Here is a 113,804-nt window from a genome sequence, read left to right as displayed (position 1 = left end):
GGCTTCGTCCGCATCGCGGGCGGTGGCGGCCATGGCGATCGCCTCGTGTTCGGCCGTGACATCGCGCTCGGCGACATCAGGCGGTGGCAGCAGGCGGCGGTAGCGGTCGGTCATGTTGTTCAGCATGGTGCAGAAGGTAATGAGCAGCGGCATGCCGCAGCCGCCGACCAGCGCCGTGTGAAACGCCGTATGGGCCGCCTCCCACGCATCCACGCCGTCGGTGCCACGGCTGGTATGGGTCAGCCGATGCAGCGCGCGGATCACGTTGCTCTCCCATTCGAGATCGCCATGGGCGATGCTCTGCCGCAGCGCCATCACCTCCAGTTCCGACCGGAGCAGGATCACCTCCGCCAGGTTTTCCTGGGAGACCGGCACAACGCGATAGCCGCGCTGGTCTTCGAATTCCACCAGTCCATCCGCCACCAGCCGCGACACCGCTTCGCGCAGCGGGCTGATCGACACGTCGTGCTGCTCGCGCAACCGGTCGAGATTGACCTTTGATCCCGGCGCGAGTTCGCCCTTCAGGATCTGCTCGCGCAGCATGCCGGAGATGCGGCTCGATATGGTTTCCTTGCGCGGTGCGTCGACCATGGGTCCCTGCAAAAAACGATGATTTCGATTATACCGTATATTTCGACGATCATAGATGATGTATTGAGAAAAGGCGATCCGGCGACAAACAGCTGTGACAACACATGATCCGGGCGCCTGCGGAGGATGTCTTGACCACGTCCCTTTTCCAACAGACCTATCTCAGGCTGCGCGGCGATGTCATTTTCGGCAAGCTGCCCCCCGGCCAGCGGCTCAGGCTCGAAGACCTGAAGGAAACCTATGGCGCATCGGTTCCCACCCTGCGCGAAGTGCTCAACCGGCTGACCTCGGAAGGCCTTGTCGTCAGCGAGGACCAGCGCGGCTTTGCCGTGGCGCCGATCTCCGCAGAAAACCTCCAGGAGCTCGCCGCCCTGCGCAAGCTGATCGAACTCGACGCGCTGGCGAAGTCCCTGCGGTCAGGCGACGTCGCCTGGGAAAGCGACCTCGTGGCCGCCCATCACAAGCTCAGCCGCATCGAACAGCGCATGATAGCAGGCGAGGCCTGTGATCGCAGCGAATGGAAGCGCTACGATTTCGGCTTCCACCAGACCATGATCAAGGCCTGCCGTTCCGCCGAGGTCATGGCCGTGCATCAGGTGGTGTTCGACAAATACCTCCGCTACCAGATGGTCTATCTCACTTTTCGTGGCGCCGTCGCCGCCGCGGAACACAAGGCGCTTCTGGATGCCGCCCTTGCCCGCGATGTCGATCTCGCCCAGTCGCTGCTCGCCACCCATATCGACCACGGCGTCGCCCATGCGCTCGCCGCCCATGCCGCCGGCCACAAGGCGCCGGCTTGATCCCGTGCTAGCCCTTGTGGTTCAGCACCCGGCGCACCCAGGCCTGGTCCTCCACCTTGCGACCCGAGAAGATCTCGAAAGCGTGGATGCCCTGGTGGAAATAAAGCTCGTAGCCTGACAGGAAGTCGGCGCCGAGCGCTTCCACCTGGCCGCGAAACTCGGTGTGTTCCGGCGTATAGACGGCATCGAAGGCCCAGCGCGGGCGACCGCGAACACCGGCCGGCAACGGCGATCCCGCCCGGCCGATCATGCCGAGCGGGGTGCAGTTGATCACTCCATCGACACCGGCAAGATCGCGCAGCATGGTTTCGTCGATCTCTCGCACCGGCATGCCGTGATAGGCACTGACGGCGGTCCTCAGTGCTGCCGCCTTGGTCGCGTCGGTGTCGTACAGAAGCACCTCCGATGCGCCGAGCGTCGCAAGCCCGAACACCACGGCACGGCCCACGCCGCCGGTACCAATCACCAGCACCCGGCCGGGTGAGCTATCGCCCCAGCGCTCGCGGTAGGCGGCGACGAAGCCGCTATGGTCGGTGTTGAAGGCTTGCGGGGTGTCTGCCTGCAGGCGCAGCGTGTTGGACGAGCCCATGGCCGCGACGGCAGGGTCGCCGGGTTCAGCCGCCAGCACCGCCTCTTCCTTGTGCGGATAGGTGACGTTGACGCCGTCGAAGCCGGACTTGCGACAGTGGGCGACCATGTCGGCGAAGCCCAGCCCAAACTCCGCCGGCACCAGCAGGTCATAGGTCGTGTTGAGCCCGACCGACAGGCCGCAGACGATATGCAGGGATGGCGAGCGGGTCGCCAGGATATTGCCGCCGATCAAGCCGAGGCGCAGCGTCTTGCCATTGTTTGCCACGGTCAGCCCTCGTAACCCAGGAGACGGGGCAGGGCCAGCACCAGCTCCGGAAACGCAGTCAGCAGAGCAAGTGCGATCAGCAGGGCGATCAGGAACGGGAAGCCCTCCCGCACGATGTCCTTGATCGCAATCCCCGTGGTGCCGTTGATGACAAACAGCAGCATGCCATAGGGCGGCGTGATCAGGCCGATCATGCAGTTGACGACCGCGACGACGCCAAAATGGATGGGGTCAATGCCAAGCGCCTTCACCGTCGGCAGGAACAGCGGGATGATGACCAGGATGATCGTCGTGGCATCCAGCACGCAGCCCAGCAGCAGGAACAGCACGTTGACGAAGATCAGGAACTGCCAGCGGGAGAGTTCCAGGGTCGCCAGCAGGTTCGACAGCGCGGCCGGAATGTTTTCCGCGGCCACGATGTAGTTGAAGATCAGCGCCGAGCCGATGACCAGGCCCACCGAAGCAGATGACCTGGAGGAGTCGAGAAACACGTTGTAGAGCGAGCGAAGGCTCAGCGAACGGTAAAGCAGGCCGGAGACCAGCAGCGCATAGAAGGCAGCGACGGCCGCGGCTTCGGTCGGCGTGGTGGCACCACCATAGATGCCGGCGAGCAGGATGACGGGCATCATCAGCGCCGGCAGCGCCCGGAAGGTTATCCGCGGGAGTTCGCGCAGCGGCACCGCCTCTTCCGCTGGGATATGGCGGCGATTGGCGATCACCGAGTTCATGATCATCAGCACGGCCGTCATCAACAGGCCAGGGACGACGCCGCCGAGGAAGAGGTAGCCGATCGAGGCATCGGAGACGAGCGCATAGAGAACGAGCGGAATGGACGGCGGGATGATCGGCCCGATGGTGGCGGACGCGGCGACCACGGCGCCGGCAAATCCCGGCGTGTAGTGGCCGGTCTTCAGCATCATGCGGATGGTGATCTTGCCGACGCCGGCGGCATCGGCAACGGCCGAGCCGGACATGCCGGAAAAGATAAGGCTGACCAGGATATCGACCTGCGCCATGCCGCCCTTGAAGCGACCGACCAGCGCCTTGCAGAAGGCGAGAAGCCGGTCGCTGATCTCGCCGACATTCATGATGTTGGCCGCCACGATGAACAGCGGCACGGCGAGCAGCACGAAGCTGTCATAGACGCTCTGGATCAGTTGCTCGGCCGCAAGCGCCAGGTCCTGGCCGGAGGCGAACAGATAGACGATCGCCGAGACGATCATGGCAAAGGCGATGGGCATGCCGATGGCCGCCGCAACGAACAGCGTGACGAGGCACAGCGTGAATTCGAAGCTCATCGACCGGTCTCCGTATCGATCACATCATAGGAGGTGATCTGCCCTTCGATATCTTCCTTGCCCCTGACGAAATCGACCAGCATCCAGCCATAGCGCAGGATGATCATCACCATGAAAACCATATAGATGCTGAAGACATAGCTCAGCGGCATGCGCAGCGTCGCACTTTTCTTGATCTTGTAGAATTCGACATAGTCATAGGTCGGCAGGAAGGACACGACAAAGGCTATGACGATGGCGAGCGCCGCCACAGCGGAGAAAATCCGCTGCGTCGGCCGGTTGACCGAAAGATAGAGTATGTCGAACCGGATGTGGTCCGATGGCCGCAGGCAGAAGGCGCAGCCCCAGAAGACGATCCACAGCCACAGGGTCAGGCATGCCTCAATGGTCCAGCCGAGCGACAGGTTCAGGATATAGCGGCTGACGATCTGGACGAGGAACAGGATGAACATGGCGGCGAGCATCGCCGCCGCCACGCCATCAGCCCCTTGCCGCAGCCTTTCCAGGAGGCGCTGCATGGGATTTAAGCCTTACTTGCCGGCGGCGTTGATGGCATCGACGATGCCTTCGGGCCATGCCTTGGCATAGTCGGACTTCAGGTAGGCCGCCTGCACATGCGTGCGGAAGGCGTTGATGTCGGGTTCATAGACCTTCAGGCCCTTTTCCTTCATGAAGGCCACCAGTTCGTCCTCAAGCTTCAACTGCTTGGTGCGCGCAGCTTCTGCTGCGGCATCGGCGGCCTTCTGGGTGGCGGCCTGCTGCTCCGGCGTCATGGCGTCCCAGACCTTCTTGGACAGCGCCAGGTAATTCAGGTCGACGAGATGCGAGGTCAGCACGATCTGCTTGGTCACTTCGTAGAACTTGCTGTCGCGCACGGTCGGAAGCGGGTTGTCCTGGCCGTCGATCGCGCCACTCTGCAGGGCGGTATAGATTTCGCCGAAGGCCACCGGCACGGCGCTGGCGCCCAACGCATTGCCGAGGAACTGCCAGGCATCGGTGCCGGGCATGCGCAGCTTCACGCCGGCGAGATCGGCGGGCGTCTTCACTTCCTGCTCGGTGCGCAGGTTCACGTGGCGACGGCCGAGATACATGACCGTCAGCAGCTTGACGCCCATTTCGGACTCGATCTTGTCCTTGAAGGGCTGCATCAGCGGCGAATTGAACACGGCCACCTGATGGGCTGCGTCACGATGCAGGTAGCCGGCGGTGAAGACCGAGAATTCCGGGAAGAAGGTCGCGACTTCCTGGGCCGAGGTGATGGCCATTTCCAGGTTGCCGCGCGAAATGGCTTCCAGTTCCGTCGCCTGCTTGAACAGCGTGCCGTTGTAATGCGGCTCATACGAGGCAAAATCGGCAACGCCGGGGCCAAAGACTTCCTTCAGCGCCACGGTGCGCTGGTCCGTTTCGGTGGCGACGGTGGACATGCGCAGACGGATCTTGTCCTGCGCCTGGGCAAAGCCTGCGGTGAGCAGCGTGGCGGCGGCCGTTGCGGCCAGCAGCGTGCGGCGGGTAATGGTCGATGACATGGTTTCTCCTCCTGGTCCTTGGCAGACGTGCTCCCTCCCGGAGCCGTTGACGGACACTGGCAGGAAATACACCATGTGTCTACCGTCCACCTTATGGATCGCAAATAATCGACAGTTTTTGTCTATCTGCGGATGCGGTGGATAATCGATTTTTTCTTTGCATCGGCGCCGGCCTCGGCTATCTTCGCTCTGAAGGCCGTTCGGGAGGATGATGCGGTCGCCCATTCATCAACTGTCGTCCGCCGGTGCAAACCGGTGTTACAAGCCTATCTTGCCGCCGCTAAGGACCCGGTCGTCCCGGCGGCATCGCACACCTTCGACCGATAGAGGCATCATGAAAAAGATCCACATCCTGAACGGCCCGAACCTCAATCTGCTTGGCCAGCGCCAGCCGGAAATCTACGGCCGCGAGACGCTGGCCGATGTCGCCGCCGATTGCGCCAAGCTTGGCGAAACGCTGGGCCTGTCGGTCGAGCTGTTCCAGTCCAACCACGAGGGCGTGATTGTCGAGCAGATCCACACCGCCCGCACCGAGGCCGCCGGCATCATCATCAATCCCGGCGCCTATTCCCACACGTCAGTTGCCATCCTCGATGCGCTCAACGCCTTCGACGGACCCGTGATCGAGGTGCATATCTCCAACATCCACAAGCGCGAGGAATTCCGCCACCATTCCTTCGTCTCCGCCCGCGCGGAAGGCGTGATCGCCGGCCTCGGCACAGAGGGCTATCAGGCGGCCGTGCGGCGGCTTGCGACGCTCCTCAACAAGTAAGGCGATGCTGTGGAGGAGACGCGCATCGCGGTGGTCGGCGCGGGCCTGATCGGCCTGCGCCACATGGAGGCGCTGGGGCAGGCAAGGGGAGCAAGGCTTGCCGCCGTCATCGATCCGGCACCGGCAGCGAAGGACAGGGCACAGTCGCTCGGCCTGCCCTGGTTCGCCAGCGTGGCGGACATGCCGCCTGACACTGTCGATGGCGTGATCCTGGCGACGCCCAACCAGATCCATGTGGAAGGCGGGCTTGCCTGCGTGGCGCAGGGCCTGCCCGTCCTGGTGGAAAAGCCGTTTGCGACCAGCGTCGAGGAAGCGATGGTGCTGCTGCAGGCGGCGGAGGCGGCCGGCGTGCCGCTGCTGACCGGCCATCACCGCCGCTACAACCCGCTGATCGCGGCGGCGAAATCGCTTGTCACGGAGGGCCGGATCGGCCGGCCCGTCTCCGTCAACGGCATGTTCTGGCTGGCAAAGCCGGACGACTATTTCGACGTGGCCTGGCGCCGGCAGCCGGGCGCCGGCCCCGTCCTCGTCAACCTTATCCACGATATCGACCTCATGCGCCATCTGGTTGGCGAGGTCGCCGCGGTGCAGGCAGTGGAAAGCCGGGCCGTCCGCGGCAATGCGGTCGAGGATGCCTGTGTCATCATTCTCGAATTCGAAAACGGTGCGCTCGGAACGATGAATGTCGCCGATTGCATTCCCGCCCCCTGGAGCTGGGAGCTGACCTCGGGCGAAAACCCGGCCTATCCCCAGACGGACCAGGCCTGCTACGTGATCGGCGGCACGGAAGGCGCGTTGGAACTGCCGCGCGTGCGGCTCTGGCGGCATGAGGGCAAGCGCAGCTGGTGGGAGCCGCTATCGGCCACGACAGCGCCGCGCCCATCAGGCGATCCGCTGGTGCTGCAGGCAGAACATTTCGCCCGCGTCATCCAGGCGCAAGAGCCGCCGCTCGTATCAGGGCGCGAGGGAACGCGAACATTGCAGGTGATCGAGGCGGTGAAGGCCTCCGCTCGAGACCGCCAGCGCATCACCATCGAGACACTCTAGCAGGAGACGGCATGGACCTGATCAGGAACCCCTTCAAGGCGGCAATCGCTGCCGGACAGCAGCAGATTGGCATCTGGTGCACCATCCCCGGCTCCGGCCATGCCGAAGCACTCGCAGGCTGCGGCTTCGACTGGATGCTGATCGACACCGAGCACACCGCCGTGGAGATGACTACGGTGCAGGCCATGCTGCAGGCGGCAGCCCCCTATCTCACCCATGCGGCCGTGCGGCCCGGCTGGAACGATGCGGTCGAGATCAAACGCCTGCTCGACATCGGCGCCCAGACCCTGCTCATTCCCTACGTGCAAAATGCCGAGGAGGCGGCGCGCGCCGTCTCAGCCGTGCGCTACGCACCCCAGGGCATGCGCGGCCTGGCCGGCATTACCAGGGCGACGCGCTACGGCTTGATCGAGAACTATGCGACGCGGGCGAGCGAGGAAATCTGCCTGTTGCTGCAGGTCGAAACCGCCGAGGCGCTGGGCAATATCGAAGCGATTGCCGCCGTCGATGGCGTGGACGGCATCTTCATCGGCCCTGCCGACCTTGCCGCCATCATGGGTTTCCCCGGCAATCCCGGCCATCCCGAGGTCAAGGCCGCAATCCTCCAGGCCATCAGGCGCATTGTCGCGGCCGGCAAGCCAGCGGGCATCCTCTCGCTCGACCAGGAGTTCCTGAAGGAGGCCGTGGCAGCCGGCACCACCTTCACCGCTGTCGATGTCGATAGCGCCATCCTGCTGCGCGGCGCCCGCGCGCTGGCGAAATCATGGAAAGCATGACGAAAGAGCCTGCTCGGCCAGTCGCGGGACGGCGCCTCCAATGATCGAGGTGCTGTCCGTCACCCTGCCGATCTACCTGATCATCGCGACCGGGTTTCTGGCGACGCGGACCGGCTATGTCGAGGCCGGCGAGATAAGGTCGCTGGGACGCGTCGTCATGCGGGTCTGCATGCCCGCCACCATTTTCGTCAACATCGCGCGCAACCCGATCACCGAAATCCTGCGCTGGGATTTCGTGTTGGGCTATCTCGCCGGATCCCTCATCGTCTTTGCCATCGGCCTCGCCTTTTCGCTGAAGGTGCTGAAGCGGCCGCGCCAGACCGCCGTGCTGGAAGCGATGGGCATGTGCTGTTCCAACAGTGCCTTCATGGGCTTTCCGGTGGCGGCCCTCGTGGTCGGGGATGCCGCGCTGCAGGCCTTCACCATGGCGATGCTGGTCGAAAACATCGTGATGATGCCGCTTGCCGTCACCATTGCCGATAGTGCCGCCGGCAAGGGCTTGAGCCTGGCCGCCCTGCGCCAGACGCTGATGGGCATGGCGCGCAATCCGCTGCTGCTCTCGGTGCTGGCGGCCGTCGCCTTCTCGCTGTCGGGCCTTGCCTTGCCAACCGCGCTGGAGCGCACGCTGTCGATGCTGGCGCCGGTATCGGCACCCGTGGCGCTGCTTGCGGTGGGTGGGGCCGTCGCCGCGCTGACGATCTCGCCGCCGCGCGGGTCGATCGGCTGGATCGTCGGCGGCAAGCTCATCGCCCATCCGCTGAGCGTACTCGCATGCCTTGTATCGGTCGGCACGCTGCCTCAGGACCTGCTGATCAGCGGCGTGCTGATCGCATCGGTGCCGATGATGAGCATCTATGCCCTGTTTGGCCTGCGCTGGGGCGAGGAAAGCCTTGCAGCTTCCGCGCTTATTCTCACGACGGCACTCTCGTTCTTCACCGTTTCCGCTATCCTGTTCCTGATCGGCTTTTCCTGATTCGTCGGGAACAATCCGTGAGCGTTACAGTTGTGCGTCATAGCGACCAAAGGGCAAGGAGAGCGCCATGGACAGAGAACTGGATGAGCGAATTCGCGAACGGGCCTATGCGATCTGGGAACAGGAAGGCCGCCCCGAAGGAAACGATTTCCACCACTGGCTGAGAGCTGTGGAGGAAGTCCGCGCCGAGACCGGCGACATCATGGCTGCGGAGGCCGGCAATGTGAATGCCGGCCAGACGATGGCCGAGACCACACCGAAGCAGAGCGACCCCGCCGCACCCGTCGTGCCGGACAGCCTGCACGCCGCACCCCTGGCTGGGGCCTCGGCTGCTCCCGCCGCCCAGGGCAGCAGCGTCCGCGCCACGGACAAGCGGCGCAAGCTGGCTTAAACACACGAACGTTCGCCGAGAAAGACAGAAGGAGAGGCCCGGGCAGGCCTCTCCTTTTTTCATTGCCGATATCTGGACAGACGTCCTCAGGCGGCGCGGCGGTGGGTGGTCTCGTGGCGGCCGGCCAGCCGGAAGTTCTGCAGCAGTGCCTTCAACTGGTTGCTTTCCAGCGTCAGCGTCTGGCTGGCGGCGGAGGTCTCTTCCACCATGGCCGCGTTCTGCTGGGTCATCTGGTCCATGGTGTTGACGGCGGTGTTGACTTCGGCCAGGCCCACGGCCTGCTCCTTGGCAGCGGTCGCAATCGAGTTCACCTGATCGTTGACCTTGTTGACCAGGGCCTCGATTTCCGTCAGCGCATCACCCGTGGAGCGCACCAGCGCCACGCCGGTTTCCACCTCATGGGCAGAATTGCTGATCAGGCTCTTGATTTCCTTGGCCGCATTGGCAGAGCGCTGCGCCAGTTCACGGACTTCCTGCGCCACGACGGCAAAGCCGCGGCCTGCCTCGCCGGCACGGGCTGCCTCGACACCGGCATTGAGCGCAAGCAGGTTGGTCTGGAAGGCGATCTCGTCGATCACGCCGATGATCTGGCCGATGCGGTTGGACGCATCCTCGATCCGGCTCATCGCCGAGACGGCATCGCGAACGATGGAGCCAGACTTGCCGGTGCTCTGCTTGGTCTCGCTGACCATGCGGCTCGCTTCAGCCGCGCGCTCGGAAGAGGAGCGAACCGTTGCGGTGATCTCGTCGAGGGCGGCTGCGGTTTCCTCCAGCGAGGCCGCCTGCTGCTCCGTGCGATGGGACAGATTGTTGGCCGCTTCGGCAATGCCGCCAGCGCTGCCATGCACGATCTCTGTGGACTGCGCGATGGACGAGATGACGTCGTTCAAGGCCTCGACCGCGCGGTTGAAGTCGGTGCGCAGCTTGGCATATTCGGCAGGGATCTCGCCAATCGTTGCCGTCAGGTCGCCATTGGCGAGACGCTCCAGCGCCGAACCAACGGTATGCATGGCATCGGCCTGCACCTTGGCAATGGCCTGGGCCTGGCGTTCGTTCTGGTCGCGGGTCTCATTGATCCGCTGCTGCTGCTCCACGTCGCGGCCGCGCAACTCCATGCGCTCCCGAACGGAATCACGCAGCACCGCAACCACCTTGGCCATCTGGCCGATCTCGTCGCCGCGGCCGGTTTCCGGCACCTCCTGCGACACGTCTTCTTCCGAGATAGCCGTCATGACCACCTGCAGACGGCCGATCGGGCCGACAACGCTGCGCACGATGGCGAAGGCAACGAGCACGATGGCGAGACCGCCGACGCCGAGAATACCGGCCGTCTCGATCGCGTTGCGGCGGAACAGGGCTGCCAAGTCGTCAGCATAGACGCCCGTGCCGACGATCCAGCCCCAGGGCTCGAAACCGGCGACGTGGGAATATTTCAGCACCGGCTCTTCAAAGCCAGGCTTCGGCCAGAGATAATCGACATAGCCCTGGCGGGTCGGGCTGTTCTGGACAGCCTTGACGAATTCCTGGAAAATGAACTTGCCCGTGGGATCGGCCATCTTCGACTGATCCGTGCCATCAAGCGCCGGCTTGATCGGATGCATGACGATATTGGCCTTCATGTCATTGATCCAGAAGTAGCCGCTATCTTCATACCGCAGCGCCCGCACCGCATCCTTGGCGCGGGTCTGGGCCTCCTCCCGGGTGATGGCACCCGAGGTCTCCAGGCCATGATAGAACTTGAACAAGGTGATCATGCTCTCGTCCATGGCACTGAGCTTGGCCTTGCGCTCGGCAACCAGCGCATTTTGACCGTGATACAAGGCATAGACCAGCGCGGCGGAGAAAATCGCCAGCGACAAGGCCACCAGCATATACAGCCTGAAGGATATTTTCATCGTCTTCATACCGCCAGAACCCCCTAAAATTGACTGATATCAGGAAAGTCTGATTGAAATAGATTAAATTTAGCTAAATGCGTAGTAAGTCGCCTTTCTCGGCTCAAACGCAGAGTATACGACTGATTTTCGCGTGTATAAGCAATTGCGAATTCACGAGCTATTGACGCAAGACTTGGCAAAGGCCCGCGTTGCCGAACCGGCAACGAAAACACCGAAAATCGGCACTTCTGCGCAACGCATCGATCTGGGATAACGGATAAGCCCATCCTGCCGACCCGCGGAGATCGTCCCATGGCCTATGTGATTACCGATCCGTGCATCGACGTGAAGGATGGCGATTGCACCACGGCATGCCCGGTGGACTGCATCTACGAGGGCGGACGGTCCTTCTATATCCACCCCGACGAATGCATCAATTGCGGCCTGTGCCTCTCGGTCTGTCCTGTCGATGCAATCCTGTGGGACGAGGATGTGCCGCCGGAAAAGCAGGTCTATATCACCGCAAACCGCGATTTTTTCGGCGCCGAGGTCACCGGCTGGGGCGCACCCGGCGGCTGGGAAAAAGGCCGCGCCAGCCCGCTCGACCATCCCGTCATCGCAGCCTTTCCGCCCCGCGACAGGGTCGAACAGCGTTGTGACGCAGTCCGGTAGGCGCGAACGAGATCGCGCGCCCTGATTTTCTAGTATTTCCAAAATATAGATTCGGAAATATTGTTAGACGGGAATAATTTTTACATTCCGACGCTTTAATACGTTCCGGCCTTATTTACTGGTGTTTTCCACCCATCGGCCGTGTCTTTGCAAAGCCACGGCCCGTGGGCCGTTTCGCACCTCACCCTTTGCGCGGGATAAAACTTGTCTATATGAGGAAGGCATTGCCGCGACGAACCCGTCGCTGGCCGTCCCTGGACCAAGACCGATGCGCATCCTGCTCCTCCTCATTGCCTGGCTTGCCGTCGGGCTTGGCATCATCGGCATCTTCCTGCCGGTGCTGCCCACCACGCCCTTCATGATCCTGGCGGCGGCACTGTTTGCCCGCACATCGCCGCGCTTCGAACAATGGCTGATCGACCATCCCCGGTACGGAAAGCCGCTGACGGATTGGCGGCGGGAGGGGGCGATTGCGCGCAAGGCGAAGATCGCCTCGATTTCGTTGATGACGGCGAGCTATGGCATCGTCTGGTTCGCCGGTCCTCAAAGCCTGGCGCTCCGGATCGCCATCGGCATCATCCTGCTGTGCTGCGCCGTCTTCGTGCTGACGCGGTCGGAACCGGCGCCCGGCGGCACCCCGCCGACCGAAAAATAGATCAGATTTTACGGAACCATCCTCCCCGCGCCCCGTTATCTGCGGCCACAGGGAGATGATTATGTCGAGTAAAGAGCGCTTTTGGCACCAACCCGTCCATATCGTCATGCCGAGCGGCTTGAGCCGCAGCTTCAAGCATCCTTATGACGCACTGGATTTCCTGGAATATGAATGGCCCACACGCCGCTGCGAGGCGCGCCATCGCGCCATGATGTGGTGCGCACGGGCGCTGGAAGCCGGCCAGTTGACCGGCCTAGCGCGCCGCGCCTTCATGCGGGCGGCCCAGGCCGCCGGCATGTCCTTGCTGCCAGGCCCTGCCGAGGGCCGGGCCTAGCCTCTACTGACCAGCGTCAGGCGGCGCGTCGACCGTAGGCAGGACCTGCGGCCGCCGCCGCGGAACCCGGCTCGCGAATGGCCGAGCGCCGGTTGAGCTTGAACCGGTTGACGAGCGCCTCCAGCCGCGAGGCCCCCTCCGCCAATCCCTCGCTGATCTTCGTGGTGTTGTTGACCATCGCGGCATTCTGCTGGGTCATCTTGTCCAGTTCGCCGATCGATGCATTGATCTCTCCGAGATTGGTGGATTGCTCGTTGGCCGATGTCGCGATCGCCTCGATGTTCAGGTTGATGGAGTCCACGAACTCCTCGATCCGCCGCAGCGCTTCACCGGTGTCACTCACCAGCCGCACGCCTTCTTCCACCTCGCGGGTGGAATTGGCAATCAGGCCGGCGATTTCGCGCGCGGCCTGGGCGGAGCGTTGCGCCAGTTCCCGCACCTCCTGCGCCACCACGGCAAAGCCCTTGCCCGCCTCGCCGGCGCGCGCGGCCTCGACCCCGGCATTGAGGGCGAGAAGGTTGGTCTGGAACGCGATCTGGTCGATCACATCGATGATCTTGCCGATTTCAGCCGAGGCATTCTCGATCCGCCCGATCGCGGCGACCGTCTCGTCAACCACGCTCACCGACTGGGAGGCGGCCTTGCGCGCATCCTGCACCAAGGCACGGGTCTCCCGCGTGCGGAGGCTCGAATCCTTCACGGTCGCGGTGATCTGCGCCAGGGCTGCCGAGGTCTGCTCCAGCGCCGTGGCCTGCTGCTCGGTGCGCTGGGCTAGATTTCCGGCGGCGTCGCGGATCGATTGCCCCTCGCTGGAAAGCTCTGTCGTCTCCGTCAACACTTCCGCGAGCGTCTCCTGGAACCGGCCGATGGAGGTGTTGAAATTGTGCCGCAGATGCTCGAATTCCGGCGTGAACGGCTTGTCGAGCGTCATGCGGATATTGCAATCGGCAAGGCGCTCCAGGCCGGCCGCCAATTCCTCGACCGCGCGCACGCGGCCGGAAACGTCTATGGCAAACTTCACCACCTTCAGCACCTTGCCGTCGTCATCCAGGATCGGATTGTACGAGGCCTCGATGAACACCTTGCTGCCATCCTTGGCCAGGCGGGTGAACTGGCTGCTGGCCGGCTTGCCGGCAGCGAGACCTTCCCAGAACTGCCGATAGGCGGGAGAGCGCGCATAATCAGGCTCGCAGAACATCGAGTGGTGGCGCCCGGTGAGTTCGCCGAGGTCGTAGCCCATGACGGAGAGAAAATTCTTGTTGGCGGTCAGGATCTTGCCATCGGGGGTAAACTCGATGATGGCCTGCGCCCGCGACAGCGCTTCCAGCTTGCCCTTGCTGTCAAGGCTTTCCAACTTCGACGCAGTGATATCAGTCGCGAACTTGATGACCTTCACCGCCTTGCCGCCCTTCATGATCGGGTTGTAGGATGCCTGGATCCAGACCTCGCGACCGCCCTTGGCCACGCGCTTGTATTGCGCCTGCTCGAACTTGCCGCTGCCGAGCCGCGACCAGAAGTCGCGATAGGCGGATGAGGTCGCGTAATCCTTTTCCACGAACATGCTGTGGTGGCGGCCGACGATCTCTTCCGGCTTGTAGCCCATCGCATCGCAGAAGTTCTTATTGGCGGCGAGGATCTTGCCGGAGAGATCGAATTCGATCACCGCCTGAGAGCGGTGGATCGCCTCCAGAATGGCCGATGCGTTGGAGCTGAAGGGGGAAAGAAGGGACATGCGACTAGGCTCCGGAACCTTTATGTGAGTGTCAACTTATATACACACTATTATTAATAAACTTATTAACTTAGCGCCTTAACCACACACATTAGGAAGCATGCGGAGATCACCGCATGCCGGCTCGGTTCCGATAATCGGTGTCAGCCGAACACAACCCCTTGCCATATCCGTGAGCGTACCGCCGGGCCAAAATCCGCCATTGTGCCGCAGGCTCTGAGATGCCACTATTTCGCACCGCGACATCGGCCAAAGTGCCGCAACAAGCCTCCCGCAAAACAGGGGAAAGAAATGATCACCGACATGCCTGCGTCATTGCCCCGCGCGATCCGCCGCCTTGCCTTTGCCATGACTGCCACGGCCCTGGCTGGCCTGTCGCTTGGCGGCACCTCTCTTGCCGCGGACAAGGAATTGACGCTCGGCATGGGCATCGAGCCTGCCGGCCTTGACCCGACGGTGGCCGCTCCCGTCGCCATCGGCCAGGTCACCTGGCAGAACATTTTCGAGGGGCTGGTGACCGTGGACCGCGACGGCAAGATCCAGCCGCAGCTTGCCCGCAGCTGGCAGATTGCGCCTGATGGCCTGACCTATACCTTCAAGCTCGCCGAAGGAGTGAAATTCCACGATGGCGAGGTCTTCGATGCCTCGGTCGCCAAGGCCTCGCTGGAGCGCGCGCGCGGCGCAGACAGCGTCAATCCGCAAAAGCGCTTCTTCGCCGCCATCGATACGATCGAAACGCCTGATGCCACGACCCTGGTGCTGAAGCTGAAGGAGCCGGCTGGAAGCCTGCTCTACTGGCTCGCCTGGCCCTCTTCTTCCATTGTTGGTACGAAAAGTGCTGCAGACGCCAAGTCCAACCCCATCGGCACCGGCCCGTTCAAATTCGTCAGCTGGGCCAAGGGCGACAAGGTGGAACTAACAGCCAATCCCGACTACTGGAACGACCAGGTCGCGGTGAAGCTGGACAAGGTGACGTTCCGTTTCATATCCGATCCGCAGGCCCAGGCGGCGGCACTGAAATCGGGCGATGTCGATGCCTTCCCGGAATTCGGCGCGCCGGAGCTGATGGAAAGCTTCAAGGACGATCCGAAGCTCACCACCGTCATCGGCAATACCGAGCTGAAGGTCGTGGCCGGCATGAACAATGCCCGCAAGCCCTTCGACGACAAGCGCGTGCGCCAGGCGCTGATGATGGCAATCGACCGCCAGACGGTGGTGGACGGTGCCTGGTCTGGCCTCGGCACACCGATCGGCAGCCACTACACGCCCAACGACCGCGGCTATCTCGATCTGACGGGGGTCCATCCCTACGATCCGGAAAAGGCCAAGGCGTTGCTGGCCGAGGCCGGCTATCCCAACGGCTTTTCCTTCACCATCAAGACGCCGCAAATGGCCTATGCCCCGCGCTCGGCGGAGGTCATGCAGGCCATGTTCGCCGAGATCGGCGTCACCATGACCATCGAGCCGACGGAGTTTCCGGCGAAATGGGTGCAGGATGTGTTCAAGGGCCGAGATTACGACATGACCATCGTCGCTCATGCCGAGCCGATGGACATCGATATCTATGCCCGCGACCCCTATTACTTCAACTACACCAACCCGGCCTTCAACGAGATCCTCGACAAGGTCGAGGCCAGCACCGACCCGGCCGAACAGGACCGGCTCTATGGCGAAGCGCAGAAGATCCTGGCCGAAGACGTGCCGGCCCTCTATCTCTTCGTCATGCCCAAGCTCGGGGTTTGGAACAAGAAGCTCAAGGGGCTGTGGGAAAACGAACCGATCCCGTCGAATGTGCTGGCAGAGGTCTATTGGGAGGAGTGAGGCGGGACGTGGGGGCGTCAACAATCAAAAACCCTCTCTGCCCTGCCGGGCATCTCCCCCACAAGGGGGGAGAAGACTCGCGGACACCGCTCGGTTCAATCGCCAGACGATTACACCTTGGCCGCAAAGATGGTTTCTTCGATTTGAAGATAGAGCGGCGGATTCCGGCTTATCTCCCTGCACATGGCGGAGATGAACCGGCGGCACCGTCCGCTTCCGTTCGCATCAGCCGACCGTTTGGGTCTGCCTCCATGGCAACCGTCATGGAAGTCGAGCGATCGGCCCCAGGTCTTCTCCCCCCTTGTGGGGGAGATGCCCGGCAGGGCAGAGAGGGTCTTTCTTCATGTAAGCGCCTTTGGCCGCGTCGAATTGACACCATCCCATGCTGACCCTCGCCGCCCGCCGCATCGGCTCGCTCATCCTCACCCTGCTGCTCGTCTCGGCGCTGATCTTCCTTGTCATGGACGTGCTGCCCGGAGATCCCGCGGCGATCATGCTGGGCACCTCGGCCAGCGCCGATACGCTGGAGGCTCTGCGCCGCGAACTGGGGCTCGACCAGCCGCTGCCCGTCCGCTACCTGCAATGGCTGGGCGGCCTCCTGACCGGCGACCTCGGGCGGTCCTATACATATGACGTGCCCGTTGCCGGGCTGATCCTGGAGCGGCTGAAGGTGACGCTGCCGCTCGCCGTCATGGCCATTATCCTGTCCGTTGCCATCGCCATCCCGCTCGGGGTCACGTCGGCAGCGCGGCGTCATTCCGCCTTGGACTATCTGGGCGGCGTGGTCTCGCAACTGTTCATCGCCGTGCCCGGCTTCTGGGTCGGCTTGCTGCTGGTGCTGGTGTTTTCGGTCTCGCTGGGCTGGATGCCGTCAGGCGGTTTCCCCGGCTGGCAGCAGGGGGTGCTGCCAGCGCTGGAGGCGTTGTTCATGCCCGCCATCGCGCTCGCCCTGCCGCAGGCGGGTGTGCTGACCCGTGTCACCCGCTCCTCCGTGCTGGAGGTGCTGAACGACGATTTCGTGCGCACCGCCCGGGCCAAGGGGCTGACCCGGCGCGCCGCCCTGTGGCGCCATGCCGTGCCCAATGCGCTGGTCCCTGTCATCACCATCATCGGGTTGCAATTCACCTTCCTGATTGCCGGCGCGGTGCTGATCGAAAACGTCTTCAACCTGCCCGGCCTCGGGCGGCTGGCGCTGCAATCCCTGGCCCAGCGCGATGTCATCGTGCTGCAGGATGTCGTTCTCTTCTTCGCCGCGCTCGTCATCATCGTCAACTTCATCGTCGATCTCGCCTATCTCTGGCTCGATCCAAGACTGCGGGGAGGGGCGCAATGACCCGTCTCCCGCGGCTCCGGCACAATTTCCTGCTGGGCGCCGCCATCATCGCCGCGCTCGTGGCCGTCGCGCTTATCTCGCTTGTCTGGACGCCCTTGCCGCCGGCAAAGATGCAGATCATCCACAAGCTGAAAGCGCCGCTGACACAAGGGCTGCTCGGCACCGACCATTTCGGCCGCGACGTCGCCTCCATGCTGATGGTCGGCGCCTGGAACTCCCTATCAACAGCGCTCTCGGCGGTGGCGCTCGGCGGGGCGCTGGGCACGCTGCTCGGTGTCACGGTCGCCGCCCGTCGCGGGCTTCTGGAAGCCGTCGTCATGCGCGCCAATGACGTGATCTTTGCCGTACCGCCGATCCTCTCGGCCATGATGCTCGGCGCGCTGATGGGCACCGGCCGGCTGACGGCAATCATCGCGATTGCGGTCTTCATGGTGCCGGTTTTTGCCCGCGTCACGGCGGGCGCGGCGCTGCAGGTCTGGTCGCGCGATTTCGTCATGGCGGCCCGGGCAGCGGGCAAGGGGCCGATGCTGATCACCACGGAGCATGTGCTGCCCAACATCGCCAACCAGATCGTGGTGCAGGCAACGATCCAACTCGGGCTGGCGATGCTGACGGAAGCGGGCCTGAGCTTCCTCGGCCTCGGCCTCGCCCCGCCCGCGCCCACCTGGGGCCGCATGCTGGCGGAGGCCCAGACCTATCTCGGCCCGGCCCCCTGGCTCGCCATCCTGCCCGGCTCGGCCATCGCGCTTTCGGTTCTGGGTTTCAACATGCTGGGCGACGGCCTGCGCGACCTCCTGGACCCGCGCGACAGGGGGCAGGGATGATTGGCGGTTTTGAATCACGTTCGCCTGGGGTTGTGGCGAAGGGATGCGGAGGCGAGTCCATGTCCCATCTCCCTTCTCCCCGTTCACGGGGAAAAGTTTCCTATAGTCTAGTGCAACGTGTTGAACCTGGGATGAGGCGCGCATGGCAAGTGTCTCACGCGGATACCCCCCTCTGCCTTGCCAGGCATCTCCCCCTCAAGGGGGGAGATCGACCCGCGGCACTGCCGCACACCATCACTCGCGTTGCGGCGTTTGATCAAAGGGCGAGCGGGCGCAGCAATCCGATCTCCCCCCTTGAGGGGGAGATGCCTGGCAAGGCAGAGGGGGGTTCACCGCACTCCGCGCCAGGCACCAGACGGCCAACCGGCGGATATCGCATCAGCCCGCTGACCTGCGAAAAGATCGGGGTTATCAATGCCTAACCCCCCGCTGCTCTCTATCCGCGATCTCACCGTCTCCATCGCAAGCGCGGGCGCGCCGCCGCTGGCGATCCTGACCGATATCGCCCTCGACCTTCAGGCCGGCGAAACCCTTGGCGTCGTCGGCGAAAGCGGATCGGGCAAGACGCTGCTGGCGCTCGCGGTCATGGGCCTGCTGCCACCTGTGGCGCGTGCGACCGGCCGCATCCAGTTCGACGCCCAGGACCTGCTGGAAACCGGGGAGCCGGACCTGTGCGCGATCCGCGGCGCCAGGATCGGCATGATTTTCCAGGAACCCATGACCGCGCTCAACCCATCCATGACGGTTGGTGACCAGATTGCCGAAGGGCTGGTGCTGCATCGCGGCCTGTCCTGGGGCGCGGCACGGCGGGAGGCGGTCTCCCTCATGGACCAGGTGCGCATTCCCGACGCCGCCCGCCGGGCGACGAGCTATCCGCACGAGCTTTCCGGCGGCCAGCGCCAGCGCGTCGGCATCGCCATGGCGATCGCGCCGAAGCCGCAGCTTCTGATCGCCGACGAGCCGACCACGGCGCTCGACGTGACGGTGCAGGCGGAGGTGCTGGATATCCTTGACGATCTGACGCGCGAGCAGGGCATGGCGCTGTTGCTGGTCAGCCACGATCTCGGCATCATCGCCCGCATGTGTGACCGCATGATCGTGCTCTATGCCGGCCGGCGGATGGAGGAGGGACCAACCCGCGAGGTGCTGACCACACCCGCAAACCCCTATACCGCCGGGCTGCTCGCCGCTGTCCCCCGCCGCCGCCGGGATCGCCTCCCCCTGCCCACCATCCCCGGCACCGTGCCCGCCTTCACCGCCTTGCCGCCAGGCTGCGTGTTTTCCGACCGATGTCCTGACCGCGAACCCGCCTGCCACGCCGCCGAACCCGGCTGGACGATCACCACCTCCGGCCGCGGCGTCCGCTGCATCCATGCGGGGGAGGGGCGGTGATGGAGATGCTCCCTGTGGCGATCGTGCCGTCCTGGTGTTGCCAGCCAATGTGGGCTTTCAGCCCTACCCCCCTCTGGTCTGCCGACCATCTCCCCCTCAAGGGGGGAGATCGGATTGCCGCACCCGCTCGCCCTTTGATCAAACGCCGAAAGGCCCGTGATGGTGTGCGGCAGTGCCGCGAGTCGATCTCCCCCCTTGAGGGGGAGATGCCCGGCAGGGCAGAGGGGGGTACCCTGGACATTCGGCTCAAGAACAAGCAGCAGAGAACGCTGAACGGCCTTAGCCGGGAGGTTGCGAAGGCCGCAGGCCGAAATCTCCCCAATAGCCTCGCGGGCCGCCACCCATGACCCCGCTCCTCGACCTCCGCGACCTCTCCCGCGATTATCTCTCCCGGCGCCTCACAGGCCCCGTGCATCGCCTGCGGGCGCTGGACCGGGTGTCGCTGACCATCCAGCCCGGGGAAATCTTTGGCCTGGTCGGCGAAAGCGGCTGCGGCAAGTCCACGCTGGCGCGGCTCGTCATAGCGCTGGACCAGCCGACGGAGGGGCAGGTGCTGTTTGATGGCGAAGACCTCTTCGCGCTTTCGCCGCGGGAGCTTGCCCGCCGGCGCCGGCATTTCCAGATGGTGTTCCAGGATCCCTATGGCTCGCTTGATCCGCGCCATCGGGTGGAGCGCATCGTGGCCGAGCCGCTGCATGTCCTGCCCAGTCGCCCCGGCCGCGCCGAGACCCGCGAGTGCGTGGTCGAGATGCTGGAAAGCGTGGGCCTGAGCGCCGACCATGCCCACCGCTACCCGCACGAATTTTCCGGCGGCCAGCGCCAGCGCATCGCGATTGCCCGGGCGCTCATTACGGCGCCGAAGCTCGTAGTGGCGGATGAGGCGGTGTCAGCGCTTGATCTTTCCGTCCAGGCGCAGGTGCTGAACCTGCTGATGGAGCTGCGCGAAACGCGCGGCGTCACCTTCCTGTTCATCACCCACAATCTCGCCGCCGTCGATGCCATCGCCGATCGGGTGGGGGTCATGTATCGCGGCCGGATCGTCGAGACCGGCCCGGCGGCGGTGGTGTTCGACAGGCCGCTGCACCCCTATACGCGCATGCTGGCTGACGCCGAACCCTCCGTCACCCGCTTCGGCCGACCGGAGCCATCAACACGACCCGCGCTGCTCGCAAACACCCCATCATCCGGCTGCGCCTTTGCCCCGCGCTGTCCGCTGGCCGTGGCCCGCTGCCTGTCCGAGGCGCCGGAACTGCGCGAGATCGAGCCATTGCGCCAGGCGGCCTGCCACCGGGCGGAGGAGATGAAATGAAACCAAAAAGCTCTGCCCGCCACCAATACATCAGGGTTCAGCCTGTGCCTTTGTGAAGGTCACCGTCATCATGTCCCGCTCGGATGTGAACAAGAGTTTTGCTCGAAAATCGGCTCGACATCCATGTTCGGACAGTGAGCCATCGTGTTTTCTCAGAACATCAGGACCGAATTTTACATTGTATCGGTTCCAGTCCAGATTCCAGATAATCGCCTCACCCGATTGATTGACCCAATAAACGTGGAAAAGCGGCTCCAAATAGCCTTTGCTCTCTTCGCCCTTTACGATCGTCTTGATTGAGACATTTTCAAATTCTGCCGATCCCCGCGGTGTATTATCACTGTTTGGAAAAATGCACACGGACGTGAAGCCGTCACGGTAGTAGGCCTGCATCTCCAATGGGGGAACTAGAGAGAGATGACTATTTTCCCAGAGATGGGCCTCGACAGGATTAGCCTCCCGATAAGCAGGTTCCGAAGAGAGACCGGCCCAAAACCAAATTGCCCCACCTATGAGTATTAACAGCACAAACTGCATTGCCTGCCGACCAATCGCTGCAATCTTTGCCAAGATAGAAAACGGCATGCGGGAAGTCTATATAGCTTCTCAACCGAACGAAAACTCGTGTTGAGGCTCGGCCGTGGGATTGATCATCGCGTCCAAATCCTGCTCCATGCGCATGCAACGCCCTGGTCCCCTTAACCCCGATTTGCTGCTATGGAAACGGCTGGAGGCGGCACGTCCCTGGGGCAGACGGGCAGGAGATGGTCGAGACCGTCTGGGCATAGGGAAGCGAGCATCATGATCACCGAGATCGAAGACTTTTTCAGCCTGGGCTGCGGCCGCTGCGAGCGGCATGCGACGCCGGACTGTTCCACCCGCCAGTGGCACCAGGGTCTGGCCGATCTGCGCGAGATCTGTCGCGCGTCGGGCCTGGAGGAAGTGGTGAAATGGGGCCATCCCTGCTATATGCATGCCGGCCGCAACATCGCGATCTTTGGCGCCTTCCGCGGCGATTTCCGGCTGACCTTCTTCAATGCGGCGCTGATGAAGGACCCTGAAGGCGTGTTGCAGCGGCAGGGGCCGAACACGCGCCATCCGGACATGATCCGGTTTGACGACAACGCCCAGCCGCTGGCCATGCGGCCTATCATCCTGGCCTATCTCCAGGAAGCCATGGGCTATGCCGCGGCCGGCATCAAGCCGCCGAAGGAGACAAGCGAGATCGAGTTGCCGGAGGAACTGGTCGAGGCGCTGGATGCCGATCCCGAACTTGCGGAGGCCTTTCACGGGCTGACCCCCGGCCGGCAGAAAAGCTATGCGATCAACCTCTTGGGCGCCAAGACCGCGGCCACCCGCATCGGCCGCATCGCCAAGTTCCGCGGCCATATCCTGGCCGGCAAGGGCGCGACAGAACGGTAGGCGCGTCCTGACGCATCAGGGCACCAGCATAAGAGGAGGAGGAACACCATGACACCGAAAAACACCATCTGCCTGTGGTTCGAGCGCGATGCGGAGGAGGCCGCGCGCTTTTATGCCTCTGTTTTTCCCGATAGCGCCGTGCATGCCGTTCATCGCGCGCCGGGCGATTATCCCTCCGGCCAGGAAGGCGATGTGCTGACGGTCGATTTCACCGTTTGCGGCATTCCCTGCATGGGGCTGAACGGCGGCCCGGCCTTTCGCCAGACGGAAGCCTTTTCCTTCCAGATCGCCACCGACGACCAGGAAGAAACCGACCGCTACTGGAACGCCATCGTCGGCAATGGCGGGCAGGAAAGCGCCTGCGGCTGGTGCAAGGACAAATGGGGCCTCTCCTGGCAGATCACCCCGCGCACGCTGACGGAGGCCATGGCCGCCGGCGGCGAAGAAGCCAAGCGCGCCTTTGCGGCCATGATGCAGATGGGCAAGATCGACGTCGCCGCCATCAATGCCGCCCGTCGGGGATAGCGTCCCGCCATCCCGTCTTGACACCGGCGGCACCGCACGCGACACGCTGTCGGCAGGGATAGCAAATCGCAAGGAGCCTGCCATGCAACCGATCTGGGCCGTGGGTCTGATGACCGGCACCGTGCTGGACGGCAATATCGACGTGGCGCTGTTGAAGACCGATGGCGAGCGCATCGAGGCGGCCGGCGCCTATACGCTCGCCCCCTATCCACGCGAAACCCGCGACCTCCTAGAGGAAACCCTGCGCCAGGCCCGCGCCTGGAATTTCGAAGGCCCGGAGCCGGCGATTTTCGCCGAGGCGGAGGAGCGGCTGACCCGCGCCCAGTCCCAGGCCGTTCGCGATCTGGTGGAATCCAGCGGCCTTACCATGGCTGAGATCGGCGTCGTCGGCTTTCATGGCCAGACGGTGCTGCACCGGGCGCCGCAGCCCGGCCGCCTCGGCGCCACGCGGCAGCTCGGCGATGGCAAGCTCATGAGCGCGCTGCTCGGCACGAAAGTCGCCTGGGATTTCCGCTCCGCCGATGTCGCGGCCGGCGGGCAGGGTGCCCCGCTCGCCGCCGCCTATCATGCGGCGCTGCTGCGCGACGTGGCGAAGGATGGCGATACCGCCGTGCTGAACCTCGGCGGTGTCGGCAATATGACCTGGTTCGATGGATCCGACACCGTTGTCGCCTTCGATACCGGCCCAGCCAATGCCCCGCTCAATGACTGGATCAAGGCCCACGGATTGGGGGAGATGGACCGCGACGGCACGCTATCGGCCGCCGGCACTGTTGATGAGGAGCGCCTCGCCCGGCTGCTGACCCATCCCTGGCTCAGCAAACCCTATCCGAAATCGCTCGACCGGTTCGATTTCACCGCGACCATGGCCGAGGGCTTGTCGGTCGCCGATGGCGCCGCCACGCTCGCCGCCTTCACCGCGTCTGCTGTCGGCAAGGCGCTCGATCTCCTGCCGCGCCGGCCGACAAAGCTCGTCGTCAGCGGCGGCGGCCGCCACAACCCCACCATCATGGCCATGCTGAAGACCCGCGCCAAGGCCGAGCCGATCCCGGCCGAAACTCTTGGCTGGCGCGGCGACGCCGTGGAAGCCGAATGCTTCGCCTTCCTCGCCGTCCGCGTGCTCCGCGGACTGCCGATCAGCTTTCCCTCGACCACGGGCGCGCCGAAGCCGATGACGGGGGGGAGGTTGGCGGGGTAGGGGGTGGTGGCGGAGTGGTGGGGAGTGTCTGGTTTGAGCCGTCATCAAAGTCATTCGGCAACCTGATTGACGGGCCCGAATGCGGTCGCGGCTCCTGCTTCGATCCGGGATGGCTCCAACACGGCGAGTCGGACCGAGTTCGGGGCGAAGCGGGTCTTCAAGGCCTCAGTTGGAGATACATTGAAGCGGACAAATACCTGTCGTTGGGACAGTGAGCTAGATCCCGAGACGCTTGCCTATGGCCTTGTAGTAGCTGTCTTCGAAGGCTCGGGAATGATTGGTTCTCAGAGTCGCAATCTGAGCGGCCGGTGCGGCAGGGTTTCGCAATGCGGATATGAGACAAAGAAATTTTGCGTGCGTTATGCCGGTTCCGCGGGACGGATTAGGAGCCTTTAGGGCGTCGAACATTGCCTTGAAGGTAGGGAGGTCCCTAGCAAGATTCATATGGAACTTAAGAGTCTCGCGCACCCCGGCGTTTAGAGTGTCCGCAAGTAGGCTTTTTAGGGAGGCCTCTTCGGGAGTGCCGAGAAACAAAGGAAAGAACGATGCTGCCAGGCGTCCCAACCGGTCATGCGGGACCCAGAGTTTGCGGGCATCTTGAAGAGTTGCAAGAAGCTGGGCCGGCGTCCCATATTTCGACTGGAGCCAAAGCCTTGAATAGAGTCCAAAATAGTTCTGCGGATCGTTGCTTGCGATGATCGTTTCAATCATTGGGTGACAGCGCCTTGTTTGGACTAATGTCTCAACAAGATAGTTCGACATCTCGACCATTGCGGCGTCGTCTACAAGAAGACCTGACTGACCAGCCCTTGCTAAAACGCGTGCGACCGACGGAGCCAGGGGGCGGCCCCTAATTAATGCGTAAACATTTTCACGGACCGCCGGTCGCCGCTTAATTAGATCTTCTAGGACTTCCGGTTTGACCACAGCATCGGTTTTTGTCGCAAGACCCAGCCACCGTTTCAGGACCTTTTCGCCGTTTCCTGCGTCGAATAATTTTTTACGAATTCCTTGCCGTATTCTGGCTTCAACAAGCGCGCGCTGCCTGTCCAACGGAAGTCCGTGTTTTAGGCGATAGTCGACTCTAGCCTGGACTGTATCCAAGCGTGCGTTTTCAAAAATCCGGAAATGCCGAATAGCCTCGGACTGCGTGAGAATGACCGTCTTTCCGCTATTCAAACGAACCTGTTTCGTCTGGAGAACAAGATCAACTGTCTTCAACGCTCGCTTGGCATCGACGATCGTGTCAACGCCAATATCGATGTCATCCATGTAACGCACAAAGTCCCGTTCGGGGTCGCTGGCTAGGTAGGAATCCAGTTCGTAGAGGAAGCAATGCGCGAGCAAGCGGGGTGCATCAAGATTGATCTGCGGCAAACCGACCTCGATGCGAGGAGTGTAGTCAGGTTGCCAAAGCAGATCGCCGAGAACGTAGATCAGCATATCGATCACACATTCCTCGACGCCACTGATTGAAGCAATCGCATTGCGGAGATGGACGTAAGAAATGCTGTCGTAGTAGTTTGCGATGTCCGTGACGACGATAAATTTGCGCGTCTTTGAGAATTCGAAGAGCTCTTTCTGGAAATTCAGCCAAGCTGCGAACGTGCCATAACCACTCGGAGGCGAAGAGAACTTGTGATCCTTCGGCTCAAAGAACGCCTTGCTCGTAGGTGCCTTGCCTTTGATCTCAGAATAAAGGGCATCAGATAAGCACTGTAAAACGATAGCATCACGGACACTCGGAATGACGAGCTGCCGGCAAAGACCTTTGCTCTTTTCTACGAGTATTCGTTGTGCTTTCTGCGGAGCGTAATCGCCTGATAAGATCAAGTGCGAGAGTTTTTGGCTCTCTACCTTTCGCGATACGTGAAAATCGAAGTTCTCAATACCATCGCAAATGAATTGATCACGCATGGAGACTTTGACTTTCTCCTTCCAAATCCTTTCGATGTTCTGTGGCGAAAAGATCGTGCGCAGCTTCTTGGCACGTATATCAAAGCGGGGAGATCTCATGATGACCGTGTGATGATTGCTTCTGCAACATCTCAGATATCACTTGAGAAGTATATATGAGCGACGATAAGACGAACACTTGCTACCGAATTTGGAGGTGTGGCCGCCGACCAATATCCGTCTAGGTCGCTTTGTTGATGGCTTTGGAGGTTAATGCCACCGGAGGCTTTGGGGCGTTTTCTCCCAGCACAATAGATGATGACATGTCCGCTATCATCAGGTTCGATCTGACGGCAGACTGTCTGCTCGCGGCCCCAATCGGCCAGCCGATCGAGGGTTCGCCAAAAAGGTACCGTTGCCATCCTTGCCTTTGACTAAAATGCCTCCTATCACCGAAATGAGGCACGTACATCAAGCGTCACTGCTCGTCAGCCAAGGCATACGAAAAAACCGAGGGAACACATCATGACCACCTACACACCCGATCCGGCCCACACCATCACCAACGCTGCATCCCTGCGCGGCCTCTATGAGCCCACCCACACGCTTGCCATCCAGAAATGCCAGGATCGGCTCGGCCCCCATGCGCAGGATTTCATTCGCCGGTCGCCGTTCCTGTGTATCGGCACGCAAAGCGCTGATGGCCGGGCGGATGTCAGCCCGCGCGGCGATCCCTCAGGTTTCGTGCGCATCCTGGATGAGCAGACGCTTGCCATTCCCGACCGGCCGGGCAATAACCGGCTGGATACGCTCGCCAATATCATCGCCAATCCCAATGTCGGCCTGCTGTTCATCATCCCCGGCTTTGACGATACGCTCAGGGTCAATGGCGAGGCGCTGCTGGTCACCGATCCCGATCTGTTGGCCACCATGGAGGTCAGCGGCCGCGTGCCGAAACTCGCCATCGTGGTGAAGGTGCGCGAGGTCTTCATGCACTGCGCCAAGGCCTTCCGCCGCTCGCATCTGTGGGATCCCGCGCATTTCCAGGATCGCCGGGAGATGCCCTCGCTGGTGAAAATCATCCTGGACGAAACCTCGGGCGCGCCCGCCGACCAGGATGCCCAGCGCAAGCTGGATGACGATCTGGAGGAGGCCTATCGCAAGTCGATGTATTAGGCGGAGAGAGCACCCCGCCTCACCTTGCACCCCGCGGTAAAATCGCTACCCTTCCGTCCAAGACCCACCGCACGCAAAGGCCCGCCCGCATGGCAAGTCTTGATATCCTGCTGGCCTTCGTCGTCACGACCTCGGTCTTTGCCTTAATTCCAGGCCCGGCCATGCTTTATGCGGCGGCGCGGACCATGGCAGGCGGGCGGCTTGCGGGGGTGATGGCGGTGGCCGGCATCCATCTCGGCGCCTATGTGCATATCCTGGCCTCCGTGGCCGGGCTTTCGGTGCTGTTCCATGCGGTGCCGCTCGCCTATACCCTGGTGAAGCTGGTTGGCGCGCTCTATCTGGTCTGGCTCGGCATCTCCATGTGGCGCGCCAGGACCGGGGAGACTGGCCATGGCCACGAAGCGCCCGTCGCTTCGCCGCGACGCGCCTTTGCCCAGAGTGTCGCGGTGGAGGTGCTGAACCCCAAGACCGCGCTGTTTTTCCTGGCCTTCCTGCCGCAATTCGTCGATAGCGCCGCAAGCCTGCCGGTATGGCTGCAATTCCTGATCCTCGGCATCGCCGTGAATGCCATCTTCACGTTGGCCGATCTCGTCTGCGTCGCCCTGGCCGGGCTGATCGTCAGCCGCGTCAGGCAGTCCGGCCGGGCCCAGCGTCTCGCCCAGCGCCTGGGTGGCACCATCCTCATCGGTCTCGGCGGCCATCTGGCGCTGCAACGCAGCTGACCGGCCACGGCTCGGATAGCCCTCACATCATTCCGCTACTTTTTTCAGCAAATGCGCAAAATTTGGAAAATCGGCCCTGCCTGTTTTTGCAGCGATCTGATAGTCAGACTGGCAACAAGCTATGTCCCGCAAAATCGTGAATCGGTTTTGCGGGATCATGCTGAGAAAACAGGCGTCTAAAGCGTGGCAGCGGCTCTCACCGGTCGCGACACGTTTTTAACGCATCACCCGCCGGGTCTGCCGATGTCTTCCCTTCCACTGCGCCTGCTGCAGCGTTTCACGCCCTCCATTGCCCGCACCAGCCTGGCAGAGCGCGCCCGCGCCTCGCTGGGGGCCCTTGTCGGCATCCTGCTCACTGGCTTTGCGAGCAAGCTGGCGCTGGGGTCAGAGGTCAACCTGCCGCTGCTGATCGCGCCCATGGGTGCCTCCGCCGTGCTGCTGTTTGCCGCCCCGTCCAGCCCGCTGGCCCAGCCCTGGTCGATCCTCGGCGGCAATCTGGTCTCCGCCTTCATCGGCGTCACCGCGGCCCTCCTCATCAAGGATCCGCTGCTCGCGGCCAGCCTCGCCATTGCGCTGTCCATTGGCGCCATGCTGATGCTGAACTGCCTGCATCCGCCCTCGGGTGCGGTGGCGCTCACTGCCGTGCTGGGCGGTTCGGCAATCCATGATGCCGGCTACTGGTTCCTGCTCTCGCCTGTTGGCCTGAACAGCGCGCTGATCCTCGGCACGGCGCTGGCCTTCAACAATATCACCGGCCGCGCCTATCCCCATCTTCCACCCAAGCCGCAGGCCAACCCGCACCACACAGCCGATCCGCCGCCCAGCGCCCGTCTCGGCGCCGCACCTGACGATATCAGGGCGGTGCTGGAAGATTACGACGAGGTGGTCAATGTCAGCCCCGAGGACCTGGATGCCCTGCTGCACCAGGCGCAGATCCGCGCGTTTAACCGCCGCTCGGGCGAGATCACCTGCGGCGAGATCATGTCGCGGGATGTCCTGACCGTCACCGAGGCGACCGGGCTTCGCGCGGCCTGGCGACAATTGCTCACCCACCGCATCAAGGCGCTGCCGGTCGTTTCGAACAGGGGCGAACTGGTCGGCATCCTCACCCAGACGGATTTCCTGCGCCATGCCATCCTCTCGGAAGACGGCCGGCTGAAGCTCGGGCTCCGCCACCGGCTGGCGGCCTCCGTCCGGCGCCGCAAGAGCCCGCTGCATGTCGGCGATATCATGACCCGGCGCGTGCAATCCGCCCTGCCGGAAACCCTGATCGCCAAGCTGGTGCCGCCCATGGCCGATCAGGGCCTGCACCACATGCCGATCGTCGATCACGACAACCGCCTGGTCGGGCTGGTCACCCAGTCCGACCTCATCGCCGCCCTGTTTGAACGGCGCTCGTTACTGGCGCTGGAGGAGGGCAGGGCGTGATATGGCTCCAGCGCGGCGGTCGGTTTATCCGGGATGGGGCTTGGATGTCGGCAGGCGTGGAACTTACGTACCTCGTGCCCCCCTACAGGCGCGGTTCAGGCCTAGGGAGGCATGACGCGACAGGACGGCGTGATCACCACAATCGGCCTTTAGGGCTCTGTCGGGTGGCGTGCGCATGCATGGGAAAAGTAGGTCGTGGCTAGGGCAAGCTTGCCCCCCGTGCTGCTCAACTGCACCGCGACGCTCAGACCGTCCATCTCTGCGAAGCGTGCATCGATATTTGATACGGGCACAGATCCAGCCATGAACGTCACGACCTGAAGATTTGGCTCGCCTCGTTCCCTCCGGATGAGAGAGACAATCTGCGCAAATTCATCCAGATCACCTGGTGAACTCTGAGTTACCCTCGCCAAGGTATCATTGCACACATGAATGCTTATATTCTGGTCATCTACAAGCCATTGGCCTGGTAATTCCGGTGAAATAGCCAAGAGTTGCCAGCCACGGGAGGCCGCATGTCGCTTGGCGTCCTCAAGGGAACTGCCGAGCCGAAAGCCACCGGGGAAACTGCTCTGTTCTGCCGCTGCCGGACCTACGGCACACAGCAGCATCACCGATACGATGGTCTTAGCTACTATTGGTCGCAAACAAATGTAACGGTGCATCATGCCGCGACCATAATCACGTTAAACGTGCAATTCAATGACGGCGATCGGTGCATTGCGACCACGCCAAAGCCGGAACCGCCACTTTGCAAAACCTGACGAAAAAGGGGCACATGTGGGCTGGTCGGCCTGATCACCCAATCCGACCTCATCGCTGCCCTGTTTGAACGGCGCTCGTCACTGGCGCTGGAGGAGGGCAGGGCGTGATACGGCGCTGGCGCGCCGCTCGGTCTATCCGGGGCAAAACGGCAGTCAGTATGCTTGGTCGACTGCCGTTATCTCGATCACCTCAGCGGTTGTAGACCGCGACAATGCGGGCAGTCTGGATCGTATTCGCGCCGATCATGAACCCGGCCAGTGCATTGCTAGGATTCTTCGGCAGTTCCAGACGCTCGGTTGCCAGTGCGTGCACCGTGAACACATAGCGGTGAACTTCTCCTGGAGGCGGGCAAGCGCCCCCGAACCCGGTCACGCCGTAATCATTGGCAATTTCGACGGTGCCTGCCGGCATCTTGTTACTGCCGCTCGCACCGAGTTCAAGGGCGTTGACGGATGCCGGAATATTGACGGCGTTCCAGTGCCACCATCCCGAGCCGGTCGGGGCATCCGGATCATAGGCCGTGATGGCGAAGCTCTTCGTGCCTTCGGGCACGCCGGACCAGGACAGTTGCGGCGAGAGGTTGCCGCCGTCGCATCCAAAACCCTTAAATAGGAAGAGGGCGCCAAGTTGCACACCTTCGGCAATCGAGGTGCTGGACAGTTTGAAGTCCTGCGCGCTTGCTGCAGAGCCCACCAGAGCTGCCAGTACCGATACAATGAGAGAAGCCGTCTTTCGCATGATGGAGTGTCCTTTCCAGACGATTGATCATGCTGCATCTGATAGCGTGCGGGCCTCGGACATGCTTCCGGCGCGCGATCAGATACTATCGAAAAACGATCATTCCTCGGCCGTTCTGATCATTCTTGGCGTTATTCCGAACCTTTTTCGAAAGGAATCGGAAAAATGCGACGGCGTTCTAAAGCCGCATTCCAGCGCGATATGCGAAATGGGGACGTCGGTCGTTTGCAGAAGCGTAAGGCCTCTCTCGAGGCGGGTATTGAACAGGATTTGCGCGAAACCGGGTCCTGATCTCGCGAGCCACCGACGAAAGCTTGCTTCGCTCATGGCAAAGTGCCTGGCGACGTCACTCACCCGCCACGGATGGCCAAGGTCTGTTTCGATCAGACGCCGCACCTTGCCCCATGCCTGCTCCTCACCATGCCTTGGAAGCTGCACTCCGTTCTGCCGAAGCCAGATCAGGGGTTCGAGAAGTCGATGCTGCCTGATTGCAGGCGGCAGGTCATGCCTGTCGAGTGTTTCCTTTATGAGATTGAGAACGTCGAAGGGCCGGTGAGGCTCTGCGCGCAAAACCTGAATGCCCGGTGAGACATGTCTTTGCGGATGCTCGGCAAAAACCATGTCGACCAGATCCTGGGTAAAATACACGCCAGCTGCCCGGTAATTGGCATTCAGGATACGGCGATTTTCCAAAGTGACCACAGAGCCGGCAGGGAAGATCATCACGTCTCCCGCCTCGCCAATCACCTCCCCACGTGTGGGGCAGATCACGCGCTTCGATCCAGTCTGGATAAAGATCAGAAAAGGCAGCGTGATATACAGGTCCGTGAACGTCGCTGTTGTCGCCTGGCTAACAGAGAGAATGAAAACCCCGGAGCCCGCATCTTCGCTCTTTGCGACCTGATCCTCATTTTGGTGTTTCACTCAACTCGACCCTTGAAATCTATCCGCACTCGGTAGGCGGCAATGTAAAACATGTCGCGAATTTCCAGTTAAAGCGAGACTTGTTAGCCTGATTCTTGCGACATCGCCGGACGGGACGCGATGGCAGCGCCAATGTCAGGTATCGCGCATCCCGACCACGCCGCCTTTTTCACAACGGAACCAACTTCAACAAAGATCGGTCTTTGGCGGGACCGCTCAAGCCGAAAATTCCCTGGTCTTCAAGTGATAGAGCAGCCCCTGGTGCTTGGACTATCATGTTGCCCCGCCTGGACCCGACCCCGCCACAGCAGGCACCCCGCTGCTTTGCAAAACCTGACGAATCGGGCGACAAGCGGTGGGGGCGCTTGGAGGGATGGACATGATCGACTTTCGACCGCTTTATTCGACGGCGCAGCTTGCAGCGGTCGAAGAGTTCATAACAGCGCATTATCCCGTGGCGGCGCCCGTCTCCTGCATGCTGTTGCAACGCGGCCTCAACGATACCTATCTGGTGAAGACGGCTGATGGTGCGCGCTATGTGTTTCGGCTGTCGCATCATCGTGTGCGCGGGCCGGCGGATGTGAAGGGCGAGACGAATTTCATCAGCCATCTCGCGGCATCCGGCGTGCCTGTGGCTGCCCCCGTTGCCACCCGCGATGGCGCGCTCTTCGTGTCAGGTCAGGCGGCAGAGGGGATGAGGGAAGGGGTGCTGTTCCAGCATCTCGACGGTCGCGACCCGCAGCCAGCCGTCGCGGCGGATGCCCGGGCCACGGGCCGAACGCTCGCCCTGCTGCACAATGCGGCCGAGACCTACAAGGGCGAAGGGGCGGTCTACCGGCTCGATCTCGACCACCTGCTTCACCGCCCGCTCGCCCGCATCCGCGACAGCGGCATCGTGGAGGGGCAGCCGATGCTCGATCTGGAAGCGATCGCGGACCGCACCGCGACCACCATCGAGGCTATGTCCGGCCTCACTTGGACCTATTGCCATGGCGATACCCACGGCTTCAACTCCAGAATCAACGCATCGGGCGAGGCGGTGTTCTTCGATTTTGATGACAGCGGCCCGGGCTATCTCGCCTATGATCTCGCGGTGTTCCTCTGGGCCAAGGTCTCCTTCGGCCGCGCCTTCACCGCAGCCTGGCAGGCGTTCGTGGATGGCTATCGCGCGTATCGCCCGATTTCGGATGCCGACTTCCAGGCGGTCTTACCCTTCGTCATCGTCCGCCATGTCTGGCTGATGGGCGATTATGCAAGCCGGGCGCCGGAATGGGGGGTAAATTCCATGGGATGGCTTGCGGGCCAGACGGAGTTTCTGGCTGCCTGGGAAACCGAGCAGATGGGCAACCGCCTGTTCTGACGAGGATTTTCCGCTATCCGGCGCAAGGTTTGGCGGGGAATCGGAATAGCCTTGCATGGCCCTATTGTAGGAGGACTAAAAATCAGCATGTTGCGAAAGCTTAAGTGCTCGATTTTTCAGGTGAGGGGATGATCCGCAAGCGTCATTGCCTGCTCATACCCCCCTCTGGGCTGCCGCCCATCTCCCCCTCAAGGGGGGAGATCGGACCGTGGCTACCGCTCGCCCTCTTACAACCCGTCAAACACCGCCGACATGAGTACGGTATGCGATGAGGCGAGCTGGAGTATCTGCCGCATGTTCACTTGGAGGCGAGCGTCTGCGGCAATGCGATCTCCCCCCTTGAGGGGGAGATGGGCGGCAGCCCAGAGGGGGGGTTGCCAAGGCAAAACCCTTGGCTGCTTGTTGCCACCTCCGCCTCCCCCCTCCCCTGTGGGAGAGGCTTCGGAGCGGTGGCCAAAGGCCAGAAATCGATCCAGTGAATCGATTTCAGCGAACGGAAGCCTGAGCGCGTCGTCGCGCAAGGGCAATCGAGGGATTAGCGCAGCTAAACCTCAGATTTTGTTGGTGAGGGGATCAACCCGGGCATCCAAACTCACCCCAGCCCGGCCTCATCGTCACTATCCTCGCCATCCGTCTCATCGTCATCCACCACCATGGCATCCTCGTCCTCATCGCCGGCCATGGGTGGCTCGGCGAGCGTATCGGCCGGTGCGCTGTGGCGGCTCAAGAGCCCGGCATCCTCGAGCATTTCGAGGTCGGGCAGGTCGCGCAGCGTGTCGAAGCCGAAGGCAGAGAGGAAAGCTGATGTGGTCACATAGGTATAGGGCGCGCCCGGGGTCGGGCTGCGCGGGCCTGATGCAATGAAGCCGGCCTGCCGCAGCGAGGCGATGGCATCGCGGCCCACCTCCTTGCCGAACACCCGCGACAGTTCGGCCCGCGTCACCGGCTGGAAATAGCCGATCGCCATCAGCAGCATGGCCTCGTTGTGGGAGATCGAGGGTGCCCCGCCGCCGCTCACCGCAGCACCGGCCACCCGGATCGCCCCGGCATAACCCGGCCGCGTCCGGTGCTGCCAGCCGCCGGCGACCTTGACGATGTCATAGGGCCGGCCCGTGAGTTCGGCCCTGATATCGTCGATCAGGAAGTCGATATTGGCCTGGCGCCCTACAACGCGAGCCAGCATGTCGCGGTTCACCGGCTCGGCAGAGGCGAAGATCACCGCCTCGACACGGTTCATCCATTCGCGCCAGCGCGCCTCCGGCGGCAGGTCGCTGAGTTCCGTATCGACGATGGTGATCTCACGGGTCCGGCGCGCCATGGCCTACAATCCATAGAGCCGAAAGGTGCTGCGGCCGGAAAGCTCGCGCACCGCGCCAAGCTCGCTCAGCCGCTCGAACAGCCGCCGCGTCGCCCAGCGCGTGAGCTTGGGCGTGGTCAGCGTGCCGGAAACCGCATCCTCCTCCAAAAGCAGGCGCAGGACATCGCCCGCGCCCTTGGCCCTGAGGAGCGGGGTCACGGTCTTGAGCTTTTCCGCCCGGCGGGAGACATCCGCCGCCTGCCGGCAGGCTTCCGCCGCGCCAAGCGACATGGCCGTGAGCACGGCGCGCTCGAAAGCCGGCTCCCCCGGCCGGACCCGGCCACGGCCGCCAATGCTGCGAAAGGCCGGACCGTGGCGCTCGGCCATCAAGAGCGGCACAGCCACCGGCCAGCGCAGCACCTGCGCCAGCGCCATGTCGGCACACCACCAGCCCAGGAGTTCGGCATCCGGCCGTTCGGCATGGAGCCGCGTGAGCAAGGCGGTTGCCACGAAGGGCGCGGGACGCCCCGCCTGCACCAGGTCATCCAGCCATCCCGGCAGCGATGCCAGCGCCTCGCTCCAGCGGATCGACAATAGCGCCGCGATCTCCTGCAAGGCCTTGGTGGACAAGGCAGGCGCCCGCGCCGGCAGCCGCTTCCACACCCCGTAGATATTGCCGGCGGGGCCGGGATCGTCCCCCGGCTTGCGCAGGCACCAGGCGTCGCGCAGCTCGGCCTCGCCCTCCTGCCGGCCGGCGAGCTTGACGGCCGACACCGCGCAGCTAAGTGCCAGCCGCTGGCGCCAGACACCCGCCCATTCGGGTTCGGCGCGCACCACCTGGTCGAGCGAATGCAGGGCGGCTCCGGCCATCAGAGCCGCATCCTCGATCCGCTCCACGGCGCCGCGCGGCTGCGCCCAGGCCGGCACGACGGGCACGATGAAGGGGGGTGGCGGAGGTGGCGCCTTGGGTCGCGCCTTGCCGCGGCCACGGCGTTTGGGTGGTTCATCAGCGGGAATCATGGCCGTCAGCTTATCCGATGGGCGCGCTTGCCGATACCGTCGCCCTTGCAAAGCGCACAGGCTTTCCAATGGCGATATGCACCTGGCAATCGCCGGGAGCAAAGCCGGCGTCACCCTGTTCGTCCCGGTTGTGGCACCCGGCTGGCGAAGCTGCTAGCTTTCCCCAAGGCAATGGGGGAGCAATGCCGGGAGGTACAGAATGAAGCTGACGCGCAGAAGCGCCGTCAAGGGCATGGCAGCGCTGGCGCTGGGATCGGGCGTGATCAGGCCGGCCCATGCGTCGAACCTGAAATGGGCCCATGTCTATGAGACCGGAGAGCCATTTCACCAGCAGGCGCTGTGGGCGGCCGAGGAAATTCGCAGGCGAACCGATGGACGGGTCAACATAACAGTGTTTCCCGCCTCGCAACTGGGCAACGAAAGCCAGTTGAACGAGGCTTTGAGCCTCGGAACCATCGACATCATCTATACGGGTGCCGCCTTTGCCGGCGTCAATTACCCGCCGATCAGCATTTCCCATGCACCGTATATGTTTCGGGATTTCGGCCACTGGCAGGCCTATCGCCAGTCGGAGGTGTTTGCCCGCAATGCGGCGGCGTATCAGGAAAATACCGGCCAGCGGCTGGTCACGCTCACCTATTATGGCGAGCGCCACCTGACGGCCAACCAGGCGATCACGCGGCCCGGGCAAATGCGCGGCCTGAAACTCCGGGTTCCGCCGGTGCCGGTTTTCCTGATGTTCAGCCAGGCCGTCGGGGCCGAGGCGACGCCGATCGCCTTTGCCGATGTCTATGATGCGCTGAAGCGCGGCCTCGTGGAGGCCCAGGAAAATCCCTTGCCAACCATCATGGCCAAGAAGTTCCATGAGGTGCAAAGCCACATCATGCTGACCGGCCACATTACCGACTCGCTGCTGACCCTGGTCGGCGGCCATGTCTGGGCGGGCTTGAGCGACGACCAGAAGACGATCATGGAAGACGTGCTGCGCACGGCGGCAAACCGCGCGACAGAGGAGATCCGCAAGGCGGAAACGGAGCTGGTCGGCGCGTTCAAGCGCCTCGGCGTCACGGTGGTGGAGGTCGATCGCCAGGCCTTCATCAATGCCGTCGTGCCGCTGCACAACAATAGCAAGGCCGGCGCGACCTGGGGCCGCGCCGATTATGATGCCCTGCAGGCGCTGTGATCCCGTGGCCGAGCCCAAGTCCCAGCCCCGGTGGCCGAAGGCGTGTTACTTTCGCCGGGGTGCATAGGCGGTTTCAGCCAGCGTCACCGCCTGGCCTGTCATGGCGGATTGCTGGGCCGCCAGCCCCATGGCGACAGCCCACCAGCCGTCGTTGAAGGCCACCTCGACATCGCCTGCACCGGCGGCTGCGCGCACGAAGCGCTGGTGCTGGTAGAAGGTCGAGCCGTTGTGATCGCCCGCTTCCAGAAGCTGCGGGTCGACCGGGATTTCCACCATGCGCGGCCCCTTCGGATCCCGCGGCGAAACGATCACCTGGGCGACTGGCGGTTCGCCCAGGTGCGGCGGCCAGAAGCGGCCGGGTCCCGGTACGAGGCATTCGATCTTGCCGTCGGGTCCAACGGCCGAGATTTCCTCCTGGTAGCGCGCACCCTCGGCAAACATGCAAAGCTCCAGCATGGCCCGCGCACCGGAGGCGAAATCGACGATCACATAGGCATTGTCCCAGATATCGGGCCGCTCGCCATCATAGCTCTCGTCCTTGTGGTTCACCGCCTGGCCACCTGAGGCCATGATCCGCACCGGGTCGGATTTCAGGATATGGCGCATCAGATCAAAAAAGTGGCAGCACTTTTCCACCAGCGTCCCACCGCTGTTGCGATTGAAGCGGTTCCAGTTGCCAACCTTGTGCAGGAAGGGAAAGCGGTGTTCGCGAATGGTCAGCATGCGAATGCCGCCCGTGGCCGCTTCCGCCTCGCTGATCATCCGCGCCACCGGCGGCATGTAGCGATATTCCATGGCCACCCAGATCGGCTGGGGATAGGCTGCCCTGAGAGCTGCCAGCCGCGGCGCATCCTCAGGCGCGGTAAACAGCGGCTTCTCGACCAGCACCGGCAGGGGGCGGATCGCTGCGATCTTTTCCAGTTGCGCCAGATGCAGGTAGTTCGGGCTTGCGATCAGCAGGCAATTGACCGCCTCGACGGCCAGGAGGTCCTCGATGCTGTCGACCATCAGGGCTCCGGGCACGGCCGCGGCTGCCGCAGCGCGCATGCCGGCATCAGGCTCGAAGATCGCCGCCACTTCGGCCTCCGGCAAGAGAGCGATATTGCGCAGATGCTCCTGTCCCATCATGCCGCAGCCAATAATGCCATAGATCGGTTTCAAGTCTTTCTTCCCCTATTTCAGCCGCGCGACATAGCGAGCGACGGTATGATCGAACCAGGTGCGGGAAACCTCCGCCCGCGCGCCATCCTGGTCCTGACTGATGCGAAGCACATGCGGCGCCGGCGCGCCGGCCGGATGGCCGAAGGCCGCCGGCGCCCAGTCGGGCACCGTGTCCAGGCCCGCCTGGTCTTCCGCCCTGGTAATCCAGAGAGACAGCTTGGTGCGGTAGTAGAGATACAGCGACTCCGAGAGGTCCTCTGGCGCGATTTGGCTGACATAGGATGCGTCCAGCCAGATCTCCTCCAGTGCCGCCGGCTTGCCCGACAGGCGCCGCAGCCGCCGGATGCGATGGGCCGCGCCAGAGGTGCCGAATTCCGGCAGGCCTTCCGGTTTGGGCAATCGCTTGACCTCGAGCACCTCCGCCGTCGGCAGGCCGCCGCCGCCGATCAGCTCCAGCCGGAACATGGAATAGAGGCTTTTGGGGTCGCTCACCGCCTTGATGTAGTTGCCAGAGCCTTGAACCCGCTCAAGAAGCCCCCTCGCCTGCAGCTCCGCCAGCGCCTTGCGCAGCGTACCGACGGCGATGCCCAATTGCTCGGCCATCTCGCGCTCCGGTGCCAGCCTTTCCCCGTCGATCAGCCGTCCGGCGGCGATGTCGCGCACCAGAAGTTCGGTGATCTGCAGGTAGATGGGAAGGCTTCCAGGGGGCTGGGTCATCGACGGGATCTGCGCAAATGCCTCTGCTGCAAAAAATTGATACACTATTGATCTACATCAAATCGGGTGCTAGGCAAGAGGAAAATTTGGCCGTCGCGGAGGAGTTTCATGACAGTCGTACCCGTCACCTCAGCTGATCTGGATGCCTCCGAGGTCTCCTGGTTCGCCGCCCTGTGCTCCGACGACTATGCCTATCTGGGTGTTCCCGACGGCGCGCTGCGCTCCAGCTTCGAGCACTGTTCGGACATCGTGAAGGCGGCCGAGGGCCATGGCTTTCGCAACATTCTCTGCCCCTCCTCCTACCAGGTCGGCCAGGACACGCTGTCCTTCGTCGCCGCCTGCGCGCCGATCACGGAGAAGATCAACTTTCTCGCCGCGATCCGTTGCGGGGAGATGCAGCCGATCATGCTGGCGCGCACCGTTGCCACCCTCGACCACATGCTCAAGGGCCGGCTGACGCTCAATGTCATCAGCTCGGATTTTCCCGGCGAAGTGGCCGATAGCGCCTTCCGCTATCGCCGCAGCCACGAGGTGGTGCAGATCCTTCGCCAGGCCTGGACCCGCGAGACGATCGACCACCAGGGAGAGGTCTACAATTTCAAGGGTGTCTCGACCGAACCCGCCCGCCCCTACCAGCAGAATGGCGGCCCGCTGCTCTATTTCGGCGGCTACTCGCCCGACGCGCTGGAACTCTGCGGCGCCCAATGCGACGTCTACCTGATGTGGCCGGAAACCAAGGAGCAGTTGGCGGAGCGCATGAAGGCGGTGCACGCCCGGGCCGAAGCCCATGGCCGCACGCTGGATTATGGTCTGCGCGTCCATATGATCGTGCGCGACACGGAAGCCGAGGCGCGGGAGTATGCCGAACACCTCGTCTCGAAGCTCGATGACGAATATGGCAAGCTGATCCGCGAGCGGGCCCATGATTCCATTTCGCTCGGCGTCGCCCACCAGGCCCGTGCCCGCGAACTGGCCGATCAGTTCGGTTTCGTCGAGCGGCATTTGTGGACCGGTATCGGCCGCGCCCGCTCCGGCTGCGGCGCCGCCATCGTCGGCTCCACCGACCAGGTGCTCTCGGAAATCGAGGCCTATCGCAAGATGGGCATCCGGGCCTTCATCTTCTCCGGCTATCCCCATCTCGACGAAGCCGACCATTTCGGTGCAAAGGTGCTGCCGCAACTGAAAACCTGCTCGCTGCCCCATGCCTATGGCCGGGTACCGAGCGAAACGCCGGCGACACCGCTTGGCACAGGAGTCCGCAGATGACCGACCGCGTCGACCTTTCCCCCGAACTCTCGCTGAGCCGCCTCGTCTATGGCATGTGGCGCATCGGTGACGACAAGGACACCTCGCCGGCCCATGTGCAGGCCAAGGTGGAAGCCTGCCTGGCACAGGGCATCACCACCATGGACCAGGCCGACATCTATGGCGGCTACACCGCCGAGGCGATCTTCGGCGGCGCGCTCAAGGCCGCACCCCATCTGCGCGACAAGCTGGAAATCGTCACAAAATGCGGCATCCTGGTTGGAGCCGGCCGCCACTCCGCCACGCGCGTGAAGCATTACGATACGACGGCTGCGCATATCAACGCCTCGGTGGAGGCCTCGCTGCGCGACATGGGCACTGACCGTATCGATCTGCTGCTGATCCACCGGCCCGACCCGCTGATGGACCCTGACGAAACCGGCCCGGCGCTCGATGCCCTGGTGGCCTCCGGCAAGGTGCGCGCCGTCGGCGTCTCCAACTTCCGGCCCTGGGACTATGCCCTGCTGCAGTCCTCCATGGAGACCACGCTGGTCACCAACCAGATCGAGATGAGCCTTGTTGCGCCCCAGGCCTTCACCAATGGCGACCTTGCGTTTCTGCAGGAGCGCATGATCCCGCCGATGGCATGGTCTCCGCTGGGCGGCGGCAAGCTGTTCGACGGCTCCCGTCCGGCGCTGATCGCCGCCCTTGAGCGCATCGGCGCCGAGCAGGGCGTGGATGCAAGCGCGGTCGCGGTCGCCTGGCTGCTGCGCCACCCTGCCCGCATCCTGCCGGTGCTCGGCACCAACAGCCTCGCCCGCATCAGCGCGATCGGCGATGCGGCAAAGGTGGTGCTGGACCGCCAGACCTGGTTCGAACTCTACACCCACGCCATAGGACACGAGGTGCCCTGATGATCACAGCCGAGACGTCCGCCTCCGGTTCAGAGCATGTCTTCGTGCCCGATGCCGACAATGCCCGCGCCCTGCGCAATGCGCTAGGCACCTTCACCACGGGAGTGACCGTGGTGACCGCGGTCGGGCCAGGCGGACCTCTCGGCATGACCGTCAACAGCTTCGCCTCGGTCTCGCTCGATCCGCCGCTGGTCTTGTGGTCGCCGGCCAAGAGCTCGGCCCGGCATGGGCCATTCACCGCGGCGGAGCATTTCGTCATCCATGTGCTGAGCGCCGACCAGGATGATATTTCCGCCTGCTTTACCCGCGGCGGACACGGCTTCGAGGCGATCGACTGGCACTACAATGTGGAAGGTGTGCCGGTCATTCCCGGCACCCTCTCCCGCTTCGAATGCCAGCGCCAGACGCTGCATGATGCGGGCGACCACACGATCATTATCGGCAGGGTTTTGCGCGCTGCACAACGCGACGGTGATCCCCTGTGCTTTTCCCGTGGGCGATTTGGGCGCTTTGCCCACATGGCGTGAAATCCAAAAAAGGTTGCGAAATCAGACGTCGCCGGCATCCAAAGTTGCGATATTTCGTAATTGCATAATGAGAAATTTAACAAACGTCACTTAAGCTCTCCGTCGCGTGAAATCATATCACCGGAGACGTGCATGACGGCACCCCAGAGAGAGTCCAGACAGGCGACAGCCCCCGTGGCCCGGTCGAAGCCTGCCTCCGTTATGGACGCGGAAAGCACGCGCATTCTGGAACTTCTCCCCGGCCTCGTCTGCTCTTTCGATACCAACCTCCGCTACGTCTATTCCAACGAAGCCTATGCGCGGATGCGCGGCCATGATCCCCACGCCATCCTTGGGCTGCACTACAGCGAGATCGTCGGCCCGACGAATGCGGTCGCCATCCGCAAGCCGCTTGAGGAAGCTCTGCTCGGCATCTCCGCCGACTTTGAATACGACATCATCACCGCCACCGGAAAACGGCGGGCGCTGGCCAATTACCGGCCCAATATCGGCCTGGATGGCAAGGTCTATGGCGTGCATGCCTTCATCACCGACCTGACGACGGTCCGGCACCGGCATTTGCTGGACATCGAGAAGGAAGCGCTGTTCGAGGATTCCTTCCGCAATGCGCCGATCGGCATTGCGATCGTTGATCCCCTGGCCAAGATTACCAGGGCCAACGAGAGTTTTGCCTCGATGCTGGGTCGCACACCTGCCGACATGGTCGGGGTCTGGCTTGGCGACATATCGCATCCCGACGATCTGGACTCCGATCGAAAGGCTTTCCTGGCTGTCCTGAATGGCCGGTCCAATGGCTACCGGCTCGACAAGCGCTACATCCATGCCGATGGCAGCGTGGTGGAGGCCGCGCTTTCGGTGTCGGCCATGCGCAATGCCGCCGGCGAGATCGTCTATTTCGTCTCCCACGCCCTGGACCTGACCGAGCAGCGCAAGGCAGCGCGAGCGCTGGAGGCATCCAACATGCAGCTGTCGCTGGCGATGGAAATCGTGCGCGGCGGCTTCTGGCAATACAACATCAGCAGCTCGGAGTTCCAGACATCCCGGCAGCTTGGCCAGTTCATCCATGGCCCTGAAGGGACGGAACTTGATATCGGCGGCTATCTCGACCGCATTCCCTCCCAGGATCGCGACCTGGCCGACATGTCGGCCCTGATCGACGGCGATGTGGAACAGGCGGTGGCGCAGTACCGGCTTGCAACGCTTGCCGGAGAACGCTGGATGCGCTGCGAGCGGCGGCTGATCCGCGACGGCGCCGGGCGCCCCATGACCATCGTCGGCGTGGTGATCGACATCACCGAAGAATACGAACAGTTGCAACGCTCCCGCGAGCAGGCCGACACCGACAGCCTGACCGGCCTCCTGAACCGGCGAGGCCTGCAGCACCGCGTGGAAAGAGCCGTGGGCCAACGGCACTGGGCTGCCCTGGTGGTTGATCTCGATGGCTTCAAGCAGGTCAATGACATCCACGGCCATGCCGCAGGCGACCATGTGCTGATCGAGACGGCCCGGCGCATGCTGGGCGTGGTGCGCGACGGGGATATCGTCGCGCGGCTGGGTGGCGACGAATTCGTCGTGGTGCTGCCAAATGGAGACCGCGCCATGCTGAACGTGGTGGCCAACAGGCTGATCGAAGCCGTCCGCCAGCCATCGCATTTTTCGGGCCATACGCTGCAGGTCAGCTGCAGCATCGGCGCGGCATCCCTGGAGGCCGGCCAAACCGACCTCGCCGCCGCCCTGAAACAGGCCGATGCGGCGCTGTACCAGGCCAAGGCCTCGGGCAAGAACACCTGGCGGGTGTAGCGCAGCGACTTATTCCCCCTATGGACGCACGGAAGTCACCCTTGGCTTGCCAAGGGCGGTTGCGGCGTGCGACTGATTGAGCGGACAGCGAGTTGGATAGTCCAGGGGCGGGTATGGATCTGGATGAGGAATATGGGCCATGCTTGCCTTTCGAGCGCAGCGCCTCGGAAGCCGAGATGAGCGTGATGCCGCGCAGCGTGCAGATACTCGATGATACGACCGCCCCCGCATTGAAGGCCTATCTGGAATCCGCGTCGGACCTGCGGGTGCCGCAGGTGTTGCATGCAACGACGCCGCTCCTGTGGCTGATCGACGTGGACGGAAAGCTGCGGTTTGCCCTGGAAGAAGTGCTGGCGCGGGATACGGGCCAGGTCAGTTACATCCTTCCCCGCAACGGGCCTCCCATGCGTGAAACCGATGTGCGGCTTGGTCATCCCGCCCTGTTGGAGCCTGTGGGCCCGGGGCAGATGAAGTCGGCCCGGATCGGCGGCGAGATATTCTACGATCCCGTGGTCACCTCGCCCAATGCATGGGTGCTTACCAATAACTCTGGTCGTTTCGGAAAGAGACCCCATCTAACGCGGAAGCACCTGGAAAACGCCAAGGCGGCATTTGCGCGCTTCGACATATATGTGCGGGCGTTTTTCATATACACTCCTCCACGAACCGGAGAGCGACCATGATAAATGTAGCGCTGATCAGGCCGTCCGACATAGAGCGCCTGATGTCACTTGAGCTGACCAAAAGCGAGAAAGCTTCGATCCTGGCCAGCATCGAGACCATGCTGCAGGAGGTTGCCGCCGATGGCGGAGCCGGTAGCGACCGCATCTACCTGAGCGCTCAGTCGCTCGATATGGCGGGCGTTTGGGACCAGATCGCCGCCGATGAACTTGCCTACGTCATCTCGGCCGCTCCCTTCGAGGCACGGAAGGTCTTTCTCGAAGGCCTGCCCCATCGCTATGCCGCCGATGTTTCTCTTGCGATCTTGACCCAGGCGCCGGAAAACGCGTGGATTAAGCCCCTGTTTGAAAAAAGGGGTCCAGACGAGACTATTGAGCGGAATGCTCGCGGCCGCGCCAGCTTGCATGTGGAGCGTGACCCCGCACGGCAGACGTCCGCGTACGTCAACCCAATGAGACGGTCCGAGCGTGAGGCCGAATAAAAACCAGCAAATCTGGCTGCGGCATTGGCATCTGGGCGTTAGCCGTCCTAGATGACGGTTCCCTGTGATGAAGCCAGAGTGAAATACAATCCATGCCCTTCCGATTCATTCACACCGCCGATCTTCATCTCGATTCGCCGCTGCGCTCGCTATCATTGCGCAATCCTGATCTGGCCGGGTTGATCGGGGATTCCACCCGCCGGGCGCTGGTTTCGATTGTGGATCTCGCCCTGGAAGAACAGATCGATGCCGTGATCATCGCTGGTGATCTCTATGACGGCGATCAGACCTCCATGAAGACGGCGCGGTTTCTGGCGGCACAGCTTGGGCGGCTGGATGCGGCCGGTATTGCGACCTATGTCATCCGCGGCAATCACGACGCCTTGTCGCGCATCACCCAGGAACTGATCCTGCCGCCATCGGTGAAGCTTTATTCCGGGCGGGCCGAGATCGTGGAAAGCAGCCGCGAGGGCCTGCGTATTGCCGTGCAGGGCATGAGCTTCGCCAAGCCCCATGCGCCGGAAAGCCTGCTGCCGAAATTCAGGCCGCCGGTGGCGGATGCCGTCAATATCGGCATTCTGCATACGAGCCTTGCCGGCGCGGTGGGCCACGACGTCTATGCCCCCTGCAGCGCGGCGGACCTGCATGCCGCAGGTTTCGACTATTGGGCGCTCGGCCATATCCACCAGCGCATGGACCATCCGGGAAGCCGCACCGTGATCATGCCCGGCATGCCCCAGGGGCGGGATATCAACGAGGCGGGGCCGAAGACCGTATCGCTCGTCACCATCAGGGACGACAGGACGATTGCTGTGGAAGAACGGCTGACGAGCCTCGCAGAATTCGCCCGCGTTCCCGTGGATCTCACGCCCGCCACCACCTGGTTCGAGGCCGTTGAGACTATAGAGGCGGCTTTGGTCGCGGCGCGTGGGACCACGGCATCGGAGCATCTGGTGAGCCGCCTTGTTCTGACCGGCACGACACCGCTTGCCTTCCGTATCCGCCGCGACCGGGACTTGCTTCTGACCGAGGCGGAGGCGCGGGCCGAGGGCATTGGCCGCACCTGGATCGAAAAGCTGGAGCTTTCCATGCAGCCGCCGGGCGAGACGGGCAGCGTGGCGAGCGCCGATCCTCTGGTCGAGCTTGGCTCGCTGATGCGCAGCGACATGGCCGCAAGTCACGGGTTGCGCGAAGATGTGAGGCGGATGGTCAAGGAATTGCGCGATGACCTGCCGGCCGAAAGCCGCGGCTTCAGCGGCGATGACGAGGCGGAGTTCGAGGCCTTTGTCGCGCAACTGCTGGCCGACGGCAGCGACGACGTGATGGCCCGGCTGAAGGCCGAAAGCGCGGAGACCCACTGATGCGTCTGCGCCGCCTGGATCTCACCCGCTACGGCAAGTTCACCGACCATGCCCTGGATTTCGGCGCGCACAGGCCCGGCTCGCCGGACCTGCACATCGTCTACGGGCTGAACGAGGCCGGCAAATCCACCTCGCTATCGGCCTATCTCGACCTGCTTTACGGCATTGAGGAACGCAGCCGCTACAACTTCCTGCATGCCTATAATGCCATGCAGATTGGCGCCTGCCTGGAGTTCGGCGGCGCGACCCATGAGCTGAAACGCCTGAAGCAGCGCAGCAACGACCTGCTGGACGGCGCGGGTCAGCCGGTGGCCGAGGCGCTGCTCAGCGCGCCGCTATCCGGCGTCGGCCGGGATGCCTATCGCACCATGTTTTCGCTCGATGACCAGACGCTTGAGGACGGCGGCGAGGCGATCCTGAAAAGCCGGGGCGATCTGGGCGAATTGCTGTTTTCCGCCAGTGCGGGCTTGGCCGGCGTCAGCGCGACGCTCGCTTTGGTGGGCGACGAGGCCGACAAGCTTTACAAGAAGCGCGCCCGCTCCACCCGCATCGCCGAGTTGAAGCAGCGGCTGACCGAGCTGAAGGCCCGGCGGGATGAAATCGACACCCAGGCGTCGGCCCATGCCGGGCTGGTTGCGGCGCTGACCCAGGCGACCCAGGCCTATGACGCCGTGATGCGCGAACGGGGCGAACTCAGGGCCCGTCATGAGACGGTGAGCGGGCAGCTGAAGGCAAGGCCTCTGGCCGACGAGTATCGCCATGTCAGGGAGGCCATTGCCGCCGCGGGCGACCTGCCGCGTCCACCGGCCGGCTGGGAGCGGCTGTTGCCCAGGCTGCGCGAGGACGAGGTGCGGCTGCAGACCCGGCTGGAACAGTTAGTTGAAGCAGACATCCGTCTCGACCGCCAGATCGAGGCGATCGGTCTCGACGAGCCGGTGCTGGCGCTGGGCGACCGCATTCTGGCGCTGTCGCCGGCCGCTTCCCGCTTTCTTGGCGCCGAGGAAGACCTGCCGAAGCGCCGGCTGGCGCTGGCCGAGCGTGATGGCGCGATTGCCGCCCTGCTTGGCGCGCTGGGCCAGCCGGGCCTTGCCGATCCGCATAGCCTGCTGCTGCCGGCCGCCACGATCGGTACGCTGCGCGATCTCATCGAATCCCGCTCCGGCATCGAGGCCCTGCTGAAAAGCGCGGAGCGGGAGCTTGCCCATGCGCGGCAGGAACATGAGCGCGGGCAGGAGACCGAGGCTGAGGACGATGACGCGGCCGATCTGCCCGGCGAGGCGGAGCTTGCCGCGCTTCAGGCAGCGCTGTCCGTCGTCAGGCGCAGCGACCACCAGACGCGGCTGCATCTGGCCCGGCGCGGCCTGCCGCAGTTGAAGGAGCGCTGCGACCAGCTGTTTGCGGCACTTGACCCCTTTGCCGGGGATGCGGCTGCGCTCCATGCGCTGCGCCTGCCCGACCAGCGACAGGTCGAGGCCTGGAGGACGGCGGCGACCGCGATCGACAAGCGCCGCGCCGAACATCGCGACCGGCTGCGCGACCTGGTCACCGAGGAGGAGACGCGCGGCGCGCGCATCGCGGCGATCCGCACCGCGGTCGGGCCGATTGGCGATGCGGAAGCGCAAGCGGCCCGCGCAGCGCGCGATGCCGCCTGGGCCGAGCACCTGGCCAAGCTGGATGCTGCGACCGCGGCGAGCTTTTCAGAGCGCATGCAGGCCGACGACCGGATTGCCGCCACTCGCCTCGCCAGCCTGCAAGATCTGGCCGAGCTTCGGCACCTGACCCGCGAAAGTGCGGCGGCACAGGCTGGCATAGCCCGGCACACAGCGCTGCAAAAGGAAGCCGAGGCTGAGCATGCCGCGCTTGCAGCCGAGATTGCCGCCGAACTGCCGGCGGCCGCGGGGCTTACCGGCATAACCAACTTGACCACGCTGCTTGGCCGGATCGAAGACTTCGCCCGCCGCCGCCAACAGGCGCTGGATGCGGCCGCCGCGCTGCGGGACGCTGAAGAGGCGATCGAAACCGCCAAGGCCGACCTGGCACGCGATCATGACACTCTCGCCACGGCGCTGGACCACGCAGGCGTCGTCGCTGACGCCCCCGATCTTGCCGCCCTGGCCTATGCGGCGGAAAACGCCATTGCCCGCCATGCCGCGGTGCTGACGGCGCGGAAGGCGGCGCAAAGGGCGCACGAGGACAGGGAACGGCAGCTGGAGCTTCGCCAGCGGAATTATGATGCGGCACGGGCCGAGGCCGAGGCCTGGCAACAGCGCTGGCAGGATGCGCTTTCCGGCACATGGCTCGCGGGCATGCAGGAACCCGGCGCTGTCAGGGAAGTGCTGGATCGGCTCGCCGAGCTTCCGGGCCTGCTGCGCGATCGCGACGAATTCCTGCGCCGCATCGGCACGATGGAGCGCGACCAGGCCGAATTCGTGGCCGCTCTCTCCGCGCTTCTGGCCGAGCTTGGCGAGACGCTGGACCCCGCGCTTTCGGCCGTTGCCGCGCGGGCGCTGACCGAGCGGCACGCCCGGGCCTTGCAACAGAAAAAGGCGCTGGCGGACAAGACAGCCGAGCGCGCGCTGCTGCAGGAAGAGCGCGCGGGTCTGGAGCGGGAAGCGGCAAGCCATGCCGAGGCCAAGGCGGAACTCACCGCCTTCTTCGGCGTCGAGACGCTCGCCGAGGTGGCAGAGGCGCTTGATGCGGCGCAAGCGCTGGCCCGCAGCGAAGCGCGGCTGCAGGAGCTTGGCGTGCGCATCCTCACGGAAGTCTCCTCGCCCTCGATCGAAGCTGCGCTCGATCTACTCGACGGCATCGATTTCGCCGAGCTTGCCCGCGAGGCGGCCGAGCTTTCGGGACGCCTTGAGGATATCGAGGACCGCCGCAACCAGCTTTTTGCCGAGAAGACCAGGGCATCCGACCGCCTGGAGGCGATCGGCGGCGATGATGCCGTGGCCCGCATCGAGGCGGAGCGACGCACGATCTTCCTGGAAATCGAGGAGGCGGCGCTGGCCCATCTCCGGCTGAAGGCCGGCGCACTGGTAGCCGAACATGCGCTCCGAGCCTATCGCGACCGCCACCGCAGCGCCATGATGACCCGCGCCTCCGACGCCTTCAGCCAGATCACCCGCGGGGAATATCAGGGTCTTGCGGCCCGCCCGGACAAGGACCGGGAAACGCTGATCGGCATCACCAGGGCGGGCGGCTCGAAGCTGGCGGAGGAAATGTCCAAGGGCACCCGCTTCCAGCTCTATCTCGCGCTGCGCCTGGCCGGCTACGAGGAATTCGCCAGGTTGCGCCCGGCGGTGCCCTTCATCGCCGACGACATCATGGAAACCTTCGACGAACCCCGCTCGGAAGAGGTGCTGCGGCTATTCGGCGAGATGGCGCGGATCGGCCAGGTCATCTACCTCACCCACCACCGCCACCTCTGCGACCTCGCCCAGCGCGTGGTGCCATCGGTGCGGATTCATGAGATATGAGGTTTGGGGGGCGATAGGTCCATCAGCTGAAAAATCTAGCGCTTGGATCTGGATGATTTTAGGTCGGATCGACCTAAAATTTATTCGAGCGAAAGGCGTTTAAGCACGCCGCACTGCAGATTAAGCATAGCTGCAATTCAAAAAGTGGTCACCTACTAGACGCGCAACCCAGGATTTGCTTCTCTTGGTCGCTATGTCAGGGGGGGCGCGCAACGGTCCAGGTTTCTTATAAGTCAAGATACATCAAGGCGTTGAAGGTTGGCGAGATCGAGGCAAAATGGAGTGCCAATGGCCAGCGAATTCTGCGTTATTCGATCGACTTTTGGCAGACTGAACTGGGCATTCATAAGCAAGTCAGCGCACCAGAGATCTACCTTCTTGAGATCAAGGTAGGAGAATTGCTGGAGCGTTGGGATAAGCTTGCCGATGACCACTATCGCAAGTCTCAATTGGCGGCGAGCAAGGAAGCCTGCGACGCTATGAGTGCGGAAGCAGGTGCAAAGTTGGCAGCCGTCAGCAATATCCTTGAGTGGACTTTTGGCCGTAACGACCGAGTTGATTGGGAGAAGCTGAAAGACAGATCTATTTATACAGGTCCAATGTCCTACGCTGTGCCCAAGCCATCTCGGAAGCCCTTCGACGAGCCAGTTCTTTTAGTTCCTCATATCTCGTTCTGGGATGTTGTTTTCGGTCGGCGCGCCCGAAAGCAAGAGAAGGCTCGCGCCCTTTACGAGGCTGATAAGGAAGACTGGAAACGGAAGACGGAGGAGGCCATCGCTCTCCACAATACGAAGGTCGATGAGTGGCGCCAAGCAAAAGAACAGTATGAAGTCGAGTGTAAGCAGAAGCACAATGAGTTCATAGCTGCGCAAGATGCAGCGAACGCCAAGATTGACCAGCTTGCTAGGGACGTTAAAGCTGGCGATCCGAGAGCGGTAATTGAGCACGCTAGCCTGGTTCTCGATGCCTCGGACTATGGTGGGTTGTTCGAGAAATCCTATGAGCTTGATTATCATGCCGCTCCGGCCCAAATGCTACAGATTGAATACGAACTTCCATCTCTCGACAGAATGCCGACCCTAAAGTCGGTAAAATTCACGCCCTCTACGGGGGAAGTGAAAGAGACGCATCTGTCAGAGAGGGAACAGAAAGCCTACTTTGATTCGGCTTGTTATCAGATTTGCCTGCGTACTCTCCACGAACTCTTCGAAGCGGACGAGCATGGAAACCTGAAGGCGATCCTCTTTAACGGCTTCTCAACCAGCGTGAACCGTGCCACTGGCAAGGATACCCGAAGCTGCATCATGTCTGTGCTCGTAACGAAGTCAGAATTCGAGCAGATCGATCTTGCGAGAGTTGACCCGAAGGCGTGCTTCAAGAGCTTGAAAGGCGTTTCAGCCTCCTCACTCGCGGCGTTGGCGCCGATCGCTCCGGTCATGGAAATGAACAAACAGGACAAGCGCTTCATTGACGCAAAGGAGATCATTGCAGGTCTCGACAATGCCACCAACATTGCTGCAATGGACTGGGGTGACTTTGAGCACCTCATACGGGAGCTGTTCGAAAAGGAGTTCGCCTCGAGGGGTGGCGAGGTAAAGATAACTCAAGCGAGCAGCGACGGTGGTGTGGATGCGGTGGCGTTTGATCCGGACCCAATCACCGGTGGCAAGATCATCATCCAAGCGAAGCGGTATACAAAGACAGTCGGGGTATCAGCCGTACGTGACCTGTACGGCACCTTGCAGCACGAGGGTGCATCCAGAGGCATATTGATATCAACTGCTGATTACGGGCCTGACGCTCACCAGTTTGCTTCAGGCAAGCCTATAAGCCTTTTCACCGGCTCGCACCTTCTCCATCTTCTGCAGAAACACGGTTACAATGCGAAGATTGATCTACAAGCTGCGAGGAAAGAGCTGAACCTCAGAAATAGCTAGGTGTCTATGCTAGGCTTACCTAAGAGGCTGGTTTTTCATCCCTTCCCACAAGGGGGAGAGGGACTGCGCCGCACCCATCTCAATCCTCGAACCGGGCGATCTCCGTGCCCGCGTTGATATAAGCGCCGGGTTCGGCGGTAAGGCGGATCTTGCCTGCGCGGGGGGCGGAGACCTGGGTTTCCATCTTCATCGCCTCCATCACGGCGATCAGGTCGCCTTTCGCCACCTCGGTGCCGTCCTCGATCTTGAAGGCTTGCAGCGTGCCGGAGATCGGCGCGGTGATGGCAGCGCGGTCTTCGGGTTTTACCGCAGCAAGGCCGGCCGCAGGGTTGGCAGTCGAAAGGCCGCCGAGCCCGGCCAGAAGGGCGGCGGGAATGCCGAGCGCGTGGCGCTTGCCGTCGATTTCCACATGGGTGCGGACCATCTGGTCGTCAGACAGCGGCTCGGGCCGGGCCGCCGCCTCCATCGTCCCGGCAAAATCGGTCTCGATCCAGCGGGTGTGGACCTTGAAGCCGTCCTCACCGGTGAAATCGCGCGAGGCGATGGCGGCGCGGTGGAAGGGCAGGACGGTGGCCACGCCTTCGATGGTGAATTCGGCGAGAGCCCGGCGGGCGCGGGAGAGCGCCTGTTCGCGGGTGGCGCCCGTCACGATCAGCTTGGCCATCAGGCTGTCGAAGGTGCCGGGCACGGTGGAGCCGGAGACGACGCCGCTATCGAGGCGGATGCCCGGGCCGGACGGCGGCGCGAAGGTGGTGATCTTGCCGGGCGTGGGCAGATAGCCGCGGCCGGGATCCTCCGCGTTGATGCGGAACTCGATGGAATGGCCGCGCGGTGCGGGCGTCTCGGTGACTTCCAAAGGTAGCCCGTCGGCAATGCGGAACTGCTCGATGACGAGATCGATGCCCGTCGTTTCCTCCGTCACGGGATGTTCGACCTGCAGGCGGGTGTTCACTTCGAGGAAGGAAATCGTGCCGTCGACGCCGAGTAGGAATTCCACCGTGCCGGCGCCGGAATAGCCCGCGGCGGCACAGATGCGCCTGGCCGCATCGTGGATTTCGTGGCGCTGGGCGTCTGTGAGGAAGGGGGCCGGCGCCTCTTCGACGAGCTTCTGGTTGCGGCGCTGCAGCGAGCAATCACGGGTGCCGAGCACCAGGACATTGCCGTGCTTGTCGGCCAGCACCTGCGCCTCGATATGGCGCGGGCGGTCGAGGAAGCGTTCAAGGAAACACTCGCCGCGGCCAAAGGCGGCCTTGGCCTCGCGCACGGCAGACTCGTAAAGCTCGGCCACCTCGTCCATCTTCCAGGCGACCTTGAGGCCGCGACCGCCGCCGCCATGGGCGGCCTTGATGGCGACCGGAAGGCCGTGCTTTTCGGCAAAGGCGATGACCTCGGCCGCGCTTTCGACCGGGCCGTCGCTCCCGGCGACCAGGGGGGCGCCGACTGACGTGGCGATGCGCCGCGCCTCGACCTTGTCGCCCAGCGCCTCGATGACATGCGGATCAGGGCCGATCCAGATGAGGCCGGCCTGCTGCACCGCGCGGGCGAATTCGGCACGTTCCGACAGGAAGCCATAGCCGGGATGCACGGCATCGGCACCGCTCTTTGCCGCGATGGCGATCAGCTTGTCGATATCGAGATAGGTCTCGGCGGGCCGGCTGCCGGAAAGGCCATAGGCCTCGTCGGCCAGGGCCACGAAGGGCGCATCCACATCGGGATCGGCATAGACGGCGACGGACTGAAGACCATGGTCGCGGCAGGCCCTGATGATGCGAACGGCGATTTCGCCGCGGTTGGCGATCAGCACTTTCTTCATGACTGGTTCCTCATGTTCTGGTGGCCGGGTGCGCTTCAAGCCCTTGAAGGCTGGATGTCGGCGAAGCGCGTCACCGGACGAAACTGTATCTGGGCATTGACCGGGATCTGCCCGGCGAGATCGAGATGATATTCGGCAACCGTGCCGATGACGGGATAACCGCCCGTCAGCGGGTGATCCGCCAGGAACAGCACCGGCTGGCCGCTATGGGGCACCTGGATGGCGCCGGTCGCGGTCCCTTCACTTGGCAGTTCGGCCTTGTCTTTGCGCTCCAGCGGCACCTCGCCTGAGATGCGGATGCCGACGCGGTTGGATTGCGGCGTCACCTGCCAGACCTGGGCCGACAGCGTCTCGATGCCTGACGCCGTGAACCAATCGCTGCGCGGCCCCATGATGACGTCGAGCACAACAGTGTCGCCCGCGGCCGGATGCTCGAAGGCAGGCGCTTCGGTCAGCGAGACGGGATTGAGCCCCGGACGCTCGCCGTGAAGGGCAAGCACAGCGCCCGAAGTCACCGGCTCAGGCCCGACCACGGCCAGCGTATCGGTGGAGGCGCTGCCGAGCACCGGCGTGACGGCAAAGCCGCCGCGGATGGCGAGATAGCTGCGGGCTCCCCGCGGCGCATGGCCGAGGGTGACGATATCGCCGGGCTCCAGCGACAGCGGCTTGTAAGTTTCGGCCACGGTTTCCCGGCCAGTCGCATCGCGGACGGTGATGGGACAGGGCGCGCCGCTCAGGGCCATCACGGCGCGACCCGACATTTCGAAGGAAAAGCCGCCCAGCGTGATTTCAAGACAGGCGCAATCCGAGGGATTGCCAACGGCGCGGTTGGCGGCCTTGAGCGCACCGATATCCAGCGCGCCCGATGAGGAAACGCCTTGGCCTGTCTGGCCGAAACGTCCCAGATCCTGAAACAGCGCCGGCATGGGCGCGGCCAGAACCTTCAGCGTCAGGGCATGGCCCGGTGCGCTCTCCGATGCGGCCGTCTTGCCGGACGAGGCCTTGATCGGGGCGGCGCGTTTTTCCAGATCGTAGAAGCGCACGCGGTAGCCGGGCTGGAACAGAGCAGGGGGATCGCGAGTGAGGTCCCACATCTTGAGCGGCGTCGTGCCGATGATCTGCCAACCGCCGGGACTGTTTTGCGGATAGACGCCGGAAAAGGCGCCGGCCAGCGCCACGGAGCCGGCCAGGATCTTCGTGCGCGGGCTCTGCCGGCGCGGCACCTGAAGCGCGGGATCGCCGCCGACGAGATAGCCGAAGCCTGGCGCGAAGCCGCAGAAGGCCACGGTGAAGGTGCTGTCCGCATGGCGGCGGATGACCTCTGCGACCGAAAGGCCGGTCAGGTCGGCTACATCCTGGAGATCCTCGCCGTCGTAACGGACCGGGATCTCGACGAGCTTGTCGGAGGGCGCGATCTTCGCCGAGAGGTCGCGGGTGGCGATCGCGCCGGCCAGTGTTTGGGCTGTTGTCCGCTCCGGGCGGAAGCGGATCATCAGCGTGCGCGCCGCTGGCACCATGTCCTCGATGCCATCGACCGGATCGGCCTCCAACGAGGCAAACAGCGCCAGCGTCTCGTCGAGATCGGCGAGTTCGACGAGCAGAACCGTCAGGCTGACTGGCAGGAAGCGCATGGATACCTCAGGCGTGATAGGCGGAATCGGGGATGTCGGTGATGAACATATGCCCCGGCGCATGGGTGATGGCAAAGGGCACGCCTGACGCCATGACGGCCGCCTGCGGGGTGACGCCGCAGGCCCAGAAGACCGGTACTTCGCCCGGCTCGATGCGCACGGCATCGCCGAATTCGGGCCGGGAGAGATCCTTTATGCCGAGCTCTTCAGGCGCGCCGACATGGACGGGCGCACCATGGACCGAGGGGAAGCGGCCGGAAATGGTCGCGGCATCGGCCACGCGCGAGGCCGGGATCGGCCGCATCGACACCACCATATTGCCATGCAGCCGGCCGGCCGGGCGGCAGGGGCGGTTGGTCAGGTACATCGGCACATTGGACTTGTCGGTGATGTGGCGGATCTCGATGCCGGCTTCCAGCATCGGCGTTTCGAAGGTGAAGCTGCAGCCGATCAGGAAGCTGACGAGATCGGGATGCTCGGCCCAGGCCGCGCTGGCATCGGCGGTTTCTTCCGCCATCTTTCCATCGCGCCAGATGCGGTAGAGCGGGATATCGCGGCGCAGATCGGCATCCGGCGCCAAAAGCGTGGTGTGCGAGCCGGGATCGGAGACATCCAGCACCGGGCAGGCCTTGGGATTGCGCTGCGCATAGAGCAGGAAGTCGAAGGCCCAATCGCGCGGCAGCACGATCATATTGGCCTGGGTGAAGCCGGGAGCGACGCCCGAAGTGGGCTCGACGAGACCCTGACGATAGCGGGCGCGCGCCGCGCGGGCGGCGGAGGCATCGACATGGGAGAGATGGTCCAAGGCAATCATGGTCGTTCCCTCAAGCCGGCAGGAAGGAGCGGACGGACAGGCCGTCCGCCTCGAAGGCACGGCGGATTTCCTGGGCGATGGCGACCGCGCCGGGGCTATCGCCATGCACGCAGATCGATTGCGCATCGATCTTGATGGTGGAGCCGTCAATGGCTTCCAGCGTGCCCTGATGGGCAAGCTGCAGCATTCGCCGGGCGATCAGCGCGGTATCGTGCAGCACAGCACCCGGCTCGCGGCGGGAGACGAGATCGCCGGTGGGCGTATAGGCGCGATCGGCAAAAGCTTCGGCCACGACATCAAGTCCCGACTTGCGCGCAAGATCGAGGATCTGGGTGCCGGCGAGGCCCATCAGGACCAGGGACGGATCGACGGCCTTGATGCCGTCGATGACCGCCTGGCCCTGCTTTGGATCGTTGGCGATGCGGTTGTATAGCGCACCATGGGGTTTCACATAGCCGACCTTGGTGCCGGCAGCGGCGGCGATGCCCTGCAGCGCGCCGATCTGGTAGAGGACATCGGCGGAAAGCTCCGCCGATGTCACATCCATGTCGCGCCGGCCGAAGCCGACGCGATCGGGATAGGAGACATGCGCGCCGATCTTCACGCCCTTTGCAGCCGCCGCCTTCACGGTTTTCAGGATGCCCAGGGGATCGCCGGCATGGAAGCCGCAGGCGACATTGGCGCTCGAGACGATGGACAGCATCGCCTCGTCATCGCCCATGGACCAGGCGCCATAGCTTTCGCCGAGATCGCTGTTCAGATCGATTGATGGCATGTCTCTTCTCCCTTGCGTGATCGTCAGGCGGCCGACAGCAGCGCGAAGATCGGACCGATCGACTTGTAGCCCATGTACCAGGTGAGCGCGCAAGTCAGCACACCCAGCACCAACAGCCAACGGGGGTAGCGATAGCCGCCCATCAGATCGGAGCGAGCCCAGGCGGCATAGATGAAGATCGACAGGCCGATGGGCAGGATCAGGCCGTTCAGGCCACCGACGAAGACCAGCATCTGCGCCGGCGGCGTGGTGATGACGACGTAGAAGAACAGCGAGACGGCGATGAAGATGACGGTCGCGATGTTGCGGCCGCGCTCGCTGATGTCCTTCTTGAACACGGTGATGAAGGAGACCGAGGTATAGGCCGCACCGATGACGGAGGTGATGGCGGCAAACCAGAGGACTGCGCCGAAGAGGCGGTAGCCGATGTCGCCGGCGGCGGCCTGGAAAGCCTGGGCGGCCGGGTTGGCGCCCTTGCCCGAGACATCGATGACGACGCCGCTCGCCACCACGCCGAGGATGGCGAGGAACAGGACGTAGCGCATGACGCCAGTGACCGCGATGCCGGTCAGCGCCGCGCGGTTGACGGCGCCGAGGTTTTCGATGCCGACGGTGCCCTTGTCCAGCAGGCGGTGCGCGCCGGAATAGGTGATGTAGCCGCCGACCGTGCCGCCGACGATTGTCGTGATGGTGGCGAAATCGATGGTGGCGGGAATGAAGGTCTGGAACAGCGCGTCACCAACAGGCGGGTTGGACACGATGGCGACGTAGAGCGTCAGGACGATCATGGCGACGCCAGCGACGACGATCAGCCGGTCGATGGCCACACCGGCCTTTTTCGACAGGAAGATGCCGATGGCGATCAGCGCGCTGATGGCACCACCCCATTTGGGATCAAGCCCGAGCATGGCGTTGAGGCCCAGGCCGGAGCCGCCGATATTGCCGATATTGAAGAACAGGCCGCCGACGATGACGAGGATGGCGAGAACATAGCCGGTGCCCGGGATCGCGGCATTGGCGATGTCGGAGGCGCGCATGCGCGTCAGCGTGACGATGCGCCAGATGTTCAGCTGAACCACGAAGTCGATCAGGATCGAGGCCAGGATGGCGAAGGCAAACGCCGCGCCGAGCTTGGTGGTGAAGGTCGCCGTCTGGGTGATGAAGCCCGGGCCGATGGCCGACGTCGCCATCAGGAAGATGGCGGCGGTGAAGGCCGCGCGGCGCGTGGCGGTCGTCATGCCCTGGGCAGGCGGGACGGTGGCGCCGACGGCCGATCCGGCGGCGGGGGATGCTGATTGCTGTTCCATGAACCCTCTCCTTATGACCGCGGATCCTGGCCGGCGGTGGCGCCTTTCGATCCACGTTAACCATTTGCGCCCCAAGCGTCATCGCGTTTCACAATTTTGTCAATATTGTTCAACGATTTTATTGTTTCGTTCTACCATATTGTTCAAATGTTGAGCGATATCTGGCAGATATGATGACAAAACGAGCGGTACGTGACCAAATTTCGGTCATGATTCCTGCCCTCGGCCCAGGACCGGCGGTACCGAGCGAGGCCATCGCCCGCGCTCAGAGTTGGCCAAAAGGAGTGGTCTCTGGAGGCTTCGCAAGCACTGGCGAAGTGCCGCGAACTGGTCTATCGATGCCGCTTGCGGCGGGGTTCCCCGCTCCATTCCCAAGGGTTATCGATGGCAGAGCAGGACACGACATCGGCGCTGGCGCCACGGCTTGCGGAACAGATCCGCGACAAGCTGATCGGCGGCGAGTTGCGGCCCGGCCAACGGCTCTCCGAGGCGGCCTTGAGTGCGGACCTCGCGGTGTCTCGCAACTCGCTGCGGGAGGCCTTTCGCCTGCTGACGAAAGAGGGACTGCTGCGCCACGAGCCCAATCGCGGCGTCTTCGTCTCGACCCCCAGCATGGCCTCGATCATCGACATCTACCGGGTGCGCCGGATGGTCGAGTGCCAGGCGCTGGCCGGCGCCTATCCCAATCACCCCGCCGTCGCTCGGATGCGGGCCGCCGTCGAGACGGCAAAGGCGGCACGGGATGTGCGCGACTGGGTGAAGGTAGGCAGCGCCAACATGGCGTTCCACGCGGCGATCGTCGATCTCGCTGACAGCCAGCGGCTGAATGCCTTCTATGCGCAGATCGCCGCGGAGTTGCGGCTTTCCTTCGGCCTGCTGCGCGACCCGGACCTGCTGCACGCGCCCTATGTCGATCTCAATGCCGCGATCCTGGAAAAGCTTGAGGCCGGCAAGCCGGACGAGGCCGCGCGATCGCTGGAAGCCTATCTCGCCCAATCGGAGCGCACTGTTCTCGCCGCCTTCTCGCGCATCGACCACGCGGGCTGAGGCCGGGTTACCTCAGGCTTAACGATGCATCAACTATTCGAGCCAAATCTCGACACAACCCATCGATTGGAAACTTCTCTCGCGTAACATGCAAAGACGGGTGCGGCTGGCGTCCGGATTGCTGCGAATTTGTTTTCATCTTGGGATTTGATGGCGCGCGCTCGATGACGGATGACATTTACCAGGTGCAAGGCCCTGCCGATATCGCTGACACCGTGGATCTTGGGAAGGATTCGCGTCACCGGTTCGGTTCGGCTCTCGCCCTTGTCTCCGCCTGGAAGCGTTCCCTACTGTTCAAGATTGTCATCGTCTTTCTCGGCGGCATTCTCATCTCCTACAGTGTCGGCGCCCTGGTGGGCTGGTCGATGTTTGTCGATGCGGCCAAGGAGCAGTGGCGAAACCAGGCCTATATCAACACGCAGATCGCCAGCTCCACCCTGCGCAACATCTATACCAATGTCGTGATCAAGACCGATGCCAGCGGCCAGGTGGAGAAGATCGTCACCGGCCAGCCGATCGGCGACGACGATTCCATTCTCTTCACCGGCTTTACGCCGACGGATGTGCTGGCACTGGTCGCGGCGCAAACGAAGAATGACACCTGGCTGTTTCACATCGATCCGACCACGGACCACTTCATCGATGTGGCGGCTTCTTCCGGTCTGTCGACCGCGGAAAGCCCGTGGATCAACAGGGACGAACCGCTGTTTGCCGACGCTGCGGTATCCGGTCGGATATCGAGTGGCTTTGCCACCATCGCGGGCAAGAAATACTATATTGGCCTGCTGCCGATCGTCAGCACTGATAATGCCTTGCTCGGCGTGGTGGCTGTGTCCATTGGCAAGGCCTCGACGCTGAACCGGGCGCAGGACGAGCTGATCCGCAACTCGCTCATCATGCTCCTGACGATCCTGATCCTGACCGGTCTCGTGGCCACGGCGCTGGCGCGGCGCCTGTTTCGGCCGGTGCCGGCGCTGGTTCAGGCCACGCTGCAGATCGCCGGCGAAGTGACCGACAAGGTGACGCCGTTCCAGGGCCGCCGCGACGAGATCGGCGACCTCGCGCGCGCCATCGAGGCCTTGCGGGAGGCCGTGGTGGAACGCGCCCGCCTGCGCGAAATCCGCGACATGGCGGTGAAGCTCGAACACATGGCGCATCACGACGCGCTGACCGGTCTCGCCAATCGCGCGCTCTTGATGAAGACGCTGGACAAGGCGCTTGAGAGCATGGACCAGGGGGGTGACTTTAACATCCTCTTGCTCGACCTCGACCGGTTCAAGGTGGTCAACGACACGTTGGGCCATGGCTGCGGCGACCAGCTGCTGATCACGACAGCCCAGCGCATCCGCGAGGTTCTGGGGGATGGCGATCTTGCGGCCCGCCTCGGCGGCGATGAATTCGCCATCATCCAGCGCGTCCGCCACGATGCCGTCAGCGAAGCCCGCGGCCTTGGCAGTCGCCTGCTGCAGACCATCTCCAAGGGGTTCATGCTTGAGGGCCATGAGGTGGTGGTGGGGACCAGCATCGGCATTTCCTGCGCGCCGACCCATGGCAACACCGCCGGGCAACTGCTGCAGAATGCCGACCTTGCGCTCTATCGGGCCAAGGCCGCCGGCCGAGGCACCCTGATCGTCTTCGAACAGGGCATGGACATGGTGGTCCAGGACCAGCACGCGCTGGAAATCGACCTCAGGCTGGCGCTACAGCGCGGCGAGTTCGAGCTGCATTACCAGCCCTTCGTCAACATCGCCACGAACAGGATCTGTGGGTTTGAGGCGCTGGTGCGCTGGCGCCACCCGCAGCAGGGCCTCGTCTCGCCCGACCGGTTCATTCCGCTGGCCGAGGAAACCGGCGTGATCGTCGCGCTCGGCGCCTGGGTGCTGGAGCGTGCCTGCGCCGATGCCGTGACCTGGCCCGACGATATTCGCCTGGCGGTGAATCTCTCTCCCGTCCAACTGCGCCACGGGGCTGTTGTCGATACGGTGACGGCGGCTCTCGCCACTTCAGGCCTTTCGCCGCAGCGTCTGGAGCTGGAGGTGACGGAAACCGTGATGCTGGCCGGCACCGACAGCCGCGATGCGCTGCAGGCGATCGGCGCCATGGGCATTTCCGTCGTGCTGGACGATTTCGGCACCGGTTATGCCTCGCTGAGCTATCTGGCCGACATGCCCTTCAGCAAGATCAAGATCGACCGGGGCTTCGTGGCCGATCTTCCCACCCACCCGACATCAAGGGCGATCGTTGCCGCCATCACCAATCTGGCGCGCGAACTGGATATGGAAATTACCGCCGAAGGGGTGGAGACGGAAGAGCAGCTCTTCATCCTGCGGGCTGCCGGCTGCACCAATGCGCAGGGCTATTACTTCGCCCGGCCGAAGCCGATCACTGACATTGAACTGGGATCGGCACCGGCTGATCCGAAGACCGCATTGAACTGACTGATGGAACAACCGCCGCGGCGAGGCCTGTCCCGCCCGTGGCCTGATGGGAGACGCGACATGCATAGACTGGCATCTGCAATGCTTGCCCTCGCCTGGCTGGCCCCGGCTGCGGCCGCCGCGGCGGAGGATCCCTCGCCCACCCTGAAGAAGATTGCCGAAACCGGCGTCATCTCGCTCGGCTATCGCGAGGCCGAACCGCCGTTTTCCTACAAGACGCCCGATGGCAAGATCACCGGCTTTTCAATGGAATTGTGCGACCGCGTCGTCGAGGCGGTGCGCAAGCATCTGAAGCTCGATACGCTGAAGGTGGACTATGTGCCTGCCACATCGGCGACGCGCTTCATCCTGGTGAAGAGCGGCAAGATCGACGTGGAATGCGCCGCCACGACCAACAATGCGGAGCGGCGCAAGATCGTCGGCTTCTCCTATCCGCATTTCGCCACCGCAACCCAGTATGTGACCCGCAAGGCCGACAACATCGCCAAGGTCGAAGATCTTGCCGGTCGATCCGTCGCCGCCGCCTCCGGTACTGTTAACATCGAGCAGTTGAACGCCCTCAATCGCGAAAAGCGGCTCAATATCGGCGTCATGCCGACAAAGGGCGGCAACGAGGCCTTCGACCTGGTGGCGGATGGCCGCGCCTCTGCCTTTGTCTGGGATGGTATCCTGCTTGCGGCGCTGATTGCGCAGGCGCCCGATCCTTCGGTGTTCACCCTCTCGACCGACACGCTGAGCCCGCCGGAGCCATATGGTCTGCTGGTGCGCCATGGAGACGAGGAGTTCCGCTCGGTCGTCAACGCCGCGCTGAAGGCGGTCTTCACCAGCCCGGAGATCGACAGTCTCTACAAGACCTGGTTCATGTCGCCGATCCCGCCCGATGGCATGAACCTGAACCTGCCGATGTCGCCGGCCCTGAAGGCGGCCTTTGCTGAACCCAAGGACTATCTGGAATAGAGAGGACAGGCCGATGAAGCTGAAAATGTCTCCACGGAAACGGCTCTCCGCCACGCTTTTGATCGCCAGCACGGTGCTTGCGGGTCTTGGCTTTGCAGCACCAATCCATGCGCAGGCACCGGAATCGACGCTGCAGAGAATTACCGAAACCGGCGTGGTTCGCATTGGCTACAGCGCCGAGGACTTCCCCTTTTCCTATCGCCAGAGCGATGGAACGGTGACGGGCTATTCGACTGAGCTCTGCCTCGACGTGGTGGAGCACATCGAAAAGACCGTGAAGCGCGACGACATCAAGGTCGAGTTCGTCGAGCGCACGCCGCGCAACCGCGTGGCCAAGCTGCGCAGTGGCGAGATCGATATCGAATGCGTCGCCAGCACAAACAATCCGGAGCGCCGCAAGAGCGTCAGTTTCTCCTATCCGCATTTCGTAACCGGCAGCCAGTATGTGTCGCTCAAGAAGAGCAACCTGACGACCCTGTCGGATCTCGCCGGCCATACCGTGACCGCCACATCGGGAACCACCAATCTGGGTCAGCTCAATACGCTCAATCGGGAACGGTCGCTGAACATCGCCGTGATGCCGGTGGAAACCCACAAGGATGCATTGCAGTTGGTGACTGAGGGTCGGGCATCCGCCTTCGTGATGGACGGGATCCTGCTGGCGGCGCTGGTCGCCAAGTCCGCAAATCCGGAAAACTACGTGCTCTCGACCGAGGCGCTGGGCTGGCCGGAACCCTATGGCCTGATGATGCGGCTGGAAGATACCGAGTTCAAGAACGCGGTGAATGCTGCCCTGGTGGACATCTATGGCAGCGGGCGGATCGAGGCGCTCTACGAAAAATGGTTCATGCAACCCATTCCGCCGAGCGGCGTCAACATGCGCCTGCCGATGTCTGCCGAACTGCGCGCAGCCTTTGCCAATCCGAGCGAACCGCAGGACTGAGGTGTTAACCGCAAGGATAACATATTAGGGCCAATTTAACCAAATGACCTAACTCGGGTTTAGTGAAGAAGCGCTAATATAAGGCAACAGTCCGGAGGGTGCCGTGCTTCTTCATCTGCAGAACATGATTCTTGAAATGATCGCGACCGGCTCCTCGCTTGCCGCAACCACGGATCGGCTGTGCCGCGAAGTGGAGCGCATGGTTCCCGACATCGTCTGTTCCGTGATCACGGTTGATAATGACGGTCGCGTCCACCCCCTGGCGGGTCCCAGCCTGCCGGACGCTTATTGCAAGGCGGTCGACGGCGTTGCAATCGGCCCCGGCGTCGGCTCTTGCGGAACAGCGGCCTTTACCAAGCAGCCGGTGGCCGTGACTGATATGGCGACCGATCCGCGCTGGATGGGATTTGCGGATATACCTCTGTCCATAGGGCTGGTGGCCTGCTGGTCCAGCCCGATCATCGGCAGCGATGGGCGCGTGGTCGGCACCTTTGCGTTCTACTACCGGGAAAAGCGCGGTCCGAGCGTACTGGAACAGAAGATCGTCGAAACCTGCCTGCATCTCTGCGTCATTGCGATGGAACTGCATCAGCGCGTCCTGGAGCATGAACGGCTCGTCTTTACCGACGTGATGACCAACCTGCCAAACCGCGCCGCCTTCAAGGCCGCGATCGCAGAAATTGACGGCGACCGGCAAGCGCAGGCGGACTGGGGGCTGGTGCTCGTCGATATCGATAATTTGAAGATCACCAACGACACCTTCGGCCACACCGCCGGCGACGACCTGATCACCACGGTGGCCTCGCGCATTGCAAAGGCGAGCATGCCGCATCCGGCCTTCCGCCTGGGCGGCGACGAGTTCGCCGTGATCACGCGCGGGCTCAAGGCGGAGGGGATGCAGCGGCTGGCCGCGGACCTCCTGAAAGCAATCAAGGTTCCCGCCCTTTGCGGCGGCTGCAACATCTTTCCCTCCGCCACCATGGGCGGCGCGCTGCCGCTGGACGGCCACGGCGAGGCCGCCACCATGCGCCAGCATGCGGATTTCGCCTTGTACCACGCCAAGGAAAACAGCCGGGGCCATTTCCAGCTTTACCATCCATCCCAGGGCACAACGCTGACGGACCGGTTCCGCGCCGTGCAGGACGTGACGCTGGCGCTGGCGGAAAATCGGATCGAGGCCTTCTACCAACCGACGGTTCGCCTCGATACCGGCGAGATCGTCGGCTTCGAGGCGCTGTGCCGGATGCGCACGTCCACGGGCGAGATCGTTCCGGCGGCCATGTTCCACGAAGCGACCAAGGATGCCCGTGTCGCCGCCGACCTGACCTTGCGGATGATGACGCGGGTGGCGGCGGATATCCGGCGCTGGCTTGATATCGGCATCCCGTTCCAGCATGTCGGGCTCAACGTATCCTCGGCCGATTTCAGAAGCGGCCGCCTCGGCGAGGTATTGCAGGCGGAATTCGGCAAGGCGGGTGTGCCGCTGAAGCATGTGGTGCTTGAAGTGACGGAATCCGTCTATCTGGGCGAGCGCGACCATGTGGTGGCCGACGAGATCCAGGCGCTGCGCTCCATGGGGTTGCTGGTGGCGCTCGATGATTTTGGTACCGGCTTTGCCTCGCTGACACATCTGCTGACGGTGCCGGTCGACATCATCAAGATCGACAAGTGCTTCGTCGATCGCCTCGCCCCTGATGATGGCGGCGCAGCCATCGTCGAGGGCTTGATTGGGATCGCGGCCAAGCTTGGCTTCCGGGTGGTGGCCGAGGGCATCGAGACCAGCGAGCAGGCGGAGCAGCTTTGCCGGCTGGGCTGCCTGCTGGGCCAGGGATATTACTACTCGCGCGCCGTGGACCGCGACGCCGCCACGAATCTGCTGCTGCAACGGGGCCAGCGGCTGCCTTATGCCGCGCAACCCCTGCCAGCCACGCCCACCATGGCCTTTCGGCGGCGTCGGGTGGGCTGATTCAGTCCAAGGACTTGCCATTTGGCAGCTAATCTCCATATGATGCCATAAGGAGAGCGCCATGATCCAGCTGATGCCCATAGACAGCCTGCCGCGTGCATTTTCGCCGGAGCCGATCACGGACGAAGAGGCAGCGGCCATGTTTCGCGCTGTCGGCAATCTGTTTCGCCACTGGTCGGTGACGGATGAGGAGGCCGGCGTGTTGCTCGATCTGCCCGTTCGCACCTACCGGCGCTGGAAAAGCGGCGAGATCGGGCGGTTCAACCGCGACCTCAAGGCCCGGCTGTCGAACCTCATGGGCATCCACAAGGCGCTGCGGCTGATCTTCAACGAACCGCAACGGGGCTATCGCTGGGTCGGCGAGCCGAACGCGGCCTTTTCCGGACGGTCGGCGCTTGAGGTGATGCTGGGCGGCGAATTGACAGACCTGATGCGGGTGCGGCGCTATCTCGATGCGGAGCGCGGCGGCTGGTGAGCGGGCAAGCCGCCCTGCCGGTGTCGCAGGTTCGCTGGGCCGGCGCCGTGCGCATCATCCGCAGCCTCTATCCGCCGATCGACTTGTTCGAGGACATCGCCGATCCCGCCGATTGGCCGCTGCTGATCGCGGCTGAGCAGAAGACCAATCCCCGGCTGATGGAGACCATCGGCAATATCGACCTGGTGCCGCCGTCGCGGCGCGTGTCCGGACCGGGCTCAAGCTATCTCATGGCATCCTTCACCCATGTCAGCCCAGACCGCGCCAGCCGCTTCAGCGACGGACGTTTTGGCGCGCTTTACGTGGCGGAGAGCTTCGAGACGGCGCTTGCGGAAACGATCCACCATCACACGAGGTTCATGGCCGCCACCGCGGAAAAGCCGGGCTGGACCTCGCAGTTTCGCGAACTCATTCTCGATGTCGATGCGCAACTGCACGACCTCCGAGGCGAAGGCGATCACGGTGCCGTTCTGGCGCCCGACGACTACAGCCAGAGCCAGCAGCTCGCCGCCAGCCTCAAAGCCGCGGGCTCGGAAGGCCTGGTCTATCCCAGCCAGAGGCGGGCGGGCGGGGAATGCGTGGCGCTGTTCTACCCCGACCTCGCCACGAGCCCGATCCAGGGGCGTCATCTCGACTACCACTGGAACGGCGTCCGGGTGGATTTTGTCCGCGAGGTGGGCTCGGGTCAGGTGTTCCGCGTGATGGGCTGACCCTGAAAGGCTCTAGGGTCAAAACTCAATCAGGATAGGTGTTCTGTTGGCGATGATGGGATTGAATGGAAGCAAACAAGCGCAAGGCAAGACCCTAAGGTCTTGTCGAGCATTGTTTGCGATCAGGCGGCCCATCATCACCAACCCTTCGGGCAAGTCGCGTCTTGCGTCTGCGGGCGTCGTAAAGGTTTGAAAATGATGAGCATTTCCTGCACCTTTCCTTCTACTCAGGCACAAGATGCGACTTGCAGAACTCCTATCCTGATTGAGTTTTGACCCTAGGGATCAGTGATCGAAGTGTAGCGCGATGAACGACACGCCGTCACGGGTGCCGACTCGCACCCGATCGGCCAGCCGGTGGACGAGCACCATGGAGATATTGACCATGGCGCTGTCGATCATCTCGTCATCCGCTTCCAGCAGCTGCGTGACATCAGGCGCTTCGTCGATGCCCAGTTCGATGGCTGTTCCGGTGTGCTGGATCTCCAGGTCGAAATTGAACTCGTCGAAGCGGGCCTTGACGGCAACCGGCTGGCGATCCTGACCGGACACCATGATGAGCTCGATGGTCTCCAGTGCCGCAAGGCCGGCGCGGCTGACGATTTCGCGACGGGCCGCCCATTTGCCGCCCTGCTTTTCGATGAAGTCAGTGACTTCGACAGTGGGATTGTCACCTAGCTCCGCCCGGGCCTCGATCGAGGTGCCGATGCGGAACAGCAGATTGAGCACGATGGCGCAGATGCTGGACATGACGAAGCCGCTGCCGACGAAATAGTGCAGGGATTCCGGCACGTCAGACGTGAGCTGCGGGATCAGCATGACGGCGAGCCCGAGGAACAGGGAAAGGCCGATCATGAACACGCCGCGGCTATCGATGGCGCGGGATGTGGCCAGTTCCAGGCCTGAAACCACCAGGAAGGCCGCGGCATAGACCTGGATGGCGCCGATGACGGGCGCGGGAATGAGCGTCAGCGCCAGTGTCGCCTGGGGCAGCATGGCGAAGATGACCATGGCAAGTGCGGCGACGATGCCGACCCAGCGCGACGTGGTGCCGGTGGCGTGGCTGAGACCGATATTGGCCGAGGAGGTGGAGGTCGGCGCGCCGCCCACGAGGCCGGTCAGGATATTGCCAAAGCCATGGGCCATGACGCCGCCGCTGGCGGTCTTCATGTCGGGGCGGTGCCAGTCCGCATCGTCCATGCGGTCGATGATGACGGTGCTGGCGAAGGTGTCGAACTGTTCGAGAAGCCCGACGACAAAGATGACGATGATGAGGCCGGGAGCAATCGAGAAGACAGGGGTCGGAATGTCGGGGACAGCGACGACGGGCACGGTGGCGAACAGCTCTGCACCCGACAGGCGGCCGCAAAATGCCGCAACCACGACGCCGGCGATGATGCCGCAGGCCAGGCCGAAAAGCTTCATCGCGGCATTGCCCCAGATCGACAGGGCGACGATGACCGCAAGCGTGACGCCGGCGATCAGCGCGCTGATGGGATCGATGGCATAGGCGGTGCCGAGCCCCAGGGATTGCTGGGTTGCGCCCTGAACCAGCGAAAAGCCCCCGGTGCAGACGACGACGCCGAGAACCGTGGGCGGAAACAATGGGCGCAGATAGGGCAGGAGCTTGCTGAGCGCCATGGCCGGCAGGCCGGCGGCGAGGCCGACCATCAGCATGCTGCCGAGCCCATAATCCTTGAGCGCGACGCCGACGAACGGCACCATGATCGGACCGGGGATATGGACCAGCAGGGTGCCCGAGCCCAGACGACCGCCCCAGGCCTGGAGGAAGGTGGCAATCGCCATGCCGATGATCGAACAGGTCAGGAAGATCTGGGTATCGGCGACCGAAAGGCCGCCAAGCTGGGCCGCGGCCAGCGCATAGACCGACAGGGCGATGGCCATGATGGCATGCTGGCCCGCAAGCGGCAGAAGCGCTCCGACGGGCGGCCGTTCGATGGAGGAATAAACGATCTCCGCCGGCTTGCGCCTGACGCGGTCGACGGGCAGCCTGAGGGATTTCAGGTTGGAAAGCGAAAAAGTCATCAAGGTCTGATCATTCTGAGGGCGCCGGCCCAAACCCAAAAGTCTGGTCCAACGAGAGACGTGAGCGTGGAGAGGTTGTCAATCACCTGCAAGCCTAGCAGATCAATCTCCTACGGCCAAATCTGGGGACATCACTGAATCCAGATGCCCGCAATTTTTTGTGAACGCCAGTGTTTATTTTTCATGGTATAGCTCTAGGACCGCTTGAAGAACGGCGGTACGGCAAGCATTTCCAGGATACCGTGACCCTCCAGTCCGGGCATACCCGCAAGGGATCGAGGGCCGACCGTGCTTCCCACGGCCGGCCCTTTCGATTTTTTGGACACCTGTTTTTTCGCATATCTTTGTCCCAAAACCGCTACGCACTTTTGGGAGACATGCGCTAGATCAGTTGCACTTGTCGGCAGGCGCCTCGTCAAACTTGGTCCACTGGCCGCCCTTGATCTCAATGATGTAGCCCGGCAGTTCGGCATCGTGGCCGACGAAGCACAGGTTGTCGCCGAGAATGCCGCTGAAGGTGACGCCTTCCATGCCCTTGGCGACCGCCTCGCGCTCGGCTTCCAGCTTGGACGGATCGCCCGTGACGCCGGCCTTTTCCATGACCTGCTTCATCAGGAACAGGGCATCATAGGTCTGGGCATCAGAATGGTGGGCGCCGAGCTTGTGGATGCCGCGCTTCTTGGTCTCTTCCAGATACTTGGCATCGAAGGCCATGGATTTGTCGGTGCGGCCCTTCCAGAAGCCGGCCACCATCATGGTGCCCTCGCCTTCCGGTCCGAACAGCTCCACGACGGTCGGATCGGCGAAGATCTGCGAGCCGATGATGCGGCCCTTGTAGCCCTGGCGGCGCAATTCCTTGATGACCTTGGAGGCCGATTCCTGCAGGCCGGCAATGGCCACCATGTCGGGATTGGACTGCAGGATCTTGGCGGCCTGGGCCGACATGTCGAAGCTCTTGTACTGCACCGCGATCGGCTCGCCATGCTTGATGCCGAACTTGGCGAAGATCGCAGGATAGAGCTTGGTGCCAGAGGCGTTGGAGACGGCCTCTTCCGAGATATAGACGATCTCGGCGGTGTCCATCTTGATGCCATGCGCCTTCATGCTGGTCAAAAGGCGGGTGAACTGCTTGGGCTCGTCTTCCGTCAGGCGCCAGGCATAGGCGCGATTGTCGGTGAGGCCCGGAGCCGAGGCCGCATTCGGGATCATCAGCACCTTCAGGCGGTCGGCGTCGTTGAAGGCGACGGCCGATTCACCTGATGAGAACGGTCCGAGGATCGCCAGCACGCCATCGTCCTGCACCAGCTTGCGCGTACCAACGGCCGCCTGCTTGGGATCCGAGCCGGTGTCGAAGCGGATGAGTTCGACCTTCTTGCCGTTGATGCCGCCGGCGGCGTTGATTTCGGCAACGGCGATATCGGCAGCGACGACAGCGGGCTCGCCGACGCTCTTCAGCGGGCCGGCGGTGGCGACGATATTGCCGATCTTGATGGTATTTTCGGCGTGGAGCGGCCCTGCGAGAAACATCGGCAAGGCAAGCGTGGCAAGAAGTCTGGCTGTGCGTTTCATGGGCAGTCTCCGTTGGTGATGACTCAGAGGGTTTGATGTGAGGAGGTTGCGGCGGGCGCATGCCCACCAAGATAGGCTTCGGCCAGGGCCGCATTGCCCGCCAGCGCCTCGGCCGTATCGGCCATGACGACGCTGCCGAGTTCCAGCACATAGCCGCGGCTTGCGGTTTCCAGCGCCATGCCGGTGTTCTGCTCGACCAGCAGGATGCTGATGCCATCGGCATTCATCTCGCGGATCAGGTCGAACAGGTGGTTGACGAAGAGCGGCGACAGGCCGAGCGATGGCTCGTCCAGCATGATCAGGCGCGGACGGCCCAGCATGGCCCGGCCGATCGCCAGCATCTGCTGCTCGCCGCCGGACAACACGCTGGCCTTCATGCCACGCCGCTGGCCGAGATTGGGAAAGCGCTGATAGATCGCGTCGATATCGCGCGCCACCTGGCCGTCGCGCCTGAGATAGGCGCCCATCAGCAGGTTTTCCTCGACCGTCATGGAGACGAAGATCTGCCGCCCCTCCGGCACCAGCATCATGCCGGCACGGACGCGATCAGCCGGCTGGAACGCGGTGATGTCGCGGCCGGCAAAACGGATGGTGCCCGAGGTGGGCGCGACAGCGCCCTGCAACGCTTTCAGAAGCGTGGTCTTGCCGGCGCCGTTGGCGCCGAGCACGGTGACGATCTCTCCCTCGGCCAGCGTCAGGTCGACCGACTTGACCGCATGGGTGCGGCCGTAGCGCACATTGAGGCCGGAGACTTCAAGCAACATGACCGGCCTCCTTCTGGCGGCGTGGCGCCTCAGTTCCGGCATGTCGCGGACCGAGATAGGCCTCCAGCACATCGGGATTTTCGTGAACCGTCGCGGTCGGGCCGTCATAGATCTTGGCGCCGAAATTCAGCACGACGGCATGATCGCAGAGCCGGCGCACCAGGCCCATGTCGTGCTCGACGATCAGAAGCGTTGTGCCTCGGGCGGAAATCTGCTCCAGGAAGGCGGTGAGATTGTCCGTCTCGGCGGCATTGAGACCGGCGGCCGGCTCGTCCAGCATCATGATCTTCGGCCGGGCCGCGAGCGCGCGGACCACCTCGATCTTCTTGCGGATGCCATAGGGCAGCGTTGCCACGACCTCGCCGCGATAGTTGTCCACGCCCATTTCCTCCAGCAGCGCTTCGGCTTCCTGGCGCCAGTGGGAGCGGGCAAAGGCCGATAGCGGCGTCAGCATGTCCAGCATGCCGGAGACGCGGCTGTGCTGGCCAAGCATGATGTTTTCGACCACCGAGAGATGCGGCATCAGCCTGATATTCTGGAAGCTGCGAGCAATCCCCATGCCGATGCGCTTGCGCGACGGCAGGGACTGCAGCGCCTGGCCTTCGAGGAGAATATCGCCTTCATCCGGCTTGTAGAAACCGGAGACGAGGTTGAAGACCGTCGTCTTGCCGGCGCCGTTGGGGCCGATCAGCGCCATGCGGGCACCCGGCGGCACGTCGAAGCTGACATCCTTGACGACGGTCAGGCCGCCGAAACGCTTGGAGACGCCCTTGAGGGAAAGAATGGGGGCAAGGCTCATGCCGGCACCTCCTTGGTGGTGGCAGAGGACCGGCGACGCTGGAACAGCCGCTCGGTCATGGTTCGCGTGATCAGCCCTTCCGGCCGGAACATCATCATCAGCACCGTAAAGACGCCGAGAATGACGAAGCGCCAGCTTTCATCGGGGGGAGAGAGATCGACATCGAGCCCGGCCAGCGCGCCGAACTGGGCTTTGAGCGCCGGCAGCAGGTTGCGCAGCAGTTCCGGCAGCATGGTGAAGAAGGTGGCGCCGGCCAGCGGCCCCCAAGCTGTCTGCGTGCCGCCCAAGAGCACGTAGAGCAGCACATAGATCGACAGCGCCGCATTGAAGCTCTGGATTTCGACATAGCTGAAGGAATGGGCATAAAGCGCGCCGGCAAGACCGGCCAGCGCACCGCCCAGCGTGAAGCTTGCCACCTGCACGCCACGGACATTGACGCCCAGGAGGTCGGTGACCGTATCGTCATCATGCACCGCGCGCATGGTCAGACCGAAACGCGTCAGCATGAGATAGAAGACACCGAGGGTCACTAGGACGGCAGCGATGACGGGCACGTGGTAATCCACATAGTCCGGCACCGAGAGACCCATGGCCCCGCCGAGGAAATCGGAATTGAGGATCGAGCCCGCCACCACCTCCGCAAAGGCAAAGGTCGCCAGCACCAGGTATACTCCCTTGGTGCGCAGCAGGGGAAAGGACATGAGGAAGCCGATGGTCCCCGTCAGCAGCATGGCCAGCGGCACGGTGAGGATGACCGGCACGCCGAAGCTTGCCGACAGAAAGGCCGCGCAATAGGCGCCGAGCGCCTGGAAGCCCGCGCCGCCCAGATTGAGCTGGCCTGACGCTACAGGCAGAAAGATTGCATAGGCCATGACGATATTGATCGAAAGCACCGTCAGGATGCCTGTCCAGTAGCCACTCATGGTCAGAGCTTCCCCTTGCCGATGGAATGATGGCCGAACAGGCCGGTCGGCCGGACAAACAGGGTGAGGAGCAGCAGGCCCCACACAGCCACCTGCACGGTATCGGCGCCGAAGAAGTGGATGGTCAGCATCTCCGTCATGCCGATGATGAGGCCGCCGGCGACGGCGCCCCAGATGGAGCCGAGCCCGCCGACCACCATGCCGGCAATGGCCTTGGAGCCGATATCCTCGCCCATGATGGGGGAGACCTCGCCGTAGTTGATGGCGAAGAGTGCGCCGGCCAGGCCGCAGAGCAGGCCGGTGGCCATGAACAGCACCGGCACAAGCCGCGTGGCCGAGATACCGAGGATATTGGCGGCATCGGGATTTTCGGCGATCGCCCTCAGGCCCCGACCGACGCGGCTATGGCGCAGCAACCAGTTCAGGCCCGCGACCATGGCGAAGACGACGACGAGGCTGAGCAGTTGCGGCACGCGCAGAAACAAGCCGCCGAGATTGACCGTCATGTCCGCCTCGGGCCCTTCGAAGCGCTGGGCCTCGGTGCCATAGCCGATGCGCACGAGATTTTCGATGACGAGCAGGAAGCCGAGCGAGCTGACAAGCGGAATGGCATGTTCGGTCGCATCGCCATATTTGGTCTTGAGAAAGCGGAAGGTGAAGCGCTCCACCAGCAGCGACGCGCCTATTGTTACGACAATTCCCAGAAGCAGCGCAGCAGGCCATGGGAGAGGCGGCGTCAACCCGAACGGCAGCCCCCAGGTGGCGGCCGCCCAACCGACCATGCCGGCCAGCATGAACAGGGTGGGAATGGTGAAATTCAGGAAATTCAACACGCCGATGGTGAGCGTGAAGGCGACGGCGACCGTCACATAAACGCTTCCCAGCATGACGCCGTTCAGGATTTGCTGCAGCAACAACATCAGTCCACTCTCCAGTTTGCCCCAGGGGCAAAGCACTTCCGGCGACCGCAGCGGGCCGCCAAATCCGCCAGGACCGGCATCGAATGAGAGGGAACGGACGCGCTTTAAGCCCGAGACAGCGCACGGTTGCGCAAGGCCTGGCTGAAGCCAGGCTCGGACGGCAGATCTGTTCCCACTCTCGACCACTCTTGCGGCGGTCTTCGATTGTCGAGCCGGTTCGGCTTCTCTTTTCTATGGTCCGCTACGGGCTCCGGGTTTCCACCTCCCCAAGCCTGCAACGGCAATATCCCGACATTTTTCAAAAAAACAGTTTGATATGTCGTAACATTATGTACACAATGCGGCGGTGTTTAACCAATGTCAAGCAGCCAGTCACGGGGAAACGAGACTTTGGCACGGAGGGGACCAAGGACGCAGACCGGCATGGCGGATGCCCCTGCCGGCGGCGCTTCCTGCGCGTCACCGCCGACCTTCCCGAGGTGACTTGGCATCCGCCGGAGAGGACCCCCATGCATTACGAATTTGTGCCGATCAGTGAACGCAAGCCACTGCGCTGGCCGGATGGCAAGCGACTTGCGATCATCCTGACCACCAATTTCGAATACTGGGATCCGGTCCGCGACACGCCCAAGCCCTATTATCCCGGCGGCCCGAGTATCGTCGGCGGCGACCTGCCCGGCAATGTCTATGACAACGCCAATTACACCTGGCGCGAATATGGCCAGCGGGTCGGCGTGTGGCGCATGTTCGACGTCTTCGACGCCGAGGGCGTGCCATCGAGTTGCACCGTCAATGCCAAGATGTGCCTGGAGCGGCCGCAGGTGGTGCAGGCGGCGCTGGACCGGAAGTGGGAAATCGTCGCCCACAACTACGTGCAGACCGAGCTGCTGACGGACAACATGTTCGACGAGGACAAGGAACGCGAGGTGATCCGCGCCACTCTGAAGGTCTATGAGGAGTTCTGCGGCTACAAGGCCAAGGGATGGCTCTCCAGCTCACTGCGCTCGACGCTCAACACCATCGATCTGCTGGCCGAGGAAGGGCTGACCTTCGTCACCGATCTCCTGAACGACGACCAGCCCTATCTGGTGAAGACCCGCAGCGGCAAGCCGATGGTCTCGATTTCCTACACATCCGAGGTCAACGACTTCAGCTTCCTGCGCCAGGGGCTGGGCGCCGAGGGCGGACTGCAGATGTTCAAGGAACAGTTCGACTGGCTCTATGCCGAAAGCGAGAAGACCGGCAAGTTCATGAATATCGGCCTGCATCCCCATGTCATCGGCCAGCCCTATCGCATCCGGGCGCTTCGGGATTTCATCCGCTATGCCAAGCAGTTCGACGATGTCTGGTTCGCGACGCGCGAGGAGATTGCCGACTGGTATCTCGCCAATCACGAAAGCCATATCCCGACGGTGAAGGCATGAGCGACATCCGCGAAACGCTTGAAAAATCCCCGCGCCATATCAGCGGATATGCCGAGGGTGCCTTCGTATCCCCCGATGGCGCGGACATAGAGGTGATCGACCCGACGACGGAGCAGACAGTGGCTGTGCTGCACGAGTCGGATGCCGAGGAGGTGGACCGGGCCGTGGCGGCGGCCCGGTCGGCCTTCGATCGGGGGCCCTGGGGCAAGGCGACCGTGGACATTCGCCAGAAGGCGCTGATGAAGATCCACGACGCCATCCTCGCCCACCTCGACGAACTGGCGGTGCTGGAAAGCATCAATACAGGGATACCGCTGAGCCAGACGCGGGGCCTGCATATTCCACGGGCCGCCTATAATTTCCGGTTCTTCGCGGAATATATCAACCAGGCCGGCGGTGAGGTTTTCACCCAGGAGCCGGGTCTGATGAGCATGGTGACCTATGAACCGATCGGCGTCTGCGGGTTGATCGGCCCCTGGAATATGCCGCTTGGCCTTACCGCCATGAAGATTGCCGGTGCGCTCGCCTTCGGCAATTGCTGCGTGGTGAAGCCCTCGGAACTGACCCCGCTCACCGTCACCCGCCTGTTCGAGATCATTGACGGCGCGCTGCCGAAGGGCGTCATCAACCTCGTGAACGGCCGCGGCCACGTGACCGGCACGGCGCTGGTCTCCCATCCCGGCATCGACATGGTGTCCTTTACCGGCGGCACGACCACGGGCGCGGCGATCCTGGGCTCGCTCGCCAAGGGCATCAAGGGTTCGGCCATGGAACTCGGCGGCAAATCCGCCAATATCATCTATGCCGATGCCGATTTCGATACGGCGCTCGATGCCGCACTGCTCTCCTCCTTCATGAACAACGGCCAGATGTGCCTGGCCGGTAGCCGCATCTTCGTGCAGCGACCGGTCGCGGACCGCTTCATGGAGGCGTTCACGGCCCGTGCCAGGGCCATGAAGGTCGGCGATCCCCTGGCTTCGGGAACCGAGATCGGCCCGATGATCAACAAGGCGCAGTTGGAGCGCATGGAGCGCTATGCCAGCAGCGGCCTGAGCGAAGGCGCAAAGCTGCTGTTCGGCGGCGCCCGACATGCCGGCTTCAACACCGGCTACTACTTCGAGCCGACGGCGATGATGGCGCCGGATAACGGGTTGGCGATCTGCCAGGAGGAGATCTTCGGTCCCTTTGCCGCCGTCCAGGTGTTCGACGACGAAGACGAGATGATAGAGCGCGCAAATGACAGCGATTTCGGCCTGGTCGGATATGTCTGGACAACCGACCTGGAGCGCGCCATGGATACCGCTGCGCGGCTGCGCACCGGCACGGTTTTGGTCAACACGCCCATCGTGCGCGACCTGCGCACCGGCTTTGGCGGCTACAAGAAATCGGGATTGGGTCGCGAGGGCGCCAAGGGCTCCCAGGCCATGTTCACCGAAATGAAGACCACCATCATTGCGCGGGAGAAGCGAAACTTCGCCCGGCTTGGCCTGGGGGCGGGCCAATGAGCGGCGGCGGTGCGGTCTATCCGTCGCTGCCCGGCCGCGTGGTGCTGGTGACGGGCGGGACGCGTGGGCTTGGACTGGAGATGGCGCTGGAACTGGCCAAAGCCGGCTGCTCCGTTGCCATCACAGGCAGCCGCGCGTCCCCAGCCCTCAATGCGGCGCGGGCTGCCCTTGAGGCAGCATCCGGCGGCAGCGACAAGGTCCTGGCGCTCGTGGCCGATGCGGCTGATGATGAGGCCTGCCAAAAGGCGGTCGCTGAGACCATCGCCACCTTCGGGCGGATCGACGTGCTGATCAACAATGCCGGCATCGGCATGCGGCTGATCAGCGAGACCTTCAACACCGAGCCGGTGAAATTCTGGCAGATCGAGCCGCAGCACTGGGCAGCGATCATCGCCACCAATGTCAACGGCGCCTTCAACATGGCGCGCGCCGCCGTGCCGCATATGATCGCCCAAGGCTTCGGCAAGGTCATCAACATCTCCACCAGCGACCAGACCATGGTGCGCAAGGGCTATGCGCCCTATGGTCCGTCCAAGGCAGCGCTGGAGGCCGCGTCGCGGGTCTGGGCCCAGGATCTCGCGGGCACAGGCGTCGACGTCAATGTCTACCTGCCGGGCGGCGCGGCCGATACCGGGCTGCTGCCGGATGGGCCGGGCAAGAAGGGTGCCGACGGCAATCTCCTGCCGGCTGCCATCATGCGCCGCGCCATCCGCTGGCTGTGCGATGACGCCTCCAACGGTGAGACTGGAGGCCGCTATATCGCGCGGCTCTGGGATGAGACGCTGCCGCCGGACGCAGCGGCGGCGGCCGCACGCTCTCCCAGCACGCCCAAGCCGGCGATCATGTGAGGCCTCAATGCTGACGCTCGGACAGGCCACGATCCGCACCATCACCGATCTCGATCCCTTCCGGTTGCCGCTACAATTCCTGTTTCCCGATGGCGACCTTGCGGCACTTGAGGCCGAGCGGTCGGTTCTCGACCCCGATCACCTGGATTTCGAGACCGGCGAAATCCTGCTGCGGGTCCAGAGCCATCTGTTGCAGGTGGGCGGGCTCAACATCCTGATCGATACCTGCGTCGGCGAGGACAAGGAGCGTCCGCGCCGGCCGGACTGGCACCGCCGGCAGGCGACCGGCTATCTCGACCGCCTGGCCTCGGCGGGGTTGCGGCCCGAAGACATCGACGTGGTACTCTGCACCCATCTCCATGCCGACCATGCCGGCTGGAATACCCGCCTCGAAAACGGTGTTTGGGTGCCGACATTTCCCAAGGCCCGTTATGTGATGGGCCGCACCGAGCATGACCATTGGAGCGCGCTGGAAGCAGCTGAGCCGGGACAACACAATCACGGGCTCTATGCCGACAGTGTCGCGCCGATCATCGCACAGGGACAAGCGGAGCTGGTGGATGACGGTTTCAGCCTGGCTGAAGGGCTGGAGATCAGGGCGCTACCCGGCCATACGCCCGGCCAGATCGGCTTATGCCTGTGCCAGGGTACCGCCGACCGCCGGATGTTGTTCTGCAGCGACGCCATGCATTCACCGGTGCAGGTCTATCAGCCGGGCTGGGCCAGCCGCTTCTGCTCCGATCCCATCAAGGCGATTGTGACCCGTCAGACCCTGCTGGACGAGGCCGCCGATGAGGGGACGCTACTGGTTCCCGCGCATCTGCGCCGCCACACCGCCATGGGTGTGAAGCGCTCGGGCGGGCGCTTTATCCCTGAATTCCTTTGATATCCTGGAGGCAATCGAGATGACACAGACTGACGCTTCACGCCATATCGCCGTACTGGGAGGTGCGGGCGGGATCGGCCGGGCTCTCGTGGCTTCGCTGACGGCCAAGGGGCACAAGGTGGCGGTGCTCGACCTGCCGCAATCGCTTGAGCGGCATCCCCTAGACGTGCCGTCGGTTCCGATCGACGTGCTGAAGGAACAGTCGATTACGGAAGCCTTTTCCGCGCTCGCCCGGGTGTTTCCGCATCTGGATGGCTTCGTCAATCTCGCGGGCTACTACAGCGGCCTCACCCCCTTGGCGGACATGTCGACCGAGCTTTTCGACGACACGCTGCAGGGCAATCTGCGCGGCGCCTTCCTGTCCGCGAGGGCCGTTCTTCCGTTGATGGCCGAAGGCTCGGCCATGGTGATGGTCTCCTCCGGCCTTGCCCAGAATATCCGGCCGGGCTACGGCCCCTATTCGGCCGCCAAGGCCGGCCTGATCGCCCTGACCAAGACCTTCGCGGTGGAGAATGCTCCGAGGGTGCGGGTCAATGCCGTGGCGCCGGGCCTGGTCGACACCGCCTTCCTGCGCGGCGGCACCGGCCGGTCGCAAGAAGACGCCGACGCGCTGATCAACATGGAAGCCTATCGCAACGCCTTGCCGATGAAGCGGCTGGCCGTGCCAAGCGACATCGTCGGCCCAATCGAATTCCTGCTGTCTCCCGACAGCAGCTACATGACCGGCCAGACCCTCTGGATCAACGGCGGCGGCTTCATGCCCTGAGGGCGCAAAAGACCCTCTCTGCCCTGCCGGGCATCTCCCCCACAAGGGGGGAGAGGACTGGCGGATACCGCTCGCAAAACACCGGCGTCAGCTAGCTGGGCGAGCGGCCGCCCCACGTCTTCTCCCCCCTTGTGGGGGAGATGCCCGGCAGGGCAGAGAGGGCATTTTCGAATCCGCCTATGCCGGTGAAAACACCTCACCCACCCCCAGCCGCTTCTGCAGGAAAACGCGGCGGCGGCCCATGGGAAAGTCAGGCAGGGTCCCAAAGGGCTCATAGCCGGCCCGCTGGTAGACGATCTCCGCCTTGGGATTGAAGGTATCGATGAAGGCGCCGTGGCAGCCGCGCTGTTGTGCTTCCTGCTCCGCGGCGGCCAGCATCCTGCCCGCCATGCCCCTGCCCCGGTGGTTCTCCGCCACCCAGAGCCATTGGACATAGAGCCAGCCCCAGGCGGTATAGCCGGCAAGACCCGAGATCAGGGCACCGGCCTCGCCATGGATCATGACGGCCAGCGGCCGGCGATTGGACGGGCCGACATCGGCCTCGTTGAAGCCGGTCAGCCCATATTCGAGCGTTTTCACGTCTTGCTGCTGCGGCGTCTCGGTGGTCGTTATGGTGAAGGTCATAAGGGGCTCCCGGCAGGCTGATGCGATGGCGCGACCGCCACCGTCTCATAGCCCTGCCGGGATGTTCCGGCCAGTCTTAACGACCGGCCTCTGTGCGCTTCATCAGGACCGGCCCGGCAAAGGCCATGACGACCAGAACAAGCCCGAGCAGCGCGATGCCGCCCTCCAGCCAATAGCCAAGCTCCGTCGTGTGCAGGGGCGCGATGGTGGCGAGACCTGTGATGGTCCACACGACGCGCAGCGGCAGGGAGAGCGGGCGCAGCGCATGCCCGACCAGGCCGCCCGTCACCAACACCAGCGCCACGACCGAACTGACCGCGACATAGGCAACTTCCCACGGCGCGCCCACCAGCAACAAGGCCGGCTTGTAGATGAACAGGAACGGCAGGATGTAGGAAATCCAGCCGAAGCGGAAGGCTTCCCAGTCGGTGCGCCCCTGGCTGGCCCCGGCAATGCTGGCAGCCGCGAAGGTGGCCATGGCGATCGGCGGGGTGATCATCGAGAGAATGCCGAAGTAAAACACGAACATATGCGCGGCAAGCGGCTCGATGCCGAGTTCCACCAGCGAAGGTGCTGCCAGCGACGCCATCAGCAGGTAGACGCCCGTTGTCGGCAGCCCCAGGCCCAGCACGATGCCGACCAGCGCGGTGATGATGAGCAGGCCAAGCATGGTCTTGCCGCCGAAATCGAGCAGGTACATCGAGAGCGTAAAGCCAAGACCGGTGATCGACAGCAGGCCGATGATCATGCCGGCCGCGGCCGTGATCAGCAACACGTCGCCCGTCGAGCGGCCGGTATCGACAAGCGCCTCGAACACCGCCCGCGGGGTCATGCCACCCCGGCCGGAGGTCGCGGCATAGGCTCCCATGGCGACGAGGATCATGACGCCGGTTGCCCAGACCGCTGCCACCTCCGGCCGCATGTTGAAGGTAAACATGCAGGCCAGCAGCACGGCGAAGGCCAGGATGGGCAGCCAGCCGCGACGCAGCACGGTGGCCATGGGAAAGCGTGCCAGGTCCGTCAGCGAACCGATGCGATCCCGTCGCGAGATGAAGTCGATCTGCACATAGATCGAGAGATAGTACAGCAGTGCCGGCAAGAGCGCCGCAAGCGCGATTTCCCGATACGGCACCTGCAGGATCTCGGCCATCAGGAAAGCGGCGGCGCCCATGATCGGCGGCATCAGCTGGCCGCCGGTGGAGGCAACCGCTTCGATGCCGCCGGCCTGGGCGGGGGTGAAGCCGGCCCGCTTCATCAGCGGTATCGTCATGATGCCGGTCGACATGACATTCGACACCGCACTTCCCGAGACGGAGCCGAACAGCGCAGACGCGGTGACCGCGACCTTGGCCGTGTTGCCGGGGCCGTTGCCGGAAACGCGGGTGGCCAGTTGCGTGAAGAAATCGCCGCCGCCGACGGACATCAAGACGCCGCCGAACAGCACGAAGATGATGACGACGAAGGCGGCGATCTGCAGGGTCTGGCCGAGCGTCGCCGAGGAATCCGTGCCGAGATAGCGCAGCAGGTCGCCCAGCGGGATCGGCCGACCGGTGAGCGCGCCGGGCACCCAGTCGCCAAACAGCGCGTAGAGAAAGATCAGGCCGAAGATGACCACCAGCGTCATGCCGACGACGCGCCGCAAGGCATCCATCACGATGAGCACGATGGCAACGCCGATGGCCAGAGCTTCGGTCTGGTGCAGGTGCGCGCCTTCCGTCAATGTCGGAAAGCGCAGGAAGATCCAGAGGCTGAGCAGCACGCTGGCAGCACCGAGAAGGTGATCGCGCAGCTTTTCCATGGCGCTCTTCTTGTCCATCTGCCTGAGATAGACGACGCCGAGCGCCGCCCCCAGCATCAGCGCAACGATCTGCTCGGGATAGATGAGCAGACCGATGCGCTGCGGCAGGGAGAGAATCCAGATGGTGGCCAGAAGCGGCACCGCCAGCGCCAGAATGGTTTCGGCCACGCGGGCCGGCGTCATGCCTGGCGTTTCGGCGGCCAGAGCCGCCCCTGTCTCTTCCATCATCGCCATCGCCTTACTTGCCCGCCCAAATGCCAGCCGACTTGTAGAAGGCTACGGCGCCCGGATGATAGTCCAGCGTCTGCACATGGGCGAGCCTGGCGGGGTCGAATTCCGACCACAGGGGGCCGCTTGCCTGCAGGGATGCCTTGCCGTCAAACAGGGCCTTGGCAACCTTGCCGACCACCTCGTCCGGCACATCCTTGTTGGCAAACAGGGTGTAGTCGTAGAACAGGATGGTGCTGTCGGCCTTGATGCCGGGCGACAGGGGACGATCGCCCCAGGTCTTCAGCATCGTGCCGGGCATGATTTCGGCAAGCACCTTGTCGTCACCAGCCTTGAAATTCAGGAACGAGACGGGGCCAAGGGTCGCTTCCATGTCGAACACGGTCTGGGAGCCGACGGTGGCGATGGTCACCTCGGTGGTGCCATCCTTGAAGGCTTCGAACATCGCCGGGAAGTTGGCCATGGGCACGCTGGACACGTCGTCATAGGTCAGGCCGGCTGTGGCAAGCGAGGCGCGGAAGAAGAAATCGCCGAGCGAATTGGCCGGGAAACGCGGCACCTTACGGCCCTTCAGACCCGCCATGTCCTTGATGCCGGACTTGTCCGCCACCATCAGCCCGGCATTGAACGGAATGAGCGAGGCCACCATGCGCAGATTGGGATTGGGCTGGCCTTCGGACATGCCGGTGCCGGTTATGGCATTGGCGGTCTGGGGAAAGTTGGCGATGCCGAACTCGACGCGGCCGCTATCCACGAGCGGCAGATATTGCGATGTATTGGCCATGACCTGCGGCCGCACCATCAGGCCCGCCGTATCGGTGATCGTCTTGGCCAACGCCGTGGCGATCTGTTCGGTGGCGCCGCCTTTGGTCGTTGCAAGCCCGATCGTCTGCGCCTGAACGCCGAAAGCCGAAGCTGCGACCATGGCCGCAGCGAGAAGATATTTCCTGATCATTCCCCTGTTCCTTTCTTGTGAAGGCTCTCGGGCATGCATGTCCTGCAGACCCGCTTTCGCTGCCCGCCAATCTTGCATGGCGGACTGCTAATGTCATGACATTCGGGCAACAGGGGCATGGGAACGATGATCCCAAGCGAGCAGCAGCGTCGGGTTCTGAAGTCCCGATCGACATGCGCCTCCAATCGTCTCCACGCAGATAGCCTGCACGGGCACAACAAAGCCTGTTCCCTGTGAGGGCCGCGTTGGACCCTCGTTGTCGCGGCCTTTAACAGGCCTTTTTCCACCCCGAGGACTGCTTGGCGTTTGCACCCACGCATCCTCGTTCGCTCCGTCGCTTCATATCGACATTCCACAAAATTAGATGTTGATATGTAGTAACAATATGTACACAATGAACATGAGCCTGATCGATGTCAAGGCATGAAGACGAAGGAGAAGAGGGGAATGACAGGGAAAACGGAGCGGGTTCTGATCGTCGGAGCCGGGCCGGTGGGTCTCGTGGCGGCCTGCAGCCTGGCCGAGGCGGGCATCCCCGTAACACTGTTCGAATCGCATCGCGAATTGCCGATGGACTTGAGGGCCTCGACATTCCATCCGCCGACGCTCGACATGCTCGATCGCTTCGGCATCAGCGACAAACTGGTGGAGCGCGGCCTGGTATGCCCGCAATGGCAGTATCGCGACCGGACGCAGGGCGTGATCGCCACCTTCGATCTGGGCGTGCTGAAGGGCGAGACGCGCCACCCCTACCGGCTGCAATGCGAGCAGTGGAAGCTATCGGAAGAATTCCGCAAGATCATCGAGACCGATGACCGGATCGACCTGGTCTACGGCGCTCGGGCGCTTGATGTCAGCCAGGACGACGATGGCGTGACCCTGACCGTCGAGCATGGCGATGGCACGCAGGAAGAGCACAAGGGGCGTTATCTCATTGCCGCCGACGGCGCCCGCTCCGTCATCCGCAAGACGCTGGGCATCTCCTTCGACGGGCTGACGATCCCCGAGATCTTCCTGTCGATGTCGACGCCCTTCATGTTCAACGAGGCGATGGACGACCTGACGCCGATCGCCTATCTGACCGACCCCTCGGAATGGGCCGTGCTGTTGCGCACGCCATCCTTGTGGCGCGTGCTGCTGCCGACCGATCCGAACCAGACCGACGAGCAGATCAAGGCACCTGACACCATGGAACGCCGGCTCCAGGCGCTGTGCCCGAAGGATGGTCCCTATGAGATCATTCACGCCACGGCCTACCGCGTGCATCAACGGGTCGCCGGCGATTATGTCAGCGGTCGCATCTTCCTGGCCGGCGATGCCGCGCATCTCAACAATCCGCTGGGCGGCATGGGCATGAATGGCGGCATTCACGACGCCGTCAACCTGGCGGAAAAGCTGGTGCAGGTGTGGAACGGCGCGCCTCTGGAAACCATGGGCCGATATACGCGCCAGCGCCGCAAGGTGGCCATCGAAACCGTGCAGGAGCAATCCCTGCGCAATCGCAAGATGATGGCCGAGACCGACCCGGCGGCGCGCAAGGCCTATCATGACAGCCTCAGGGCAACCGTCGATGATTTCGACCAGCACAAGGCCTTCCTGATGCGCTCCTCCATGATCCAGTCGCTGCGCGACCTGGAAAACGTCGCCTGATCCCTTTTCAATCCAATCTTTGCCAGAAGGAACTTTTCCATGGTCGACAGCCTGGGCTACCGCAAGAAATTCGCCGTGATCGCCCCTTCCACCAACACGTCAGTCCAGCCGGAATTCGACGACATGCGCCCGGTGGGCGTCACCAACCACTTCTCGCGCATCACCATTCCCGACAATCCGGTGCATAGCGACGCCGACTTCCTGGCGTTGATCGACAATATCAGAGCCTCGATCATGGAATCGGTGGATTCGGTGATGACCTGCGGGCCGGACTATCTGGTCATGGGCATGTCGGCCGAAACCTTTTGGGACGGGCTCGACGGATCGGTGAAACTGCAGAAGCGCATCGAGGAGCGCTCCGGCGTCAAGGTCGCCATGGGTTCGGATGCCTGCCAGGCGGCGCTGAAAATGTATGGCAATGTCAAGCGCATCGGCGTCGTCACGCCTTATATGCCTGTTGGTGACGCGCAGGTGCAGCGCTTCTTCACCGAATGCGGTTACGAGGTCGTCAATCTCAAGGGCCTGAAATGCCAGAGCCCGATGCTGATCGCCCATGCCAGCGAAAAGGAATTGCGCGACGCCATCATCGAGGTCGACGGCGAGGGCATCGAGGCCATCGTCCAGGTCGGAACCAACCTCGCCATGGCGCGTCTTGCCGGCATCGCCGAATTCTGGCTAGACAAGCCGGTAATCGCCATCAACACTGCAACCTATTGGTGGGCCTTGCGCCAGAACGGCATCACCGACAAGGTGCAGGGCTTCGGCACGCTGCTGTCGCATCACTGAGACGACGGCTGTTGGTCTTGGGCATGGCGCATTGACCCTGGGAGAGCGAATGGACATGGACGGCCAATCCACGCCGATAACGGGTGCCCCCGTCGACACCGACAGGGGGCAAAAATCCGTGCGGCCGGCAGAGCGCGCCTATCAGGGCATTCGCCATGCGATCCTGACGGGTACGCTGAAACCGGGCGAACTGCTGGCCGAGGAAATGCTGGCCGCCATGACCGGCACCAGCCGCACGCCGGTCCGCGACGCCCTGCGTCGCCTGGTCACGGACGGGCTCGCCACCGTCTCCAGCCGCCATCGCTACGTCACCGAATTCACCTTCTCCGAAGTTGAAATCGCCTTTGACGTGCGGGCGCGGCTGGAAGGCTATACGGCCGGGGTTGCGGCGGAGCGCATAACACCCGCCGAACTCAAGCGCGCGGCCGGCATCATTGCCGATATCGACCGCATTGGATCAGACCACAGCGAGGCGGCACTCGCCCGCTTCGTGGAGCTCAACACGCGCTTCCACCAGCTGATCCTGCAGGCGGCCCGCTCGCAACAGCTCAAGCATATGCTGGCGCCGGCCGCCGCCCTGCCACTTGCCTTGCTGAAACAGTTCCTGCTCGACCAGCACGTCGATATCGTCAGGTCCAACAACCAGCACCGCGACATCCTCGCCGCGCTGGAGGCGAGGGACAGCGACGCAGCCTCGACGATCATGATGGAGCATATTCTCTCGACCAAGCCCCGCCGGCGGTAGGGGGTGATACGTGGTGGGCCGGAGAGCCATCGACCCCCTCACCGGAAAGATCTACGACTTGGCCAAAGGCTAAGCCACAGACTGCTGAAAAACCAGTCGATGAGGCTCGTTCCGGAACGTCTACAGGCACAACAATCACCGTCATGCCGGCCTCCGAGCCGGCATCCAGCGCGATCAAGTCTTTGATCGCAATAGACTCTTCCCGCGGCGCAGACGCGCCGCTGCTGGATGCCGGATCAAGTCCGGCATGACGGCGATGTTTTTTGCCGAAACCAACGTCGAGAGACCTAAATGAGAGTTTGTCGGCAGCCTAAGGTTTAGCCTTTGGGCAAGTCGTAGATTTTTTCGGTGAGGGGGCTTCTTGCGCAACGGCCCTTAGCACCTCCCCTACTCCTTCTTGTCTTTGCTCCGGTGGATATGCATCGTATAGATCATGCGTTCCGCCGGGTGCCAGTTGAACGAGGCGATCAGGGTGCCCTGTTCTGTCAGGTAGCGCCGCAATAGCTGCAAGGAGTAGGACTCTGGCTTCAGCCCCAACTGCCGCTCGAACTCCGCCGGCATCGGCACGGCGCGGATTTCCTGCACGACCTCCTCGATGATCTGGCCGCTATGACGCTCCAGCACGGCGAAGAACGGCCCCTGGTAGTCCATGAGTTGCGGCAGAAGATGCTCGAAGCGCTCGGGCACATAGGACTGGACATAACAGAGCGGCTTGCCGCCCGCCTCCGTCCAGCGGATGCCGTTGATCCGGAACCAGGTTTCGCCCTGCAGCCCGCCGACCAGCTCCGCCAGGTCATGGTCGAGCGTGACCTTCTCGACGCCCATGATGACGAAATAGGTTTCGATCGCGACCTGAAACAGCTCCTCCAGGGAGGTGTAGGACTGGTTGTAGGCGGATTTCGGGCTGTCGGAAATCACCCGCGTGCCCACCCCTTGCCGCCGCTCAACATAGCCGCGTTCGCGCAGATAGCGCAGCGCCTCGCGGATCGTGGTCCGGCTGGAATTGAATTCCGCCGCCAGCTCTATCTCCGGCGGAATGAGGCTGCCGAGCGGATAGGTTCCGTCGACAAGCCGTTCCTCAAGGATCTTCTGGATCTGTGCATAGCGGGGAATGCCATCGCTACCCGCGTCCGGCGCCTCGTCATGATGTTCCATCTTTTCCAAACGCCCGCCTCCGAATTGTAGGAGCAAATTACTGATTGCGCGTCTTATCGCGCCTTCTATCGCGGTTCCACCAGCTCATACAACCCATACTTCCGGCCATGACCCAAGCAAATATTCACCCGGCCAATGTTTGCCAGGATTTAAATGTATGGACATTATGACGCATTTCATGTTTATAAGTAACGACATGAGCCGAACCAGCCGAGCATTGCAATGACCCTCCGCCACAAATCCGCCTATAGCCAGCGCGCCAAGCTCGGCCTGATCACACCACCGACCAATACGGTAAACGAGGCGGAATGGGCGCGCATGATGCCCGAGGGGGTGACGTTTCACACCCATCGCATGCCGCTGCATGCCGATACCCAGAGCGAGGCCGGCAAGGCGCATCTGATGGAGGATCTAGGGCAGGTCTTCGGGCTCCTCAAGCAGGCGCGCGTCGATGCCATCGCCTATGCCTGCACGGCGGGCTCCATGATCAATCCCGTGAATGCATTGCCTGACAGCCTGACTGCGATGACCGGCGCACCTGCGGTCACGACATCGGCTGCCATCATCAAGGCGCTGAAGACGCTGGGCGCCACCCGGCTGTCCGTCGCCACGCCCTATCATGACGCGCTCAATGCCCATGAAACGCATTTTCTGGAAGATAATGGCTTCGAGGTGATCGGTCTTTCCGGCCTGGGCATCGGCGCATCAGGTCCGCAGGACTATGTGCGCATAGCCGAGACGCCCCTCGAAGCGGTCGCCGCCCATGCCCGCTCGGTCTTCGTTCCCGGCTGCGACGCGCTGCTGATCACCTGCACGGACTTCCCCACGCTGCCGCTGGTGCCGATGCTGGAAGCGGAACTCGGCGTGCCGGTCGTGACCTCCAACCAGGCGACCTTCTGGGCGATGCTGCGGCTCGCGGGCATCGAGGATCGCTTCACCGATTTCGGGCGGCTGCTGGCCGACCACTGACGACAAGACTTGAGATTTACAAGGAAAGACAATCCCATGGCAGACCCAAGACTGAAGGCCGCGATCGAGGCGAAGGAATTCGTGCTGGCTCCCGGCGTGTTCGACCTGATTTCGGCGCTGATCGCCGACCGGCATGACTACAAGGCGCTTTATGTGACCGGATATGGCACCGTCGCCTCCTATCTCGGCCTGCCCGATGCCGGTCTCGCGAGCTATCGCGACATGCTGGAACGCATCGCCCAGATCGTGAAGATGACGACGAAACCTGTGATCGCCGACGCGGACACGGGCTATGGCGGGCTGCTGAACGTTCGGCACACCGTGCGTGGCTATGAAGAGGCCGGCGTCTCCGCCATTCAGATCGAGGACCAGGAATTTCCGAAGAAATGCGGCCACACGCCCGGCCGCCGCGTCATCCCGATCGAGGACATGGTGCGCAAGATCAAGGTGGCGAGCGACAGCCGCTCCAGCTCCGATTTCCTGATCATCGCCCGCACCGATGCCCGCACCAGCCTTGGGCTGGAGGAAGCCATCCGTCGCGGCGAGGCCTATGGCGCGGCCGGCGCCGACATCGTCTTCATCGAGTCCCCGGAGTCGGAAGAGGAAATGCGCGAGGTGGCTCGCCGCATCGACAAGCCGCTGTTTGCCAATATCGTCAATGGTGGCCGCACGCCGATCCTATCGGCGGCGGCGCTCAAGGAGATCGGCTTTGCCGTCGGCATCCATCCGGCCATCGGCTTCCTGTCGATGGGTGAGGCCCTGAACCGCGCCTATGGCGACCTCGCCGCAAACGGCATAACCTCTGACGACATCCCGCTTTATTCCTTTGCCGAGTTCAACAAGCTGCTGGGCTTCGAGGATGTCTGGGATTTCGAGAAGAAATACGCCGAGACCGCCTGAATGTGATAGCAAAATCCCGGTGCGGCAACGCACCGGGCAGTTGGGGAAAAGCCGATGTCGCAGGACCTTTCAGAAAATTACAGCCGCGCCTATGGGCAGAAGGCCGGCTTCGGCCGCAAGCCGGCGCTGGTGCTCATCGATTTTGCGCAGGCCTATTTCGATCCGGATTGCTCGCTATATGCCGGGGTTGACGCAGCGCTTGCCTCGGCCCTTCGCATCCGCGCGGCGGCCCATGCCGCAGGCATTCCGGTCATTCTGACAGAGGTCCGCTACCAGCAGGGTGGCCTCGACGGTGGCCGCTTCTATCAGAAGGCCAAGCCGCTCTGCGCCTTTCTCGACGGTGCCACCACCGCCGCCTTTGCCGATGGCCTGGTACCGCAGGCGAATGAACTTGTTATCACCAAGCAATATCCCAGCGCCTTCTTCGCCACCTCTCTCGCCTCGACCCTGACGGCGATCGGCGTGGACAATGTGGTGCTGACGGGCCTGACCACCAGCGGCTGCGTCCGCGCCTCCTGCGTTGATTCCATGTCGCACGGCTTCATCACCACGGTGGTGGCCGATGCCTGCGGCGACCGTCACCCCGGCCCGCACGAGGCCAACCTGTTCGACATGAACGCCAAATATGCCGACGTGGTATCCGAGGCAGACATCCTCGACTTCTTCGCCACCGTGAAGGGCGGAATTTCCGGCGCGTAAGTGCTCGCGCCGGTCGCTCATCCGCGAGCGGCCGGCCGAAGATGCACTGGGTCAAGGCGCACGGCGCAACCGCCGCGCTCGACCAGGGGTGTCGATGGTCAACGACACCAATCGAAAAATCCGATGAAGACAATCTATTTATATCAGCTATCCAGATCGGTTGGGTAAGGCATAGTGCATGCCAAGGCTGCTGCTTGCGGCACCGCTACCGACTTCCGCATGCAGCAGATGATAGCCTGAACCGACGACAACCCTTGCATTCCCTGATCACAGGAACCATCGCCCGGCCAAATCCGGGGGAGGGACCGACTGCGTCTTCACCACTGACCGAGGAAAACCATGTCCGCCTATACCACCCAGAATTTGCCCGCAAAGAGCAAGAAGTTGGAAATCGCGCTATGGGGCGTGCAGACCCTGCTTGCGCTATTCTATGGCTTTGCCGGCTTCACCAAAGTCTCCACCGCGCCTGCCGACCTCGTCTCCATGGGCATGGCCTATGCCGCAGATGTGCCGGCCGGACTGCTGCTGTTTGTCGGAACCGCCGAGATCCTCGGCGCCCTCGGCCTGCTATTGCCCGGCATCACGAAAATCAAGCCGGTCCTGACGCCGCTGGCCGCCATAGGCCTGTCCACCATCCAGATCCTTGCCATCGGGCTGCATGCGCTGCGCGGCGAATGGTCGGTGCTGCCCATGAACCTCGTTGTCCTGGGCCTCTCGCTCTTCATCGTCTGGGGCCGAATGCTCAGGAAGGCTTGAGAAAGACACCCGGAGGAAATCCATCGCCGATGGCCGGCATCAGCAGCTCGAGTTCTTGGCCGGCATGGCCGGGCTGGCTACCGACGAGGCAGCCAGCCTGATCCGCGTCCTTATCGGCCCTAGGCAGCATTCACCACGGTGTCGCGATAGAGCCGGCGCAGGCCTTCCGAATCCACTGTGGTGCAGACGCGGTGCGAGGGACGGCCATCCCAAGGGCCGGGAATGTAGCTGGTCGTGTCGGGCTTCTGCACCGTCATGCCGCGGGTGATGCCCTCGGTGGAAACCCTGACGGCACCGGTCCGCGTTTCGAACAGGTCGGGCTGCAGCAGATAGGCGACCGCCGAGGAATCGTGGACGAAGATCGACGGCACGCCGCCGGCCTGGTGGAAGGCCTCGTAGAAGCGCGAGACCTCCCAGATGAACTGGCCCGCCTCGCCGCCATCTTTAGCCAGGGCGGACAGGTATTCGGTCGGCATGAGGGTTTGCTGGGTGACGTCGAGCCCGACAAAGGTGATCGGCCAGGAGGCCGCGGCGATCTCGTCTGCCGCCTCGGGATCGCCCAGAATATTGGCCTCGCCCGCCGGCGTGACATTGCCCAGCACGCCCGAAATGCCGAAGGCGCCACCCATGACGACGATCTGCTTGACCAGCGGCACGATGTCGGGCGCCTCCCGCAATGCAAGCGCGAGATTGGTCATGCGGCCGACCGCGACGATGGTGATCTCGCCCGGCGCCGCCCGCACCGTATCGATGATGAAGCGATAGGCGGGCCGTGGATCGGCCTTGCCTTCGAAGCTCTCGGGGATCGCGACATTGCCCAGCGCGTTCTGGCCATGGACGAAATCCGGCGGGTCCATGGGTTCGCCGACCAGCGGCTTGCCCGCGCCGCGCGCCACCGGCACGTTCATCTTGAAGCGGTCGACCAGGTAGAGCGCATTGCGCGTCGTCTGGTCGATCGTGCCATTGCCGAATGTGGTGACGACGCCGACCAAGTCGATCTGCGGCGACAGATGCAGGAAGAGCAGCGCCATGGCATCGTCCACGCCGGGATCGGTGTCGAATATCACTTTATGGACGGTCATGGTCTTTAACTCCTGAATGCGGGATGAGGATGGAACAAGTTCAGGCCACGACACGTCGGCGTCGGGCATGGATGACCAGGGCGATCACCGGAACGATATAGGGCACCGCCTGCAGCAATTCGCTGGGCAGCCCCCTGCCCTGCAAGGCGATCACCACGGCGTCCGCGGTGCCAAGCAACAGCGAGGCGAGCATCGTGCCCCAGGCACTGCCATAGCCCATGAGGTCCGCCGCCAGCGCCACGAAGCCGCGACCGGCGCTCATATTGGCCGAGAACCAGCTAACATAGCCCATCGACAGGAACGCACCGGCGGCACCGGCCAAGAGGCCTGACAGCAAAAGCGCCGCAACCTGCATGCGCACCACGTTGATGCCGGCGGTCGCGGCGGCTTCCGCGTTTTCGCCGACCGCCCGCAGCCGGATGCCGAAGGGCGTGCGCATCATCGTCAGCGCCATGACAGGCACCAGCAGGAAGGCCACATAGGTCAGGATGTGATGCCCCGATAGGATCGGGCCCAGCAACGGAATATCGGCAATGACAGGCAGCGTGACAGAGGGCAGGACCTGGCTTGCCAGGGAACCCGACATGCCCTTGTCGCCCGTCAGCATGAACAAAATCAGCGTGGTGCCGGAGGCCGCCAGCATGTTGAGCGCAATGCCGGCCAGGATCAGGTCCGCCTTGAGGCCATGAACGGCAATCGCCAGCATGCCCGCCAGAACCAGCCCGATCAGCAAGGCGCCAAGAAGGCCGATCCAAGCACTTCCGGTAAAGGCGCTGACCACGACGCCGGCGAGCGCCGCCGAGAGCATCATGCCCTCGATGCCGAGATTGAGCACGCCGGCGCGCTGCGAGATATGAACGCCAAGGGCGGCCAGCAGAATGGGCGTTGTGACCCGAAGAAGCACGGGCACCAAGGCGACAAGACTGGAGAGATCGAACCATTCGCTCATGCCGCCTTCTCCGTCCGGCGTCCGCCAATCCAGGCGAGCAGCCTGGGATTGCGGGTGATAACACTGGCGGTGACGAAGATCAGGATCAGCGCCTGGATCAGCCCGACCACTTCGCTCGGCACATCATGGTTGCGCGCCACCAGGTCGCCGCCGACCTGCAGATAGCTGAGGAACAAGGCGGCAGGGATGAGCAGCAGCGGGTGATCGCGGGCCAGGATCGCCACCACCACGCCCGTCCAGCCATTGCCGGGCAGCGACTGCCAGGAGAAACGCTGGTAGAGCCCCAGCATTTCAATGCCGCCGGCCGCGGCGGCGATCGATCCGCCGATGATCTGCGCCCGCAGCATGATGCGCCGGATCGGCAGGCCGAGATGGGCGGCAAAGCCGGGATTGGCCCCGACGATGCGGGATTCGAAGCCCCAGGTGGTGCGGAACAGATAGAGGCTGCCGGCGATGCAGGCGATGACGGCAAAGACCGTGCCGAGATGGATCCGGGTGCCGGGCACGATCCGCGGCAACCGCGCCTCTGCCGGTATCTTGTAGCTGACCATAGCACCCGCCGAGGGATCGCGCAGCACGTAGTTCACCACATAGAGGCCGATGAACAGCGCCGCGAAATTCAGCATCAGCGAGGAGACAAGCTCGGAGACCTCGTAGCGGCTGCGCAGATAGCCCGGCACGACGCAGACGCTCGATCCAACCACCGTGCCGGCTAGAAGCGCCAGCGGCACCAGCGCCAGAACCGGCAGCGGCACCAAGAGAACGGTTGCTACCGTTGCCAGGCCGCCGAGGAAGAAGGCGCCTTCGACGCCGAGATTGAACATGCCGGTGCGGAACATCAGCGCCACGGCAAGCCCGCACAGCATGGCGGGCGTCGCCATTTCCACGATATTGCCGGTATGGCGCGGGTTGCGGAACGGTCCGAGCAGGAATGTGTCGATCATGCCCCAGGGATCGGGCTGGGTCATGGCAATGGGAACCAGGACCAGGGCCAGGATGATCACAAGCAGCAGGACGGTCAGGAGAAACGGCGCCAGGGCCTCACGGATCATCATGCGGCGCTGTCCAATCCAAGCATGAACGGCCCGAGCCGTTCCGGGGTCACGTCGGGTCCATTATCAAGCGTTGCGACGATGCGGCCGGCATAGAGAACCGCCACCCGGTCTGACAGTGCCAGCAACTCGTCAAGGTCGGCGCTGATCAGCAGAACCGCGGCACCGGAGGCAGCAAGTTCGAGAATGCGGCTCTGGATGAAGGCCGCGGCGGCGATATCGATGCCGCGGGTCGGCTGGTCGGCGATCAGGAAGCTCGGGTCGGTGGCAAACTCCCGCGCCGCGATGACCTTCTGCGCATTGCCGCCCGAGAGCGCCGAGAGTGGCGCGCGCGGACCGGGGCAGCGAACGCCGAATTCCTCGATGATCTCGCCCGCCCGCTGCTCCATCTCGGCCTTGCGCAGGAACGGGCCGCGGACGAAGCGGGCCAGGCGATGGGCGCCGGCCAGCGCGTTTTCGGTCACGGTCAGGCCACGCGCGCCACCCTGATGGAAGCGGTCGGCGGGCAGATGCGCCATGCCATTGCGACGCCAGCCGATGGTGTCGAGCCCCATTACCGCCTGGCCGTTCCAGGTGACGCTGCCGCTGGTGGGCTGCCTTGCCCCAGAGAGAACGGAAACCAGCCCGCGCTGTCCGCTGCCATCGACACCGGCAATGCCGAGGATTTCGCCGGAGCGGATCGAGAAGTTGACACCTGTCAACCGGTCAGCGCCGCTGGCGGCCGACAGGTGAAGGTCTTCGACCACGAGACTGACCGCGCCGGATTTGCCGCCGCTGCGGGCGACGGCTGCGGGTCGCGATGCGCCCATGACAAGGGCGGCAATCTCGGCATCGGAAATGCGGTCCATGGCGCTGTCGCCGGAGACCTGACCCAGCCGCAGCGCCGTCACATCGGTGCAAAGCGCGCGCACCTCGCGCAGCTTGTGGGAAATGAACAGGATGGTGAGGCCGGCGCGCTGCAGGTCTCGCAAGCGCTCGAATAGCTCGTCGGTTTCCGGCGGTGTGAGGACGGCGGTGGGCTCATCCAGGATCAGCACGCGCACGCCATCGCGCAACAGCGCTTTCAGAATTTCGACCTTCTGCTGGGCCGCCACGGAAAGCCCGCTGATGCGCGCATCCGGATCCACCTCAAGATGATAGCGGGCGGACAGGGCCAGCACGCGACGGCGTGCTTCGGCCCTGTCGATGAACAGGCCGCGACGCGGCTCCTGTCCGAGCAGGATGTTTTCCGCCACCGAAAGGGACGGAATGAGCGAGAAATGCTGGTGCACCATGGCGATGCCGAGGCTGGCTGCCACCCGGGGCGAGGCGATCGAGACCGCCTCACCATCAAGCCGGATCGCTCCGCCCGTCGGCTGCTCCAGGCCGAACAGGATCTTCATCAGGGTGGACTTGCCCGCGCCATTTTCGCCGCAGATGGCATGGATGGCGCCAGCCGCGATCGAAAACGAAACGCCGGACAAAGCCTGCGTTCCGTTTGGGTAGTGCTTGGAGACGCCCTCGAAGCTGATGATCGGAACGTCGCCCATGGTGCTCGCGCCCATGACCGGCTCAGGGCCGGACGGAGGTGCGCAGCGCTTCCAGGGCCGCCTGGTCGATGGCAAAGCCCGAGGTGACCTTGATGTCACCCGCGATGATCTTGGCCTTGGCGTCCGCGATCTGCTTCTTCAGCTCATCCTTGGCAAGCTTGGCCATCACGCCGTTTTCCGCCAGGCCGACCGCGTTTTCCTTCAAGCCGATGGCTTCGACCTGTCCGACCGGCAGCTTGCCGTCGACATAAAGGTCATAGGCGCGCGCCAGCGTCACTTCGACATTCTTGAGCATCGAGGTGGCAACCTTGTCGGCCATGGCCGGATCGGTATCGCGGAAAATGGCTTCCTGGTCTGAATTCACGCCGATCGAGTATTTGTTGACCTCCTTGCCCGCAGCGATCTGTCCAAGGCCGGTGAGCCCCGCGACGTTGAAGCCGATCGCGGTGCCCGAGCGATATTGCGCCAGCGCCAGTTCCTTGCCCTTGGCCGCATCATTGAACGACCCGGCATAGGAGATGGCCACCTTGATGTCGGGGTTCACAGCCTTGGCGCCTTCGATATAGCCGGTCAGGAAGTCATTGATGACGGGAATATCCATGCCGCCGAGGAAGCCGATATTGTTGCCGTCCGACGCCGGCAGGGTTCCATCCTTGATCAGCCCCGCCGCCAGCATGCCGGCGAGATAGGACCCCTCGTTCTGCTTGAACACGACGGAATAGACATTGCCGTAATCGCCCTTGTCATAGGGCATGACGCCATCGATCAGGATATAGGTCTTGTCGGGATACTCAGGCGCCACTTCCGTCATGATGTCGGAGATTTCGAAGGTGCAGGCGACGATCACGTCGAAATCCTGGTCGGACACATCCTGAAAGGTCGGCAGCCACTTGGTCTGGTCGGTGCCCATTTCGATGACCTTGGTCTCTACCTTGTCGCCATATTTGGCCTTGATCATCTCCATGCCCTTGGCGCCCAGATCGAAATAGGACTTGTCGCCGAGATTGCCGTTGACGAGGAACACCACCTTCTTGGGTTCCTCCGCGTGGCCCTGACCGGCGAAACCACCGAGCAAGGCCGATCCGGCGAGCAGCAGGCTGAGGGTCGTGCGGCGTGTAAAGCGTGTCATTGTTTTCGTTCCCTTTGTTTTCGTTGTAAGCGCATGCGGGCGGGTCGCAAGACCCGATCTTAGATTGTCAGGCGTTTCCGATCGGGCTGATCGCTCCCTGGCTGTTTTGAGCAAGCCAGGCGGCGCGGCGGCTGAAGAGCCCGGGCACCACGGCATGCACTTCGGCAATCAGATCCGCCATGCTGGCGGATTTCAACTCGCTGTTCTCCACTAGGATCCGGCCATCCACCATGGTCATGTCGACATCGCCGCCGCGCACGGCATGGACGAGATTGTGATGCAGGTTGCCATCGCGCCCGCCAAACAGCGGCGTCATGCGCGGCGTATCGGTGCGCACGGCAATCAGGTCGGCCTTCTTGCCGGCCTCCAGCGAGCCGATCTCGTGGTCCTTGCCGATCGCCCGCGCCCCCTCGATGGTGGCCATGCGCATCACGTCCCAGCTATCGAGAGCGGCGGCATTAAGCGTCGCGAACTTGGTGAGCAATGAGGCAAACTTCATCTCCTCGAACATGTCGAGATTGTTGTTTTCCTTCTCGCCATCGGTGCCGATGCCGACGGCAACGCCGGCGGCGCGCAGCTTCTCCACCGGGGCATAGCCGCTGGCCAGCTTCATGTTGCTGGCGGGATTGTGCGCCACCGCCACGCCGCGCTTGCCCATCAGCTCGATCTCGCTGTCATCGAGCCAGACGCAATGGGCGAGCAGCGTGCGCTCGGCATCCAGCAGCCCGAGCTTTTCCAAGGCCTGGATCGACCGGCAGCCATAGCGGCGCTGCATCTCGTCCAGTTCCACCTGGGCCTCGTTGGAATGGGTGTGAAACCCGGTCTTGAACTTCTTGGCGAGCGCGATGGCGCGCTCGTGGCCGGCCTCCGTCGAATAGAAGGCGTGCTCCAGCCCGACCCAGACCTCGACCCGGCCATCCGCCTTGCCATGCCAGGTCTCCAGCAGGCGTTCGGTGTCGTCCAAGTGGTCGAAATAGTTGTAGTCGGGATGCTCACCGACATAGGGCACCATCACGGTGCGGTTGCCGATCTGGCGTGCGGCCCGGCCTGCGCCTTCCATGTAGCGCCACATATCCACCACGGTCGTGGTGCCGGACAAGACGGATTCCGCATAGCAGAGCCAGGATGCGGCCTCCGCCTCGCGCGGCTGCAGCACGCGGTGCATGGGGTCGATGAACATCCGCAACCAGTCCCAGACCGGCAATCCCTCTGCTGTGCCGCGCAGCACGCCGGAATGCAGATGGGCATTGACGAGCCCCGGCATCAGCAGCCTGTTCGGCAGGCGGCGGACCAGGCTTTCGGGATGATGTTGCTTGAGATCGGCGAGCGTTCCGACCTCGACGATCCTGTCGCCATCGATCGCGACTGCGCCGCCCTCGATAACGGTGTTATCGGCATTCATGGTTACGACGAAGTCGGCGGAAAGAATTTGAACGCTCATGCGTCTTCGGCCCTCAATGGCGCAGATAGGCGTCCGCGCGCCGGATAGCATCCCCGGCATCACGTGTTTACCTTTTGCACCAGACAGTTAAGATGAATGGCCGAGGAGTTCCGCCCCCGACATGGCAAAAGTGTAGGGAGGCGGACACCCACCCGCAAGTATAGAGACATGCACGCCCCGTGCTCAAAGTGAGAGCAGTCACGCTGGATGCCCATTTTTACCACAGCTACCCGTTGCCTGGTTGAGGTGATCGAGGCCGGGTCGATCCGCCGGGCGGCCGAAATCCTCAATACCGCACCCTCGGCCATCAACCGGCATATCCTCAATCTGGAGGCGGAATATCGGACGACGTTTCTGGAGCGCCTGCCGCGTGGCGTCAGGGCGACGCCGGCGGGGCGGCTGATGGCGGAGCAGATCCGACGCTGGCAGGCGGACCTGGAGCGCGTTTCGGACGATCTCGCCAAGCTGCGCGGCCAGGAACGGCAGCAGATCGCCATAGGGATCATGGAGTGTTTCGCAGGCTCGTTTTTCGCGGAAGTGCTGGCCGGCATCCGCAAGCAATATCCTGATGCCAATATCGTGGTGCGGGTGGGCGGCACGCGGGAAATGCTGACCCTGCTGGAGGGCGGCGATATCGATCTGGTGCTGGGCTTCAACATGCCGCCCAGCTCGGATTACTGGGTGGTGGAGACGATCCCGATCAGCATGGGCGTGGCCGTGGCGCCGGAGCACCCCTTTGCCGGACGGGCCTCGGTGAGCCCCGCGGAATGCGAAAAGGAATCCCTGCTGCTGGTGGATGAAAGCCTGAGCCTCAGGCCCTTGATCGATACGCTGTTCCCCAACGCCTCGCCCTGGTCCAAGGCGCCGCTGACATCGAATTCGATCGTGATGATCAAGCATGCGGTGCGCACGGGTGATGGGATCAGCATCCTCACGCGCTTCGACGTGCGGGACGAGCTGAAGACCGGGCAGTTGGCGCTGGTGCCGCTCGATGCGCCGAATGTGCGGGAAAACCTGGCGATCTGCATGCGTGACCAGTCCTCGGTCACGCCGCTCGGCCTTGCCTTTACCCAGGCGATCGTTGCCGCGGTGAGGCGGGAACTGTCGTCCTGACAGGTTACTGCTTGACGCCCAGCTCGCGCAGCCGCTCCTCGAGATAGGAGCCGGCCGTATAGCGGCTTGACAGCACGACATCAGGTCGCGGCTGGAGGAACAGCGGCAACGAGATGCGCGACCGGCGCGCGCTTTCACCCGTCGGATTGGCAACCCGATGGCTGGTGGACTTGTAGTAGCCGCCGGATGCCTCCTGCAGCATATCGCCGACATTGACCACCAGCGTGCCGAAATCCGAGGGCACATAGCCCCATTCGCCGCTGGCGGTCTTCAGTTGCAGGCCGCGCTCGTTGGAGGCCGGCAGCACGGTCAACAGATTGATGTCCTCATGCGCCGCGGCTCGCAAGGCGCCCGGCTGCTCATTGCCAGTGAGCGGCGGATAGCGCAGGATGCGCAACAGGGTCGCCGGGCTGTCCTTGATCATCTCGGCGAGCGGCATGGAAAAGCCGGCCCGCACATCCGGCGGCGTGTGCGTCTCAAGCCATGACAGAAGCTCCGCGGCCAGGGCGCCGGCAAGCTCGTAATAGCGGCGGGCGGCATCGGAGACCTCAGCCGGATACCGGCCCCAGCCGAAATAGTGGTAGTATTCCTTGAGGTCCTTCTTGTCGTTGCCCTTGGCAACCTCCGACACGGCCGTGGAGAAGAAGCCGTCATGCTTCTCCTTGTCATAGGCATAGGCGTGCTTTGCCTCGCTATCGAAGAAGGCGAGCCAATCCCGGTGGATCTCGTCGACAAGCGCCTGGGGGATGGGGTGATCCCTCAGCACGCCGAAACCCGTGGTGCGAAGCGATTCCGCAAACAGGGCGGGCGCGTTGGGATCTAGGTAGGATACCGCGGCGACGCCGGTATCGATTTCGATGTCTGCGGCTGTCTCGGACATTGGCTCTTCCCCTTTTTTCATCCGGCCGGGCCGGTTGCAAAAAAGGCTAGGTTGAAGCCGTGGCACGAACAAGCAACAAAGCGCTTACGCCCCGTCCGTCAAAAGAAAGCGACGCCGGTCAGGACAGAGCGACCGGCTTGCTTGCCGAGAGCGTCAGGCCGGATGCTGCTGGACGCTGAGGCCGCCATCCACCGTCAGGCAGGTGGCATTCATGAAGGGGCACTCGTCCGAAATCATGAACAGCGCCGCCATGGCGATTTCCTGCGGCAAGGCGATCCGTCCGCCGGGATGGAGCTTCATGGTGTCCGCCTTGGCCGCCTCGGGATCGGGGAAGCTGTTCCAGTAGTCGATGACCTTCTGGGTGGCGACATAGCCGGGCGCCAGCGCGTTCACCCTGATGTCTTTCGCGGCATATTCCAGCCCCAGCGACTTGGTCATGCCGAGCAGGGCATGTTTGGCGAGCGGATAGGGAAAGGTGTGCTGGATGATGGTGAAGGCATGGGTGGAGGCGATGTTGAGGATGACGCCACCGCCGTTCTCAAGCATGCCTGGCAGCACGGCACGGCAGCAGTTCCAAGCGCCCTTGAGATTGATGTCGAAGCAGCGCGCCCATTCCTCGTCTGTCGAGGCCAGCGGTTCGGCGAAGACGTTGACGCCGGCATTGTTGACCAGCGCGTTGATCCCGCCGATCTCCCGGCCTGCGATCGACACGGCCTCGGCAATGGCCGCCGCGTCGGTGATATCGGCCGTCACCGCGGCGACGCGGGCACCGGCTGCCCGGAGCGTGTTAGTTGCTTCGCCAAGAAGCGCCTCATCGCGATCGATCAGAAGCAGGGCAGCGCCTTCCCGCGCAAATGCCTCTGCCATGGCAAGACCGATGCCCTGGGCCGCACCCGTGATCATGATCCGTTTACCGTCAAGCCGCTTGACCACCCTATAGCCTCCTGATGCGTAACGCGATGTGGCTGCTGATGCTTTCGCCAGCCTGCAACAATGTCAGCCCGCCATATCCCGCCATGTGATGTCCGTTCGGCAGATGCGTCATGGGCTCGAAGCAAAAGAAGTCGGCGCGTTCGGCGGGCTTGTAAAGCATGAAGACACCGTGCTCCGGCGATGCCGCGAGATCGGCCGCCAGCTTAAGTTCCGGCCAGGCGATGACGGCCTTGCCATCCCAGCCCTCGAAGGCGTTGTTGACGAAGCCTGAAGGAAGCGCGGCACCGGCGGAAAAATCGAGATCGGCGGGAACCGGTCCGCATCGATCCGGAAGATGCCCCGCCCGCTCGCTCCAGGCGCCGGTCGCGGTGGCGGTGAGCCGGGTGTTATCAGTCATGGCTAGGAAGGGATGCTGGCCGAGCCCGTAAAGCGCCGGCTTGCTGCCCGCATTGGTGACGGAGAGCCTGAGCGTCAGTTGATCACCGGCGACAGAGATGGTCTGCTCCGCCTGATAATCATAGGCGGACGTGGCATTGGGTCGATGACGCAGCGACAGCACCACCGACGACGCGGTTTGATGCGTCACGTCCCAGCGGGACAGCCAGCCATCGCCATGCAGATAGAGCGGATCGCCGGTATTCGGCAGAAAGCGATATTCCGTTCCATCAATGTCAAAGCCGTTGTGCTCGACGCGGTTACCGAAAGGGACGAGCGGAAAGCTGGCCATGCTGCCCTCGGGACCACCCGCCGGCACCAGGAAGGGCACGCCGTCAAACCGGGCGTCCAGCAAAGCACCGCCGTGACGTGAGACACGGACGGCCAGGGCGCCGTCCGCAAGGTCTATGACCGCGGGCAGCGATGTCACCGATGCAGCCCGGCAGCCGAGGATCTCAGATTGTCGAGCAACACGGCGACCAGCAGGATCAGGCCGCGCACCACATATTGGTAGAAGGCCTGGATATTGAGAAGGTTCATGACGTTTTCCGCGATGCCCATGATCAGCACGCCGACGATGACGCCGCTCATGGCAGCGCGACCACCGGCCAGCGACACGCCGCCGAGAACGCAGGCGGAGATGACGGAGAGCTCAAGGCCCGTGGCCGCATTCGGCTGGCCCGAGGTGATGCGCGATGCGAGCAGGATACCGGCGATGGCGCAGACGAGCCCCTGCAAGGCAAAGATCCAGATGCGCATGTTGACGACATTGACGCCGGCCAGTCGCGACGCCTCGGGATTGCCACCGATTGCCAGCGTGTTCTTGCCGAAGACGGTGCGGTTCAGTACGAAGCCGAAGACGATGAACAGCAGCACCATGATCCAGATCGGCGTGGGAATGCCGAGGAAGCGTGACAGCGCCAGCTGGTAGAAGCCGGGATCGTTGATACCAACAGCCCGGCCATCCGAGGCAATCAGCGCAAAGCCACGGACGATCTGCATGGTGGCGAGCGTTGTGATCAGGGCGTTGATCCTGAAACGGGCGATGACGACACCGTTGATCAGGCCGACAAAGGCGCCACTGGCAAGCGCGGCGAGAAGGCCGAGCACAATCGACCCGGTCGCATTGGACGCCATGACGGCGATCATGCCGGAAAAGGCCACTGTCGAGCCGACCGAAAGGTCGAAATCCCGCGAGGCGAGGCAGAACATCATGGTGCAGGCGACGATGCCGATGGTGACGACCGATTGCAGCAGGCCGAGCATGTTGCGCTCGGTCATGAAATTGGGAACCGTCAGCGCGACAATGGCAAAGGCGATCGCGAAGATCACCACCAGGCCCTGTTCGCCGAGAAGAAGTTTCCTGAGGGAAGTCATTATATCGTTCCTGCGTCTTAAGCGGCGGCGGTTTTGTCGGGCAAGGCGGCGGAGAGGATCCGGCGATCGTCGAAATCGGGACGGCCCACATCAGCGGCGACGCGCCCCTGGCACATCACCATGATGCGGTCGGAAATGCCCATGACCTCGGGCAGTTCGCTCGATATCACCACGATCGCCATGCCTTCGGCTGCGAGGCCGTAGAGGATTTCGTAGATTTCCGCCTTGGCGCCGATATCGATGCCACGGGTGGGTTCGTCGATCACCAGGACCTTGATGCCCTGCTCGGACAGCCAGCGGCCGAGGATGACCTTCTGCTGGTTGCCGCCGGAGAGATTGACGATGTCCTGTCGCCGGGAGGGTGTGCGGACCCTGAGCCGCGCGATGAACTCGTCGGCCACCGAGGCTTCCTTGCGGGTGTTCAGGATACCCAGCGGCGAGAAATGCCGCCGGGAGGATATGGTGATGTTCTCTTCGATGGGGCGGCCCTGGACGATGCCGTCATGCTTGCGGTCCTCGGGGCAAAGCACGATGCCGGCACGGATCGAGGCGGACGGGCTGTCCTGAACCACGGCCGCGCCATCCACGGTGACCGTGCCGCCACTGCGAGGATCGGCGCCATAGAGCAGGCGCGCCATTTCGCTGCGGCCGGCGCCGATCAGCCCGAAGAAGCCGAGAATTTCGCCCTGCCGGACCGAAAAGCTGATGGGGCGCGGCAGATGCGGTCCGCTGAGATCGCGCACCTCAAGGCGCGCAGGGCCGAAGGCACGCGGCCGCCAGCCCCAGATGTTGCTGATTTCGCGGCCGACCATCTCCGCGATGATCTGGTCCCGCGTGGTCTCGGCGATCTTGGGGTGATGGGCCGCCAGCTTGCCGTCGCGCAACACGGTGAGGCTATCGCAGAGCCGGAAGATTTCGTCGAGGCGATGGGACACATAGAGAATGACGGTGCCGCGCGCCTTCAGCTTCTCGATCAGCGCGAAGAGGATTTCGCTTTCCCGCGAGGAGAGCGAGGATGTCGGCTCGTCCAGCGCGATGACCCGCGCGTCGAGAATCACAGCCTTGGCGATCTCGACCATCTGGCGGGCACCGATGGACAGGGACGAAACCTTGACCGAGGGGTCGATGTCGATCCCGATCTCGCTGAGCTTTGCCGCGACGCTATCGACCAGCTTGCGCCTGTTGATGACGCCAGCAGCGGCCGGAAAACGGCCGAGCCAGAGATTTTCTGCAACCGTCAATTCCGGCACCAGTTGCAATTCCTGGTGAATAACGATCACGCCAGATGCAAAGGCATCGCGAACCGACTTGTAGGTCTGCGGCACGCCATCGATGGAGATCGTGCCGGTATCGGCGGACTGGTCCCCGGACAGCAGCCTGATCAGGGTGGACTTGCCGGCACCGTTCTCGCCCATTAGCCCATGCACGGCACCCTTTTCCACGGAAAAGGACACATTCGACAAGGCCTGGACGCCCGGATAGCCCTTGCTGATATCTTTGAATTCGAGGAAGGCCATGGAAGCTCCGCGGAAAGACCCGGCGGCGCGAATGCCGCCGGGCGTGTTTGCAGATTACTCGATCCCGAGATCCTTGCGGACGGCTTCATAGGTGTCGCGCAGGGCAAGCGCGCCAGCGGTCAGCGTCAGCTTTTCCGGCTCCTTGCCGTTGGCGATCCACTCATACATGTTGAGCGCGGTTTCATAGCCGTGGCGCTTCGGCGAGATGATGACGGTGCCGAAGAAGCCGGTCGGGGTGGGCTTCTTGAACTCGTTGATCGCCGATTCCGCACCGCCGATGCCAACGCCGATGACGTTTTCAGCAGCAATGCCGACGGATTCCGTGGCGCGAACCGCACCCAGCACGGCCTCGTCATTGAGACCGAAGGCCACCCAATGCTTCACATTGGCGTTCTTGTTCAGAACCGTCGTTGCAGCATTCAGCGCTGCTTCGGTGTCGGTCTTGGCCTGCGGCGCGTCATAGATGTTTTCGGCCGGGAAGCCGGCGGCCTTCAGGGCTGCGATGGCGCCTTCGACGCGGTCGACGGCGGTCGGCAACTGGTCATAGGACACCCTGATGGCGCCGACGTCCTTCATGTCCCAGCCGCGCTTCTTGATTTCCTCGGCAATCGCCTGGCCCACGGTCTCGCCGATCTTGGTGGCGGAGATGCCCATGTGGACGACGTCTTCGAGCGGCTTGCCATCGGCACCGACGAGGCGGTCGTCGACCGTCATGACCTTCAGGTCGTTGGCGGCCGCCTTGGCGACGATGCCGGGGCCGAGCTTGACGTCGGGCGTGCAGATGATGAAGCCCTGCGCGCCCTGGGCGGCGAGGTTATCGATCGCGGACTGCACTTTTTCGCCGTCTTCGGCACCGATCTTGACGAGCGTGAAGCCTTTTTCCTTGGCGGCCTGATCGGCAAACTTCCATTCGTCCTGGAACCAGGGTTCCTCCGGCTGCTTCACGAGGAAGCCGATCTTGACGTCAGCGGCAAAGGTCGAGCCGGCAGCCGCGAACGCGACGACGCCAGCCAGGATGGCTGCTTTCCATGAGCGCATGTGTTCTCTCCCAAATCCCATTAATTGAGCAACTGCCTCCCGGCAGTGCCCAAGAATTAGGTTAAATCATCATACCAGTCAATTGCCTTGGTATGATGATTGAGATAAAGATCTGCACAAGGCGTTTTGGCATGGCGGTGCGATATCGTAAGCCCTTGCGAATTCGGGTAGACGATGGAGGATCGGCAGTGATGGAGGCCAGGGTGGAGACGGTCGAGCTAAAGGGTGAGGACCAAGCGGTCGAGGCGGTTCGCCGGCCGCGCGTGCGCCGCAACGTCACCGTCGCCATCGCGCAGGATATCTGTGCGGACCGCTATCCGCCGGGCAGCCAGCTGCCGCGCGAGAACGATCTGTGCGAGATCTACGGTGTCAGCCGCACCGTCATCCGGGAATCCCTCAAAATCCTTGAATCCAAGGGCCTGCTGCGCGGCAAGCCCAGGGTCGGCACCGTCGTCTGCGACAAGGACGACTGGAATATTCTCGACGCCGACGTGCTGGAATGGATCGGTCCCTACATCAAGGATTTCGATCTCCTGGGCTGCATCCTGGAAGCGCGCCGCACGATCGAGCCGGTGGCAGCCGAACTTGCGGCAGAGCGCGCCACGACGCAGCAGATCGCCGACCTGGAAAATGCCTGGCGGCAGATGCGCGATTCGAGCGATGATCCCGAGCGCTTCACGGAAGCCGACGTGCAGTTTCACGCCGTTCTCCTGGCGGCCAGCCACAACCAGGTGTTCCGCCGGCTCTCAAGCGCCATCCATGCCGCCCTGCGCTATGCGCTGCATGCCTCCAACGTCGCCGTGGAAAGCCGCGAAGATGCTGTGATCATCCATGGCGAACTGGTCGAGGCCTTGCGCATGCGCGATCGTGCCAAGGCGCGGGACGCGGCCAACCGCATGCTCGATCTCGCCGTGCACGACCTTGCCGCGGCCGAACGCGTGATCGGTCGAAACACCAGCAGATAACACGGGCATCGGCCCGAACAGCAGAGAAGAAGACGCGCATGAAGATCACCAAACTCACCACCTATATCGTCCCGCCGCGCTGGTGCTTCCTGAAGATCGAAACGGATGAGGGGATCGTCGGCTGGGGCGAGCCGGTGGTCGAAGGCCGGGCGCTGACGGTGGAAGCGGCCGTGCATGAGCTCTCGGACTACCTGATCGGCAAGGACCCCTTCCTGATCGAGGATCATTGGACCGTGATGTATCGCGGTGGCTTCTATCGCGGCGGCGCCGTGCATATGAGCGCGATTTCCGGCATCGACCAGGCGCTGTGGGACATCAAGGGCAAGGCGCTGGGCCAGCCGATCCACTCGCTGCTCGGCGGCCAGGTCCGCGACAAGATCAAGGTCTATAGCTGGATCGGCGGCGACCGCCCGTCCGATGTCGCCAACAATGCCCGCGATGTGGTTGCCCGCGGATTCCAGGCAATCAAGCTCAATGGCTGCGAAGAGCTGCAGATCGTCGATAGCTACGCGAAGATCGACCACGCGGTGGAAACCATCGCCATCATTCGCGAGGCGGTCGGCCCCCATATCGGCATCGGCGTCGATTTCCATGGCCGCGTGCACAAGCCCATGGCCAAGGTTTTGGCCAAGGAACTGGAGCCGTTCAAGCTGATGTTCATCGAAGAGCCGGTTCTCTCGGAACATCGCGAGACGCTGAAAGAAATCGCCAACCACTGCTCGACGCCGATCGCGCTGGGAGAGCGTCTCTATTCCCGCTGGGATTTCAAGCAGGTGCTGTCGGACGGCTATGTCGACATCATCCAGCCGGATCTCAGCCATGCCGGCGGCATCACCGAATGCCGCAAGATCGCCTCCATGGCCGAGGCCTATGACGTGGCGCTCGCACCGCACTGCCCGCTCGGCCCCATTGCGCTGGCTGCCTGCCTGCAGGTGGATGCGATCAGCTACAACGCCTTCATCCAGGAGCAGAGCCTCGGCATTCACTACAACAAGTCGAACGACATCCTCGACTACATCGTCAACAAGGATGTGTTCCACTATGCCGATGGTTTCGTCAGCATTCCCCAGGGCCCCGGCCTCGGCATCGAGGTGGACGAGGCCTATGTGATCGAGCGCGCCAAGGAAGGCCACCGCTGGCGCAACCCCATCTGGCGCCATGCGGACGGCAGTTTCGCGGAGTGGTGAGGCCAGCCGGGACGCTAAACCCGGCCAGGGCTTTGCCCAGGCTGTCCGCCGGGACAGCCTGGACCGCTGCTAATCGCGGCCACCGGCTCCAGATGCCTTACGCTGCCGGCGCATGGTCGTGGCAAACCGGGCGGGATCGTTCAGGTGGGCGCCGTCGAGCTTGTGGATGGCCTGGCGGTGGGGTGACGAAATGACCGTCTGCGGATCGGCATAGGCCTCCTCGACCACCGTTTCCAGCACGTCGATCCAGCGGTCGATGTCCTCCCGGGACCACATCTCGCCGGCCTCCGGTGTGAACGGCTCCGGCACCAGCCAGGGTTCGTGGCTGAGCCAGAAGGCATCGATGCCGAAATCGGTCATGCGGCGCTGCACGTCCAGCACCGAAACGCCCGTTTCCTGCCTCAGCGGCTCCATCGACCAGCGCGTCATTTCCATGCGCGGCACGGTGATCTCAGGATGCGAGCGGGCAAGCCCGCGAATCCTGGCCAAGCGCGCATCCATATAATTGTTGGCCAGCACCGACAGATCCGCAGCTTCTGCAATGCCTTCGGCGCCCATGGCCGCCGTCCAGGCATAGGCCTTCATGACCTGCTGGGCATTGCCGAAATATTCGCGGATCTTGCCGCAGGATTGCGGGCGGTCATAGTCCAGCCGGTAGCCATCAGCGCCTTGCACCACGACCGGCGCCGGCAGGAACGGGGCGAGTTCCGCCGAGCAGCCATAAGCGCCGACGGAGGGGCCGTTGCCGCCCTTTGGCGCCCCAAAAGTCTTGTGCAGCATGTACATGCAGGCATCGAAGCCCAGCTCCCGCGCCTTCAGCCGGCTCATGACGCCGTTGAAATTGGCGTGGTCATAGAAGCAGAGCCCGCCGGCCTCATGGACAATCCGCACCCATTCCTTGATGTCGGGATTATAGATGCCCATGTCGTCTGGATTGCCGATCATCAGTGCGGCGGTGCGGTCTGACACGACGGACTTCAACTGCTCCAGGGAGGGATAGCCGTTTTTCTCCAGCGTCAAAGTGATCACCTTGAAGCCGGCGGCGGCGGCCGTTGCCGGATTGCAGGGATGGGCCTGGATCGAGGTGATGATCTCGTCGCGCTTGCCAAGCTCGCCGCGCGCCTTCAGCCACGCACGGGTGACCGCACAATGGGTATAGGCGGCATCCGCCCCACCACCGGGCTGGAACACGAACTGGTCCATGCCGGATAGCGCCCGCAGCATCTGGTCCAGCCGGTGGATGAATCCCAGCGAGCCCTGCAGGGTCTCGTCCGGCTGGGCCGGATGCGTCTCGGCCATATCGGGCCGCCAGGCGATGGCCTCGCTGACGGGGGCATTGTATTTCATGGTGCAGGTGCCGAACAGGCTGACGCCCTGCATGCCGAGCGTCATCTGCGCCAGATGCAGATAATGGCGAAACACCTCCGGCTCGGAAAGCTCCGGCAATTCGGGCGGCTTTGCGCGTCGAAGCGCTGCCGGCACGAGCCCATCTGCCTCCGGCGCATCGTCAAACATCAGCCCGCGACGGCCTGATTGGCCCATGGCGGTGATCACAGGTTCGTCCCAGCGAGCGGCGTGGTAGCGAGGGATCTGGCGGCTCATGCGGCAAGGACCTTGGTGAGGGAGGAAACGAGATGATCGATATCACCGGGCTGATGGATCTCGGTGACGCAGTAGAGCGCGACCTGGGGCGCGGCGCGATCGCCGGCGGAGAGGTCGATGCCGCCGAAGATGCCGTGGGCCAATAGCGCCTTGTTGATCTCGGCGACCGTCTTGCCCGATGCGGTGAAATCCACCAGGAATTCCTTGAAGAAACCCTTGCCGTGAACGATCCGCGCGCCAGGCACCTGCCCTATCCTGTCCGCCGCATGTCTTGAATTGGCGATGATGCGCCGGCCAAGCTCCACAAAGCCCTGTGGGCCGAGCAGCGCCATGTAGGCGGCGCCAGCGATGGTCCAGAGATAGGTGGAATTGCCGGTCCAGTCCTTGCCCTCCTCGCGCATGCCATAGGAGGTCTGGTGGAACAGGCTCAGCGCAAAACCATGCTCGCCCGGCACGCTGGTGGGCGCCATCGACACGAGGAAGGTGGGGTATTCCAGGGCATAGCGCGCTTCATGGCGCGAGGCGATGAAGCCGCCGACACCGCCGCCGCCATGCATATGCACGCCCAGCGGCTGGATCGAGCCGACCGCGATATCCGCACCATAGGCAGAAGGCGGCGCGACGATACCGAGCGACAGGGGATCGACACCGACGATGGCTTCAGCGCCGCTGGAGCGCGCCATCCTGGCGATCTCCGCGGCCTTTTCTTCGAACAGCCCGTGATAGTTCGGGTTCTCGAAATAGACGGCCGCGGTTTGCTCGCTGATGAGGTTTTCAAGCGCTGCGAGATCGGCGCAACCGGTTTGCGGATCCACGCCGCAGAGATCGATCTCGATGGCGCGTCCGCTGGAGGCCGAGGCGCAATAGGTTTCAATGACCGACAGGCGCTCCGGCGACATGGGGCCGACCAGCACGACGCGGGAGCGGCCGGTCAGCCGAACCGCCATGCGAATGGCGTGCCCCACCGCGCAGCCCCAGCTATAGACGGGCATGCCGACGAGATCCATGTCGAGCAACTCGCCCAACTGGCTGCAGAACTCGAACCAGGCCTGGTTGCGGCCATGGTCCGACTCAGGAGAGCCGAACACGGATGTCAGCCATTCCTGCCGGCGCACCAGTTCGTCGCAGACGGCCGGCACATGATGCTGCCAGATCCCGCCGCCGAGAAAGTTGAGGTGGGTTTCGCAATTGGCGTTCCTGGCGGCGATGTCGCGCAGATGCCGTTTCAACGCCGCCTCGGAGCGGATCGCCGGTGGCAGGGCTATCGGCGTTTTGGCCCGATGATCCGCCGGGATTTGCGCGAACAGGTCTTCGATCGAGGCCGCGCCGATCACGGACAGCATTTCCGCCTTGATGTCCTCGACACTGTTGGCCATCCAGGGATGGGCTGTCGTAGTGGCCATCGTCATCTCCTACTCGAAATTTTGTTCGACTGTCGCACAAATGTACGCATATTGCAATCGGCGCCGCAAGCTCAGAGAAAGGCCTCGAGCCGCATGACGAGACTGTCCACCGGGCCGGTGCGCACCTTGATGTAGCCCGAGAGACCGCGATCGACCTCCAGATCTCCGCTATCGAGATGCAGCATGCCGCCGGGCAAGGCGGCCAGCTTTTCGCGCGTCGCCACGATGATGAGGTTTTCCCGCCGGCAGGACCGCAACAGCCCAGGCGATATCTGCTGGTTGCCGCGGCCGAAGACGAAACCCTGCTGCCCGATGACGCCTGTGATGACGGTGATATCGTCGCATCGGCCAGCCAGATGCTCCAGCGCGGCGGCATCGACATCCCGGCGGATGGTGGCGCCATCCAGCACGACATCGACGCCGAGCAGGCTTCCTTCAAAACCGAAGGCCTGCTTGATCGTTTGCATCGTGGTGCCGGGTCCGATCACCACCAGCGATCGCCCTGATAATTCGGCTACCAATTGCCGGCCAAGGGCGGCGATTGCCGCCTCGCCGCCGACAATACGCCCACCCTTGGCGGGCTGCAGAAATCGCGGCAGGTCCGGCACGCGGGCATGACCAAACAGGCGTAGCGACGGGTTGCCCCGGGCGCGCTCCCTCTCATCCGCATCCATGATCTCGGCCATGCGAAACCTGAGGGGTATTCCCCGGGGCTGTCGCGCCATCACCGCCACCGTCTCGCCCGCCGCTTCCGGGCTCAGCGCGAATACGGCCGAATGCATCTTCACGCCAGCGGGTATGCCAACCAGAGGAATGCGATCGCCGACTGCATCCAGGATATCCCGGGCCGTGCCGTCGCCGCCGGCAAACAGCAAGATCTCCGCGCCCGCCTCCACGAGAGCCGCGGCGGCGCGGCGCGTGTCTTCTGCCGTCGTTGTCGCCTGGCTGTCGCATATGGTTTCGGCGACGATTCCGCAGTCTCGGACAATATCGCCGCCCATAGTGCCCTGAGCCGTGAGCAGCCGAAAAGCAGAGGATTCGCGGCGTAATCGGTGTAAGGACCGGGCGGCACGCTCTGCCACCTGGGGCACGCCGCCTTGGCCCAAGGCGTCCGCGAGGCTGCCCAGATGATCGCTGCCATGGGCGGCGAGCCGTCCGCCGATGCCGGCCAGCGGATTGACGAGGAAGCCGATCCTCAAGCGGTCAGGCATCGGCCTCACGCAATTCGCGCTTCAAACGGTTCAAGGCCATGAGCCTGCGGTCGCGCCAGGCCACGCGGGCCTCCCAGTCCGAAAGCGGCAAGGCCGCGCGCCGCTGGTCCGCCACCTTGTCGACGAGTTCAGCGGTCCAGGGATCGTGCTGGCCGCGCTCCGCCCCCATGCGCTCATAGGCCGGCGCCATGCGCGCCGCGTGGGCGGCAATGCCACCGCGCACATTGAGGTCGCTCGTCTCGAACGGTCCAATAAAGGCGTAGCGCATGCCCAGGCCATCGCGGATGACAGCGTCGAGTTCATCCACGCCAACAACGCCATCTCGCACCAGGCAATAGGCCTCCCTGAGCACCGCGCCCTGAAGCCGATTGAAGACAAAACCTTCCACCTCCCGCGCCAGCGTGACCACGGACATGCCGGCCGCGGTGAAGAGGGTTTTCGCCTTCTCGACGATATCCTTTGCCGTGAAAGGTGCCGGCACCAGCTCCACCACCGGCAGCAGATAAGGCGGGTTGCCGGGATGGGCCACGAGGCAGCGATGCCGGTCCGGGAGAGCTTCCGCCATGGCGCTGGCGGTAATCGCGGAAGAAGATGAGGCAATCACGGTCTGCGGACCGGTGCCCTCGACCAACCGCTGCAGCAGTGCCTGCTTGATTTCGAGCCGCTCAGGCGCGGATTCGATCACGAGGTCGGCGCCATGGATCGCGGCGCCAAGGTCGATGTCATAGGTCAGCCGCGCAGCCACGGTCTCGGACGGTTCGGCCAGCAGGCCGAAGTCGCTGAGCTCAGCCAAGCGATCGGCAATCAGCCGCTTTGCCGCGTCGAGTTGTGCCTGATTGATGTCGTTGAGCACGGCGTGAAAACCCGCTCGCGCGAAGACGATGGCCCAACCCGATCCGATCGCGCCAGCACCAACCAATGCGATTTTTGTGGGCTCGGATAAACTGACGCTCATGATGTTGACTGTCTCGTGCTATCGAAAGATGACGCGATCCTAAAGCAGGCCGCGCAAAAACAGCAACAGAAAATCGTTGAAATTCGCACAAATGTTCGGATATCTGCTCGGGACTGGCAAAGGAGAGACCTGATGACGTTTTCACTCACCGGCAAGACCGTGTTGCTGACCGGGGCATCCAAGGGCATCGGCGCCGAGACGGCGAAGACCCTTTTGGACATGGGCGCCCATGTCGTTGCCCATTATGGCAGCGACCGCGCGGGCGCCGAGGCGGCGATTGCCGGGGCAGCGCCCGGCCAGGCGATTGCGCTCCAGGCGGATCTCGGCCAGCAAGGCGACGCCCGTCGCCTCTGGCAGGAGGCCGTGGCCTGGCGCGGGCGGATCGATGTCCTCGTCAACAACGCCGCGATCTTTCTCAATGCCGGCGGGATCGAGGAGCCCCAGGGCGAGTGGGACGAGGTCTGGGACAAGACGCTCGCCGTCAATGTCCGGGCACCGTCGGACCTGATGCGCGAAGCGGTTCACCACTATAAGGAAAAGGGTGGCGGCATTATCGTCACGGTCGTGAGCTGGAACGCGCAACGCGGCTCATCCAGCCCGAAAACCATCGCTTATGCGGCCTCCAAGGGCGCGCTGAAAGCCGCGACCCAGACGATTGCCCGCAATTATGCCAACCAGAACATCCTGGCCTATATCATTGCGCCTGGCGTGGTGAAAACCCGCATGTCGGAGGATGCTGCCGCCGTGCTGGGCGGCGTGGAAAAGCTGACCGCGGGCCTTGCCATGGGCGAATGGGTGCCGCCGGAGGAAATCGGCTCCCTGATCGGCTTTCTTTCGACGGGAACCTGCCGCCACCTCACGGGCGCGACGCTCGACTTCAACGGCGCAAGCTATGTGCGCTGAAACGATCTAGGCGCCTCGGTCTCACGGCACGATTCGCGCCTCAATCAAGTCACCAATTTCGAACGGTGGTGCGAATATGCACCACCGTCGCCAAATCCGCGCTAGCCTTTACTCTCGGAAACGGCCCGCAAACCGTCTGTAATCGCTAGCAAACAGAGGCTGCATCGCCGCCTTCCTTGCGCACAGGCGCCAACCAGGCACTAACCTCAAAATCTTGACAACGTGCGCATTATGAACAAATGTGCGATTAGCAAAAGTCATTCGGCAGGAGCCGACTCAGCCTCCTGACCAATCGTAAACATCAGGCATCATGACAGGAGTTGAGCCATATGGGCATTCAGTTCAGGGGTAGCTACACGGTTACCGTAACCCCTTTTACCGCTGACGGAGCCGCCATTGACTACGAGGCCTTGAAGCGCTTCCTGGACTGGCAGATCGAATGCGGCGTTCCCGGCGTGATCATTCTCGGCACGACGGGCGAGTTCCTGACGATCAGCGACGAGGAGCGCCACGCCTATGTGGACGCGACGGTCAAGCATGTGAACGGCCGCATGCATGTGCTGGTCGGCGCGATGAATGCTTCGACGCCGAAGGCCGCGGCTTATGCAAAGATGGCCGAAGACCTCGGCGCCGACGGGTTGATGATCCTGCCGCCCTACTACTACACGCCGACGGAAGACGAGATCTACGGCTACTACAAGGCGATCTGCGCGGCCACCAAGCTGCCGATCATGCTCTACAACAATCCGTTCACCTCCAATGTCGACATGTCCGCCAAGCTTGTGGCGAAGCTGACGGCCGCTTTCGAGCAGGTGCAGTATATCAAGGAAGCCTCGACGGATGTCGGTCGCGTCTTCGACGTGATCCGCGAATCCAAGGGTGCGATGAATGTCTTCGCCGGCGAGCGGATCGTTGAATCCTTCCTGCTCGGCGCTGTCGGCTATGTCGATCCCTTCGGCAACTACATTCCGCGCGCAACGCAGAAGCTCTGGCGCCTGCTGGAAGCCGGGCGCATCGACGATGCCAAGCGCATCCAGGCGCATATTACCAAGATCGAGCATACGATTGCCGAGGGTCACCCGACCTATGGCCACCAGTGCTATTCCAAGGCGCTGGCATCCCTCGCCGGCTATCCCGTCGGCGATGTGCGCCCGCCGCTCACCACCTTCGCCTCGCTGGGCGATGAGGGCAAGCAGCGCCTGGCCGTGCTGTCCGGCGTGATGCAGGAGCTCGACAAGCTGCTGGCCGAGATCGGCTGATCCGTAACGGACAGCATGCCCGAAGGAAGAAGACGAGGCTGCGGATTGCGGCCTTGTCTCAGACTGCTGATGTGTTGTTCAAGTGTGCAACTCCAACTTCCCGTCATTCCGGCCTTGAGCCGGAATCTAGCCACGGCGCGTCTGCGCCGTGAAAGGAGTCCTTATGATCAAGAACTTGATCATAATGGATCAAAGACTTGATCGCACTGGATCCCGGCTCGGGGGCACTGCTGTCCGGTTTAAATTTGGTGGACATGGCGCACGGTGTTGATTCTACTTGTGTTCGAGCGTTTGGCGACGATCTCGGACACGAAAGGGGA

Annotated in this window: 101 protein-coding genes (1 of these 101 running past the window's edge); 55 read left to right on the top strand and 46 right to left on the bottom strand. The window is 63.2% G+C overall.

The genetic code is table 11. The features are described from left to right. Positions 1-591, bottom strand: partial view of a GntR family transcriptional regulator gene (locus tag B9A97_RS16970; RefSeq protein WP_084366543.1) — the 5' portion only. It extends 78 nt beyond the left edge of the window; only the first 591 of its 669 coding nucleotides appear in the window; its start codon is at positions 589-591; the stop codon falls past the left edge of the window. A gap of 104 nt (positions 592-695) precedes the next feature. On the opposite strand from B9A97_RS16970, the gene B9A97_RS16965 reads away from it, so the two are divergent. Beyond that, positions 696-1,391, top strand: a complete 696-nt coding sequence (locus B9A97_RS16965) for a GntR family transcriptional regulator (protein WP_084366542.1) — start codon at positions 696-698, stop codon at positions 1,389-1,391. A 7-nt stretch (positions 1,392-1,398) separates the two neighbouring features. Here the strand turns inward: B9A97_RS16965 and B9A97_RS16960 are convergent, their stop codons facing one another. From B9A97_RS16960 to dctP, 4 genes are read right to left on the bottom strand one after another with little or no spacing between them, the layout of a single operon-like run. Next, positions 1,399-2,247: a shikimate dehydrogenase family protein gene (locus tag B9A97_RS16960; RefSeq protein ID WP_084366541.1), complete on the bottom strand. Its 849-nt coding sequence runs from the start codon at positions 2,245-2,247 to the stop codon at positions 1,399-1,401. Positions 2,248-2,249: 2 nt separating this feature from the next. Beyond that, positions 2,250-3,545 carry a TRAP transporter large permease gene (locus B9A97_RS16955; protein WP_084366540.1) on the bottom strand — a complete coding sequence of 432 codons (1,296 nt, stop codon included), beginning with the start codon at positions 3,543-3,545 and terminating at the stop codon, positions 2,250-2,252. Then, entirely contained in the window at positions 3,542-4,063 is a 522-nt protein-coding gene (locus B9A97_RS16950; RefSeq protein WP_084366539.1) for a TRAP transporter small permease, read from the bottom strand. Before B9A97_RS16950 ends, B9A97_RS16955 begins: the two co-directional genes overlap by 4 nt. A gap of 12 nt (positions 4,064-4,075) precedes the next feature. Beyond that, on the bottom strand, positions 4,076-5,071 hold the full coding sequence (dctP, locus tag B9A97_RS16945) for a TRAP transporter substrate-binding protein DctP (protein ID WP_084366538.1): 996 nt from the start codon (positions 5,069-5,071) through the stop codon (positions 4,076-4,078). Between the two features lie 334 nt (positions 5,072-5,405). On the opposite strand from dctP, the gene aroQ reads away from it, so the two are divergent. The 5 genes from aroQ to B9A97_RS16920 all read left to right on the top strand — a co-directional run bounded on the left by aroQ (position 5,406) and on the right by B9A97_RS16920 (position 9,030). Further along, positions 5,406-5,843 carry a type II 3-dehydroquinate dehydratase gene (gene aroQ / locus B9A97_RS16940; protein ID WP_084366537.1) on the top strand — a complete coding sequence of 146 codons (438 nt, stop codon included), beginning with the start codon at positions 5,406-5,408 and terminating at the stop codon, positions 5,841-5,843. 9 nt (positions 5,844-5,852) lie between these two features. Beyond that, positions 5,853-6,890: a Gfo/Idh/MocA family protein gene (locus B9A97_RS16935; RefSeq protein ID WP_244564264.1), complete on the top strand. Its 1,038-nt coding sequence runs from the start codon at positions 5,853-5,855 to the stop codon at positions 6,888-6,890. A gap of 11 nt (positions 6,891-6,901) precedes the next feature. Then, positions 6,902-7,666, top strand: a complete 765-nt coding sequence (locus B9A97_RS16930; RefSeq protein ID WP_084366536.1) for an aldolase/citrate lyase family protein — start codon at positions 6,902-6,904, stop codon at positions 7,664-7,666. 40 nt (positions 7,667-7,706) lie between these two features. Next, positions 7,707-8,639, top strand: coding sequence for an AEC family transporter (locus B9A97_RS16925; RefSeq protein WP_179145313.1), 933 nt, complete (start codon positions 7,707-7,709; stop codon positions 8,637-8,639). A gap of 67 nt (positions 8,640-8,706) precedes the next feature. Then, positions 8,707-9,030 carry a DUF2934 domain-containing protein gene (locus B9A97_RS16920; RefSeq protein ID WP_084366534.1) on the top strand — a complete coding sequence of 108 codons (324 nt, stop codon included), beginning with the start codon at positions 8,707-8,709 and terminating at the stop codon, positions 9,028-9,030. An 86-nt stretch (positions 9,031-9,116) separates the two neighbouring features. Here B9A97_RS16920 and B9A97_RS16915 read toward each other — a convergent pair whose 3' ends face one another. Further along, entirely contained in the window at positions 9,117-10,934 is a 1,818-nt protein-coding gene (locus tag B9A97_RS16915; RefSeq protein ID WP_084366533.1) for a methyl-accepting chemotaxis protein, read from the bottom strand. Positions 10,935-11,219: 285 nt separating this feature from the next. Between B9A97_RS16915 and fdxA the strand changes: the two genes are divergently transcribed. The 3 genes from fdxA to B9A97_RS16900 all read left to right on the top strand — a co-directional run bounded on the left by fdxA (position 11,220) and on the right by B9A97_RS16900 (position 12,568). After that, on the top strand, positions 11,220-11,579 hold the full coding sequence (gene fdxA / locus B9A97_RS16910; protein WP_084366532.1) for a ferredoxin: 360 nt from the start codon (positions 11,220-11,222) through the stop codon (positions 11,577-11,579). A gap of 268 nt (positions 11,580-11,847) precedes the next feature. Then, positions 11,848-12,234, top strand: a complete 387-nt coding sequence (locus tag B9A97_RS16905) for a YbaN family protein (protein ID WP_084366531.1) — start codon at positions 11,848-11,850, stop codon at positions 12,232-12,234. A 61-nt stretch (positions 12,235-12,295) separates the two neighbouring features. Next, positions 12,296-12,568: a DUF982 domain-containing protein gene (locus tag B9A97_RS16900; protein ID WP_179145312.1), complete on the top strand. Its 273-nt coding sequence runs from the start codon at positions 12,296-12,298 to the stop codon at positions 12,566-12,568. 16 nt (positions 12,569-12,584) lie between these two features. Here the strand turns inward: B9A97_RS16900 and B9A97_RS16895 are convergent, their stop codons facing one another. Next, complete coding sequence (locus B9A97_RS16895; protein WP_084366529.1) at positions 12,585-14,300, bottom strand: methyl-accepting chemotaxis protein; 1,716 nt, start codon at positions 14,298-14,300, stop codon at positions 12,585-12,587. A 291-nt stretch (positions 14,301-14,591) separates the two neighbouring features. Here B9A97_RS16895 and B9A97_RS16890 point away from each other — a divergent pair, with 291 nt between their 5' ends. From B9A97_RS16890 to B9A97_RS16860, 5 genes are all read left to right on the top strand, one after another. Further along, entirely contained in the window at positions 14,592-16,121 is a 1,530-nt protein-coding gene (locus B9A97_RS16890; protein WP_084366528.1) for an ABC transporter substrate-binding protein, read from the top strand. 382 nt (positions 16,122-16,503) lie between these two features. Beyond that, positions 16,504-17,454, top strand: a complete 951-nt coding sequence (locus B9A97_RS16885; RefSeq protein ID WP_084366527.1) for an ABC transporter permease — start codon at positions 16,504-16,506, stop codon at positions 17,452-17,454. After that, a complete protein-coding gene (locus B9A97_RS16880; RefSeq protein WP_084366526.1) occupies positions 17,451-18,278 on the top strand; it encodes an ABC transporter permease in 828 nt (275 codons plus the stop codon). Before B9A97_RS16885 ends, B9A97_RS16880 begins: the two co-directional genes overlap by 4 nt. 414 nt (positions 18,279-18,692) lie before the next feature. Next, positions 18,693-19,670, top strand: a complete 978-nt coding sequence (locus B9A97_RS16870; protein ID WP_084366524.1) for an ABC transporter ATP-binding protein — start codon at positions 18,693-18,695, stop codon at positions 19,668-19,670. Positions 19,671-20,013: 343 nt separating this feature from the next. Continuing rightward, on the top strand, positions 20,014-20,979 hold the full coding sequence (locus B9A97_RS16860) for an ABC transporter ATP-binding protein (protein WP_084366523.1): 966 nt from the start codon (positions 20,014-20,016) through the stop codon (positions 20,977-20,979). Between the two features lie 30 nt (positions 20,980-21,009). Here the strand turns inward: B9A97_RS16860 and B9A97_RS16855 are convergent, their stop codons facing one another. Then, positions 21,010-21,564: a hypothetical protein gene (locus B9A97_RS16855; RefSeq protein ID WP_084366522.1), complete on the bottom strand. Its 555-nt coding sequence runs from the start codon at positions 21,562-21,564 to the stop codon at positions 21,010-21,012. A gap of 216 nt (positions 21,565-21,780) precedes the next feature. On the opposite strand from B9A97_RS16855, the gene B9A97_RS16850 reads away from it, so the two are divergent. The 3 genes from B9A97_RS16850 (at position 21,781) to B9A97_RS16840 (ending at position 24,124) form a co-directional block, all read left to right on the top strand. Continuing rightward, complete coding sequence (locus B9A97_RS16850) at positions 21,781-22,401, top strand: YdeI/OmpD-associated family protein (protein ID WP_084366521.1); 621 nt, start codon at positions 21,781-21,783, stop codon at positions 22,399-22,401. Positions 22,402-22,449: 48 nt separating this feature from the next. Beyond that, entirely contained in the window at positions 22,450-22,926 is a 477-nt protein-coding gene (locus B9A97_RS16845; protein WP_084366520.1) for a VOC family protein, read from the top strand. A gap of 82 nt (positions 22,927-23,008) precedes the next feature. Further along, positions 23,009-24,124 carry an anhydro-N-acetylmuramic acid kinase gene (locus B9A97_RS16840; protein WP_084366566.1) on the top strand — a complete coding sequence of 372 codons (1,116 nt, stop codon included), beginning with the start codon at positions 23,009-23,011 and terminating at the stop codon, positions 24,122-24,124. Positions 24,125-24,340: 216 nt separating this feature from the next. Here the strand turns inward: B9A97_RS16840 and B9A97_RS16835 are convergent, their stop codons facing one another. Continuing rightward, positions 24,341-26,041, bottom strand: coding sequence for an RNA-directed DNA polymerase (locus tag B9A97_RS16835; RefSeq protein WP_210189710.1), 1,701 nt, complete (start codon positions 26,039-26,041; stop codon positions 24,341-24,343). Positions 26,042-26,545: 504 nt separating this feature from the next. Here B9A97_RS16835 and B9A97_RS16830 point away from each other — a divergent pair. The 3 genes from B9A97_RS16830 to B9A97_RS16820 all read left to right on the top strand — a co-directional run bounded on the left by B9A97_RS16830 (position 26,546) and on the right by B9A97_RS16820 (position 29,346). Continuing rightward, positions 26,546-27,196: a pyridoxamine 5'-phosphate oxidase family protein gene (locus B9A97_RS16830; protein WP_084366518.1), complete on the top strand. Its 651-nt coding sequence runs from the start codon at positions 26,546-26,548 to the stop codon at positions 27,194-27,196. Positions 27,197-27,285: 89 nt separating this feature from the next. Further along, positions 27,286-27,918: a LysE family translocator gene (locus B9A97_RS16825; RefSeq protein WP_084366517.1), complete on the top strand. Its 633-nt coding sequence runs from the start codon at positions 27,286-27,288 to the stop codon at positions 27,916-27,918. 243 nt (positions 27,919-28,161) lie between these two features. After that, the gene (locus B9A97_RS16820; protein WP_084366516.1) at positions 28,162-29,346 is read left to right on the top strand and encodes an HPP family protein; all 1,185 of its coding nucleotides are present in this window, start codon (positions 28,162-28,164) and stop codon (positions 29,344-29,346) included. A gap of 954 nt (positions 29,347-30,300) precedes the next feature. On the opposite strand, the gene B9A97_RS16810 is transcribed toward B9A97_RS16820, so the two are convergent. Further along, on the bottom strand, positions 30,301-30,849 hold the full coding sequence (locus B9A97_RS16810; protein WP_084366514.1) for a YbhB/YbcL family Raf kinase inhibitor-like protein: 549 nt from the start codon (positions 30,847-30,849) through the stop codon (positions 30,301-30,303). Between the two features lie 99 nt (positions 30,850-30,948). Further along, complete coding sequence (locus B9A97_RS16805) at positions 30,949-31,773, bottom strand: helix-turn-helix transcriptional regulator (protein WP_210189709.1); 825 nt, start codon at positions 31,771-31,773, stop codon at positions 30,949-30,951. 379 nt (positions 31,774-32,152) lie between these two features. Here B9A97_RS16805 and B9A97_RS16800 point away from each other — a divergent pair, with 379 nt between their 5' ends. Continuing rightward, positions 32,153-33,133 (top strand): phosphotransferase enzyme family protein, encoded by a 981-nt coding sequence (locus B9A97_RS16800; protein WP_084366564.1) that lies wholly within the window; start codon positions 32,153-32,155, stop codon positions 33,131-33,133. A 592-nt stretch (positions 33,134-33,725) separates the two neighbouring features. Here the strand turns inward: B9A97_RS16800 and B9A97_RS16790 are convergent. Both B9A97_RS16790 and B9A97_RS16785 read right to left on the bottom strand, forming a co-directional pair. Further along, on the bottom strand, positions 33,726-34,451 hold the full coding sequence (locus tag B9A97_RS16790; protein ID WP_084366512.1) for an SMC-Scp complex subunit ScpB: 726 nt from the start codon (positions 34,449-34,451) through the stop codon (positions 33,726-33,728). 3 nt (positions 34,452-34,454) lie between these two features. Then, positions 34,455-35,450, bottom strand: a complete 996-nt coding sequence (locus B9A97_RS16785) for a DUF1403 family protein (RefSeq protein ID WP_084366511.1) — start codon at positions 35,448-35,450, stop codon at positions 34,455-34,457. Between the two features lie 199 nt (positions 35,451-35,649). Here B9A97_RS16785 and B9A97_RS16780 point away from each other — a divergent pair, with 199 nt between their 5' ends. Then, positions 35,650-36,633, top strand: a complete 984-nt coding sequence (locus tag B9A97_RS16780; RefSeq protein WP_084366510.1) for a sialic acid TRAP transporter substrate-binding protein SiaP — start codon at positions 35,650-35,652, stop codon at positions 36,631-36,633. 45 nt (positions 36,634-36,678) lie between these two features. On the opposite strand, the gene B9A97_RS16775 is transcribed toward B9A97_RS16780, so the two are convergent. Beyond that, positions 36,679-37,794 carry a Gfo/Idh/MocA family protein gene (locus B9A97_RS16775; protein ID WP_084366509.1) on the bottom strand — a complete coding sequence of 372 codons (1,116 nt, stop codon included), beginning with the start codon at positions 37,792-37,794 and terminating at the stop codon, positions 36,679-36,681. 12 nt (positions 37,795-37,806) lie between these two features. Further along, positions 37,807-38,511, bottom strand: a complete 705-nt coding sequence (locus tag B9A97_RS16770; RefSeq protein WP_084366563.1) for a GntR family transcriptional regulator — start codon at positions 38,509-38,511, stop codon at positions 37,807-37,809. A 108-nt stretch (positions 38,512-38,619) separates the two neighbouring features. Between B9A97_RS16770 and B9A97_RS16765 the strand changes: the two genes are divergently transcribed. From B9A97_RS16765 to B9A97_RS16725, 9 genes are all read left to right on the top strand, one after another. After that, a complete protein-coding gene (locus B9A97_RS16765) occupies positions 38,620-39,777 on the top strand; it encodes an LLM class flavin-dependent oxidoreductase (RefSeq protein ID WP_084366508.1) in 1,158 nt (385 codons plus the stop codon). After that, on the top strand, positions 39,774-40,670 hold the full coding sequence (locus tag B9A97_RS16760; RefSeq protein WP_084366507.1) for an aldo/keto reductase: 897 nt from the start codon (positions 39,774-39,776) through the stop codon (positions 40,668-40,670). The genes B9A97_RS16765 and B9A97_RS16760 overlap by 4 nt, the downstream gene beginning before the upstream one ends. Further along, the gene (locus B9A97_RS16755; RefSeq protein WP_084366506.1) at positions 40,670-41,197 is read left to right on the top strand and encodes an NADH-dependent FMN reductase SmoA; all 528 of its coding nucleotides are present in this window, start codon (positions 40,670-40,672) and stop codon (positions 41,195-41,197) included. The genes B9A97_RS16760 and B9A97_RS16755 overlap by 1 nt, the downstream gene beginning before the upstream one ends. A gap of 132 nt (positions 41,198-41,329) precedes the next feature. Further along, positions 41,330-42,997 carry a sensor domain-containing protein gene (locus tag B9A97_RS16750; protein ID WP_084366505.1) on the top strand — a complete coding sequence of 556 codons (1,668 nt, stop codon included), beginning with the start codon at positions 41,330-41,332 and terminating at the stop codon, positions 42,995-42,997. 113 nt (positions 42,998-43,110) lie between these two features. Beyond that, a complete protein-coding gene (locus tag B9A97_RS16745; protein ID WP_084366504.1) occupies positions 43,111-43,680 on the top strand; it encodes a hypothetical protein in 570 nt (189 codons plus the stop codon). Positions 43,681-43,721: 41 nt separating this feature from the next. Beyond that, complete coding sequence (locus B9A97_RS16740) at positions 43,722-44,159, top strand: hypothetical protein (protein WP_143530528.1); 438 nt, start codon at positions 43,722-43,724, stop codon at positions 44,157-44,159. A gap of 92 nt (positions 44,160-44,251) precedes the next feature. Then, positions 44,252-45,520 (top strand): metallophosphoesterase family protein, encoded by a 1,269-nt coding sequence (locus B9A97_RS16735; protein WP_084366502.1) that lies wholly within the window; start codon positions 44,252-44,254, stop codon positions 45,518-45,520. After that, entirely contained in the window at positions 45,520-48,996 is a 3,477-nt protein-coding gene (locus B9A97_RS16730; RefSeq protein ID WP_084366501.1) for an ATP-binding protein, read from the top strand. Before B9A97_RS16735 ends, B9A97_RS16730 begins: the two co-directional genes overlap by 1 nt. Positions 48,997-49,247: 251 nt before the next feature. After that, on the top strand, positions 49,248-50,933 hold the full coding sequence (locus tag B9A97_RS16725) for a restriction endonuclease (protein ID WP_210189708.1): 1,686 nt from the start codon (positions 49,248-49,250) through the stop codon (positions 50,931-50,933). Positions 50,934-51,012: 79 nt separating this feature from the next. Here B9A97_RS16725 and B9A97_RS16720 read toward each other — a convergent pair whose 3' ends face one another. The 5 genes from B9A97_RS16720 to B9A97_RS16700 are packed head-to-tail and all read right to left on the bottom strand — an operon-like array spanning position 51,013 to position 57,204. After that, positions 51,013-52,746: an acetyl/propionyl/methylcrotonyl-CoA carboxylase subunit alpha gene (locus B9A97_RS16720; RefSeq protein ID WP_084366499.1), complete on the bottom strand. Its 1,734-nt coding sequence runs from the start codon at positions 52,744-52,746 to the stop codon at positions 51,013-51,015. Positions 52,747-52,781: 35 nt separating this feature from the next. Beyond that, on the bottom strand, positions 52,782-54,377 hold the full coding sequence (locus tag B9A97_RS16715) for a 5-oxoprolinase subunit B/C family protein (protein WP_084366498.1): 1,596 nt from the start codon (positions 54,375-54,377) through the stop codon (positions 52,782-52,784). A 7-nt stretch (positions 54,378-54,384) separates the two neighbouring features. Next, positions 54,385-55,191, bottom strand: a complete 807-nt coding sequence (locus tag B9A97_RS16710) for a putative hydro-lyase (protein ID WP_084366497.1) — start codon at positions 55,189-55,191, stop codon at positions 54,385-54,387. Between the two features lie 10 nt (positions 55,192-55,201). Next, the gene (locus tag B9A97_RS16705) at positions 55,202-55,966 is read right to left on the bottom strand and encodes a LamB/YcsF family protein (protein WP_084366496.1); all 765 of its coding nucleotides are present in this window, start codon (positions 55,964-55,966) and stop codon (positions 55,202-55,204) included. A gap of 23 nt (positions 55,967-55,989) precedes the next feature. Further along, positions 55,990-57,204: an NRAMP family divalent metal transporter gene (locus B9A97_RS16700; RefSeq protein ID WP_143530539.1), complete on the bottom strand. Its 1,215-nt coding sequence runs from the start codon at positions 57,202-57,204 to the stop codon at positions 55,990-55,992. A 453-nt stretch (positions 57,205-57,657) separates the two neighbouring features. Between B9A97_RS16700 and B9A97_RS16695 the strand changes: the two genes are divergently transcribed. From B9A97_RS16695 to B9A97_RS16665, 7 genes are all read left to right on the top strand, one after another. Further along, positions 57,658-58,320 (top strand): GntR family transcriptional regulator, encoded by a 663-nt coding sequence (locus tag B9A97_RS16695; protein ID WP_084366494.1) that lies wholly within the window; start codon positions 57,658-57,660, stop codon positions 58,318-58,320. A 164-nt stretch (positions 58,321-58,484) separates the two neighbouring features. Further along, positions 58,485-60,758 carry a putative bifunctional diguanylate cyclase/phosphodiesterase gene (locus B9A97_RS16690; protein ID WP_084366493.1) on the top strand — a complete coding sequence of 758 codons (2,274 nt, stop codon included), beginning with the start codon at positions 58,485-58,487 and terminating at the stop codon, positions 60,756-60,758. Positions 60,759-60,839: 81 nt separating this feature from the next. Continuing rightward, a complete protein-coding gene (locus tag B9A97_RS16685) occupies positions 60,840-61,715 on the top strand; it encodes an amino acid ABC transporter substrate-binding protein (protein ID WP_244564265.1) in 876 nt (291 codons plus the stop codon). Positions 61,716-61,728: 13 nt separating this feature from the next. Beyond that, entirely contained in the window at positions 61,729-62,658 is a 930-nt protein-coding gene (locus tag B9A97_RS16680) for an amino acid ABC transporter substrate-binding protein (RefSeq protein ID WP_084366491.1), read from the top strand. A 103-nt stretch (positions 62,659-62,761) separates the two neighbouring features. After that, positions 62,762-64,624, top strand: a complete 1,863-nt coding sequence (locus B9A97_RS16675) for a bifunctional diguanylate cyclase/phosphodiesterase (protein ID WP_084366490.1) — start codon at positions 62,762-62,764, stop codon at positions 64,622-64,624. 61 nt (positions 64,625-64,685) lie between these two features. Next, complete coding sequence (locus B9A97_RS16670) at positions 64,686-65,099, top strand: MbcA/ParS/Xre antitoxin family protein (protein ID WP_084366489.1); 414 nt, start codon at positions 64,686-64,688, stop codon at positions 65,097-65,099. Then, entirely contained in the window at positions 65,096-65,809 is a 714-nt protein-coding gene (locus B9A97_RS16665) for an RES family NAD+ phosphorylase (RefSeq protein WP_084366488.1), read from the top strand. Before B9A97_RS16670 ends, B9A97_RS16665 begins: the two co-directional genes overlap by 4 nt. A gap of 285 nt (positions 65,810-66,094) precedes the next feature. Here B9A97_RS16665 and B9A97_RS16660 read toward each other — a convergent pair whose 3' ends face one another. The 6 genes from B9A97_RS16660 to B9A97_RS16635 form a co-directional block, all read right to left on the bottom strand. Continuing rightward, positions 66,095-67,855: a uracil-xanthine permease family protein gene (locus B9A97_RS16660; protein ID WP_084366487.1), complete on the bottom strand. Its 1,761-nt coding sequence runs from the start codon at positions 67,853-67,855 to the stop codon at positions 66,095-66,097. Between the two features lie 387 nt (positions 67,856-68,242). Next, a complete protein-coding gene (locus B9A97_RS16655) occupies positions 68,243-69,424 on the bottom strand; it encodes an ABC transporter substrate-binding protein (protein WP_084366486.1) in 1,182 nt (393 codons plus the stop codon). Between the two features lie 23 nt (positions 69,425-69,447). Beyond that, positions 69,448-70,188: an ABC transporter ATP-binding protein gene (locus B9A97_RS16650; protein WP_179145311.1), complete on the bottom strand. Its 741-nt coding sequence runs from the start codon at positions 70,186-70,188 to the stop codon at positions 69,448-69,450. After that, positions 70,178-70,987 carry an ABC transporter ATP-binding protein gene (locus tag B9A97_RS16645; protein ID WP_084366485.1) on the bottom strand — a complete coding sequence of 270 codons (810 nt, stop codon included), beginning with the start codon at positions 70,985-70,987 and terminating at the stop codon, positions 70,178-70,180. Before B9A97_RS16645 ends, B9A97_RS16650 begins: the two co-directional genes overlap by 11 nt. After that, positions 70,984-71,910: a branched-chain amino acid ABC transporter permease gene (locus tag B9A97_RS16640; RefSeq protein WP_084366484.1), complete on the bottom strand. Its 927-nt coding sequence runs from the start codon at positions 71,908-71,910 to the stop codon at positions 70,984-70,986. The genes B9A97_RS16645 and B9A97_RS16640 overlap by 4 nt, the downstream gene beginning before the upstream one ends. Positions 71,911-71,912: 2 nt before the next feature. Next, positions 71,913-72,830: a branched-chain amino acid ABC transporter permease gene (locus B9A97_RS16635; protein ID WP_084366483.1), complete on the bottom strand. Its 918-nt coding sequence runs from the start codon at positions 72,828-72,830 to the stop codon at positions 71,913-71,915. Between the two features lie 509 nt (positions 72,831-73,339). Between B9A97_RS16635 and B9A97_RS16630 the strand changes: the two genes are divergently transcribed. From B9A97_RS16630 to B9A97_RS16610, 5 genes are read left to right on the top strand one after another with little or no spacing between them, the layout of a single operon-like run. Continuing rightward, complete coding sequence (locus B9A97_RS16630; RefSeq protein WP_084366482.1) at positions 73,340-74,254, top strand: polysaccharide deacetylase family protein; 915 nt, start codon at positions 73,340-73,342, stop codon at positions 74,252-74,254. Continuing rightward, entirely contained in the window at positions 74,251-75,759 is a 1,509-nt protein-coding gene (locus B9A97_RS16625) for an aldehyde dehydrogenase (RefSeq protein WP_084366481.1), read from the top strand. The genes B9A97_RS16630 and B9A97_RS16625 overlap by 4 nt, the downstream gene beginning before the upstream one ends. Next, the gene (locus B9A97_RS16620; protein ID WP_084366480.1) at positions 75,756-76,607 is read left to right on the top strand and encodes an SDR family NAD(P)-dependent oxidoreductase; all 852 of its coding nucleotides are present in this window, start codon (positions 75,756-75,758) and stop codon (positions 76,605-76,607) included. Before B9A97_RS16625 ends, B9A97_RS16620 begins: the two co-directional genes overlap by 4 nt. Positions 76,608-76,614: 7 nt before the next feature. Beyond that, complete coding sequence (locus B9A97_RS16615; protein ID WP_210189707.1) at positions 76,615-77,493, top strand: MBL fold metallo-hydrolase; 879 nt, start codon at positions 76,615-76,617, stop codon at positions 77,491-77,493. Positions 77,494-77,512: 19 nt separating this feature from the next. Beyond that, on the top strand, positions 77,513-78,259 hold the full coding sequence (locus B9A97_RS16610; RefSeq protein WP_084366478.1) for an SDR family NAD(P)-dependent oxidoreductase: 747 nt from the start codon (positions 77,513-77,515) through the stop codon (positions 78,257-78,259). Between the two features lie 177 nt (positions 78,260-78,436). Here the strand turns inward: B9A97_RS16610 and B9A97_RS16605 are convergent, their stop codons facing one another. The 3 genes from B9A97_RS16605 to B9A97_RS16595 form a co-directional block, all read right to left on the bottom strand. Beyond that, positions 78,437-78,883, bottom strand: coding sequence for a GNAT family N-acetyltransferase (locus B9A97_RS16605; protein ID WP_084366477.1), 447 nt, complete (start codon positions 78,881-78,883; stop codon positions 78,437-78,439). A 76-nt stretch (positions 78,884-78,959) separates the two neighbouring features. Continuing rightward, entirely contained in the window at positions 78,960-80,909 is a 1,950-nt protein-coding gene (locus B9A97_RS16600) for a TRAP transporter permease (protein ID WP_179145310.1), read from the bottom strand. A gap of 10 nt (positions 80,910-80,919) precedes the next feature. Then, positions 80,920-81,864 carry a TAXI family TRAP transporter solute-binding subunit gene (locus tag B9A97_RS16595; RefSeq protein WP_179145309.1) on the bottom strand — a complete coding sequence of 315 codons (945 nt, stop codon included), beginning with the start codon at positions 81,862-81,864 and terminating at the stop codon, positions 80,920-80,922. A gap of 447 nt (positions 81,865-82,311) precedes the next feature. On the opposite strand from B9A97_RS16595, the gene B9A97_RS16590 reads away from it, so the two are divergent. From B9A97_RS16590 to B9A97_RS16580, 3 genes are read left to right on the top strand one after another with little or no spacing between them, the layout of a single operon-like run. Then, positions 82,312-83,514, top strand: coding sequence for an FAD-dependent oxidoreductase (locus tag B9A97_RS16590; RefSeq protein WP_084366474.1), 1,203 nt, complete (start codon positions 82,312-82,314; stop codon positions 83,512-83,514). 39 nt (positions 83,515-83,553) lie between these two features. Next, positions 83,554-84,300: a maleate cis-trans isomerase family protein gene (locus B9A97_RS16585; protein ID WP_084366473.1), complete on the top strand. Its 747-nt coding sequence runs from the start codon at positions 83,554-83,556 to the stop codon at positions 84,298-84,300. Positions 84,301-84,349: 49 nt separating this feature from the next. Beyond that, entirely contained in the window at positions 84,350-85,045 is a 696-nt protein-coding gene (locus B9A97_RS16580; RefSeq protein ID WP_084366472.1) for a GntR family transcriptional regulator, read from the top strand. Positions 85,046-85,432: 387 nt separating this feature from the next. On the opposite strand, the gene B9A97_RS16575 is transcribed toward B9A97_RS16580, so the two are convergent. After that, on the bottom strand, positions 85,433-86,200 hold the full coding sequence (locus B9A97_RS16575; protein ID WP_084366561.1) for a GntR family transcriptional regulator: 768 nt from the start codon (positions 86,198-86,200) through the stop codon (positions 85,433-85,435). Positions 86,201-86,422: 222 nt separating this feature from the next. Here B9A97_RS16575 and B9A97_RS16570 point away from each other — a divergent pair, with 222 nt between their 5' ends. The 4 genes from B9A97_RS16570 (at position 86,423) to B9A97_RS16555 (ending at position 89,524) form a co-directional block, all read left to right on the top strand. Beyond that, positions 86,423-87,169: a maleate cis-trans isomerase family protein gene (locus B9A97_RS16570; protein ID WP_084366471.1), complete on the top strand. Its 747-nt coding sequence runs from the start codon at positions 86,423-86,425 to the stop codon at positions 87,167-87,169. Positions 87,170-87,205: 36 nt separating this feature from the next. Beyond that, positions 87,206-88,069 (top strand): isocitrate lyase/PEP mutase family protein, encoded by an 864-nt coding sequence (locus B9A97_RS16565; RefSeq protein ID WP_084366470.1) that lies wholly within the window; start codon positions 87,206-87,208, stop codon positions 88,067-88,069. A gap of 54 nt (positions 88,070-88,123) precedes the next feature. Continuing rightward, on the top strand, positions 88,124-88,768 hold the full coding sequence (locus B9A97_RS16560; RefSeq protein WP_084366469.1) for an isochorismatase family protein: 645 nt from the start codon (positions 88,124-88,126) through the stop codon (positions 88,766-88,768). 339 nt (positions 88,769-89,107) lie between these two features. Beyond that, complete coding sequence (locus B9A97_RS16555; RefSeq protein WP_084366468.1) at positions 89,108-89,524, top strand: DoxX family protein; 417 nt, start codon at positions 89,108-89,110, stop codon at positions 89,522-89,524. 119 nt (positions 89,525-89,643) lie between these two features. On the opposite strand, the gene B9A97_RS16550 is transcribed toward B9A97_RS16555, so the two are convergent. From B9A97_RS16550 to B9A97_RS16525, 6 genes are all read right to left on the bottom strand, one after another. After that, entirely contained in the window at positions 89,644-90,606 is a 963-nt protein-coding gene (locus tag B9A97_RS16550; protein WP_084366467.1) for a nucleoside hydrolase, read from the bottom strand. 40 nt (positions 90,607-90,646) lie between these two features. After that, the gene (locus B9A97_RS16545) at positions 90,647-91,555 is read right to left on the bottom strand and encodes an ABC transporter permease (RefSeq protein WP_084366466.1); all 909 of its coding nucleotides are present in this window, start codon (positions 91,553-91,555) and stop codon (positions 90,647-90,649) included. Beyond that, positions 91,552-92,607 (bottom strand): ABC transporter permease, encoded by a 1,056-nt coding sequence (locus B9A97_RS16540; RefSeq protein ID WP_084366560.1) that lies wholly within the window; start codon positions 92,605-92,607, stop codon positions 91,552-91,554. The genes B9A97_RS16545 and B9A97_RS16540 overlap by 4 nt, the downstream gene beginning before the upstream one ends. Continuing rightward, on the bottom strand, positions 92,607-94,151 hold the full coding sequence (locus B9A97_RS16535) for an ABC transporter ATP-binding protein (RefSeq protein WP_084366465.1): 1,545 nt from the start codon (positions 94,149-94,151) through the stop codon (positions 92,607-92,609). Before B9A97_RS16535 ends, B9A97_RS16540 begins: the two co-directional genes overlap by 1 nt. A gap of 7 nt (positions 94,152-94,158) precedes the next feature. Then, positions 94,159-95,265: a BMP family ABC transporter substrate-binding protein gene (locus B9A97_RS16530; RefSeq protein WP_084366464.1), complete on the bottom strand. Its 1,107-nt coding sequence runs from the start codon at positions 95,263-95,265 to the stop codon at positions 94,159-94,161. A gap of 67 nt (positions 95,266-95,332) precedes the next feature. Next, positions 95,333-96,706, bottom strand: a complete 1,374-nt coding sequence (locus tag B9A97_RS16525; protein WP_084366463.1) for an amidohydrolase family protein — start codon at positions 96,704-96,706, stop codon at positions 95,333-95,335. A 207-nt stretch (positions 96,707-96,913) separates the two neighbouring features. Between B9A97_RS16525 and B9A97_RS16520 the strand changes: the two genes are divergently transcribed. Then, entirely contained in the window at positions 96,914-97,819 is a 906-nt protein-coding gene (locus tag B9A97_RS16520) for a LysR family transcriptional regulator (RefSeq protein ID WP_084366462.1), read from the top strand. Between the two features lie 4 nt (positions 97,820-97,823). Here the strand turns inward: B9A97_RS16520 and B9A97_RS16515 are convergent, their stop codons facing one another. The 6 genes from B9A97_RS16515 to B9A97_RS16490 form a co-directional block, all read right to left on the bottom strand. Continuing rightward, on the bottom strand, positions 97,824-98,699 hold the full coding sequence (locus tag B9A97_RS16515; RefSeq protein WP_084366461.1) for a 2OG-Fe(II) oxygenase family protein: 876 nt from the start codon (positions 98,697-98,699) through the stop codon (positions 97,824-97,826). A gap of 153 nt (positions 98,700-98,852) precedes the next feature. After that, positions 98,853-99,632 carry an SDR family oxidoreductase gene (locus tag B9A97_RS16510; protein ID WP_084366460.1) on the bottom strand — a complete coding sequence of 260 codons (780 nt, stop codon included), beginning with the start codon at positions 99,630-99,632 and terminating at the stop codon, positions 98,853-98,855. Position 99,633: 1 nt separating this feature from the next. Next, positions 99,634-100,497, bottom strand: coding sequence for an aldose 1-epimerase (locus B9A97_RS16505; RefSeq protein WP_084366459.1), 864 nt, complete (start codon positions 100,495-100,497; stop codon positions 99,634-99,636). After that, positions 100,494-101,444 (bottom strand): L-arabinose ABC transporter permease AraH, encoded by a 951-nt coding sequence (araH, locus tag B9A97_RS16500; protein ID WP_084366458.1) that lies wholly within the window; start codon positions 101,442-101,444, stop codon positions 100,494-100,496. Before araH ends, B9A97_RS16505 begins: the two co-directional genes overlap by 4 nt. 17 nt (positions 101,445-101,461) lie before the next feature. Then, positions 101,462-102,961 (bottom strand): L-arabinose ABC transporter ATP-binding protein AraG, encoded by a 1,500-nt coding sequence (gene araG / locus B9A97_RS16495; RefSeq protein WP_084366457.1) that lies wholly within the window; start codon positions 102,959-102,961, stop codon positions 101,462-101,464. A 54-nt stretch (positions 102,962-103,015) separates the two neighbouring features. After that, positions 103,016-103,999 carry an arabinose ABC transporter substrate-binding protein gene (locus tag B9A97_RS16490; RefSeq protein WP_084366456.1) on the bottom strand — a complete coding sequence of 328 codons (984 nt, stop codon included), beginning with the start codon at positions 103,997-103,999 and terminating at the stop codon, positions 103,016-103,018. 191 nt (positions 104,000-104,190) lie between these two features. Between B9A97_RS16490 and B9A97_RS16485 the strand changes: the two genes are divergently transcribed. Together B9A97_RS16485 and dgoD are read left to right on the top strand one after the other, a co-directional pair. Further along, positions 104,191-104,964 (top strand): FadR/GntR family transcriptional regulator, encoded by a 774-nt coding sequence (locus tag B9A97_RS16485; protein ID WP_143530523.1) that lies wholly within the window; start codon positions 104,191-104,193, stop codon positions 104,962-104,964. 38 nt (positions 104,965-105,002) lie between these two features. Beyond that, positions 105,003-106,151 carry a galactonate dehydratase gene (gene dgoD, locus B9A97_RS16480; RefSeq protein ID WP_084366455.1) on the top strand — a complete coding sequence of 383 codons (1,149 nt, stop codon included), beginning with the start codon at positions 105,003-105,005 and terminating at the stop codon, positions 106,149-106,151. Positions 106,152-106,220: 69 nt separating this feature from the next. Here the strand turns inward: dgoD and gcvPB are convergent, their stop codons facing one another. The 4 genes from gcvPB to B9A97_RS16460 form a co-directional block, all read right to left on the bottom strand. Next, positions 106,221-107,753, bottom strand: coding sequence for an aminomethyl-transferring glycine dehydrogenase subunit GcvPB (gcvPB, locus tag B9A97_RS16475; RefSeq protein ID WP_084366454.1), 1,533 nt, complete (start codon positions 107,751-107,753; stop codon positions 106,221-106,223). Beyond that, positions 107,750-109,156, bottom strand: coding sequence for an aminomethyl-transferring glycine dehydrogenase subunit GcvPA (gene gcvPA, locus B9A97_RS16470; RefSeq protein WP_084366453.1), 1,407 nt, complete (start codon positions 109,154-109,156; stop codon positions 107,750-107,752). The genes gcvPB and gcvPA overlap by 4 nt, the downstream gene beginning before the upstream one ends. Before the next feature lie 71 nt (positions 109,157-109,227). Further along, the gene (locus B9A97_RS16465; RefSeq protein ID WP_084366452.1) at positions 109,228-110,367 is read right to left on the bottom strand and encodes an ATP-NAD kinase family protein; all 1,140 of its coding nucleotides are present in this window, start codon (positions 110,365-110,367) and stop codon (positions 109,228-109,230) included. Further along, on the bottom strand, positions 110,360-111,322 hold the full coding sequence (locus B9A97_RS16460; RefSeq protein ID WP_084366451.1) for a 3-hydroxyacyl-CoA dehydrogenase: 963 nt from the start codon (positions 111,320-111,322) through the stop codon (positions 110,360-110,362). Before B9A97_RS16460 ends, B9A97_RS16465 begins: the two co-directional genes overlap by 8 nt. Positions 111,323-111,454: 132 nt before the next feature. On the opposite strand from B9A97_RS16460, the gene B9A97_RS16455 reads away from it, so the two are divergent. Beyond that, complete coding sequence (locus B9A97_RS16455) at positions 111,455-112,225, top strand: SDR family NAD(P)-dependent oxidoreductase (RefSeq protein ID WP_084366450.1); 771 nt, start codon at positions 111,455-111,457, stop codon at positions 112,223-112,225. A gap of 329 nt (positions 112,226-112,554) precedes the next feature. After that, positions 112,555-113,484, top strand: a complete 930-nt coding sequence (locus B9A97_RS16450; protein WP_084366449.1) for a dihydrodipicolinate synthase family protein — start codon at positions 112,555-112,557, stop codon at positions 113,482-113,484. The last annotated feature ends 320 nt before the right edge of the window (positions 113,485-113,804 follow it).

The sequence above is a fragment of the Rhizobium sp. RU36D genome, from assembly GCF_900176345.1.
Taxonomy (GTDB): Bacteria; Pseudomonadota; Alphaproteobacteria; order Rhizobiales; family Rhizobiaceae; genus Allorhizobium.
This window is presented reverse-complemented; position numbering and strand designations above follow the sequence as displayed.

Bases quoted from the DNA above. Each gene is read 5' to 3' on its own strand.
- B9A97_RS16820 (WP_084366516.1), top strand. From the start codon at position 28,162: ATGTCTTCCCTTCCACTGCGCCTGCTGCAGCGTTTCACGCCCTCCATT.
- B9A97_RS16885 (WP_084366527.1), top strand. From the start codon at position 16,504: ATGCTGACCCTCGCCGCCCGCCGCATCGGCTCGCTCATCCTCACCCTG.
- B9A97_RS16765 (WP_084366508.1), top strand. From the start codon at position 38,620: ATGACAGTCGTACCCGTCACCTCAGCTGATCTGGATGCCTCCGAGGTC.
- B9A97_RS16835 (WP_210189710.1), bottom strand. From the start codon at position 26,041: ATGCGTGATCAATTCATTTGCGATGGTATTGAGAACTTCGATTTTCAC.
- B9A97_RS16905 (WP_084366531.1), top strand. From the start codon at position 11,848: ATGCGCATCCTGCTCCTCCTCATTGCCTGGCTTGCCGTCGGGCTTGGC.
- B9A97_RS16655 (WP_084366486.1), bottom strand. From the start codon at position 69,424: ATGAAACGCACAGCCAGACTTCTTGCCACGCTTGCCTTGCCGATGTTT.
- B9A97_RS16660 (WP_084366487.1), bottom strand. From the start codon at position 67,855: ATGACTTTTTCGCTTTCCAACCTGAAATCCCTCAGGCTGCCCGTCGAC.
- araG (WP_084366457.1), bottom strand. From the start codon at position 102,961: ATGGCCTTCCTCGAATTCAAAGATATCAGCAAGGGCTATCCGGGCGTC.
- B9A97_RS16955 (WP_084366540.1), bottom strand. From the start codon at position 3,545: ATGAGCTTCGAATTCACGCTGTGCCTCGTCACGCTGTTCGTTGCGGCG.
- B9A97_RS16710 (WP_084366497.1), bottom strand. From the start codon at position 55,191: ATGATTGCCTTGGACCATCTCTCCCATGTCGATGCCTCCGCCGCCCGC.
- B9A97_RS16535 (WP_084366465.1), bottom strand. From the start codon at position 94,151: ATGGGCGCGAGCACCATGGGCGACGTTCCGATCATCAGCTTCGAGGGC.
- B9A97_RS16605 (WP_084366477.1), bottom strand. From the start codon at position 78,883: ATGACCTTCACCATAACGACCACCGAGACGCCGCAGCAGCAAGACGTG.
- B9A97_RS16545 (WP_084366466.1), bottom strand. From the start codon at position 91,555: ATGAGCGAATGGTTCGATCTCTCCAGTCTTGTCGCCTTGGTGCCCGTG.
- B9A97_RS16450 (WP_084366449.1), top strand. From the start codon at position 112,555: ATGGGCATTCAGTTCAGGGGTAGCTACACGGTTACCGTAACCCCTTTT.
- B9A97_RS16965 (WP_084366542.1), top strand. From the start codon at position 696: ATGATCCGGGCGCCTGCGGAGGATGTCTTGACCACGTCCCTTTTCCAA.
- B9A97_RS16850 (WP_084366521.1), top strand. From the start codon at position 21,781: ATGATCACCGAGATCGAAGACTTTTTCAGCCTGGGCTGCGGCCGCTGC.
- B9A97_RS16460 (WP_084366451.1), bottom strand. From the start codon at position 111,322: ATGAGCGTCAGTTTATCCGAGCCCACAAAAATCGCATTGGTTGGTGCT.
- B9A97_RS16490 (WP_084366456.1), bottom strand. From the start codon at position 103,999: ATGCGCTCATGGAAAGCAGCCATCCTGGCTGGCGTCGTCGCGTTCGCG.
- B9A97_RS16520 (WP_084366462.1), top strand. From the start codon at position 96,914: ATGCCCATTTTTACCACAGCTACCCGTTGCCTGGTTGAGGTGATCGAG.
- B9A97_RS16635 (WP_084366483.1), bottom strand. From the start codon at position 72,830: ATGTTGTTGCTGCAGCAAATCCTGAACGGCGTCATGCTGGGAAGCGTT.
- B9A97_RS16715 (WP_084366498.1), bottom strand. From the start codon at position 54,377: ATGCGCTTCCTGCCAGTCAGCCTGACGGTTCTGCTCGTCGAACTCGCC.
- B9A97_RS16580 (WP_084366472.1), top strand. From the start codon at position 84,350: ATGGACATGGACGGCCAATCCACGCCGATAACGGGTGCCCCCGTCGAC.
- B9A97_RS16810 (WP_084366514.1), bottom strand. From the start codon at position 30,849: ATGCGAAAGACGGCTTCTCTCATTGTATCGGTACTGGCAGCTCTGGTG.
- B9A97_RS16515 (WP_084366461.1), bottom strand. From the start codon at position 98,699: ATGTCCGAGACAGCCGCAGACATCGAAATCGATACCGGCGTCGCCGCG.
- B9A97_RS16825 (WP_084366517.1), top strand. From the start codon at position 27,286: ATGGCAAGTCTTGATATCCTGCTGGCCTTCGTCGTCACGACCTCGGTC.
- B9A97_RS16690 (WP_084366493.1), top strand. From the start codon at position 58,485: ATGACGGATGACATTTACCAGGTGCAAGGCCCTGCCGATATCGCTGAC.
- B9A97_RS16625 (WP_084366481.1), top strand. From the start codon at position 74,251: ATGAGCGACATCCGCGAAACGCTTGAAAAATCCCCGCGCCATATCAGC.
- B9A97_RS16790 (WP_084366512.1), bottom strand. From the start codon at position 34,451: ATGGCGCGCCGGACCCGTGAGATCACCATCGTCGATACGGAACTCAGC.
- B9A97_RS16640 (WP_084366484.1), bottom strand. From the start codon at position 71,910: ATGAGTGGCTACTGGACAGGCATCCTGACGGTGCTTTCGATCAATATC.
- B9A97_RS16950 (WP_084366539.1), bottom strand. From the start codon at position 4,063: ATGCAGCGCCTCCTGGAAAGGCTGCGGCAAGGGGCTGATGGCGTGGCG.
- gcvPA (WP_084366453.1), bottom strand. From the start codon at position 109,156: ATGGCCACTACGACAGCCCATCCCTGGATGGCCAACAGTGTCGAGGAC.
- B9A97_RS16760 (WP_084366507.1), top strand. From the start codon at position 39,774: ATGACCGACCGCGTCGACCTTTCCCCCGAACTCTCGCTGAGCCGCCTC.
- B9A97_RS16845 (WP_084366520.1), top strand. From the start codon at position 22,450: ATGACACCGAAAAACACCATCTGCCTGTGGTTCGAGCGCGATGCGGAG.
- B9A97_RS16915 (WP_084366533.1), bottom strand. From the start codon at position 10,934: ATGAAGACGATGAAAATATCCTTCAGGCTGTATATGCTGGTGGCCTTG.
- B9A97_RS16550 (WP_084366467.1), bottom strand. From the start codon at position 90,606: ATGACCGTCCATAAAGTGATATTCGACACCGATCCCGGCGTGGACGAT.
- B9A97_RS16930 (WP_084366536.1), top strand. From the start codon at position 6,902: ATGGACCTGATCAGGAACCCCTTCAAGGCGGCAATCGCTGCCGGACAG.
- B9A97_RS16925 (WP_179145313.1), top strand. From the start codon at position 7,707: ATGATCGAGGTGCTGTCCGTCACCCTGCCGATCTACCTGATCATCGCG.
- B9A97_RS16560 (WP_084366469.1), top strand. From the start codon at position 88,124: ATGTCGCAGGACCTTTCAGAAAATTACAGCCGCGCCTATGGGCAGAAG.
- aroQ (WP_084366537.1), top strand. From the start codon at position 5,406: ATGAAAAAGATCCACATCCTGAACGGCCCGAACCTCAATCTGCTTGGC.
- B9A97_RS16530 (WP_084366464.1), bottom strand. From the start codon at position 95,265: ATGACACGCTTTACACGCCGCACGACCCTCAGCCTGCTGCTCGCCGGA.
- B9A97_RS16620 (WP_084366480.1), top strand. From the start codon at position 75,756: ATGAGCGGCGGCGGTGCGGTCTATCCGTCGCTGCCCGGCCGCGTGGTG.
- B9A97_RS16595 (WP_179145309.1), bottom strand. From the start codon at position 81,864: ATGATCAGGAAATATCTTCTCGCTGCGGCCATGGTCGCAGCTTCGGCT.
- B9A97_RS16525 (WP_084366463.1), bottom strand. From the start codon at position 96,706: ATGAGCGTTCAAATTCTTTCCGCCGACTTCGTCGTAACCATGAATGCC.
- B9A97_RS16600 (WP_179145310.1), bottom strand. From the start codon at position 80,909: ATGATGGAAGAGACAGGGGCGGCTCTGGCCGCCGAAACGCCAGGCATG.
- B9A97_RS16680 (WP_084366491.1), top strand. From the start codon at position 61,729: ATGAAGCTGAAAATGTCTCCACGGAAACGGCTCTCCGCCACGCTTTTG.
- B9A97_RS16540 (WP_084366560.1), bottom strand. From the start codon at position 92,607: ATGATCCGTGAGGCCCTGGCGCCGTTTCTCCTGACCGTCCTGCTGCTT.
- B9A97_RS16855 (WP_084366522.1), bottom strand. From the start codon at position 21,564: ATGCCGTTTTCTATCTTGGCAAAGATTGCAGCGATTGGTCGGCAGGCA.
- B9A97_RS16695 (WP_084366494.1), top strand. From the start codon at position 57,658: ATGGCAGAGCAGGACACGACATCGGCGCTGGCGCCACGGCTTGCGGAA.
- B9A97_RS16830 (WP_084366518.1), top strand. From the start codon at position 26,546: ATGACCACCTACACACCCGATCCGGCCCACACCATCACCAACGCTGCA.
- B9A97_RS16720 (WP_084366499.1), bottom strand. From the start codon at position 52,746: ATGAAGAAAGTGCTGATCGCCAACCGCGGCGAAATCGCCGTTCGCATC.
- B9A97_RS16740 (WP_143530528.1), top strand. From the start codon at position 43,722: ATGTCACTTGAGCTGACCAAAAGCGAGAAAGCTTCGATCCTGGCCAGC.
- B9A97_RS16670 (WP_084366489.1), top strand. From the start codon at position 64,686: ATGATCCAGCTGATGCCCATAGACAGCCTGCCGCGTGCATTTTCGCCG.
- B9A97_RS16705 (WP_084366496.1), bottom strand. From the start codon at position 55,966: ATGCCATCAATCGATCTGAACAGCGATCTCGGCGAAAGCTATGGCGCC.
- B9A97_RS16750 (WP_084366505.1), top strand. From the start codon at position 41,330: ATGACGGCACCCCAGAGAGAGTCCAGACAGGCGACAGCCCCCGTGGCC.
- B9A97_RS16890 (WP_084366528.1), top strand. From the start codon at position 14,592: ATGATCACCGACATGCCTGCGTCATTGCCCCGCGCGATCCGCCGCCTT.
- B9A97_RS16880 (WP_084366526.1), top strand. From the start codon at position 17,451: ATGACCCGTCTCCCGCGGCTCCGGCACAATTTCCTGCTGGGCGCCGCC.
- B9A97_RS16685 (WP_244564265.1), top strand. From the start codon at position 60,840: ATGCTTGCCCTCGCCTGGCTGGCCCCGGCTGCGGCCGCCGCGGCGGAG.
- B9A97_RS16730 (WP_084366501.1), top strand. From the start codon at position 45,520: ATGCGTCTGCGCCGCCTGGATCTCACCCGCTACGGCAAGTTCACCGAC.
- B9A97_RS16755 (WP_084366506.1), top strand. From the start codon at position 40,670: ATGATCACAGCCGAGACGTCCGCCTCCGGTTCAGAGCATGTCTTCGTG.
- B9A97_RS16555 (WP_084366468.1), top strand. From the start codon at position 89,108: ATGTCCGCCTATACCACCCAGAATTTGCCCGCAAAGAGCAAGAAGTTG.
- B9A97_RS16650 (WP_179145311.1), bottom strand. From the start codon at position 70,188: ATGTTGCTTGAAGTCTCCGGCCTCAATGTGCGCTACGGCCGCACCCAT.
- B9A97_RS16485 (WP_143530523.1), top strand. From the start codon at position 104,191: ATGGAGGCCAGGGTGGAGACGGTCGAGCTAAAGGGTGAGGACCAAGCG.
- B9A97_RS16900 (WP_179145312.1), top strand. From the start codon at position 12,296: ATGTCGAGTAAAGAGCGCTTTTGGCACCAACCCGTCCATATCGTCATG.
- B9A97_RS16780 (WP_084366510.1), top strand. From the start codon at position 35,650: ATGAAGCTGACGCGCAGAAGCGCCGTCAAGGGCATGGCAGCGCTGGCG.
- B9A97_RS16870 (WP_084366524.1), top strand. From the start codon at position 18,693: ATGCCTAACCCCCCGCTGCTCTCTATCCGCGATCTCACCGTCTCCATC.
- B9A97_RS16920 (WP_084366534.1), top strand. From the start codon at position 8,707: ATGGACAGAGAACTGGATGAGCGAATTCGCGAACGGGCCTATGCGATC.
- B9A97_RS16735 (WP_084366502.1), top strand. From the start codon at position 44,252: ATGCCCTTCCGATTCATTCACACCGCCGATCTTCATCTCGATTCGCCG.
- B9A97_RS16570 (WP_084366471.1), top strand. From the start codon at position 86,423: ATGACCCTCCGCCACAAATCCGCCTATAGCCAGCGCGCCAAGCTCGGC.
- B9A97_RS16785 (WP_084366511.1), bottom strand. From the start codon at position 35,450: ATGATTCCCGCTGATGAACCACCCAAACGCCGTGGCCGCGGCAAGGCG.
- gcvPB (WP_084366454.1), bottom strand. From the start codon at position 107,753: ATGAGCCGCCAGATCCCTCGCTACCACGCCGCTCGCTGGGACGAACCT.
- B9A97_RS16800 (WP_084366564.1), top strand. From the start codon at position 32,153: ATGATCGACTTTCGACCGCTTTATTCGACGGCGCAGCTTGCAGCGGTC.
- B9A97_RS16575 (WP_084366561.1), bottom strand. From the start codon at position 86,200: ATGGAACATCATGACGAGGCGCCGGACGCGGGTAGCGATGGCATTCCC.
- B9A97_RS16770 (WP_084366563.1), bottom strand. From the start codon at position 38,511: ATGACCCAGCCCCCTGGAAGCCTTCCCATCTACCTGCAGATCACCGAA.
- B9A97_RS16610 (WP_084366478.1), top strand. From the start codon at position 77,513: ATGACACAGACTGACGCTTCACGCCATATCGCCGTACTGGGAGGTGCG.
- dctP (WP_084366538.1), bottom strand. From the start codon at position 5,071: ATGTCATCGACCATTACCCGCCGCACGCTGCTGGCCGCAACGGCCGCC.
- B9A97_RS16630 (WP_084366482.1), top strand. From the start codon at position 73,340: ATGCATTACGAATTTGTGCCGATCAGTGAACGCAAGCCACTGCGCTGG.
- fdxA (WP_084366532.1), top strand. From the start codon at position 11,220: ATGGCCTATGTGATTACCGATCCGTGCATCGACGTGAAGGATGGCGAT.
- dgoD (WP_084366455.1), top strand. From the start codon at position 105,003: ATGAAGATCACCAAACTCACCACCTATATCGTCCCGCCGCGCTGGTGC.
- B9A97_RS16465 (WP_084366452.1), bottom strand. From the start codon at position 110,367: ATGCCTGACCGCTTGAGGATCGGCTTCCTCGTCAATCCGCTGGCCGGC.
- B9A97_RS16590 (WP_084366474.1), top strand. From the start codon at position 82,312: ATGACAGGGAAAACGGAGCGGGTTCTGATCGTCGGAGCCGGGCCGGTG.
- B9A97_RS16895 (WP_084366529.1), bottom strand. From the start codon at position 14,300: ATGTCCCTTCTTTCCCCCTTCAGCTCCAACGCATCGGCCATTCTGGAG.
- B9A97_RS16700 (WP_143530539.1), bottom strand. From the start codon at position 57,204: ATGACGACCGCCACGCGCCGCGCGGCCTTCACCGCCGCCATCTTCCTG.
- B9A97_RS16565 (WP_084366470.1), top strand. From the start codon at position 87,206: ATGGCAGACCCAAGACTGAAGGCCGCGATCGAGGCGAAGGAATTCGTG.
- B9A97_RS16615 (WP_210189707.1), top strand. From the start codon at position 76,615: ATGCTGACGCTCGGACAGGCCACGATCCGCACCATCACCGATCTCGAT.
- B9A97_RS16840 (WP_084366566.1), top strand. From the start codon at position 23,009: ATGCAACCGATCTGGGCCGTGGGTCTGATGACCGGCACCGTGCTGGAC.
- araH (WP_084366458.1), bottom strand. From the start codon at position 101,444: ATGACTTCCCTCAGGAAACTTCTTCTCGGCGAACAGGGCCTGGTGGTG.
- B9A97_RS16645 (WP_084366485.1), bottom strand. From the start codon at position 70,987: ATGAGCCTTGCCCCCATTCTTTCCCTCAAGGGCGTCTCCAAGCGTTTC.
- B9A97_RS16455 (WP_084366450.1), top strand. From the start codon at position 111,455: ATGACGTTTTCACTCACCGGCAAGACCGTGTTGCTGACCGGGGCATCC.
- B9A97_RS16745 (WP_084366504.1), top strand. From the start codon at position 43,111: ATGGATCTGGATGAGGAATATGGGCCATGCTTGCCTTTCGAGCGCAGC.
- B9A97_RS16860 (WP_084366523.1), top strand. From the start codon at position 20,014: ATGACCCCGCTCCTCGACCTCCGCGACCTCTCCCGCGATTATCTCTCC.
- B9A97_RS16585 (WP_084366473.1), top strand. From the start codon at position 83,554: ATGGTCGACAGCCTGGGCTACCGCAAGAAATTCGCCGTGATCGCCCCT.